The following is a 115,343-nucleotide window of genomic DNA, read 5'->3' on the forward strand; positions in this document are numbered from 1 at the left end:
GGGATAACAGGCTTATCTCCCCCAAGAGTCCACATCGACGGGGAGGTTTGGCACCTCGATGTCGGCTCATCGCATCCTGGGGCTGTAGTCGGTCCCAAGGGTTGGGCTGTTCGCCCATTAAAGCGGTACGCGAGCTGGGTTCAGAACGTCGTGAGACAGTTCGGTCCCTATCCGTCGTGGGCGTAGGAAATTTGAGAGGAGCTGTCCTTAGTACGAGAGGACCGGGATGGACGCACCGCTGGTGTACCAGTTGTTCTGCCAAGGGCATAGCTGGGTAGCTATGTGCGGAAGGGATAAGTGCTGAAAGCATCTAAGCATGAAGCCCCCCTCAAGATGAGATTTCCCATAGCGTAAGCTAGTAAGATCCCTGAAAGATGATCAGGTTGATAGGTTCGAGGTGGAAGCATGGTGACATGTGGAGCTGACGAATACTAATAGATCGAGGACTTAACCATATAATATGTAGCAAATGTTATCTAGTTTTGAAGGAATATGCCTTCATAGTTTGGTGATGATGGCAGAGAGGTCACACCCGTTCCCATACCGAACACGGAAGTTAAGCTCTCTAGCGCCGATGGTAGTTGGGACCTTGTCCCTGTGAGAGTAGGACGTCGCCAAGCAAGAACCTAAGTTATTTTGACTTAGGTTTTTTTGTGTTTATTTTTATTTACCGAATGCTATAATCCGTAAATTTAATAAAGCTACAGACGAAAAAAGAATGAAGTAGAGACTCTTTAAAATAATAGTAATGATTTTTGGTGTTCCTGATTTTCCTAATGTCGCTAAAGTAATACTTAAAATAGGACACATTATTTCTATCATAAGTATATATTTTAAATAATGAGATGCTATAAATAAATATTTAATAATTACAGAAATTACTGCAATAGAGAAAAATAAATAGGATAATAGCAAAGTTCTTTCTTTAACAGTTATCCTCCTTAGAAATTAAATCGTTATAATAATACAAGAGTGTATATATTTTGATTAAAAACATACTGAAGTGCTATTTAAACGATAAATACATAAAATAGATCTCTAGAAATATATATTCTAATTCCCTTTTCTTCTTGTATATAGTTGCAATTCTTCTTTTGAATATAACTAAAACACGAACGTTATTGACTGCTAATAAAAAAACATTCGATTATTTATTGACATTGTTTATGAAATATTGTTAATATAGCCATAGAAACAATAATATAAGACCTCATATAATCGCGGGGATATGGCCTGCAAGTCTCTACCTAACGACCGTTATTCGTTAGACTATGAGGGAAAGTCACTCGGTATTTTTCTATTCACAAGGGATACGTATGCCTGAGTAGAGCGCTTTCTCTCATAGTAAAAGAGAAACTGTTCTATTTCAGGCTTTTTTTATTTGAATCGGGGGGATTCTAATATGAAATCACTAGTTGGAGTCATAATGGGAAGTACGTCAGACTGGGAAACAATGAAATATGCTTGTGACATTTTAGATGAATTAAATATACCGTATGAGAAAAAAGTTGTATCCGCTCATCGGACTCCGGATTATATGTTTGAATATGCAGAGACGGCTCGTGAACGTGGATTGAAAGTTATTATTGCTGGAGCTGGTGGAGCAGCACATTTACCAGGAATGGTTGCAGCGAAGACAAATCTTCCTGTAATTGGAGTTCCAGTTCAATCAAAAGCATTAAACGGCTTAGATTCATTATTATCCATCGCCCAAATGCCAGGAGGTGTTCCAGTTGCAACTGTTGCAATTGGTAAAGCCGGTTCAACGAATGCTGGATTACTTGCCGCACAAATACTTGGATCATTTCATGATGATATACATGATGCATTAGAATTGAGACGAGAAGCGATTGAAAAAGATGTGCGTGAAGGTAGTGAGCTAGTATGAAGAGAATCATTTTACCTGGAAAAACAATCGGTATTATTGGAGGCGGCCAGCTAGGAAGAATGATGGCATTGGTAGCTAAGGAGATGGGATATAAAATTGCTGTTTTAGATCCTACAAAGCATTCACCATGTGCACAAGTTGCTGATATTGAAATTGTTGCACCATATGATGATTTAAAAGCAATTCAGCATTTAGCAGAGATAAGTGATGTTGTCACATATGAATTTGAGAATATTGATTATAGATGTTTACAATGGCTTGAAAAACATGCGTACTTACCACAAGGTAGTCAGTTGTTAAATACAACACAAAATCGTTTTACAGAAAAGAATGCGATTGAGAAGGCTGGGTTACCAGTAGCAACGTATAGATTAGTTCAAAATCAAGATCAGCTTACAGAAGCAATTGCTGGGTTATCATTCCCTTCCGTCTTAAAAACGACGACAGGTGGATATGATGGGAAAGGGCAAGTTGTTTTAAGAAGTGAAGCTGATGTTGAGGCAGCAAGAAATCTTGTGGATAAAGCAGAATGTATTTTAGAGAAATGGGTGCCTTTTGAAAAAGAAGTATCAGTTATTGTGATTCGTAGTGTAAGTGGTGAAACAAAAGTGTTTCCAGTAGCAGAAAATATTCATGTAAATAACATTTTACATGAATCTATCGTTCCAGCTCGCATTACAGAAGAGCTTTCTCAAAAAGCAATTGCGTATGCAAAGGTACTTGCGGATGAATTAGAACTTGTGGGAACACTAGCTGTAGAGATGTTTGCTACAGATAATGGTGAGATTTATATTAATGAATTAGCGCCAAGACCTCACAATTCAGGACACTATACACAGGATGCATGTGAAACGAGTCAATTTGGTCAACATATTCGAGCAATCTGTAATTTACCTCTAGGAGAAACAAATTTGTTAAAACCAGTTGTCATGGTAAACATTTTAGGCGAACATATAGAAGGGGTCCTAAGACAAGTGAATAGATTAACCGGGTGCTATTTACACTTGTATGGAAAAGAAGAAGCAAAAGCACAGCGAAAAATGGGGCATGTTAATATTTTAAATGATAATATTGAAGTCGCTCTAGAAAAAGCGAAGAGTTTGCATATTTGGGACCATCAAGAACAACTGTTGGAGGGAAAAAGATGATTAGTCGTTATACACGCCCTGAAATGGGTGCGATTTGGACGGAAGAGAACAAATTTAAAGCGTGGTTAGAAGTTGAGATTTTAGCTTGTGAAGCATGGGCTGAGCTTGGCGATATTCCAAAAGAAGATGTTAAAAAAATTCGTGAACATGCATCATTTGATATTGATCGTATTTATGAAATTGAAAAAGAAACACGTCATGACGTAGTTGCATTCACTCGTGCTGTATCAGAAACGCCAGCATTAGGCGAAGAACGTAAATGGGTTCATTACGGTTTAACATCTACAGATGTAGTAGATACAGCATTATCTTACATCTTAAAACAAGCGAATGAAATTATATTAAAAGACTTAGAGAACTTTGTAAGCATTTTAGCTAACAAAGCGAAAGAGCATAAATACACAATCATGATGGGAAGAACACACGGTGTTCATGCAGAACCAACGACATTTGGTTTAAAACTTGGTCTTTGGTATGAAGAGATGAAACGTAACGTAGAGCGTTTCAAACAAGCTGCTGATACAGTTCGTGTTGGTAAACTATCTGGTGCGGTTGGTACATATGCAAATATCGATCCATTCGTAGAAAAATATGTTTGTGAAAATTTAGGATTAGAAGCAGCACCAATTTCAACACAAACATTGCAACGTGATCGTCACGCACACTACATGTCAACACTTGCACTAATTGCAACATCTATCGAAAAGATGGCAGTTGAGATTCGTGGTTTACAAAAGAGTGAAACACGTGAAGTTGAAGAAGCTTTCGCAAAAGGTCAAAAGGGTTCTTCTGCAATGCCACATAAACGTAATCCAATTGGTTCTGAAAATATGACTGGTTTAGCTCGTGTTATCCGCGGTTATATGATGACAGCTTACGAAAATGTTCCATTATGGCATGAGCGTGACATTTCTCACTCTTCGGCAGAACGCGTAATTTTACCAGATGCTACAATCGCATTAAATTACATGTTAAATCGCTTTGGTAATATTGTTAAAAACTTAACTGTATACCCAGAGAATATGAAACGCAATATGACAAGAACATACGGCTTAATTTATTCTCAGCGCGTAATGCTTACACTAATCGACAAAGGTATGGTACGTGAAGAAGCTTATGATATCGTACAGCCTAAAGCGATGGAAGCTTGGGAAACACAAGTACAATTTAAAGAGCTTGTAGAAGCTGATGAGCGTATTACAAGCAAGTTAACACAAGAAGAAATTAATGAATGCTTCAACTATGAGCATCATATGCAACACGTTGATACAATCTTTGAACGCCTTGGATTAAACGAAGCGTAAAATTTCATATGGCACAGAATAGAGTCATTCTGTGCCATTCTTTATAAAAATATTATTCACATTTTTCAAACTACAGGGGGCTTGCGAAATGCAAAAGCTAGAATTGCTGTATGAAGGTAAGGCAAAAAGAATTTATCGTACAGAATCAGCAGATATGGTTTGGGTAGAGTACAAAGATAGTGCGACTGCTTTCAATGGGGAGAAAAAAGAGACGATTACAGGAAAAGGTCGTTTGAACAATGAAATTACAACTTTATTGTTCAGAAAGTTACAAGAAGTGGGAATTAAAACACATTTTGTTGAGAAGTTATCTGAAACAGAACAACTTGTTAAAAAAGTGAGTATTATTCCTTTAGAAGTTGTCACAAGAAATGTAATTGCAGGAAGTCTTTCAAAACGATTAGGAATGGAAGAGGGAACTGTACTTGCAGAACCAATCGTAGAATTTTACTTCAAAGATGATGATTTAGGAGATCCGCTTGTAACGGAAGATCATATTCGTGTATTAAACGTTGCATCGCCAGAGCAAGTAAGTGTATTACGAGATATGGCTCTACAAATCAATCAAGTGTTGATTGATCATTTCGCAAGCTGTCGTGTAAGATTAGTAGATTTCAAATTAGAGTTTGGTGTAACGGAAGAAGGAGAAATCATTTTAGCGGATGAAATTTCACCAGATACTTGCCGTTTATGGGATGAAACGAGCAATGAAAAGTTTGATAAAGATGTATTCCGTCGTGATCTTGGAAATTTAACAGATGCTTATGAAGAGATTTTAAAACGTTTAGGGGGAATTTCACATGTATAAAGTTAAGGTATATGTAACATTAAGAGAAAGCGTATTAGATCCACAAGGAACAGCAGTAAAAGGAGCACTTCATAGTCTTTCATTCACAGAAGTACAAGACGTTCGAATCGGAAAGTACATGGAACTAACAATTGATAAATCTGTATCTGATTTAGATAGCAGGGTAAAAGAAATGTGTGAAAAACTATTAGCGAACGTTGTAATGGAAGACTTCCGTTATGAAGTTGAGGAGGTTGTCGCACAGTGAAATTTGCCGTAATAGTATTTCCGGGTTCGAACTGTGATGTCGATATGTTCCATGCAATTAAAGATGAGCTTGGCGAAGAAGTAGATTACGTTTGGCACGATACAGAGAATTTAGATGAATATGATGCAATTCTACTACCAGGTGGATTTTCTTATGGTGACTACTTACGCTGCGGTGCTATCTCTCGCTTTGCTAATGCAATGAAAGCAGTGCAAAAAGCTGCTGAGCAAGGAAAGCCGATTTTAGGTGTATGTAATGGATTCCAGATTCTTGTTGAATCAGGATTACTACCAGGAGCGTTAATAAGAAACGAAAACTTAAAATTTATGTGTCGCACTGTTCAGTTACGTGTTGAAAATAATGAAACGATGTTTACATCACAATATGAAAAAGATGAAATAATTAATATTCCAATCGCGCATGGTGAGGGGAATTACTATTGTGATGAAGCGACTCTTAAACAATTAGAAGAGAACAATCAAATCGCATTCCGTTACGTAGAAAACCCTAACGGTAGCGTTTCAGATATTGCTGGTATTGTAAATGAAAAAGGAAATGTACTTGGTATGATGCCGCACCCAGAGCGTGCTGTAGATGAATTACTTGGCGGTGCTGAAGGGTTAAAAGTCTTTCAATCTATCTTAAAACAGTGGAGGGAAACATATGTCGTTAATGCTTGAACCAAATCCAACACAAATTAAAGAAGAGCGTATATATGCGGAAATGGGGTTAACAGACGAAGAGTTTGCCATGGTTGAAAAGATTTTAGGTCGTCTGCCAAATTATACAGAAACAGGGTTATTCTCTGTAATGTGGTCTGAACATTGTAGTTATAAAAATTCAAAACCAGTGCTTCGAAAATTCCCAACAACAGGTGAGCGTGTTCTACAAGGGCCTGGGGAAGGTGCTGGAATTGTAGATATCGGTGATAATCAAGCAGTTGTATTTAAAATGGAAAGTCATAACCATCCTTCAGCTATTGAACCATATCAAGGAGCTGCAACAGGTGTTGGTGGTATTATTCGTGACGTATTCTCTATGGGAGCACGTCCGGTAGCTCTATTAAACTCACTTCGTTTCGGTGAATTACAGTCACCACGTGTGAAATATTTATTCGAAGAAGTAGTAGCAGGAATTGCAGGATACGGTAACTGCATCGGTATTCCGACTGTTGGCGGCGAAGTACAATTTGATCCATGTTATGAAGGAAATCCACTTGTAAATGCAATGTGCGTAGGTTTGATTAACCACGAAGACATTAAAAAAGGGCAAGCACATGGTGCTGGTAACACAGTAATGTACGTAGGAGCATCAACTGGTCGTGACGGTATTCATGGTGCAACATTCGCGTCGGAAGAACTATCTGAAAGCTCAGAAGCGAAACGTCCAGCGGTTCAAGTAGGGGATCCATTTATGGAAAAACTTCTTATTGAAGCGTGTTTAGAATTAATTCAATCTGATGCACTTGTTGGAATTCAAGATATGGGTGCGGCTGGTTTAACATCATCATCTGCAGAAATGGCAAGTAAAGCAGGAATGGGTATTGAAATGTACTTAGATGATGTACCACAGCGTGAAACAGGAATGACACCATATGAAATGATGCTATCTGAATCACAAGAGCGTATGTTAATTGTCGTGAAAAAAGGTAGAGAACAAGAAATAGTAGATTTATTTGAGAAGTATGGTCTTGCAGCGGTTACGATGGGGAAAGTAACAGAAGATAAAATGCTTCGTTTATTCCATAAAGGTGAAAAGGTAGCTGAAGTTCCAGCAGATGCTTTAGCAGAAGAAGCACCAATTTATCATAAGCCATCAAAAGAAGCAGCATACTTTGCTGAATTCCAAGCAATGAAAATGGAAACGCCAAAAGTAGAAAATTATAAAGAAACGTTATTCGCTTTATTACAGCAACCAACAATTGCAAGTAAAGAGTGGGTATACGATCAATACGATTACCAAGTTCGCACAAGCACAGTTGTTACGCCAGGTTCAGATGCTGCAGTTGTACGTGTACGCGGTACAGAAAAAGGATTAGCAATGACGACAGATTGTAACTCTCGCTACATTTATCTAGACCCAGAGATGGGCGGTAAAATTGCAGTAGCAGAGGCAGCGCGTAATATCGTATGTTCTGGCGGAGAGCCACTTGCAATTACAGATTGCTTAAACTTCGGTAACCCAGAAAAACCAGAAATCTTCTGGCAAATTGAGAAATCAGTAGACGGTATGAGTGAAGCTTGTCGCACATTACAAACACCAGTTATCGGCGGAAACGTATCGATGTATAACGAGCGTAGTGGTGAAGCTGTATATCCAACACCAACTGTTGGGATGGTCGGACTTGTGCATGACTTAAAACATGTAACAACACAAGAGTTTAAGCAAGCTGGTGATTTAGTGTATGTAATTGGTGAGACGAAAGCTGAGTTTGGCGGAAGTGAATTACAGAAAATGATTCACGGCAAAATTTTCGGTCAATCACCAAGTATCGATTTAGATGTAGAATTAAAACGCCAAAAACAAGTATTAGAAGCAATTCAAGCTGGTCTTGTTCAATCTGCACATGATGTTGCTGAAGGTGGTTTAGCAGTTGCGATTTCAGAAAGTGCAATTGGTGCTAAAGGCTTAGGTGCTACTGTGAAATTAGATGGAGAAGCAACAGCAGCATTATTCGCTGAATCACAGTCTCGCTTCGTGATAACTGTAAAACGTGAAAATAAAGAGGCGTTTGAGAAAGTGGTAGAAGCAATCCAAGTTGGAGAAGTAACAAGTACAAATGAAGTAACAATTCATAATGAAGAAAATGAAGTATTACTTACAGCAAATGTAGATGAAATGAGAAAGGCTTGGAAAGGGGCAATCCCATGCTTGCTGAAATAAAGGGGTTAAACGAAGAATGTGGCGTTTTCGGAATTTGGGGGCATGAAAATGCAGCACAAGTTTCATACTACGGATTGCACAGTTTACAGCACCGTGGGCAAGAAGGCGCAGGCATTGTCGTAAATAATGGGGAAAAAATCGTCGGTCACAAGGGGTTAGGTTTAATATCAGAAGTGTTTTCAAGAGGTGAGCTAGAAGGATTAAATGGAAAATCAGCGATCGGACATGTACGATATGCAACAGCTGGTGGAAGTGAAGTTGCTAACGTTCAACCATTGTTGTTCCGTTTTTCCGATCATAGTATGGCGTTAGCTCATAACGGAAATTTAATTAACGCAAAAATGCTTCGTCGTGAATTAGAAGCAGAGGGCAGTATTTTTCAAACTAGTTCAGATACAGAAGTACTTTTACATCTTATTAAACGTAGTACGAAAGATTCTTTAATTGAAAGTGTAAAAGAAGCTTTAAACAAAGTGAAAGGTGCGTTTGCGTATCTTTTACTAACTGGAAATGAAATGATCGTTGCATTAGATCCGAATGGGTTCCGTCCGCTTTCAATTGGAAAGATGGGGGATGCTTACGTTGTAGCATCTGAAACATGTGCTTTTGATGTAGTAGGTGCAACATACATTCGTGATGTAGAACCGGGTGAATTACTTATCATTAATGATGAAGGAATTCACGTAGATCGTTTCACAAACGATGTAGAACATGCAATTTGTAGTATGGAATACATTTACTTTGCACGACCAGATTCTAATATTGCAGGCGTTAACGTTCATGCAGCACGTAAGAATATGGGGAAACGTTTAGCGGCAGAAGCTCCTATTGAAGCAGATGTTGTTACTGGTGTACCAGACTCTAGTATTTCAGCTGCGATTGGCTATGCGGAGGCAACAGGTATTCCATATGAGTTAGGATTAATTAAAAATCGTTACGTTGGACGTACGTTTATTCAACCTTCTCAGGAACTGCGAGAGCAAGGGGTTAAGATGAAGCTTTCCGCAGTAAGAGGTGTAGTTGAAGGGAAACGAGTTGTTATGATTGATGACTCTATCGTAAGAGGAACGACAAGTAAACGAATTGTTCGTATGCTTCGTGAAGCTGGAGCGACAGAAGTTCACGTAAGAATTGCTTCACCACCTCTGAAATATCCATGTTTCTATGGCATTGATATTCAAACGAGAAAAGAATTAATTGCAGCAAATCATACAGTAGAAGAAATCCGTGAAATGATCGGAGCAGATTCTTTAACATTTTTAAGCGAAGATGGATTAGTAGATGCAATTGGACGTCCATATGAAGGGAAATATGGTGGCCTATGCATGGCTTACTTTAATGGGGACTATCCAACAGCTCTTTATGATTATGAGCAAGAGCTTTTAGAAAGTATGAAATAAGAAAAGTGAAACAAGCTTCTACTTCTTTTGATGTAGAAGCTAGCTCCTTTCTTAAAATAGCCCGCCCTGGATGGGGAGAAATTAAAAGACGAGGTGTAAATAACGATGGCGAATGCATATAAGCAAGCAGGAGTAGATATTGAAGCTGGATATGAAGCGGTATCTCGCATGAAAAAACACGTACAAACAACTATGAGAAAAGAAGTACTAGGCGGTTTAGGCGGTTTTGGAGGTATGTTTGATCTATCAAAATTTGCATTAGAAGAACCTGTATTAGTATCTGGAACAGATGGCGTGGGAACGAAATTGATGCTCGCTTTTATGGCAGATAAACATGACACAATTGGTATTGATGCAGTAGCAATGTGTGTAAATGATATTGTTGTCCAAGGAGCAGAGCCGCTTTTCTTCCTTGATTATATTGCTTGTGGTAAAGCTGAACCTAGTAAAATTGAAAACATCGTCAAAGGTATATCAGAGGGCTGTCGCCAAGCTGGTTGTGCATTAATCGGTGGAGAAACAGCTGAAATGCCAGGAATGTATTCTACGGAAGAATATGATTTAGCTGGTTTTACAGTTGGGATTGTTGATAAAAAGAAAATTGTAACAGGTGAAAAGATTGAAGCTGGTCACGTGCTAATTGGCTTAGCATCTAGCGGTATTCATAGCAATGGTTACTCTTTAGTACGAAAAGTGTTACTAGAAGATGGGGAACTATCTTTAGAGCGTATTTATGGCCGCTTAGAACTACCTCTTGGTGAAGAATTATTAAAACCAACGAAAATTTATGTCAAACCTATTTTAGAACTATTGAAGAAACATGAAGTATACGGTATGGCGCATATTACAGGTGGTGGATTTATTGAAAATATTCCACGCATGTTGCCAGAAGGAATCGGTGCCGAGATTGAACTAGGATCTTGGGAAATTCAGCCGATCTTTAGTTTGCTTCAAGAAGTTGGAAAACTGGAAGAAAAAGAAATGTTCAATATTTTTAACATGGGTATTGGTATGGTAGTAGCAGTGAAGGAAGAAGATGCAAAAGATGTTGTTCGTCTTCTTGAAGAGCAAGGAGAAATGGCTCGTATTATTGGACGTACTATACAAGGAGCTGGCGTTACTTTTAATGGGGGCACAGCACTATGAGTAGATTAGCAGTTTTTGCTTCTGGAAGCGGATCTAACTTTCAATCTCTCGTTAATGCGGTAGAAGAAAAAAGATTGGATGCAGAAATTAGTTTATTAGTATGTGATAAACCAGAAGCACGCGCTGTTGGACGGGCAAATTATTATCATATTCCGTGTTTTGCTTTTTCAGCGAAAGCATATGAGTCAAAAGAAGCATTTGAAAAAGAGATATTAAAGAAGCTAGAAGAATATGAAATTGATTATGTTATTTTAGCTGGATATATGCGGTTAATCGGGCCGACGTTACTAGAAGCATACGGCGGGAAGATTATTAATATTCATCCATCATTACTACCGAGCTTTCCGGGTAAAGATGCTGTCGGTCAAGCGTTAGAAGCAGGTGTGAAAGTAACTGGAGTAACAATTCATTATGTAGATGCAGGTATGGATACAGGGCCAATTATTGCGCAAGAAGCAGTGGTTGTTTCTGAAGGGGATACGAGAGAAAGTTTACAAAAGAAAATTCAACAAGTTGAACATAAATTATACGTAAATACAGTGAATCAAATTGTTCAGTCTGTGAAAGAATCAACTGTTAACTAACATACAACCAGGGGTGAAGGATAAATGAAAAAGCGTGCATTAGTAAGTGTTTCAGATAAAACAGGAGTAGTAGAATTTGTTAAAGGGTTACTAGAACAAAGGATTGAAGTTATTTCAACAGGTGGTACGAAAAAGTTATTAGAAGAAAACGGTTTACAAGTAATTGGTATTTCTGAAGTAACTGGTTTCCCTGAAATTATGGATGGCCGTGTGAAAACGTTACATCCAAATATTCATGGTGGTCTATTAGCAGTTCGTGATAATGAAACACATGTAACACAAATGAATGAATTAGGTATGGAGCCAATTGACTTTGTTGTTGTTAACTTATATCCATTTAAAGAAACAATCGCTAAGCCTGATGTAACATTTGCTGATGCAATTGAAAATATTGATATCGGTGGCCCGACAATGATTCGCTCTGCTGCGAAAAATCATAAATTCGTATCTGTAATTGTAGATCCAGTAGATTATGATATTGTGTTAGCAGAACTGAAAGAGAACGGTGAAGTAGCAGAGGAAACAAAACGTAAACTAGCAGCGAAAGTATTCCGTCATACAGCAGCGTATGATGCGTTAATTTCTAACTACTTAACAGAGCAAATGGGTGAAGAAAGTCCAGAAACATTAACTGTGACATTTGAGAAAAAGCAAGACTTACGTTATGGCGAGAACCCACATCAAAAGGCAACTTTCTATAAAGCGCCATTCGCAGCAACTTCTTCTGTTGCATACGCAGAACAATTACACGGTAAAGAATTATCGTATAACAATATTAATGATGCAGACGCAGCACTTAGCATCGTAAAAGAATTTACAGAACCAGCAGTAGTAGCAGTAAAACATATGAATCCATGTGGTGTTGGAGTAGGAACTGATATTCACGAAGCATATACTCGCGCTTATGAAGCAGATCCAGTATCAATTTTCGGCGGTATTATTGCAGCAAATCGTGAAATTGATAAAGCTACAGCAGAAAAGTTACATGAAATTTTCTTAGAAATTGTTATCGCACCTTCGTTCTCGCAAGAAGCTTTAGAAGTGTTACAAAGTAAGAAGAACTTACGTTTATTAACTATAAATATTGAAAAAGCGACAAGTGCAAGCAAAAAACTAACTTCTGTACAAGGTGGACTTCTCGTTCAAGAAGAAGATACGTTATCATTAGATGAAAGTACAATTTCAATTCCAACGAAACGTGAACCTTCAGAGCAAGAATGGAAAGATTTAAAACTAGCTTGGAAAGTTGTAAAACATGTGAAATCAAACGCAATTGTTTTAGCGAAAGATGACATGACAATTGGCGTCGGTGCGGGACAGATGAACCGTGTAGGTTCTGCAAAAATCGCAATTACACAAGCTGGTGAAAAAGCACAAGGTAGCGCACTTGCATCTGATGCTTTCTTCCCAATGCCAGATACATTAGAAGAAGCAGCAAAAGCAGGAATTACAGCAATCATTCAACCAGGCGGATCAATCCGTGATGAAGATTCTATTAAAGTGGCAGATACGTATGGGATTGCTATGGTGTTCACTGGCGTACGTCATTTCAAACACTAATAGAGGATGTTTAAAAAGTCCGGTCGATAACCTTTTATTGATATGAAAAAGCAAACTAGGAGCATAGCTTCTAGTTTGTACTTATTTAATTATTGGGGGATGAAATATGAATGTTTTAGTAATTGGCCGCGGTGGGCGTGAGCATGCTTTAGCTTGGAAGTTTGCACAATCTGAAAAAGTAGAAAAGGTATATGTAGCACCAGGTAATGAAGGTATGAGAGATGTTGCAACACCAGTTGATATTGATGAAAATGATTTTGATGCATTAGTTTTATTTGCAAAAGAGAATAATGTTGAGTTAACTTTCGTTGGACCAGAAATTCCGCTTATGAATGGAATTGTTGATTGTTTTAAAGAAGAGGGACTTCGCGTATTTGGTCCGAATAAAGCGGCTGCTGTTATTGAAGGTAGTAAAGCTTTTACAAAAGAGCTTATGAAAAAGTATGATATTCCAACTGCGGCGTACGAAACTTTTACAGATTATGAAGAAGCAGTACAGTACATTCGAAAAGTTGGTGCACCAATCGTTATTAAAGCTGACGGCCTAGCTGCGGGTAAAGGGGTAACGGTAGCAATGACGCTTGAAGAGGCATTACAAGCTGTGAAAGAAATGCTACAAGATGTGAAATTCGGCGCGGCAAGTAAGAAGATCGTTATTGAAGAGTTTTTAGATGGACAAGAATTTTCATTAATGGCATTCGTGAATGGAACAACTGTACATCCAATGGTAATCGCCCAAGATCATAAAAGAGCTTTTGATGGTGATAAAGGTCCAAATACGGGCGGAATGGGTGCATATTCTCCAGTACCACAAATTCCAGAATCAGCAGTTCAAGAAGCGATTCAAACCGTATTACATCCAACTGCTAAGGCGATGATTGCAGAAAACCGTTCGTTTACAGGTATTTTATACGCAGGTCTTATTTTAACAAATGATGGTCCGAAGGTAATTGAATTTAATGCACGCTTCGGTGATCCTGAAACAGAAGTTGTATTACCTCGCTTAGAAAATGATTTAGTTGACGTATGTAACGCTGTATTAGATGAAAGTGAACTAACGTTACAATGGTCAGAAGAAGCTGTAATCGGTGTTGTACTTGCTTCTAAAGGATATCCAGAAGCATATAAAAAAGGTGATATTATTAGTGGACTAGATGCACTGCAAGATGTGATTGTTTTCCATGCAGGTACAGCAATGAAACATGGGGACTTTGTAACGAACGGTGGCCGTGTATTATTTGTTGCTTGTAAGGCAAATAGTTTACAAGAAGCAAAAGATAAAGTATATAAAGAAATCGGTAAAATTGAGAGTGATGGTCTATTTTATCGAAGTGATATAGGATATCGTGCAATTGGGCATGAGATGACGAAAAGTTAATATGTAAAAATCCCGCTGAGGAATCAGCGGGATTTTTTATGCATCTTTATCTTTTTTTAATTTCCCTTTTTGCTTTGCCATTTCTCGAAGTAAATACTCGATGTGTGCATTGACGCTACGAAATTCATCATTTGCCCATTTTTCGATGACTGCGTGTAATTCAGGATCAATACGTAATGGAAAGCTTTTCTTTTTAGCCATAATTACTTATAGCCCTTAGTATAGGCTTCCTGTATTAATAACTGGTTGCGCACCTTTATCTGAAACGATGGCAACTAATAAGTTGTTTACCATATTTGCTTTACGCTCGTCATCGAGTTCTAGTACGCCTTCTTCATCTAACATATGGATGGAATCTTTCGCCATCTTCACAGCACCTTCAACAATTTCTTTTCTAGCAGCTAATACTGCTTTTGCTTGCTGGCGTTGTAGCATTGCATGGGCAATTTCTGTTGCGTAAGCTAAGTGCGTTAAACGAGTTTCTAATACTTCTACACCAGCAATTTCAAGACGCGCCTCTAACTCACGTTTTAATTCTTCAGAGATTTCTTCAGTATTTCCGCGTAACGTAACGCAGGTTTCATCTTGGAAATTGTCATAAGGATATTTTGTTGCAACATGGCGGATTGCCGTTTCGCTTTGAATTTCTACAAATCGATCATAATGTTCAACACCAAACATTGCTTTTGCAGAATCAACAACTTTATATACGATAACAGCTGCAATTTCAATTGGATTTCCATCAACGTCATTTACTTTTAATTTTTTACTGTTAAAGTTTTCAACACGTAAAGATACAGTTTGACGGAATGCGAACGGAATCGTTAAAAATAAACCGTTTTGACGAATTGTTCCTAAATAATTACCGAAGAACGTAATAACCTTCGCTTGATTCGGTTGAACAATACCGATACCTGTAGCGAGAACTGCGGCTAATATAATAGTTAGTGCCGCTCCTATGAAAATTTCTTGTGCAAGGAAAAATACACCGATAGCAGCTAAAATCAAAATTCCAATAATACCGAGAAAACCATTTACATAAAATACTTGTTTTTCTTTCATATGATCGCCTCCTGATATAAAAATGATATCACTTTTATATCATTTTAAGCAAGAGGTATGCACCTAATTTTCTGAATTTTATTGATTGATATCTTTTATATACATTTTAAGGTCGAAAAAGAGAATGTACGTTCTGTTTTATGGTAAAATAAAGAAGACTTAACCGCCCACTGCAGCAGCTAAGTCCCTTTGAGAGCATCTTGCATCGTGACAAATGATTCAAAGCGGTTTTGCCAGGATTATATTTTCAATCGCTGACTCAATCTCTTTGTCAGAAGCGTCATAACTTCCTTTTGACTTTGGCTTGTCATGAGTGGAAGTTTGATTCACTTCTTCTTTAGCATGTCCTTTTTCAGCAAAATTCATGCTAGGCATTTTAAATGCCCCCATATTCATGTATTTTCCGAATTTCCACATTTCAACAACAGGGCAGAAACGAACAATTCCTTCTGCAACTTTCATTGCACCAATCCATAGAAAAATGTTAGACCAAGTGCACCACGGCTTGCGTACAAGTTTAGTTGCACTACATCCGAAGAGGACAAGCCCAAGTGTAATTCGAATTAGAGCGTTTATTGTCCCGATATTTTGCTTCATTAGAAAAACACTCCTTTTTATGAAAGTTGAAATAGATAATACTATTTCTTTTATTAGTATCCCGTTTGATTTTTGGGATATGTAATCCAACATTTGACGTGGAAAAAGATGTTGGAATGTGCGTGTGTGTAAGTAACTTTTTTTGTTATAATGAAAGAATGCATAAAAGGAACTTCAAAATTAAATCCTCTAGTTTAAAAAATATGGAAGAGGTAATTCCAAACTTAATTCTCCGTTTTAAACAAATATTTAAGATGAAGTTAAAACAATAATGATGAAAATAAACTGTTATTTTGAACAGAAATATATATAACTAGAGAAAAGGAAGGGTGTTTTCATGTACGATATTTCCGGTTGGAAACATGTATTTAAGCTTGATCCAAATAAGGAGTTAAGCGATGAACATCTAGAAATGATTTGTGAGTCTGGAACTGATGCGGTTATTGTAGGCGGAAGTGATGGAGTTACAATTGATAACGTATTACACATGCTAGTTAGCATTCGTAGATATGCAGTTCCTTGTGTATTAGAGGTTTCTGATGTAGAAGCAATTACACCAGGATTTGATTTTTATTACATCCCAAGTGTTTTAAATAGCCGAAAAGTAGAATGGGTAACAGGTGTTCATCATGAGGCATTGAAAGAATTTGGGGATATTATGGACTGGGACGAAATTTTTATGGAAGGGTATTGTGTTTTAAATCCAGAAGCGAAAGTAGCCCAGCTTACAGAAGCGAAATGTGATTTAACAGAAGATGACGTTATTGCATATGCTCGTTTAGCAGACAAGTTATTACATTTACCGATATTTTATTTAGAATATAGCGGTACGTATGGAGATGTTGAACTTGTTAAAAATGTAAAAGCAGAATTGAAACAAGCTAAGTTATACTATGGCGGTGGTATTTCTAATGCAGAACAGGCGAAAGAAATGGCACAATATGCTGATACAGTAGTTGTTGGAAATATTATTTATGATGATATAAAATCGGCGTTAAAAACAGTTAAAGCAGTAAAAGGAGAGTAGGTGCAGGCGTATATGAGTATGACAGATAGATTATTAAACGGTTTAAATCCACAGCAACAAAAAGCAGTCCAAACAACGAATGGACCACTTCTATTAATGGCAGGTGCAGGTAGTGGTAAGACACGTGTGTTAACACATCGTATTGCGTATTTACTTGGTGAAAAAGGTGTAGCACCATGGAATGTACTAGCTATTACCTTCACAAATAAAGCAGCTCGTGAAATGCGTGAGCGTATTGATACACTTGTGGGACCAGAAGCAGAAGATATTTGGATTTCGACGTTCCACTCTATGTGTGTACGTATTTTACGACGGGATATCGATCGTATTGGTATTAATCGTAACTTTACAATCTTAGATTCAGGCGATCAGCTAACTGTAGTCAAAAAAATTATGAAAGAGCGCAATATTGATCCGAAGAAATTTGAGCCGCGCTCTATTTTAGCGGGTATTAGTAATGCGAAAAATGAACTGTTATCTGCGGATAAATATGCAAAAAAAATTACAATGGCTGATCCATATGAAAAATTAACGAGCGATGTATACACAGAGTATCAAAAACGTCTTTTGAAAAATAATTCATTAGACTTTGATGATTTAATTATGACCACGATTCAGTTATTTGAACGTGTTCCAGAAGTATTAGAGTTTTATCAGCGTAAGTTCCAATATATTCACGTTGATGAGTATCAAGATACGAACAAAGCGCAATATCTTCTTGTTAAACATTTGGCAGCGCGTTTTAAAAATCTTTGCGTTGTAGGTGACTCTGACCAGTCTATTTATCGCTGGCGTGGTGCAGATATTTCTAACATTTTGTCGTTCGAAAAAGACTATGAGAATGCACAAGTAATTTTGTTAGAACAAAACTATCGTTCGTCACAAAATATTTTAAATGCAGCGAATGCTGTTATTGAAAAAAATACAAATCGTAAGCCGAAGAAATTATGGACAGACAATCAAGTTGGAAGTAAAATCTCGTATTATCGTGCTGCAACTGAAAAGGACGAAGCGTATTTTGTTGCGAAAAAAATTCGTGACGATATTCAAATGGGGAAACGAAAATATACTGATTTTGCAGTGTTATATCGTACGAATGCTCAGTCTCGTATGGTCGAGGAGATTTTCCTTAAATCTAACATTCCGTACAAAATTGTCGGGGGTACGAAGTTCTACGACCGTAAAGAGATTAAAGATATTTTGGCGTACTTACGTTTAATCGGTAATCCAGATGATGAAATTAGTTTTGCACGTATTATTAACATGCCAAAGCGTGGTATTGGTGCGACTTCTATCGATAAAATTATTAATTACGGTGTGCAAAACGGAATTTCATTAACTGCTGTATTTGATGAAATTGAGCATGTTGGAGTAAGTGCAAAAATTACAAAGGCAGTAAAAGAATTTGCGAATTTATTAAATAACTGGGTAAATATGCAAGAGTATTTATCTGTTACAGAATTAGTAGAAGAAGTTATTGAAAAAACAGGCTATCGCGATATGTTGAAAAATGAACGTTCTTTAGAAGCGGAAGGTCGTTTAGAAAACTTAGACGAGTTCTTATCTGTTACGCAAACATTTGAATCTCAAAGCGAAGATAAGAGCCTTGTTGCATTCTTAACAGATTTAGCACTTGTTGCTGATATTGATCGTGTAGATGAAGACCCAACTGCTGGTGAAGAAGTTATTTTAATGACGATGCACTCAGCGAAAGGATTAGAGTTCCCGGTTGTGTTTATTGTTGGCTTAGAGGAAGGGATATTCCCTCATACTCGTTCTCTTATGGAAGAGGATGAAATGCAAGAAGAACGTCGTCTTGCTTATGTAGGTATTACCCGTGCAGAAGAAGAGCTATATTTATCTAACGCGCAAATGCGTACTTTATTTGGTAGAACAAGTATGAACGCTGCGTCTCGATTCATTACAGAAATCCCGACAGAACTAGTGGAATCATTAAATGAAACAGCGCCAAAGCGTGAAACATCGTTTGGTGCAAAAGGCAGAACGGCAAGTAGCGGCAAAACGACAATCACAACGACAACACGCTCTCGTTCAGCTTTCGCGCGCCCTGCAGCTAAGACGACAGGCGGCGAACAAATTGGCTGGGCAGTAGGAGATAAAGCTTCCCACCAAAAATGGGGAGTCGGTACAGTTGTAAGTGTAAAAGGTGAAGGTGATGCAAAAGAATTAGATATTGCATTCCCAAGCCCAATTGGTGTTAAACGTTTGTTAGCAAAATTTGCACCTGTGACGAAACAATAGAAAGGAATGAGGATATGTCAAAAGAGATAGCAAAAAAACGTATAGAAGAACTGCGTGATTTATTAAATACATTTAACTATCAATATCACGTATTAGACAATCCTTCTGTTTCTGATGCGGAATATGACCGTAATATGCAGGAGCTTATAAAATTAGAAGCAGAGAACCCAGAGTTTATGAGTGAAGATTCTCCCTCCGTTCGCGTTGGGGGGACTGTTCTTGATATATTTGAAAAAGTAACACATAAGTCACCAATGTTAAGTTTAGGAAATGCATTTAACGAAGGAGATTTACGTGATTTCGACAGAAGAGTACGTCAAGGAATTGATGGTGCGAATGTAAGATATATATGTGAATTAAAAATTGACGGGCTTGCCGTTTCGCTTCATTATGAAAAAGGACGCTTCATTCAAGGGGCGACACGTGGTGATGGTGTAACGGGTGAAGATATTACTCAAAATTTAAAAACGATTAAAGCTATCCCACTTCGTTTAAATGAAGAAGTAACGTTAGAAGCACGAGGCGAAGCTTATATGCCGAAGCGTTCATTCGTTAAACTAAATGAAGAAAAAGAGCAAAATGGAGAAGATGTATTTGCGAATCCGCGTAATGCAGCAGCAGGTTCAATACGTCAACTTGATCCGAAAATTGCAGCGAAGCGTAACTTATCTATGTTTGTGTATGGTCTTGCGAATGTAGAAGAAAAAACAATTCCATCACATAGTGAATCGCTTGATTTCTTAGGTGAACTTGGATTTAAGACAAATCCAAATCGCCGTACATGTGAAACAATTGAAGAAGTTATAGCTTATGTAGAAGAATGGCAAGAAAAACGTCCGCATCTTGATTATGAGATTGATGGAATCGTTATAAAAGTAGATGATGTTGCCCTTCAAGAAAGTCTAGGAACTACAGCGAAGAGTCCAAGATGGGCGATTGCTTATAAATTCCCGGCTGAAGAAGTTGTAACGAGATTAACAGGCATTGAATTAAGTGTTGGCCGAACAGGAGTTGTAACACCGACTGCAGAACTAGAGCCAGTGAGAGTTGCTGGTACGATTGTTCGTCGTGCTTCTTTACATAACGAAGATTTAATTCGTGAAAAAGACATTCGAATTGGTGACTACGTTGTTGTGAAGAAGGCTGGAGATATTATTCCTGAAGTTGTGAACGTTATTTTTGATAAGCGTACTGGTGAGGAAGAAGAATACCGCATGCCAACTCATTGTCCAGCATGTGAGAGTGAACTTGTTCGTTTAGAAGAAGAAGTAGCACTTCGTTGTATAAATCCAACTTGTCCTGCTCAAATTCGAGAAGGGTTAATCCATTTCGTTTCAAGAAATGCAATGAATATTGATGGACTTGGAGAACGTGTCATTACACAACTCTTTGATGCTGATTACATTCGTACATTTGCTGATTTATATGCATTGACGAAAGAGCAATTATTACAGTTAGAACGTTTTGGTGAAAAATCAGCAACAAACTTAATACAAGCAATTGAAAATTCTAAAGAAAACTCGTTAGAGCGATTATTATTTGGTCTTGGAATTCGCCACGTTGGAGCGAAAGCAGCACGTACATTTGCAGAGCACTTTGAAACGATGGATGAGCTTGTAAAAGCAACGGAAGAAGAACTAAAAGCAATTAATGAAATTGGCGAAAAAATGGCTCAATCTGTTGTGACATATTTTGATAATGAAGATGTATTAGAGTTATTACAGCAGTTTAAAGAGTATGGCGTGAATATGACATACAAAGGTATAAAAATTGCAGATTTACAAAATGTTGAATCTTACTTCGCAGGAAAAACGGTTGTTTTAACAGGTAAGCTAGAAGTTATGGGGCGAAGTGAAGCGAAGAAGAAGATTGAGGCATTAGGTGGAAAAGTAACGGGAAGTGTTAGTAAGAGTACGGATTTAGTTGTTGCAGGTGAAGCGGCTGGTTCGAAATTAGCACAAGCGGAGAAACATAATGTTGAGGTTTGGAATGAAGAGAGGTTCTTACAAGAGCTAAATAAGTAAGAGGTGCAAACTTACCATGAAAAAAATAGCATTAGCGGTATTAAGCCTTGGCCTACTTGTAAGTGGGTGTAGTGCAGGTGCCGACAAAGATGAAAAAGTGGCTGAGAAATCGGGGAAAGCAAAAGAACAATCAGTTGTTCCAAAATACGCTATTTCGGATGAATATTATAAGACGACTATTCCATTTGATGGTGGAAATGCACGTGGTTTAGTGGTGCAAGGGTTAAATAGTCGTCTTGATATAGATGAATTTGAAACAGGGTTAATGCGAATTGCAAAAGAATCATTTAGTACGAAAGATAATTTTTTAAAAGGCGGAAAAGCTCTAGATACTCAAACTATACAGATGCTTGTTAAAAGAAAACGTACAGATGCTGAACAAAAGGAACTAGAGGACAAATTAAAAAAAGATGCAGTTAAATTTCCTAATATAGGATTAAACCCTGCATTAGGAACAGGATCCGAATCACTAGAAGTGAAAAATAAAAAAAATCCAATATATATTTCAAATATTTTAGAGCATGATTATTATGTGAAAAAAGGCGATAACGGCGAGGAACGCGTTGGTATGGTAGTTGGATTAGCAATGAATTCTGTTCAATATTTTAACGAAGAGCATGGTTATCCACGTGAAGCTGCAATCCCGGATGAAAAGATGTTAGCTGAAGGGAAAAAAATGGCGCAAGAAATTTTGAAAGTCATACATCAAAAAGAACCTGAAACCAAAAATATTCCAATAACATTTGCGATTTATCGCCAAGCTCCAAAGTCTTCGCTCGTGCCAGGTAACTTTGTTTCTTATGCGAATGTTGAAAAAGGTAGTGAAACGGTTGAAGATTGGCAACAAATTAATGAAAAATATTATTTGTTCCCATCAGAGCAAGCGAAAACAGATAATAAACGTGAAGACCTTGCAAGAGTATCCAACTTTAAGGCAAAACTAAGCGATTATTTCCAAGGCGACTATACAGCTGTTATTGGTACTGGTATGTATAGAGATGATGAATTAAGAGAAATGAAGCTTGATATTCCTGTCCAGTTTAATGGAAAAGCTGAAATAGTTGGTTTTACACAATATGTGGCAGGGCTTGTTATGGAATACTTCCCGAATTATATGAAAGTACAAGTAACGATTAAATCTGTAGAACGCCCAGAAGCTATTATTATACGTGAAGCAAAACAAGATGAACCACTTGTGAAGATTTTAGATTAAATATGAAGGCTGTTCCTCTATGGAACAGCTTTTTTTCTTATGTAATTTTGTTATAATTTAAAATGTTGTAAAAAATAGGGGTAAGGGGTAAAGCTCATGGAAGAATTAAGTTTTCAAGTCATTATTTTATTAATTGCATTCGGTTTTTTAGCAGCTTTTATTGATTCCGTTGTTGGAGGAGGAGGGTTAATTTCGCTTCCTGCGCTTATGTTTGTTGGCTTATCGCCAGCTTCGGCAATTGCAACGAATAAATTAGCGGCAACAATGGGGACGTTTACGAGTGCGATGTATTTTATTCGATCAGGAAAAGTTGATTTTAAAATTGTAGGAAAGTTAATCCCGTTAACTATTGTTGGAGCTGTTGCAGGTGCTTTAGTAGTAAAATTTATTCCACCGGATATTTTACGCCCATTAGTACTTGTAATGTTGGTATTTATTGCTATTTATATTATTGCAAAAAAGAATTGGGGAAGTGTGTCTACCTATAAGAAGATGACGCAAAGAAAAACATTAATATTTTTCTTTGCTATTTTAATGATAGGATTTTATGATGGATTTTTTGGACCAGGGACAGGATCGTTTTTAATTTTTGCATTTTTATTAATTGGCTTGGATTTTATTCAAGCGGCAGCATCTGGAAAACTTTTGAACTTTGTTAGTAATATTGTATCTTTAATTACTTTTTTATTTTTAGATATAATTCATTTTGAATACGGTATTATCATGGGATTATCAATGATCTTAGGTGCTTATTTTGGATCGAAGTTTGCGGTTCAAAAAGGTGTTGGATATGTAAGGACCTTATTTTTATTAGTTACTATATTATTGATCGGGAAAAATGTTTTGGAATATACTCATATTTTGTAGATTCATACGCATGTATGAATCTCTTTTTTTTATTATATTTTAAAAATTTATTAATTTTTAAAATATAAGTCTAGGAATATTTGAATAAATCTAAATTATCGTGTAGAATAATGTTGTAAAATGTAAACGTTTTTCTAAGGGGAGGCTAAAAAAAATGGTAGTAGCATACAAACATGAGCCATTTACAGATTTTTCAGTGGAGGCTAACAAATTAGCGTTTGAAGAAGGTTTAAAGAAAGTAGAATCTTATCTTGGACAAGACTATCCATTAATTATTGGGGGAGAAAAAATCACTACAGAAGACAAAATTGTTTCTGTAAACCCTGCAAATAAAGAGGAACTTGTTGGTCGTGTTTCAAAAGCAAGCCGTGAGTTAGCTGAAAAAGCAATGCAAGTAGCGGATGAAACATTCCAAACTTGGAGAAAATCAAAGCCAGAAATGCGTGCAGACATTTTATTCCGTGCTGCAGCAATCGTTCGTCGCAGAAAACATGAATTCTCTGCTATTCTTGTAAAAGAAGCAGGTAAGCCATGGAATGAGGCAGACGCTGATACAGCAGAAGCAATCGACTTTATGGAATATTATGGTCGTCAAATGTTAAAATTAAAAGACGGTATTCCAGTAGAAAGCCGTCCAATTGAATATAATCGTTTCTCTTACATTCCATTAGGAGTAGGTGTTATCATTTCTCCTTGGAACTTCCCATTCGCAATTATGGCAGGTATGACAACAGCTGCTTTAGTTTCTGGTAACACAGTATTACTAAAACCAGCTAGTACAACTCCTGTAGTGGCAGCGAAATTTATGGAAGTATTAGAAGAAGCTGGCTTACCAGCTGGCGTAGTAAACTTCGTTCCAGGTAATGGTTCTGAAGTTGGTGACTACTTAGTAGATCATCCTCGTACACGTTTCGTAAGTTTCACGGGATCTCGTGATGTAGGTATCCGCATCTATGAGCGTGCAGCGAAAGTAAACCCAGGACAAATTTGGTTAAAACGCGTTATCGCTGAAATGGGCGGTAAAGATACAATCGTTGTTGATAAAGAAGCAGATCTTGAATTAGCAGCTAAGTCTATCGTTGCATCAGCATTCGGATTCTCAGGACAAAAATGTTCTGCATGTTCTCGTGCAGTAATCCATGAAGATGTATATGATCATGTATTAAATCGTGCTGTTGAATTAACAAAAGAATTAACAGTTGCTAACCCAGCAGTATTAGGTACAAACATGGGTCCTGTTAATGACCAAGCTGCATTCGATAAAGTAATGAGCTATGTTGCAATTGGTAAAGAAGAAGGTAGAATCTTAGCAGGTGGCGAAGGAGACGATTCTAAAGGCTGGTTCATCCAACCAACAATCGTTGCTGACGTTGCAGAAGATGCTCGCTTAATGAAAGAAGAAATCTTCGGACCAGTAGTAGCATTCTGTAAAGCGAAAGACTTCGATCATGCACTTGCAATTGCAAATAATACGGAATACGGTTTAACAGGTGCTGTTATTACTAACAACCGTGACCATATTGAAAAAGCACGCGAAGACTTCCACGTTGGTAACTTATACTTCAACCGTGGATGTACTGGTGCAATCGTAGGTTACCAACCATTCGGTGGCTTTAACATGTCTGGTACAGACTCTAAAGCTGGTGGACCTGATTACTTAGCACTTCACATGCAAGCAAAAACTACTTCTGAAACTTTATAAGAAATAGTAGAGGAGCTCTTCACAGAATGTGAAGAGCTCCTTTTAAAATTGAAATCCTATATATTACCATCGTTCGAAGGGAATGAGCTAAAACCTATTAATAGCGGGATAAACATGTGAACAGAAATAAAATGATGAGAAAAGTTGACTTATTAGTCATATTTTTTAGTATTCATTTTGAGAATTTCCTGTATAATACAATTTGAAAGAAAATCTATGGTTCGACAAGGAACACTCCTTTCGGTTTTGCTCACTGAAAGGAGTGTTTTTTTATGTAGCTAAAAATTCTTGCGTGCTTATTACATTTGCATATACGCCATTTAAACTAGCTAAAATTGTATTGTGAATGTAAACAGCTGGTATAGTAGCGTTCTTAAAAGACAGGTCTTTTGTAGCACAAGCATCATGTATAACGGTACATTGAAAGCCAAAATCGAATGCAGCCCTTACTGTAGCATCGATACACATATGAGTCATCATCCCACATACAACGACATGTTCAATATTTAAACGTTTTAATTGCTCTAGAAGATTAGTTTCTCGGAAGCTATTTGGATAATGTTTGACTATAACTATTTCTTCTCTAAGTGGACGTACGCTTTCGTGAATATGTACACCTTCTGTATTAGGTAGGAAAAAAGTAGCGTCATCTTTTATAGCTACGTGTTGGATATGAAGAATAGGTTCGCTGTTTGTTCTAAAGTGTTGTAATAACTGATTAGCATATTCGCTTGCTTCTACTGGATTACGCAATTCCATCTTTCCATTTGGAAAATAATCGTTTTGAATATCGACGAGTAAAAGAGCTGTTTTCATATATTTATCTTCCTCCGAGTTTCATATTCAAATAAATTTATTCAATTCGTAGAGAGGATTCTCCTGTTTAAAAATATGAGGAAGAAGAATTTTAAATAACCTTGAAAGTTACTATTTTCTCATGAATTTTCATCTGAAAATTTTAATAAAGGAATAATTAATATTTTTCTAAAAAATGTATTGACTCTTATTATTCTGAGTTCTATAATGAGAATTAATTAAACGACAATTAAATCGATACATTCTTATCCAGAGAGGTGGAGGGACTGGCCCTACGATACCTCAGCAACGGGTTTTTTTAATACCGTGCTAACTCCAGCAAGCCATATAAAGGCTTGGAAGATGAGAAGATGTGAATGAGTACATATAAGTGCTCTCCTTCTTATCTTTATGGTTGATAAGAAGGAGAGCACTTTTTATTTTACCTCGAAAGCTCTGCTTCAAGTTTTTACAGCATATAGGAGGGGAAAAAATGATTTCTTTTAACAATGTAAGTAAAGTGTATGAATCAGCTGGGCAATCTGTTCATGCGGTGGAGGATGTAACATTATCAGTTGAGAAAGGCGAAATTTTTGGCATTATTGGTTTTAGTGGCGCTGGAAAGAGTACGTTATTACGCTTAGTAAATATGTTAGAGAGACCGACGGCAGGAACGATTTCAATAGATGATAAAGATATTACATCATTATCGACGAAAGAATTACGTAAACTGAGACAAAGAATCGGAATGATTTTCCAAAGTTTTAATTTATTTAATTCAAGAACAGTATTTGGAAATATTGCTTATCCATTAAAGTTAGCGAAAGTACCAAAGAATGAGATAAAAGAAAGAGTAAATGAACTGCTGAAGTTTGTAGGGTTAGAAGATAAAGCAAACTATTACCCAGAGCAGCTATCAGGTGGACAAAAGCAGCGTGTGGGCATTGCTAGAGCACTTGCGACATCGCCAGATATTCTTATATGTGATGAGGCAACATCAGCCTTAGATCCAGAAACAACGACAGAAATTCTAAACTTATTAAAGAAAGTAAATAGAGAATACAATTTAACAATTCTTCTTATTACACATGAAATGCATGTTGTGAAAGAAATTTGTCACCGTGTAGCTGTAATGGAGAAGGGAAAAGTTATTGAAGAAGGAAAACTGTTTGATGTTTTCACGCAACCAAAAACAAAGACGACTCAAAACTTTGTACGTTCTGTCATTAATGATCATTTACCGGAAAGTGTTCTAGCGAAAATTCAAAATGGTGGTCAAATTTATCGTCTAACATTTACTGGTGAGGAGACAGGACAGCCGGTACTATCATATATCGCAAAAAACTATAACGTCGATGTAAATGTACTGTACGGAAATATTATTGAACTTCAAAATGTGCTATTTGGAAATCTTCTTGTAGAGTTGCAAGGGGAGCAGAGGGAAATTCAAAAAGCATTACAACATCTAAGACTGCAAGTGCAGCTGAAGGAGGTAGAAGCTCATGCGAGTTGATTGGAGTATATTTTGGCCGCGCATACTAGATGCGACGGGGGATACCCTCTTAATGGTAATTGTAACCCTTATATTCGCTACAATTCTTGGTATACCTCTAGGTTTACTTTTATATGTAACGAGAAAAGGAAACTTTTTAGAAAATAAATGGGTCTTTTCTATTCTTAACATCATAATTAATACAATTCGTCCGGTACCATTCATTATCTTTTTAGTAGCCTTAAGTCCACTAACAAGAAGTGTTATCGGAACGACGATTGGAACAGCAGCGGCAATTTTCCCGATGACGTTAGTCGCATCAATTGGTATTGCTAGAATGGTTGAAACAAACCTTGTTTCCGTTCCGAAAGGAGTAATTGAGGCAGCACAAGCAATGGGCGCCTCGCCAATTAGAATCGTTTTTGAAATCCTTGTACCAGAAGCGTTAGCGCCATTAATCTTAGGTGTCACATTTATGACAGTTGGTTTAATTGAATTTTCTGCAGTTGCTGGGCTTGTCGGTGGTGGCGGTCTTGGTGATTTAGCAATGACATATGGTTATCAACGTTTTGATACATCAGTTATGTTCGTAACGGTCGTGTTACTTATTATTCTCGTACAGATAGCTCAAAATTTAGGGAATTACTTTGCGAAAGTCTTGTTACGCAGATCATAAAAAGGAAGAGAGGAAAAGAAAATGAAGAAAATTTTAGCATTTGCATTATCAGCGATTGTAGGAGTCTCAGCATTAAGCGGCTGCTCAAGTGGAGACACGGGTGCAGGAGCGAAAGAAAAAGTAGTTCGCGTCGGTGTAACTGGAACGGATGGAGACGCTTGGGAAATTTTGAAGAAAAAAGCTGAAAAAGAAGGGATTAAGATTAAACTGGTGGAGTTCTCCGATTACACAACGCCAAATAAAGCGTTAGCTGATGGAGATATTGAACTAAACTCATTCCAGCATATTGCGTTCTTAGAGCAATTTAAAAAGGAACATAAGTTAGATATTACAGCTGTTGGTACAACACAAATTGCACCAATGGGTTTATACTCTGAAAAATATAAGAAATCAAATGAAATCCCAGATGGTTCAGAAATTGCAATTCCAAACGATCCAACCAACCAAGCACGTGCATTAAAACTTCTTGATGCAGCTGGATTATTAAAGCTGAAAAAGGATTTTGGTCTATTTGGAGATCCAAGTGGTATTGCTGAAAATCCGAAGAAATTAAAAATTACACCGGTTATCGCACAGCAAACACCTCGTGTGTTAAAAGATGTAGCGGCATCAGTTATTAATAACGGTGTTGCTGGTCAAGCTGGATTAGATCCAGCGAAGGATCCTATTTTCTTAGAAGATCCAAAGAATGAAAATGCGAAGCCTTATATTAATATTTTCGCAGCTCGTACGAAAGATAAAGATGATCCAACACTGAAAAAAGTAATTGAATTATACCATTCAAAAGAAGTAACAGATGCAATTAAGAAAGAAACAAATGATGGTTCAATTTCAGTAGATCTTTCACTTGAGGAGCTTGAAAAAATCGTAAAATAATGATTGGGTTTAATGGACTAACAGAAGGAACCCCTCCGCTGTTAGTTCGTTCAACATATAAACTTAACAAACAAACCCTAATTCTGTACCTTCCAATTTTGTATAACGTAGAATCCAATGTTTGTTAAGTAGAGTAATGGACCAGGAGTTTTCCTGGTCTTTTTTTATGAATGAAAATAGCTAGCGAACAGTAAGGTAATCCAAATTATAATGGGATAAGAAAATAAGCTGAAAAGGAGTGTAATTACGAATTGCTTTTGATGAATTAAGTGTTTTTTGGATAAAAAAAAGAAAATAGAAAAGAGAGTAATGAAAAATGCTGATATTACGCCGGGGTTATAGGAGCGATAAATGAAAAACAAAATAATATGTTGAACAGAGTTAAAGAAGATGGCCCCTTGTATAAAAATAATCCAGCATATAGAAGACAAGAAGTTAAGTTGATATAGAAAGACGATAAGTAATACAAAGATTGTTAATACGGAAATGGCAATGAAAAATTGTTGGCTAGTTATAAGACGGATTGAAAATTGATTAGCAAGATATTGTGGCATTTGGAAAGCTTCTTCAAGGTTATGAATGAAAAATAATAAGGGAATGATCCAGAGTATAGTAGTGGAATGCTTTTTCATCAACTTACATCACTCCAATAAAGTATAGAAAGCCTAAAAAAGGCTCTCTATACAGAGATAGTTATTCAATTATGATATTTTTTAAATTAACTTCATGATGATCTCGTTCTTTCGGATAAGCAGCTAGCTCCTCTTGCAAAATATTTAATATTTGCTTAGCTGATTGCTGGATTGGATTAGGTAGCTCTTCTAATATATGCATCCCGACTTTTACTTTTGTACGAATTACCCTTCGTAGTAGTTCCTCATGCATGCACTACACCTCCAAACCGAATGTTTAGTATATCTTCTTCAAATTTTGCCCCTTGAATAGAAAGGTGTGTTAACGTTTTTGGCAATGTAATATTTCGTTTCACAGAGCCAGCTCGAATAATTAGCTCATCACCTTTTTGATTTAATGAAAGTTCACTTTTGTTTGAGAAGGGAATAGAAAGAATGAAAATATAATCATCGCCATCTTTTCTTACATATTGTGTGCGGCCGTTAAATTTCACTTCAGTAGGACAATGATCAGTTTTAAATAAAGCATCTCCTACACGCTCTAACATAGGTAAACCAACAACTTCTTGTTCAAACATTGGAGCTTCGTAAATAGGAAGTGGATCAAAACTATTTTGAATTAATGTTTTATATTTCTTTTGCGTATCTTTCCATGCTTGAAAATAAGGATCGGTGACGGTGTTAGGGATGACGCGATTAATCATAATGGCATCTACGTTATAATCGTATAAATTTAAATAAGTAAAGCTACGCTGAGCTTCTTTAATGACCATTTTTTCAGGATTTACAACGATGCGGATACTTGTTACTTCTCGGTTTGATAAAATATCTCTCATTTCTCCGAGCTGTTCAAGTGTATTTGTTAATTCGTCCATAATATCATCGGTTGGAAGAGGGACACCAAGGAGTGGTTGAGCTACAGGACGAACGACTTTTAAAACTTTTCTTTTAATAGGAAACAATTTTTCCATCCACCAGCCGAGCATGTCTGGAAAGCTTAGCATTGCTAATGTTTCTCCTGTTGGAGCACAATCAATAATGATAACATCATATGTGTTTTGTTTATAATAATCGAGTACGCGAAGTAAGCTAATTAAATCTTCCATACCAGGAAACATCGTTAATTCTTCTGTTGTAATATCATCGGCTGCTTTGGAAGTGAAGAGTAGTGTAATATATTTCTGTAATTTTCCCCATCCTTTTTCCATCTCATAAATCGTATTAATTTCTTGTGCCCACAAATTTTCACGAATTTCTAATGGCTCAGAAGATAGCTTTATACCAAATGAATCTCCTAAACTATGAGCGGGATCTGTACTCATGACTAAAGTTTTTAATCCTTGTTTTGCGCTTTGAATTGCTGTTGCTGCTGAAATGCTAGTTTTTCCTACGCCGCCTTTACCTGTATACAAAATAATTCTCATCATTCATATCTCCTTTGTTTCGAACATCGAATATTACGAGTGTCGAAGTAAATGATTGAATAAAAACCCAGATAGGGTTTTATTCAATCGGAATGTTTTTCATTTTAGGTGTAGAAACTTTTTCTTCTGTTTTTTGCTGTGACGTAGCAATGTGATTCATAATCTTTTGGAAGATTTGTAGTAAGAATGCTTTTTCTTCTTCTGACAATGCTTCTGTCACTAAGCTAAAGTAGTGGGCTGCATTTTGTTTTACTTCTTGAACGAGCATTACGCCGTTTTCTGTTAACCGAATTAATACAATACGTCGGTCGTTTTCATCACGGTAGCGCTCAATATATCCCTTTTTTACAAGGCGATTTACAACGCCCGTCGTTGTACTCATCGGTATATCAAGAAGGTCAGCAATTTTCGTCATTGTAATATCTGTATTTCGTTCCATCCAAAGTAAACAAAATACTTCTGTTTTAGAAAGTGTTAAATCTAGGCTTACCCATTCTTCAGGATAGAAAAGTTTCTTGGCGTTATCTAGCAGTAAGTCTAAAAAATGTTCATATTGCAACAATTAATTCCACTCCCGTATATTTCGAGGTTCGTAATATTTATTTTTATTTTATGTAGAATAGAAAAAATTGTCAATGATTTTAATTATTTTTTCAGATTAGACAGAAAACTTCCTTTAAAATAGTATTCTTTTATGATAGATTTATAAATATAAAACTAGAATTTACATAAAAATCCATCATGGTAAATATACTTATCTATAATGGGTATACAGCTAACGAGGGGGAGAACGATGAGAAGACGTAATACGCAAGCGTTCACATTTTTAGCATGGACTTCATTTGTTTGTGCGCTTTCAGGTATGCTAATTGGGATTTATACGTTAGATGAAACGCTTAGTGTAAAAGGATACTATTTAATTGGAACATTATTTTTAACGATGTCTTGTTTTGTATTACAAAAAACAATTCGTGATAATGAAGAAGATAACGAGAGATTTCCAAAAAATAAACCGTTAGATAAAGAGTAAATTGTAAAGAAAGGCATTTGCCTTTCTTTTTTTATGTAAAAATGGCGTAAGTACTCTGTGTTGACTTGCTTGAAGTACTGAAAATTTGGTATCATCAATAGTATTGTAGATTGAACGATATATTATGGAGGTGGCCTAGCCGTGTCAAGAATTTCCGTTGAGAATGTAAAGCACGTAGCACATTTAGCACGTCTTGCAATTACTGATCAAGAAGCAGAAAAATTTCAAAAACAACTAGATGCAATTGTTACATTTGCAGAACAGTTAAATGAATTAGATACAACAGATGTAAAACCAACAACTCATGTATTAACTATGAAAAATGTTATGCGTGAAGATGTACCAGAAAAAGGTTTACCAGTTGAAGAAGTATTAAAAAATGCACCGGATCACAAAGATAATCAAATCCGTGTTCCAGCAGTATTAGAATAGAGGAGGGGAATTTCGATGTCATTATTTGATCATTCAGTATCAGAGTTACATAAGAAGTTAAACAACAAAGAAATTTCCGTTACGGATTTAGTAGAAGAATCTTACAAACGTATTGCGGATGTTGAAGATAACGTAAAAGCCTTTCTTACATTAGATGAAGAAAATGCACGCGCAAAAGCGAAAGAATTAGATGCAAAAATCGGCGCTGAAGATAATGGTTTATTATTCGGTATGCCAATTGGTGTAAAAGATAACATTGTAACTAACGGTCTTCGTACAACTTGTGCAAGCAAAATATTAGCAAACTTCGATCCAATTTATGATGCGACAGTTGTGCAAAAGCTAAAAGCTGCTGACACAATTACAATCGGTAAATTAAACATGGACGAGTTCGCAATGGGTTCTTCAAATGAAAACTCAGGATTCTACGCTACGAAAAACCCATGGAACTTAGATTACGTTCCAGGCGGATCTAGTGGTGGTTCTGCAGCAGCTGTAGCAGCAGGAGAAGTACTATTCTCTCTAGGTTCTGATACGGGTGGTTCTATCCGTCAGCCAGCTGCATATTGCGGTGTTGTAGGTTTAAAACCAACTTACGGACGCGTATCTCGTTACGGATTAGTAGCATTCGCATCTTCACTTGACCAAATCGGACCGATTACACGTACAGTAGAAGACAATGCATACTTATTACAAGCTATTTCAGGTATTGACCGAATGGATGCAACTTCTGCAAACGTTGAAGTTGGAAACTATTTAGCTGGTTTAACAGGCGATGTTAAAGGTTTACGCATTGCTGTACCGAAAGAATACTTAGGCGAAGGTGTTGGCGAAGAAGCTCGTGAGTCAGTACTAGCTGCTTTAAAAGTATTAGAAGGTATGGGTGCAACTTGGGAGGAAGTATCTCTTCCACACTCTAAATACGCTCTAGCAACGTATTACTTACTATCTTCTTCTGAAGCATCTGCTAACCTTTCACGCTTTGATGGCGTGCGTTACGGTGTTCGTTCTGATAATGTAAATAACTTATTAGATCTTTACAAAAACACACGTAGTGAAGGTTTCGGTGATGAAGTTAAACGTCGTATTATGCTTGGTACATTTGCTCTTAGCTCTGGTTACTATGATGCATATTACAAAAAAGCACAACAAGTACGTACATTAATTAAGAACGACTTTGAAAATGTATTTGCTAACTATGATGTTATTATTGGACCAACAACACCAACTCCGGCATTTAAAGTGGGAGAAAAAGTTGACGATCCAATGACAATGTATGCAAATGACATTTTAACAATCCCAGTAAACTTAGCGGGTGTTCCAGCGATTTCAGTTCCATGTGGATTTGGTGCTAACAACATGCCACTTGGTCTACAAATCATTGGTAAACACTTCGATGAAGCGACAATTTACCGCGTTGCACATGCGTTTGAGCAAGCAACAGACTATCATACAAAAAAAGCAAGTCTGTAAGGAGGCGAGCATAGATGAATTTAGAAACAATTATTGGTTTAGAGGTTCACGTTGAGTTAAAAACAAATTCGAAAATTTTCTCTGCGAGTCCAACAGAATTCGGAGCGGAGCCAAATACACAAACAAGTGTAATTGACTTAGGATACCCAGGGGTACTTCCTACTTTAAATAAAGAAGCAGTTAACTTTGCGATGAAAGCTGCAATGGCATTAAACTGTGAAATCGCAACGGAAACGAAGTTTGACCGTAAAAACTATTTCTATCCAGATAACCCGAAAGCTTACCAAATCTCTCAATTTGATAAGCCAATTGGTGAAAATGGTTGGATTGAAATCGAAGTAGACGGTAAAAAGAAACGTATCGGTATTACACGTCTTCATTTAGAAGAAGATGCTGGTAAATCAACGCATACAGCTGATGGTTCATTAGTAGACTACAACCGTCAAGGTATGCCTTTAATCGAGATCGTATCTGAGCCAGATATGCGTACGCCAGAAGAAGCATATGCATACTTAGAGAAGTTAAAATCAATCATTCAATACACTGGTGTATCTGATTGTAAGATGGAAGAAGGTTCCTTACGTTGTGATGCGAACATTTCTCTTCGTCCAGTTGGACAAGAGAAGTTCGGTACAAAAGCGGAACTGAAAAACTTAAACTCATTCACTTACGTACAAAAAGGTCTTGAGCACGAGCAAGTGCGCCAAGAAAAAGAACTGTTATCTGGTGGTATCATCCAACAAGAAACACGTCGTTATGATGAAGCAACGAAGAAAACAATCTTAATGCGTGTGAAAGAAGGATCTGACGATTACCGTTACTTCCCGGAGCCAGACTTAGTTGAACTTTACATCGATGATGAGTGGAAAGAAGCAGTTCGAGCTTCTATTCCAGAACTTCCAGATGCACGTAAAGCTCGCTACGTTGCAGAACTAGGCTTACCAGCTTATGATGCACACGTGTTAACATTAACGAAAGAGATGTCTGATTTCTTTGAAGCAACTGTTGCAGACGGTGCTGATGCGAAATTAACATCGAACTGGTTAATGGGTGAAGTACTTGCATACTTAAACAAACAACAAAAAGAATTAAAAGACGTTGCATTAACGCCTGCTGGTTTATCTAAAATGGTTCAATTAATTGAAAAAGGTACAATTTCTTCTAAAATCGCGAAGAAAGTATTTAATGAATTAATTGAAAAAGGTGGAGACCCAGAAGAAATCGTTAAAGCGAAAGGTCTTGTTCAAATTTCTGACGAGGGTACACTTCGTAAAGTTGTAACAGAAATTCTTGATAATAATGAGCAATCTATCGAAGACTTTAAAAACGGTAAAGACCGTGCAATTGGCTTCTTAGTTGGTCAAATTATGAAAGCTACAAAAGGACAAGCAAATCCACCGCTTGTTAACAAAATCTTACTTGAAGAGATTAATAAGCGATAATAGTAGTAACTTTTAAAGATTAAGCAGAAAAACACCCGTACATGGGTGTTTTTCTAGGTTAATCAAACGTTTGTTTAAATGAGACAAAATCGTTTAAACAAACGTTTGATTAACTGTCAAAAGTGGAAAAATGTTTGTATAGCAACTATGGTATGATAGTTGCAAAAAGGTGGGAATAATGATAAATCTAAACATAGAGGTTTTTTTCATCTCATGAAATAATAGATAGTTATTATTCGTTATATGTAAATTTTTATGGAAGAATGGATAGAAATAAAGTGAAACTTTAATCAGTGGGAGGTTCATCCAACACTGATTATTAGCCCTCACCAATCGGGCATTTACTGCCCGCAAATAGCGGGATAAATTTTGGAGTCAAATAAAAAACCATTGAAATGAATATTTACTTTTGATGGACTACACGAATCGGGTTCTTACTGCCTGTTTGAGCGGGATAAAAGAAGGATAGCAAGATGAGAGGAGGTAGGCATGGGAATACTGAATAGAAGTTCAGTATGTTCTTTTTCGATACATAAAGAAATTTCCTGTGCTAATAAAAGATGAAGCGAGCAAGAATTATTTATAATCCTACTTCTGGGCGTGAGCTATTTAAGAAGAGCTTACCAGAAGTATTACAAAAATTAGAACAAGCTGGCTATGAGACATCTTGTCATGCGACAACGGGTCCTGGAGACGCTACTGTGGCGGCGAGGCAAGCTGCGGATCGTAAGTTTGATGTTGTTATTGCGGCTGGTGGCGACGGTACATTAAATGAAGTAGTAAACGGTTTAGTTGGGCATGAATTCCGTCCGAAATTTGGAATTATTCCAGTTGGAACGACAAATGACTTTGCACGTGCAATTGGTGTACCTCGTTCTATTGAAGAGGCAGCAGATATTATTTGCGAAGGTAAAACAGTGCCATTAGACCTTGGTAGAGCGAACGATACATATTTTATTAACATCGCTGGTGGCGGTCGTATTACAGAATTAACATACGAAGTACCGAGTAAGTTAAAGACAGTATTAGGGCAGCTTGCTTATTACCTAAAAGGTATCGAGATGTTACCATCATTGCATCCGACATATGTTGAAATTGAGTATGATGGAAAGTTACTACAAGAAGAAATTACGATGTTTTTAATTACGAATACTCGTTCAGTAGGTGGATTTGAAAAGGTAGCACCGTATGCATCTATTAACGATGGGTTATTTGACCTATTAGTATTGAAAAAAGGTTCTATCGCTGATTTAATTAAAGCAGCAACACAAGCACAACGTGGTGAACATATTAATAATCCAAAAGTGTTATATACACAAGCGAACCGAATTAAAGTACATTCACCAGATAAACTAATGATTAATTTAGATGGTGAGTATGGTGGAGATGCACCGATGGAATTCGAAAATATATATCATTGTTTAGAACTATTTGTTCCTGAACATCAAGAGGATGCCCTGTAAAGGCATCCTTTTTTACTTTGTTAAAATGAATTGTAAATTGGGAGTTAGTTTGATTTTTATGGTATTTTTACAATTCTTTTATTTTACATCCATACTTTATTGATACACTGGAAGAGATAAGAAATGAGAGGTAGGGTGCTATGGAGAAGGTAAAGGCGATATTATTTGATAAAGATGGGACATTAATGGATTTTCATTCAATATGGATAAAAGTAGCTGAAGAACTTGTAGCTGAATGTATAAGTTTATATCATTTACCAAGTACAATGCGGCAGACCTTATTAGAAGAGATTGGTGTAGAGGGAGCATTTGTTAATCCAAGGAGTGCAATAGCTGCTGGAACAAGCCTTGATGTAGCGAAGGGGCTTTGTAATTATATTGAGTCTGCTAGAGAAGAAGAGATGCATCAGTGGGTAAGTGAGAAGTTATTTTCCCTTATGTATGAGCATCGTTCGCATATGAAAATGACAGCAGACTTACCGAAAGTGTTACAGGCATTAAAAGATAAAGGATTTATATTAGGGGTTGTCACGGCGGATGATTTCGCACCAACAGAATTATTTTTAAAACAATATAAGTTGGAGAACTTTTTTGATTATATTATAGCCTCGGATACATTCCCTGCGCAAAAACCAGATAAAAAGATTATAGAAGTGTTTTGTGAGAAATTTAATTTAGAATCATGTGAGGTTGCGGTTGTTGGAGATACGCCAACTGATTTACATTTAGCTAAAAATGGCGATTGCTATGCAATTGGGGTGCTATCTGGTACAGGAGACCGCCCAACATTAGAACCACTTGCTGATTTAGTGTTAGATTCTGTTGGAGAGTTTATTTCTCAATCGGGTGAGTTTTTCTGGGAGAAAGAAAAGTCTAATGTGTAAGGAAAATAAGTCTATAAAGACTCTTAATGAGTCTTTATAGACTTATTTTTTATGCCTGGATACAAAGAATATAGGATAAATGCTAGAAAAGAAAGTTGGCATATATTTTGCAATAAAAAGAGAAAACAATGTAAAGAAAAGGATGGGGTACGCAATGAACACAAAAAAATTTGCTAAAGTAAATGAACAAATTCCAGGACCGAAAGCGGCATCTTTATTAGAACGCCGTCAAAATATAGTACCAAAAGGAGTAAGTAACGGCATCCCAACGTTTGTACAATCTGCCAATGGTGCTCTTGTAACAGATGTTGATGGCAATCAGTACATTGATTTTGCAGGAGCAATCGGGACAATTAACGTAGGGCATTGTCATCCAACGGTTAAAGAAGCGCTCCATAAACAAGTCGATCAATACATTCATACTGGATTTAACGTCATGATGTATGAGCCATATATTGAATTAGCAGAAAAGCTTGCGGCATTGGCACCAGGAAGTTTCGATAAGCAAGTCCTGTTTTTAAATAGTGGTGCAGAAGCAGTTGAGAACGCGGTGAAAATCGCTCGTAAATATACGAAGAGACCTGGTATTATCGCATTTTCTAAAGGTTTCCACGGGCGTACATTAATGACAATGACGATGACAAGTAAAGTGAAGCCATATAAATTTGGGTTTGGTCCCTTTGCTCCAGAAGTATATAAAGCGCCATTTCCATACGAATACCGTCGCCCAGAGGGATTAACGGAAGAGCAGTATGATGATTTTATTATTGAAGAGTTTAAGAACTTCTTCATATCGGAAGTAGCACCAGAAACAATTGCAGCTGTTGTAATGGAACCTGTTCAAGGGGAAGGTGGATTTATCGTCCCAAGTATGAAATTTGTTCAAGAAGTACGCCGCATTTGTTCAGAGAACGGCATCTTATTTGTAGCGGATGAAATACAAACAGGCTTTAGTCGTACAGGAAAATATTTTGCAATTGATCACTATGATGTCGTTCCAGATTTAATTACAGTGTCTAAATCATTAGGTGCTGGTGTACCGATAAGTGGTGTCATTGGACGTAAAGAAATTATGAATGAGTCTGCACCAGGTGAACTTGGTGGAACGTATGCAGGAAGTCCATTAGGATGTGCGGCTGCATTAGCTGTTCTCGATGTAATAGAAAATGAGAAATTAAATGATAGAGCGATAGAATTAGGAAAAGTCGTAATGAACCGATTCGAAGAGATGAAAAATAAATATCATTGCATCGGTGATGTGCGTGGGTTAGGCGCAATGTGTGCATTTGAGGTCGTTCAAGATCGTAAGACGAAAGCACCTGACAAAACGTTAACGGCTAATCTATGTGCAGAAGCAAATAAGCGTGGGTTACTGTTATTATCAGCAGGGACGTATGGAAATGTTATCCGTGTGTTAATGCCTTTAGTTATTACAGATGAGCAACTTGAAGAAGGTTTAACAATAATTGAAGAATCATTGCAAGCTTGTTATGAGCAAACAAACATCGCTCGCGTTTAAAAACTGAAGTATAAATAGCAAACATTCTAGCTGACTCTATATTAAATGCAGAAAATTCACTTTATAATAAAGGTAGTGAAGTGGATCGATGGATTTGAAGTTAGGGGTGGCTAGGATGGTTGCAGAAAAGGAACGAGTGTTAATGGATTTAAAAGATGTATTTGAATATGCGTTTGACGAAATTTTTGTTACAGATGAGCAAGGAATCGTTGTGCGTGTAAATAGTACATGTGAAAGGCACTACCAACTAGCTGCAGAAGAGTTAGTTGGTAAGCATGTAAAAGAACTACAAAAGGATGGAATCTTTTATCCATCAGCGACATTAGAAGTGATTGAAAAAAAGAGGCCAATTGAACTCGTTCAAACGACAAAATCAGGAGAGTATTTACACGTTCGTACAAGGCCTGTTTTTGATGATGAGGGAAATTTAAGAAGAGTGATTAGTTATTCTCGCGACCTTACTGAACTCTATCAATTACGTCAAAAGGTAGAGGAAATGGATAATCAGCTAAAAACATATAAAAAAGAATTAAGAGAAACATATGAGCATGAAGGACTTATTTTTAAAAGTCTAGCTATGCAAAAAATAGTCGATACAATCAAAAAAGTATCTGTAGTGGATAGTACTGTTCTCGTTTTAGGCGAGACTGGAGTAGGAAAAAGTCGATTAGTACGCCATTTACATGAAGTGAGTCACCGTAAGCATGAAAGTTTCTATGAAATTAATTGTGCGGCATTACCAACTAATTTAATTGAATCGGAGCTTTTTGGATATTCAGGTGGATCTTTTACAGGTGCGAATCGTGAAGGGAAAAAGGGACTATTAGAATCCGCGCATAAAGGAACTCTTTTTTTAGATGAAATCGGTGAAATGCCGCTTGAAATTCAAGCGAAGCTTTTGCAAGTATTGCAAGAAAAAACATTTCGTCCTATAGGCGGAAGAGAATTAAAAAAAGTAGATGTTCGAATTGTGGCGGCAACAAATAGAGATTTAAGCGAGATGGTGAAACAAGGAACATTTCGGAAAGATTTATACTATCGTTTGAATGTCATTCCAATTGCAATTCCCCCGCTTAGGGAAAGAACAGAAGATATTTTGCCGCTTATTTATCATTACTTGCAGCACTTTAATAAAAAGTACGGACGTGATGTGAAACTAGCGCCGAGTACGTTACAAATGTTTGTTGGATATCCGTGGGAAGGGAACAATAGAGAAATAGAGAATGTAATTGAGAGAATTGTTATTACTGTTGATGATGTTGTAACGGTAGAGGATTTGCCACTCTCTATGCAAGAGGCTGCAGTTGAACAATCGGGGCAAAGCCTTTATAAAATGCTGGAAGAGGTAGAGAGAAATATAATTCTTAAAGCGTATAAAACGTATGGATCAAGTTATAAAGTGGCTGAGTTTTTGCAAATTAGTCAATCTGCTGCTACTAGAAAAATTAAGAAGTTCATAGAGGAGGAAGAAAACATTGGATAAAAAGGCGACTTTCGTAAGTATAGATAAAAAGGCGATGTATATAAATGGTGAGTGGATTACACTACAAGAACAAATTGAAGTAAATAATCCTGCGACGAAGGAAATATTTGCAACTGTACCAAAAGGCGGAGTAACAGAGGCAAAGCAAGCTGTTGATGCTGCACATGAAGCTTTTAAAACGTGGTCTAAGTTAACGGCAGCAGATCGTGCCACGAAGTTAAAAAAGTGGTTTACGCTTATTGATGAAAATAAAGAAGAGATCGCAGCGATTATGACGAAGGAACAAGGAAAGCCGTTTGCAGAAGCGCTTGGTGAAGTAAATTATGCAAATAGTTTTGTTGAATGGTATGCAGAAGAAGGGAAACGTGTGTATGGTGAAATGATTCCTGCTTCTCATCCGAATAAGCGCATTTTAGTTACGAAGCAACCAGTTGGCGTTATGGCAGCTATTACACCTTGGAACTTCCCGGCAGCTATGATTACGAGAAAGGTAGCCCCAGCGCTTGCAGCAGGCTGTACAGCCGTTGTGAAACCGGCGAGTCAAACGCCATTAACTGCATTGAAATTAGCTGAATTAGCCCATGAAGCAGATATTCCAAAGGGCGTAATCAATATCGTAACAGGTAGTGCAAAAGCAATTGCTGATACATGGATGGAAGATAGTCGCGTTCGAAAAGTGTCCTTTACAGGGTCAACGGAAATCGGGAAAGAGTTAATGGCTAGTGCGGCGCAAACGATGAAAAAAGTTTCGCTTGAGTTAGGGGGTCACGCTCCGTTTATCGTAATGAATGATGCGGATTTAGATAAAGCAGTAGAAGCGGTGATTGGTTCGAAATTCCGTAACGCAGGACAAACGTGTATATGTACAAACCGAGTATTCGTTCAAGAAGAAGTATACGAAGTATTTGTAGAGAAGTTCCAAAAGGCAGTAGGGCAGTTGAAAGTAGGAGACGGTTTCGGTGACGGAACGACTGTCGGGCCACTTATTGATGAGAATGCAGTTTCAAAAGTACAAGAACATATTGAAGATGCTATTCAAAAAGGTGGAACAGTTTTATATGGTGGTCAAAAGGTCGTAGAGTTAGAGGGACATTTCATTCAACCGACTGTAATTGGGTTGGCAAATGATACGATGCTTTGTATGAATGAAGAAACATTTGGGCCAGTGGCACCAGTTGCGAAATTTAAAACAGTTGATGAAGTAATCGAACGTGCAAACAATACACCATACGGTTTAGCTGCGTATATTTTCACGAAAGACATTAGCCAAGCATTCCAAATTAGTGAAGCGTTAGAGTACGGTATTATCGGTCTAAACGATGGTCTTCCATCAGTTGCACAAGCACCATTTGGTGGATTTAAAGAAAGTGGTATCGGTCGTGAAGGAGGCCATTTCGGCATCGAGGAATATTTAGAAATTAAATATATTTCATTGGGACTATAAGTAGTATACTAGAATCTCTATAAGGTAACAGAGAAGGAGATTCTAGTATGGTATATTGGCTATTATTACTTGTTACAATTATTTTTGAAGTAGCTGGAACAATTGCGATGAAACTATCAAATGGTTTAACAAAGCTCGTTCCAAGTGTACTGATTTTCGTGTTTTATGGGATTTGTTTCAGCGTGTTTGCCATCGTTGTGAAAAAGATTCATTTAAGTATTGCTTATGCTATTTGGTCTGGCGTTGGAACATTACTTATTACAATCATTAGTGTGTACTTTTTTAAAGAGCATATTAGTTTATTTCAAGCATTTTGTATTCTTTTTATTGTTTTGGGTGTCATTGGGCTTAAGGTTTCATCGGCATCATGAAAGCTATCTTTTGTAGAAGATAGCTTTTTTCTATTTGTGCAGTTAGCAATTAATACGACAAAATATGACAAGAAAGAGTAAAGCGTTTTGTTATGATACATATGAAATATTGTCTTATGTGGAGGAAAGAGTATGTTAAAAAAGGTAAGTCAAATTGTTTTAATTTTTGGCATAGCTTTTAGTTTAAGTGCTTGCACTGAGACTAAAGATAGTAATGAAAGTAAACAAGAAGATGTTCAAGATAAAGTGTATAAAATAGGGGAGACAGTAGACGTAGATGGTTTGCAAGTAACTATCGATTCAGTTAAATTAGGATATCCGGATTATGATGAGAATAAAAAGAAAGAGGAGATTTTGGGGATTATTTTCAAAGTAGAAAATAATAGTAAAAAGGAAATACCTTTTGCATTTTATGAATTTGAGATTACCGATAAGAAAGGTACAAGATTTAAAGAATATAATAACCCTGATAGCTTTATTAGTAAAAAGTTAGCACCAGATGAAAAAATTCAAGATATCATGCTATTTGACGTAGCGAAAGAAAATACGTATATCGCTACGTATAGACCGGAGTTTACGCATGAAAATAGAACGATAAAATTTGAATTGAGACCAAATAAATAAAGAAACACATTGGATTATCCAATGTGTTTCTTTATGGTAATAAATTTAAAACGCCCAGTTACCTTTACGGAAGATAGGCTCATGTCTGCCATCAGCAGTAATACCGTCAATATCAAGCTCAGCTGATCCAATCATGAAGTCGTTGTGTGTGATACTAGCGTTTGCGCCGTTTTCAGCAAGTTCTTCTTTAGACATTGTTTTTCCGCCAACTAAGTTAAATGCATAAGCATTTCCGATTGCAAGGTGGCAAGATGCATTTTCGTCAAATAGTGTATTGTAGAATAAAACATTTGTGTTTGAAATTGGTGAGTCATGAGGTACTAAAGCTACTTCTCCTAAGAAGTGAGAACCTTCATCTGTTTCTACTAAATGTTTTAAAGCTTCTTCACCAGCTTCAGCTTTATAGTCTACGATACGCCCGTTTTCAAATGTTAACGTGAAATTATCGATAATATTACCTGCAAATACTAACGGTTTTGTACTAGAAACTTGGCCGTTTACACCTGTTTTAAGTGGCATTGTAAATACTTCTTCAGTTGGAATATTAGCCATAAATGGTACGTTCTTTTCATTTAAGCTACCAGCACCAGCCCATACATGTTTTTCTGGAAGTTCGATTGTTAAATCTGTTCCAGGACCTGTATAGTGAAGAGCTTTATAATGCTTTTCGTTTAAGTAATCCACTTTTGTATGTAATGTTTCATCATGTTCTTTCCATGCTTCTACAGGATTTTCTAAATCAGCACGAGTAGCTTTGAAAATAGCATCCCATAACTTTGCTTCTTGTTCTTCTGGCGCTACGTCAGGGAATACTTTCGCAGCCCATTCTTTCGTAGGAACAGAAATGACACACCAACTTACTTTATCTGCTTGTACGTAATCACGGTATACTTTCATTGCTTCTCCAGCTACTTTATGAGCTGTTGCAATACGCGATGCTTCTACACCTTTTAATAAATCAGGGTTTTCTGCATAGATAGACATAAATGCAGCGCCTTCTTTTGCTAATTCTTCACGAGCATGTGCTTTCCAAGATGGAAATTCAGCGAAAGCTTCTTCAGGAGCTAGATCGAACTTTAAGCGTGTTAACGTCTCATCATTCCAATCTACATATACGTGTTTTGCACCAGATTTATATGCTTTTTCTGTAACGAGGCGTACAAATTGTACAGCTTCAAGAGGTGCACTAATTGATAAAGTTTGTCCAGGTTGAATATTAACACCAACATTAACTGCAAGAGCAGCATATTTCTCTAACGTTTGTTCAAATGACATATGTATAATCTCCTTTAATTTGAAAGATTTCTTACTATATATAATACAAGAAAATTCTAAAAATATATATAAATATAAAGTAAAAAGAGAGCTCAAAATGTATTGAGCTCTTACATTTACTTAATTGAGGAAGCAAACTGCTCTACAGTCGTTGTATGGTGTATACGAACGCGCTTCATCTTTAACAATTCATCAGGTTCACCCTTCGTAATGAATTGCCCAGGCTTTGTCGTCGTCGCAAATTGATAATACTTCTTCGTTTCTGCAACAACCTTATCATCTACATGACCGAATGGATAAGCAATCGCGATAACAGGCTTACCTGTTATTTTTTCTAGCTTTTCTTTTGAACCTTTTAACTCTTCCTCATAGTTTGTAATTTTCGGTAAGTCTGCATGTGTTGCAGTATGAGATTGCACCGAGAAAATGCCGGAATTAACCATTTCTTTTATTTCAGAAGTAGACAATGCTCCTTCTACATCAACGTTATCAACAATCATATATTCTGTTGCTGCCGGTTTAAAAGTATCATCTTTTAGCTTTTGTAAAACGCGAAATGCATTCATATTATTTTTCATACCGTCATCAAATGTAACGAAAATCGGCTTATTTACTTTATTTATATCGCCCCAGCGTTCAAACGTTAACAGCGTATAACCATTGCCCTTTAAATGTTTCATTTGTGCTTCAAAGTTAGCTGGTGATACGAATAAGTCTTTAATACCTTGACCATGATAATCATCAATTGCGTGATACATAAGAACAGGAACCTTTTGTTCGAAAGTAATAGTAGATTTCGTAAGCGGGATTGTTTTCCCATCTTCTTTCATTCCTATTGCTTCAATTTGGAACTCACCGCGTTTTCCTTCAAATTCCTTTATATCAAAAGGAAGTGTGAATTGTTTCTCTTTTTCTTTAGAAGAAAAAGATTTAGCACGTTCCTTTCCATCAGCTGTGCGCCAAATTTTATATTGTACTTCATTTAAAGAATCTTTTAAGTCTGTAATATGAATACTTGTGTTTGTAGATTCGTGTGTGATGGGAGTATAAGAAATTTTACCTTGTTCTTGTAGAGTCTCTTTTTGTATAGCTACTTCTTGAACCTTTTTCTCTTTTTTAGGTTCTTGGCTTACATTGCTAGTATTGCAGCCTGCTAGAATGGCAGACGTACATAAAGCAATTGCTGCGTATTTTCTCATAAAAATCACCTTCTATTGTGTAGTATGTTGCATATTGACATTAAAATCCCCACCGCTATAAGAGTGGTGGGGATATACCCTTGTTCATCATATCATTTGAAGAAAATGAGGGGAATATGATTTTTAGGAGGCTATTAAGGTAATAGATTAGTGACTTTGAATAGATGTATTTTTTTGTTTCTTATTAGAATTAATAATAATATAACCGACTACAAAGATAAGAGGAATAATGAAGACATAGATAGGCATTCCCCATACATAATAGCTTTTCAGCGTTAAGACTAGTAAATGTAAGAAATCGAAAATTGCGTGGGCTTTCATAATATCCTCCAATGGTTTTTTGAAAATTATAACATTTTTAACTTGTTATTTGTATAATTTGGAAAGTGATTTAAGCTAATTTTAAAGTAAGAAGAATACATATTAATATGCAATTTTGCATAAGAATATGTATTTTATTAAAATATAAAGATTTTATACTATAATGAAAACCGCTATAAAACTAAGTAAGAATAATGTATGGAGTGGAGAATAGAAATGAAATATAAAAAAATAATATATATCTTTTTCATATCGCTATTTATAGTTGGTTGCCAAAGTGAAGTGAGTAAAGCGAATAGCGTGGAAGAGTATATTCCATCGCATCTTATGAATGCGGAAGTGACGGCGGATATTATGACACTAGAATTTTCTTATGAGATAAAAGAGAAATTAGAGAAAATCGGAAATAAAATGAGCAATAGTATTACAAATAATTTAGATTGGTATTTGAAGTATGCCGAAGAAGAAATTATACCGAAAAAAACGTTTCCTTATCATCAAAACTTAGGTATTACAAAAGAAGAATATGATTTTATGATAGATAAAATGGATAATGCAGAATATATAAATACCAAAGACGGAAAACTCTTTTTTAAAAAGAAAGATCATGAAATTCAAATTCTCTCTGATGAAAATTTGAAGCTAATTAAAAATATTCGAATTGATACAGAGAAGAATACAATTAAAACTCCTTTGGGAGAATGCGAATATGAAGGTGAAATAAAGGCGTCGGATGAACAAAAAGCTACTGGTCCATGGAGTGGGAAGATGTGGACTTTAAAAAGCGATGGATTACTTTATCATTTTTCATTAGGAAAGTTAAAAAACATAAACAAATCTATCATTTACATTTCAATAAAAGGTATATATAAAGATAGGATTATCAATACAGAAGAAGCAGTTGAATTTCACTCGGTTTCATAAAGCATCAAAAAAACACCTTACTCGTTAAAGTAAGGTGTTTTTTTATTAAATAAACAATCCAGCGATTGTCGCAGATAAAATAGAAGCAAGTGTTGATGCAAATAGCATTTTCCAACCAAATTTAGAAACAACGCTTCCTTGCTTTTCAGAAAGGGCACGGATTGTACCAACGATTGCACCAATTTGGCTAATACTTGCGAAGCTAATTAAGAATACTGTAACAATTCCAACTGTACGTGGAGCTAATGTTGTAGCTGTGTCTTTTAAATCAAGGATTGCTACAAACTCATTTAAAACAATCTTCGTACCCATAATACCACCAGCTGGGATAATATCTTGAGTTGGAATACCCATTAAGAATGCGAATGGAGAAAGTACGTAACCGAAGATTTGTTGTAAAGTAACAGCATGTCCCATTGCGCCTGAAGCTGCACTAATTACGTAGTTTACAACTTCCATCACACCGATAAAGGCGATCATTAATGCGGCAACGATACCAGCTACTTTTAAACCATCAAGCGCACCGTTAATCATTGCGCCGATAAAGCTGTCTCCGAATAGAGTTCTATCAAATTTCTGAATCACTTCATCTTCTTTCTTCGTATCAACTGGTGTTAATAACGAACAAACGATTAAGCTTGAGAATAAGTTTAGCGGAAGAGCTGCCAGTACGTATTTTGCATCTAACATCATTACGTATGATGCTGTAACAGAAGCAGAAACGGAGCTCATCGCAGAACAACAAATGATAAACATACGGTTTTTATTGAAATGCTGTAAATCGTTTTTAATAACGATTAACGCTTCACTTGAACCGAAGAATACAGAGTTTACTGCGTGGAATGACTCAACACGTGGTAAACCAGTAATTTTTGAAATAGCACCGCCGACAACGCGAACGATGAATGGTAAAACACCTAAATAACTAAAGATTGAAAGTAGTGCTGAGAAAAATACGATAATTAATAATACGTTTAAGAAAAAGACAAAATCTCTGTGAATTCCATTAAAGAGAAAATCGACACCTGTCGTACCAAGTTTAATTAGTTTGTTGAAAACTTTACTAATGAAAATAATGATTTGTTGACCAATCTTTGTAGCAAACATAAACCAACCGATTAAAATTTGGAAACCAATCATAATTGCAATTGCACGGAAGTTGATTTTACTTTTGTTGTTTGACAAAGCAAAACATAAACCTAACACGGCAATAATACCGATAATGCTCATTACATATTGCATGTAGTTGCCCCTTTCAGAAGTTCGTATAAAGTTTGTACATAAAACGCTCGTTATATTACTAAAAATAAAGGAATGAGGTTTTATGTCATACGTAAGATGTCTGACCTTTTAGAAAAATAAAAATAAAAAAAGACCCATATGGATTCACTTTCATCTATGAGAGAAAGCTAATCAATATGAGTCCTTTTTTGCGCATAGGCTAATATTCATTAGTTTTCCCCATAGTCCAGCAATTTAAGGTTGCCGGGTAGAAACTCTCGATCCATATTATCAAGTATATATGAGGTAACATCGTCCGTATTAAATTAGTAGTAGCGTAACATTAACAGAGAAGTATCGTCAATAGCTTTTTTTCTTCCAATAGAAAAAGACCATATAAGTATGATAAAATGTAACGCAGTGTTATGAAAAAGAGAGGTCGGAAAATGAGTACTAAAATGACGCCACCAGTTGAGAAAAACGAGTTTATAGATGCAGTATTTGAAGATTTAACACATGATGGTGCCGGTGTTGCGAAAGTAAAGGGCTATCCTATTTTCGTTAAAAACGGATTACCAGGTGAAGAAGCGCAAATTAAAATTATTAAAGTGAAGAAAAACTTTGCATTTGGTCGTTTAATGAAGCTTCATACAGAAAGCCCATATCGTAAAGATGCTGAATGCCCAGTATATAATCAGTGCGGCGGTTGTCAGCTTCAGCACTTAACTTATGAAGGACAATTACAAGCGAAAGAAAAACAAGTACGTGACGTTATGCAGCGTATCGGAGGACTAGGTGATGTTCCTGTTCATCCTGTACTTGGCATGAAGAATCCGTGGGTATACCGTAATAAAGCACAAGTACCAATCGGAGAACGTGAAGGCGGACTTGTAGCTGGTTTTTATCGCCAAGGAACGCATGACATCATTAATATGGAATCATGCTTAATTCAGGCAGAAGAAAACGATACATTAATCCAAGAAGTAAAACGTATTTGTGAAAAGCACGGTATCACTGCGTACAACGAAGAGCGTAACAAAGGAACACTTCGTCACGTAATGGCTCGTTACGGACAAGTAACAGGGGAAATTATGCTTGTCTTCATTACGCGTACAGCAGAATTGCCGAACAAAAAAGCAATTATTGAAGAAATTGCAGCGAAATTCCCAGAAGTAAAATCAATTGTTCAAAACGTAAATACGAAGCGTACGAATGTAATTTTCGGAGACAAAACGACAGTACTGTACGGATCAGAATACATTTATGACTTTATCGGTGACATTAAATTTGCGATTTCAGCACGTTCATTCTATCAAGTAAACCCAGAGCAAACGAAAGTGCTTTACGATAAAACGTTAGAATACGCAAAATTAAATGGTAACGAAACAGTAATCGATGCCTATTGCGGAATCGGATCAATCTCGTTATTCCTAGCGCAAAAAGCGAAAAAAGTGTACGGCGTTGAAATCGTCCCAGAAGCAATCGAAGACGCAAACCGAAACGCAGCACTAAACAACATGACAAACGCTGAATTTGGCGTAGGAGAAGCAGAAGTAGTCATTCCAAAATGGTACAAAGAAGGCGTAATCGCCGACACAATGGTCGTAGACCCACCGCGTAAAGGCTGTGACGAAGCATTACTAAATACAATCATCGACATGAAGCCAAACCGCGTCGTATACGTATCGTGTAACCCAGCAACATTAGCACGTGATTTAAAAGTACTAGAAGAAGGCGGATATAAAACACAGGAAGTACAACCTGTTGATATGTTCCCGCATACGACGCATGTGGAGTGTGTGGCTTGGCTTAAGTTGGTATAATAGGAAAGCAGTTGATATAGGGGAAATCTATACCACCTGCTTTTTGGTTTACAAAAATACCATTCATAAGCGATTTTAGTTAAAATAAATATTGCTGATTTTCACAAATTATAAATTGAGATTTTGAAATTGTATTCATAGTGAGAGGATTTGAATTTGAAATGATAGATAATTTTTGGCGTGAATTACCACGACCATTTTTCGTACTTGCACCAATGGAAGATGTGACAGACGTTGTTTTCCGTCACGTAGTAAGTGAAGCAGGTCGTCCGGACGTATTCTTCACAGAGTTTACAAACTCGGATAGCTATTGTCATCCAGAAGGTATGAAAAGTGTACGTGGCCGTTTAATTTTTACAGAAGACGAACAGCCGATGGTGGCACATATTTGGGGAGACAATCCCGAATACTTCCGTCAAATGAGTATTGGTATGGCAGAACTAGGATTTAAAGGCATCGATATTAACATGGGTTGCCCAGTACCGAACGTTGCATCAAGAGGAAAAGGTAGTGGCCTTATTCTACGTCCAGACGTTGCGGCAGAACTTATCCAAGCAGCAAAAGCGGGCGGACTACCTGTCAGCGTAAAAACACGACTTGGCTTTAAAGCGTTAAGCGAGTGGGAAGATTGGTTAACGCACATTTTCAAACAAGATATTGCAAACCTTTCTATTCACTTACGTACAAGAGAAGAAATGAGCCAAGTAGATGCGCATTGGGAACTAATTCCGGAAATTAAAAAATTACGTGACCGTATCGCACCAAATACGTTAATAACAATCAATGGAGACATCCTTGATCGTAAAATGGGGCTGGAACTTGCTGAAAAATACGGCATTGATGGCGTAATGATCGGACGAGGCATCTTCAAAAATCCATTTGCTTTTGAAAAAGAGCCAAGAGAGCATAGCAGTAAAGAGCACCTAGATCTTTTAAGACTACAACTTGATCTTCAAGATCAATATGCAGAAGTACTGCCACGCTCAATCACAGGGCTTCACCGCTTCTTCAAAATTTATGTAAAAGGCTTCCCTGGAGCTGCTGAATTGAGAAATCAATTGATGAGTACGAAATCGACTGATGAGGTGCGTGCTTTGTTGGATAAGTTTGAGGATAGTGTTGGTGTGGCTCAGGATAGTGAGACGGTGTAATACTTTGAAGATAGAGGGAAATGGATTGTATTAATTTGTGGGTAGTTATTTTATTTAGTTTTGAGTTTTTTTGTGAATGTAACTTTTTTTGTTGATACAGTCTGCTTGCTGAAAAAAGAAGTCTTTGAGAATATAATGAACTAACGAATACTCGTAAGGAGAAAAATGACAAGAGCTGGAGTAGAGTACATTAGGCTCTATCGAGGTATGAAATGTAATCTGAATAATAGACAGAAATAAAAAATCTCTTTATTTGAGCATGGCCATCAAGTTAAGAAAATGTATGATTTTTATCTAAATAGGACCTCCTTACATGCAGAGTGCATGTAAGGAGGTCCTATTTTATGTTCAAATTAATTAATTTAACAGCGGAAAAATTAAATCTAAATTTCCGATTATAAAAATATTGTTTTTCGACTTCTTTCGACATAATTTATAAAGTTAATTATTTAGTATTGGTATGAAGATCTTTTGAATAATAGTTATTTTTAAATATTCGATAATAATTTTAGAGTACTGTGGAATTTTCTTCTGATTTGAAGATTTTTTCTTATAGGAGCTACCAGAATTTTTTTATTTTAATTGGAGGGAAATTATGAAGAAAGTATTAATAGCTTTACTTACAGCAGGATTAATTACATCGGGTTGTCAAAAATCAACAGAATCAGTACCAACAAAAGAAGTAAGCCAAAATGTTAAGCAAGATGAGAAGAAAATTATGACGAATGAGAGCAATGATATTTCGACTTCAAATTTAAGTGGAATAGCAATGTACCTAAAAAAAACTTATCGACTTGAAGATTTAGAGAGAACGCTTTCATCCCCAAGAACAAAAGAGGAAACTAGATGGTTATATGTAGATAATTATGCTAAATATACATTTGAAAGTGATGGGAAAATTATTAATCATATTAAGATTGAATTATTAGAGCCAAAAGATTTGAAGTATAAGGATGCCTTCAAATTATTAGGTCTTGATATTATGTTAGGTACTAAAATTGAATCAGAAGGCACTGAGGCGGAAGGGTATGCAAAATATGATGTTCGAGGAAATGATGCGGAAAGTGTGCAGATTGAGAAGTTTTCAGGAACTGGGGGCGGTAGCATATCTGTAAGTGTGGATGGGGCTTTCAAAAATAAAGAAGGTACTGTTTGGTTGGATTGTGACCGGGATGGTAATGTGAAATTTATTGAAATGAATTATAAGGGTAAGGCGGTAGGAAATGAAACAAGTGTTGCTAACGAGAAATTAGAACCCTTTGATGCAGAGGCAGGATCGGAAGTAGGAAAGAATATTGCAAATATAAAAGTTTATGATACGAAGGATTTACTTATTGAACAAACCGGATTAGCCCCATTTTTATTTCAAGCAACGCTGTATGATAATCCAAATATGTATTATACAGCTGATTTTCCGATAAAAGTTCGAGTTGATAATAAGTCTACGGTAGAAGAAGCTGTGAAAATCGGAAATGAAATTAACAATTTAGTGGTAAGTGCTGTAAATAAAAAGTTTCCACATAAAAATTTTAGAGTCAAAACGTACATTTATCATACAGAATTGGATTCATCAGGTAATTTTAATGCTACTACATCAAAAAAATTGAAAATAATAGAAAATTAATATGTGAAACTTTGGGGATTTGATTTTAATAATAGGGCAGGGAGAAATAAAATAATGAATTGTACAGCATGTAATAAGAAATTATTGAAAACAAATAAGTACTGTACTAGTTGTGGTACAGAGAGAATAAATTTGGATGAATCAGAAGAACTATTTGATAATGGAGAATTCCATAACGATATTACGCCCCAAAATAGAAATGATAAAAACATAAAATTAATAAGAATTGCAAAAAAATCTCCTTGGTACGTGTGGATAATTGGGATTGTGTTTATAGTTATATTAGTTAACGTTCTAATTCAAAATAATAGTCCACAAGAAACAGTAAAAGGCTTTTTTAAAGCTCTTGAATCAAGAGATTTAAACAAAGCAGGTGAGTATATACATCCGAGTCTCCCTTGGGATGTAGAAGCTGGAAAACGTATTGGAATTCCAAAAAATGCGTCAATAGATATATTAAATATAGAAGAAAGAAAAGTTGGAGATAGAGCAAAATTAAAAGTTACGATAGATATCTCTCCAAAACCTTTATACGGCCCTAATCCTGACAATATTACTATTGATTTGAAGAAAGTTGACGGAAAGTGGCTAATTTATGATATGCAATAGTCTCCTATATGGATAAAATTCATCGAAACCCATAAACTCTAGTTTGTATAGAAGAAATATAACAATGTAAGAGACGAGCAGTGTATTTGAGGAATCAATGCACTGCTTTTATAGTTAACAAATATAAAATAGAATGTAGATCTAATGAACTAAGAAAAAATGAACCGAAAAGTTACTGTAACCCTTCTATAGAATCAAATTATTGCTTGGATTGTAGTATAGCCTCTATAATCATAAATTTGGTTAAGACTACAAAACCTCCCCCTAAAATGTTAAAGTAGTAACTTAACGACATTAATTTACACATGCTAAAAGCATTACTATAATCAACATTTCAGGAGGAAACCCAATGGCAATGAGCAACAACGATATATTAAAAAGAGTACGATACGCTTTAGATATAAAAGATATAGATATGGTAGAAATCTTTAAACTAGGCGGGATGGAAGTAACGAAAGAAGACGTAGTTGATATGCTTACAAAAATAAAGAGAGCTCCTCAGCATGAAGCTGAAAATGATGAGGTAGCTGAAGATGAGTACGTAAAAACATGCGATATGATGATGTTAGAGGCATTTTTAAATGGATTTATTACTTTAAAAAGAGGAAAGCAAGATCCGAAACCAGGGCAGCCTGCACCTGTACAGAGCAAGGAGAGTGCCAATAACCTTCTTCTAAAGAAAATGAAAATCGCACTATCTTTAACGAGTGAGGATGTACTTGATATATTAGATAGCGTAGGCGTTACGGTAACAAAAGGAGAGTTAGGCGCTCTATTAAGAAAGAAAGGCCATAAAAATTACAAAGAGTGTGGCGATAGATACGCAAGGAATTTCATTAAGGGATTAGGTGTAAAGTATAGAGGATAATGAGTTCGTTAAAGCAGTAAATGATATAATAGGTAGAGTAGGACGTTCGTATCCTACTCTTTTTTATTTGTAAAAATACTATGCCAGGTGATGAAATGGTACATACATATTTAGGTGAGACAATTAATTTTCATATAACTTATAAGAAGAAAAAGTCCGTGCGTCTTTTTGTGGATTCGTATGGAAATGTGGAAGTGCAGGCTCCGAAAGGGACACCTGTTGAATACTTAGTTCAGTTGCTAGAGGAAAAGTGGGATTGGATTCAGACAACACGTAAGGAAATGGCGGAGCGAGCGCGTGGACCACAGGAAAAGGATTATGATCAAGGAGAGGGCTTTTTGTATTTAGGGAATACGTATCCGATACAGATTTCCCAAGATGCAAGCATTGAGCAAGACAATGCGATTTTTGAAGGGGATAAGTTACATATTTATGTGAAAGAGCTTAAGGATGAGAAAATACAACAAGCTTTAAAACGATTTTACTATAAGCAGTGTAAATCTTTAGTAGAGAAGAGTATTAAAGTGCATCAAAGTAATTTCAAAACAAAACCACGTTCTATTCGTATTACAGATAGTAGTCGTACTTGGGGTACTTGCGATTCGAATTTACAACTAACATTCAATTGGAAGCTAGCAATGGCACCACAGCGAGTAATTGACTATGTGGTTGTTCATGAAATGTGTCATATGGTTCATTTAAATCATGATCGATCTTTTTGGCGTCTTGTCGGGAAGATAATGCCTGATTATAAAGAAATGGAGAATTGGTTAGCGTTATCTAGTTGGAAGATGACGGTTTAGGAAGGGATATCGATTTTTGTCTGTAAATCGATATTTCTTGTCGAATCGTTGATATATTGTGAGTTTTGATAGATATATTTTAAAAATCGTTGATATATTGTAAGTTATGATAGATATATTCGAAAAATCGTTGATATAATTTCATTTACCACAGGATTGTTCAACAAATCGAAAAGAGAAGAGGTCACAGCAGACATCTCCTCTTTTCGAGTATATAGATTATCGCCCAAACTTCACAATGAAAGTATCTGCTGTTTTCTCCATCTCATACCCACGATACCCCTCCGAAAGCAAAGCCTGCTGTCCACTAGCATCACTCATTAGAATACTTTGAATATCCGTCCAATCGCTTTCTTTATCTCCGCGCAATTTCTTCACAAAAACATACCGCAGACTACCACCATACTTCTCCTTTAGCGCAGCAATCGCCATCCCTTGCGCAAACTTATCCTTCAAACTCGGGATGTTAAAAGGAGCAACGGTGCAGCATACATAATCATATTTGCTATCTTCTTTTTGCAATTCGTCCATGATGACGTTTGCTAATATTTTTTGCATACCATTTCCTCGGCAGTTCGGATGAACGTTTGAGATTTCTTGATAGATGACGCGGTGCAGTTCACTTTCTGATAGACCAATATCAAGCCCTAAATGTTCATCGTCGATAGGAGGGACGAGTAGAGCGCGAAATGCGATGAGTTCGTTTTCGATAAAAGCACCGATCATCATGCCGTTTCCTTCTAGAATGTATTGAAATTCTTCTTGTGAGAGTGGTTGTAAACGACTTTTATCTTCTAGTGCTTCAACTACAATGTTTTGTAGTGATAAAATTTGTTCGATGTGCTCTAGTGATAGTAATGTAACGTGAAATGATTCGTTATTTTGTTTTAATGTTCCTTCGTATAGAACCGTCATATGATAGTCCTCCTTTAGCGTACAACGTCTTGAAAGACGGTTAGTTCTTGTAATGTATCTTCGTTTATTTCAATGCCGAGTCCGGGCTTTTCGTTTAAGCGAATGAATGGTACGTCGTAATGTAAGTTTCCGATGTCTTTTGTGAATTTTAATGGCCCTGTTAGCTCTACGCTCGTAATGATTTTTTTTGAGAAAGCGACATGGAATCCTGCGGAAGAGGCAACAGATGATTCGACCATTGATCCCACTTGGCATTCAATGCCTGCCATTTCTGCTTGATGAGCGAGCTTTACAGCTGGATATATGCCGCCGCATTTCATTAGTTTTATATTTACTTTATCAGCAGCTTCTAATTTAATAATTTGGCGCATTTCACGAGAACTTTTTAATCCTTCATCAATCATAAGCGGGAGGTCTGTTTTAGAACGAATATGAGCCATGGCATCAATATCGTCCGCGATAACAGGTTGTTCAATCCAGTCAATGTTTAAATGTCCTAATGAACGTAGTGCTGTTAATGTGTTTGCGCTATTTTTCCAGCCTTGGTTTACATCAACGCGAATAGCGATGTCATTTCCTACACGTTCTCGTACAGCTTCAATACGTTTCACATCTTCTTTTACATTTGTACCAACTTTCATTTTGAAAGATTGGTAACCTTTTTGAATCATAGAAGCAGCTTCTTCAGCCATGTTTTCTGGATCGGCAATACTTAAAACATGAGTGACAGGGAATTCTTCATGGTAGCGCCCGCCAATTAATTGATATACAGGTTGATTTAGTTTTTTGCCCATTATATCAAAACAAGCAATATCAATTGCGGCTTTCGCTGTTGGAACACCGTAAATTGTATTGTCCATCATGTCGTGTATTTTTTCGATATTCATTGGATTTTGCCCGATTAGAGCAGGGGTTAGCGTATGTTTTAAAGTATAGAAAGTACTTTCCCATGATTCACCTGTGACGTGATCATCAGCAACGCCTTCACCGTAACCGATAATACCTTCATCTGTTTCCATTTTGACGATAATAGAGGGCATATCAGAATAAGAGCCATAACTAATAACAAACGGATTGCGAAGCGGTAAACGAATTGCGTAAAGATGAATAGCTGTAATTTTCATTGAATAGAGACCCCTTCCTGTTTACAATAGTTTTATACATTTGATATAGTTGACGTTAAATAGTCGTTAATTAATGATAAGGAGTTAGAGAAAATGATGATAAAAATTGCAGTTGTCGGTTCAAAGGAGTTTATGGAGAACCTTTTTCCTATTGCTCAAAAATTAGAAGGAATAGAAATTGATCCATATATTTACCTTCATCCGGCGGAATCTTCTGAACTATTAAAGTGTTTAAAGCCTTGTGATGTCATCTTTTTCTCAGGTGCTTTACCTTATTATATGGCAAAAGAAATAAGAGAACAATTACAAATTCCAAGTACATACTTACAGCAAGACGAGACAACTGTCGCATCTTCAATTCTTTCTATCATGTATCATCAAAGTATTCAACCACATAACATTTCCATCGATTTAGTAGACCGCTCGTTTATTACAAATGTGTTCCATGATATCGGTATAAAAGAAAGTCCGCAAGTGTTGGATTATGAAAATATGCTGTGGAGTAAGGATGAGATAAATAGAGTTATCGATTTTCATGTAGCTAAATATCAATCTGGAGAGGCTCATTTAGCTTTAACTAGTATTCACGCTGTTTACGACGAGCTTCAAAAAATAGGTGTTCCTTCAGAGCGTATGATTGATCCAACACAATCCGTTATACATGGGCTAAAAGATGCAAAAATAAAAGCTGAGTTAGCAAAAAGCTATTCAGCTACTGTTGGTGCTTGTATTATTTCTTCCTTAGAATTACGAACGAGTTTGCTTGAAAAACTAGATGTCATTTCAAAAGAGCTACGTGGTTCATTTAAACAAGTGGATGAAATGACATGCATTTTGTATACAACTCGTGGTGATATCGAATCAATTATTAAAACAAATGCGATAGATAACTTGTTTGCGAGCGTAGAAGGAACGATAGCTATTGGATTTGGTTATGGGAAAACCGTGAAAGAAGCGGAGCAAAATGCAAAAATTGCTCAAAGTTTTGCAAAGAACAATCCAATAGATCGTTGTTTTTATATACTAACAAGTGATAAAGATTTGTTTGGTCCGTTCCCGAAAGAACAGAGAGTACAAAGTTTGAAAAATGATAATCCGGAACTAATGAAAATAGCGAAGGAAACGAAGCTTAGTCCGGCCAACTTGTCAAAAATCATTCAATTTAGTCAATCGCACCCGTCATTGAAGTTTACAGCAGCTGACCTTTCTGAGTATTTACAAGTGACTCGAAGATCGACAGAAAGGTTGTTAAAGAAATTAGTTGATTACGGGTATGCTCATATTTGCGGCGAGGAAATGCCCTATCAACAAGGGCGACCTCGCGCACTATATGAACTGAATTTACCGCTATTTTTAAGCTTCTAGTTGAGCTTTTTGTTTCTTTAGTAGTTCTGCTTTTTCAATGTCTGATAGTTTTACAATTGTGAAGCCTGTTATACCATAAATGATTGAGATAATAGGTACGATGAAATTTAAAATAGCATAAGGGGCATATTCAAATGCACCTACGCCAAGTGTAGCGAGAATAAATACACCGCACGTATTCCAAGGAACGAAGACAGAAGTTAATGTTCCGCCATCTTCTAATGCTCTGGATAAGTTTTTTGAATGTAGTCCTTTTTCCGTGTATGCATTTGCGTACATTCTTGAAGGGACAACAATTGAAATATATTGTTCAGAGCAAGTAAGGTTTGTTGCAAAACAAGATGCGATAGTAGAAGCGATAAGCCCTTTTGCTGATGTCGCTAACTTTAAAATTTGATTTACAATTGAGCGAAGAATACCTGTATGTTCTAATACTCCTCCGAAAGTCATAGCGACAATTGTCATCGAGACTGTATTCATCATCGAATCTAAGCCACCGCGGTTAAATAGTTCGTCTACTAGCTTGTTTCCAGTGTCTATAACAAATCCAGCTTGGAGTGCACCGACAGATGCTGAGACAGAATCACCTTGAATAAAGACTTGTGATAAAAATCCTAAAATAATACCGACGAGAATCGCTGGTATAGCAGGGACCTTTTTAGCGACCAATACCATAACGACTACGGGTATAATGAGTAGGAAAGGTGAGATAACAAAGTTTTGTTGCAATACTTGTAACGTTTGATCGATGCTCTTCGCATCGATATTGTTAGCGCCGAAGCTTCTTCCTAAGACCGCGTAGACGATAAGAGTAATAATTAAACCTGGAACTGTAGTAAATAACATATGACGAATGTGTGCGAATAAATCTGTATTTGTTAATCCTGCGGCTAAGTTAGTTGTGTCTGAAAGCGGTGACATTTTATCGCCAAAATAAGAGCCTGAAATAATGGCACCAGCAACCATTGGAGCTGGAATTCCCATACTTAGGCCAATTCCCATTCCAGCAACACCAATTGTGCCCATTGTAGACCAAGAGCTACCAATTGCTAATGCTACGATAGAACAAATGACGGTAATGGAAACTAAAAATAGTGATGGAGTTAAAAGTTTTAAACCGTAATAAATCATCGTTGCGACGATTCCACCGCCAATCCAAGCACCAATTGTTAAGCCAACAAGAATAATAATGACGATAGCGGGTAATGCAAGACGAATCCCTTTATACATTGCTTCTTCAAGATCATTCCATTTGTAACCGTAACGCCAAGCGACAATAGAAGCAACGGTTGTACCAATAATAAGTGGAACGTGAGGGGTTTGTTTTAATACAACAATTGTAACCATCATAACTGCAACGGTAATGATAATAGGGATAATCGCTATTCCAAAAGGTATTTCTTTTTTCATAAAGTTCCTCCTTGTTACGTATGTTTGTTTGTATTTTTAGAATTGTCGTAAAATAGACGTTTATTAGGTTATGATAACTAAAAGTTTATGTAAGCGTCAACATAAAAAACAGAAAATAAGGAATGTTCTAGTTGTTTGTTTAGTTTGTAATATAAGTGCAGAGTAAGCTTTTTAAGTATTTAAAAATAAATAATTGACTTTTTTCTTAAAATTCAATATGTTCATAAAAACATCTGTTTTTCATAAGTATAATTAACCCGAATCGTTTGTAATGTGGGAAGGAGACTGGAACGTTGAAAACATTAGAACTACAAGAGCGCTTAACGGAGATTTTTCAGCATTTACACGAAAACCCTGAAGTAAGTTGGAAAGAATATGAAACGACAGCGTATATTACTGACTTTTTAAAAGAAGAAGGAATTTCATATAGAACATTTGATGATTGTCCAGGTGTAATTGCTGAGATTGGAGGCGGGAATCCAGTTATTGCGATTCGTGCTGATATGGATGCACTTTGGCAAGAAGTAAATGGAGAATTTAAAGCGAACCATTCATGTGGCCATGATGCTCATATGACCATTGTAATGGGACTTATTTTACAATTGAAAAATATGAGATGGAAAAGTGGTACGGTTAGATTTATTTTTCAGCCAGCAGAAGAGAAGGGGAATGGTGCTTTGAAGATGGTGGAGAAAGGTGCTGTAGATGATGCTGATTTCTTATTTGGCGTCCATCTAAGACCAATTGAAGAACTATCTTTGAAACAAGCAGCCCCATCTATTCGTCATGGAGCAGCAGGATTTTTAGAGGGTATGATTCATGGGGAGGATGCACACGGGGCAAGACCACATCAAGGTGTGAATGCAATTGATGTCATTTCCATGATTAATATCGGTTTGAAAAATATTTGGCTGCCACCGCAAAGTTCTTATTCAGTAAAAATGACGAGATGCCAAGCGGGTGGTGATAATTTAAATATTATTCCGGGAAATGGTCATTTCAGTTTAGATGTAAGAGCAGAGAGTAATATACTATTAGAAGAATTAAAGAAAAAGATTGAGCATGTAATAGAATCAGCTGCATCGATGGGATCAAAAACTTCATACGAATGGATGGATCTTGCACCAGGAGCAGAGGTTTCCGAAGAAGCAGAGCGCTTTATGCGTAAAGGTATTCTCGAAGTGTATGGGGAAGAGAGATGCACAGGGCCTCTCTATACGACAGGAAGCGATGATTTCCATTACTATACAGTGAAAAGACCACATTTAAAAGCTGTCATGCTTGGACTAGGAGCAGACCTACAACCTGGATTACACCATCCGTATATGAGGTTTGATCATAGTTGTATTATGGATGGGGTAGAAATATTGAAACAAACTGTATTGAAAGTGTTAGAAGACAGGGGCTAGAGAGCTCCTGTTTTTTTGTCGTGAATTGTCGGCAAATCGATATATTTGAAAAAACGTTGATATATTTTGAGTTATGATAGATATATTGAGAAAATCGTTGATATATTTGAAGTTACGATAGATATATTAAGAAAATCGTTGATATATTTGAAGTTATGATAGATATATTGAGAAAATCGTTGATATATTTGAAGTTACGATAGATATATTAAGAAAATCGTTAATATAATTTCACGTACCTATTAATTTGATGAAAAATGAGCCTCCAGTACATGGTGTATAATAATAAGTACCATTTTTTAATAGGAGAAAACGAATGAACGAACAATATTACGATGCAGTTTTACATATAAAAACAGTCGGTGAGCAAAAAGGGTTTAACAAGTCTATGCATTATCATCGCTATGAACCGACACCGTATAGCGGGTTAGATGAGTTATTGAATCAATATGAAATACGAAGTAGCGACCGAATTGTAGACTTTGGGTGCGGAAAAGGGCGATTAAACTTTTATATGCATCATAAATGTGGTGCTTCAGCAGTTGGAATTGAAATGAATGAAGAGTTTTATAAAGAAGCGATGGATAATCGAGATCGTTATGCACGAAAGGCACGAAACAGTAAGGGGAAAATTCAATTCCAATGTTGTTTAGCGCAGGAATATGAGATTGATCCACATGATAATAGGTTTTATTTCTTTAATCCATTTTCTATACAAGTGTTTATGAATGTAGTAAATAACATTTTGCTTTCAGTAGAAGAAACGGGGAGAGAAGTGGATATTATTTTATATTATCCTTCTGAGGACTATATTTTCTTCTTAGAAAATCAGACTGCGTTTGAGCTGAAGAAAGAAGTTAGATTGCCAGGTGCTTATGAGAAGAATGGGAATGAGAGGTTTTTAGTTTATAGATTGGAGTGTTAATGTATGGGGGCTTGGGGAGTAGCAATATTATCAGACGATATTGCTGAAGATATTAAGTTACTGTATAAGGATTTGTTAGCAAATGAATATTCAAATGAGGACGCAAGTAGGATTGTAATTGAGGAATACAAGAATGAATTAGATAATGAAGAGACTATTGTTTTTTGGTTAGTATTTGCTTCCATACAATGGAGGTTAGGGAGACTTCAAGAGAATGTTAAGCAGGAGGCATTGCAAATAATAGAAAGTGGTGCAGATTTAGCCCGTTGGGAAGAAGAACCTAAATTACAGAAGAAACGTGAAGTAGTTTTAAATAAACTAAGAGAGCAGTTACATTCTCGGCAGCCAGAAGCTAAAAAAGTGCCGAAAAGATTTATAGCTAATACTTCTTTAAAAGCAGGTGATGCTGTTAGTTATGAATTAGTATCAGGGAGTTGTATTATTCTTAAAGTCATTGAGATTATTGAGGAATGGCACGGAGATAGGTATCCTCTATTTGAAATATGTGACTGGGAAGGCAAAGAAGTTCCTTCAAAGGAACAAATTAACCAATTTGGTTTAAAGAAAAGGATTTATGAAGATGGAAAGCAAGAAATGATGAAACTTGCTATTTATCCTTCAGGAAAAAGAGATAATCCAACTAAGAGAATGCAAATAGTAGCAGAAAATGTAAAAGTAGTATTGAATGTAGGTACACCTTATACAGTAATGAGTTGGAAGGAACTTGATAACTATTTACATGAAATATAATAAAAAAGACGCGCTACCAATAGGTAGCGCGTCTTTTTTATTAGTTACGGATTAAGTAATCAAATGCACCTAAAGCTGCGTTTGCACCTGAACCCATAGAGATGATGATTTGTTTGTACGGATTATTTGTACAGTCACCTGCAGCAAACACTCCTGGTACGTTTGTAGCGCCGTGCTTGTCTGTTACGATTTCACCGCGAACGCGTTCAACTGTTTCGCCTAACCAGTCTGTGTTTGGTACAAGACCGATTTGTACGAATACACCTTGTAATTCAACGTGATGAACTTCTTCAGTTTCACGATCGATGTAAGAAATACCGTTTACTTTATCAGTACCAGTGATTTCTTTCGTTTGAACGTTTTTCAGAACAGTTACGTTTGGTAAGCTGTTAAGACGCTCTTGTAATACAGCATCAGCTTTTAATTCTGGCATGAATTCAAGAACAGTTACGTGCTTAACGATACCTGCTAAGTCGATAGCTGCTTCAATACCAGAGTTACCTCCGCCGATAACTGCTACGTCTTTTCCAGTGAATAATGGACCGTCACAGTGTGGGCAATATGCTACACCTTTATTTTTGAACTCAGCTTCACCTGGTACGCCAACATTACGCCAGCGAGCACCTGTAGAAACGATTACGCTCTTACTTTTCAGAATAGCGCCGTTTTCAAGTTCCACTTCAATAAGTTCTTTTTTCTCTAAACGTTTCGCACGTTGTAGATTCATTACATCGATGTCGTATTCTTTTACGTGCTCTTCAAGGCTTGCTACTAGCTTAGGACCTTCAGTCTTTTTCACGCTGATGAAGTTCTCAATGCCCATAGTATCCATTACTTGACCACCGAAGCGCTCAGCAACGATACCAGTGCGGATGCCTTTACGTGCTGCGTAAATTGCTGCACTTGCACCAGCAGGGCCGCCACCAACAACAAGAACATCGTATGGATCTTTATCAGAAAGCTCTGATGCATCTGGACCGTTACCCATTTTAGCTAAAATTTCTTCAAGTGTCATACGACCGCTTCCGAAAGATTCGCCGTTTAGGTAAACAGTTGGTACTGCCATAATGTCTTTGCTTTCTACTTCCTCTTTGAATGCAGCGCCATCAATCATAGTATGTGTAATACCAGGGTTAAGAACGCTCATTACGTTAAGAGCTTGTACAACATCAGGACAGTTATGACAACTTAGGCTGATATAAGATTCAAAATGATATTCGCCTTGAATGTTTTTAATTTGATCGATTAATTTTTGTTCAACTTTTGGAGCGCGTCCACTTACTTGTAGTAAAGCTAACACTAATGATGTAAATTCGTGTCCTAATGGAATACCAGCGAATACGACACCAGTGTTTTCACCAGGGCGGTTTACGCTAAAGCTTGGTGTTCTCTCTAATTCAACTTTTTCTACTGTAATCTTAGATGACATAGTAGCTAATTCGTCTACTAGAGCTAACATATCTTTAGATACGTTATCGTCTCCTGCGCTTACTTTAAGTAAAATATCGTTCTCCATTAATTGAAGGTATTGGGATAGTTGTGTTTTTATATCTGCATCTAGTATCATTTTGATCGAACTCCTTAGATTTTGCCTACAAGGTCAAGGCTTGGTTTAAGTGTTGCAGAACCCTCTTGCCATTTAGCTGGGCAAACTTCACCTGGGTTGTTACGTACGTATTGAGCAGCTTTAATTTTGTTAACAAGAATGCTTGCGTCACGGCCGATACCGTCAGCATTGATTTCCATAGATTGGATAACGCCGTCTGGATCGATGATGAATGTACCACGAGCAGCAAGACCTTCTTCTTCCATTAAAACGTTGAAGTTTGTAGTGATTGTGCGAGTTGGGTCACCAATCATGATGTACTCGATTTTGCCGATAGTTTCTGAGCTATCATGCCATGCTTTGTGAGTGAAGTGAGTGTCTGTAGATACAGAGTATACTTCAACGCCTAAGTCTTTTAGAGTTGCGTATTGGTTTTGTAAGTCTTCAAGTTCAGTTGGGCAAACGAATGTGAAGTCAGCTGGGTAGAAACAAACTACACTCCATTTTCCTTTTAAACTTTCGTCAGTAACTTGGATAAATTCTCCATTATGGTAAGCATTAGCTTTAAACGGTTTTACTTCTGTGCCGATTAATAACATGTTAAAATTCCTCCTAAATGTTGGTTTTGAGCATCAAAAAATAGTGTGCTCATAAAATATATTTTTTAATTAACTATAATAATTCTAATTCGATATTAATTATCATATAGAAGTGGTTATTTTGTCAAGAGAATAAACCAACTTTATACCAATTTAATTAATATTTATTCTCAATTAAGACTAACAGGGAATGGAAAGGTAATTTTAAGTCTATAAATTTTAGATGAGTAGTTGAAAGTTTAGTGTGTATGTTAGAGATAGTGTGTAAGTTTAATTTCTTAGGAAGGAAATATTTCTTAGAAGTTATGTATTTGAAAAGGAACTGCTTATTTCTATTTTACAAAGAATTGTGCGATAAATAAAATAAAATGAATCGAAATCTTTTTGAACAATTTTTGTCATCTCAAATATATAATTAGGAAGTATATTACGATGATAGTTAGAAATATTGACTCAAAGTGCTAACGAGATATAATAAAACCTAGATATACCTTTCAAAAAGAAGAATACATATTTATAGGATGAAAAAATTCAACCTATTATTTTTTATAGCTTTTAGAAAACGCTTACAATTGGTGTGGAGGGGAAACCATGTCTAAGTTCACAAAGTATTTTTTAATGGAAGCTAAAGATGTGATTGCATATGTGAAAGAGAAATTATCTAAGTTTGAACATGCAAAGGGGTTACAGTGTAAAGAAATAGGTGATGGCAATTTAAATTATGTGTTCCGCGTTTGGGATGAAAAAGAGAACATGTCTGTCATCGTAAAGCAAGCTGGGGATACAGCTCGCATTTCAGATGAGTTTAAGTTGTCGACGAATCGTATTCGTATAGAATCAGATGTTTTGCAGTTAGAGGATGAGTTAGCACCTGGACTTGTTCCTAAGGTGTATTTATTTGATAGTGTGATGAATTGTTGCGTAATGGAAGATTTATCGGATCACACAATATTACGTACAGCACTTATAAATCATCAAATATTTCCGAGGCTTGCGGATGATTTAACTACTTTTATGGTAAATACACTTTTGTTAACATCGGATGTTGTAATGAATCATAAAGAGAAGAAGAAACTTGTGAAGAATTATATAAATCCTGAATTATGTGAGATTACAGAGGACCTCGTATATTCAGAACCATTTACAAATCATAATAAGCGTAATGAGTTATTTCCGTTAAATGAGGGATGGATTAGGGAACATATTTATAGTGATAAAGAGCTTCGTATGGAAGTAGCGAAACGTAAATTTTCTTTTATGACGAATGCACAGGCATTACTTCATGGTGATTTACATACTGGTTCTGTTTTTGTAAGAGATGATTCTACAAAGGTTATTGATCCTGAGTTTGCTTTTTATGGACCTATGGGATATGACGTTGGGAATGTAATGGCGAATTTAATGTTTGCTTGGGTGAATGCAGATGCAACGATGTCACCTGGAGCTGAGAAAGATACGTATATGGATTGGTTACAAACTACGATGGTAGAGGTAATTGATTTATTTAAGCAGAAGTTTTTAGGTGCTTGGGATATTCATGTGACCGAGATTATGGCGAAGGAAGAAGGCTTTAGCGAAGTCTATTTGCAATCTGTATTAGAGGATACAGCTGCAGTGACAGGTCTGGAATTAATTCGCCGTATTGTTGGATTAGCGAAAGTAAAAGATATTACTTGTATTGGGAATGAGGAAGCACGTGCTAGAGCGGAGCGAATTTGTCTTCAAGTAGCGAAGGGTTTTATTTTACGAGCGAATCAATATAGAACGGGCACAAGTTTTGTAGAAACGTTAAAAGAACAGTCAATGCACTACGCGAAGTAAGGGGAGAATATGATGGAAGAGCAATTAATACCAATTCAGTGGAAAGATGATGCTTTAGTTTTGTTAGATCAAACGTTATTACCAAATGAAATTGTCTATGAATCTTTTAAAACAGCTGAAAGTGTGTGGGATGCGATTCAAGTAATGAAAGTACGAGGTGCACCCGCGATTGGTGTTTCAGCTGCTTATGGAGTGTATTTAGGGATAAAGGAATTTGCTGAAAGTACGGAAGAGGGATTTATGGATGAAGTAAGAAAGGTATGTACATACTTGGCGACATCAAGACCGACTGCCGTAAATTTATTTTGGGCACTTGAAAGAATGGAAAGTGTAGCGACAGATAATATTCATTTATCAATCTCACAGCTGAAAAATAGATTACTAGAAGAGGCAAAAGAGATTCATAGAGAAGATGAAGAAATTAACCGTCAAATTGGAGAACATGCATTAACATTATTCCATGATGGAATGGGAGTATTAACACATTGTAATGCTGGTGCGTTAGCGACAACTAAGTATGGTACCGCGACAGCTCCCATGTACTTAGCGAAAGAAAAAGGATGGGACTTAAAAATCTATTCTGATGAAACACGCCCTAGATTACAAGGTTCAACGTTAACAGCATTAGAACTGCAGCGAGCAGGCATTGACGTTACTGTTATTACAGATAATATGGCAGCTATGGTCATGTCACAAGGGAAGATTGATGCGGTAATTGTTGGATGTGATCGTGTGGCAGCAAATGGTGATGTAGCAAATAAAATTGGCACATTAGGCGTATCTATTTTAGCTAAGTACTACAACATTCCGTTTTATGTAGCAGCGCCAACACCGACAATTGATTTAAAGACATCGACAGGAAAAGAAATTCCGATTGAAGAAAGAGATGCTTCTGAAGTGATTAATCGCTTCGGACAATATTCTGCTCCGAAAGAAAGTAAAGTATATAATCCAGCATTTGATGTTACTCCACATGAAAATGTAACAGCGATTATTACAGAAAAAGGGATTGTAAAGGCACCGTTTACGGAGAATTTAAAAAAGCTATTTCAATAAGTAGATAAATGTAAAAGTCAGTCATCATAAGCTTCATACTTAGGGGGATGTATATGTTATTACAAAAAGAAAGAGAAGAAATTGTAGCGTATGGAAAGAAAATGATTTCTAGTGGTTTAACAAAGGGAACGGGCGGTAATATTAGTATCTTTAATCGTGAACAAGGTCTTGTTGCGATTAGCCCAAGTGGTTTAGAGTATTATGAAACAAAGCCTGAAGATGTAGTTATATTAAACCTAGATGGTGAAGTAGTAGAAGGAGAGAGAAAACCATCAAGTGAATTAGATATGCACCTTATTTACTATAGGAAGCGTGAAGATATAAATGCGCTTGTGCATACACACTCTCCTTACGCGAAGACGATTGCATCATTAGGATGGGAGCTTCCTGCTGTATCGTATTTAATTGCTTTCGCAGGACCGAATGTGCGCTGTGCACCGTATGAAACATTTGGTACGAAGCAATTAGCGGAGGCTGCTTTTGAAGGCATGATTGATCGCCGTGCTGTTTTACTTGCAAATCACGGTTTAATTGCTGGTGCAAATAATATAAAAATGGCGTTTACTGTTGCAGAAGAGATTGAGTTTTGTGCTCAAATTTATTATCAAACGAAAAGCATTGGGGAACCAAAGCTATTGCCAGAAGATGAGATGGAGAATTTGGCGAAGAAGTTTGAAGGGTATGGGCAGCAGTAGAATGAAACAAAAACACCCTCAAGAAATCTTGAGGGTGTTTTTTAAGCTTTTTTAAGCAACAAATACATAAAGTAAGGAGCCCCAATTAAAGCAACGACAATACCTGCTGGAATGCCATTAGGATCAACGATATTTCGTCCGATTGTATCTGCTAATAATAATAGCCATCCGCCGATTAAAAGGGCGATAGGCATGAAGATTTGATGTCTTGGACCTACTAAAGATTTCGCGATATGAGGTGCCATTAATCCGATAAAGCTAATTCCTCCTGTTACGGAAACAGCTGCGGCTGCAAGTGCAACGGCTGCAACTAATAAGTACCTGCGTTCTTTTTCAATTTCAATTCCAACGCCAATTGCGACTGGTTCGTTTAATGCTAAAATGTTTAATCGATTTGCTTTATAGAAAACAAACGGAATGAATACGATTAACCATGGGAGCATTGCTAAAACGAAAATCCAGTCATCTCCCCAAATATTTCCGGCAATCCATTTTGAGATAAAGTCCACTTTCATACGATCAGCGGATGAAATAAGGACAATCATCGCTCCAGATAGTGCAAATGCAAAACCGATACCAGTTAATGTTAATCGTATTGGTTGAAGTCCAGTTGATTTACTATATGAAAACACGTAAATTAGAACAGCTGTCAGAAATGCCCCAATAAATCCAACGACAGGTAGTAAGTAAAGAAATGAACCTACGTCTATTGGAAAGTATAAAAAGAAAATAGCAACAGCAACACCAGCCCCAGAGTTAATACCAAGAATACCAGGTTCAGCTAAATCATTTCGGGTAATTCCTTGCAGAATAGCCCCTGATAAAGCGAGAGCCATACCAGCTAATAATGTAATGACAATTCTAGGTAGTCTTAAAGAGTATAAAACAAACTCCTCTTTAAAAGTCCCTTGCCCCATTAATGTTGGGAGTAGTCGATCATAAGATAAAGATGCTGAACCAAGTCCCATTCCAACTACAATGGTTGTGATGATTACTATAAGTAAAGCGAGTATAATGAGACGCTGTTTTCTTAAAATAGATTGCATCATGAGAATGTTTTTCCTCCTTTACGTACAATGAATAGGAAGAATGGTAACCCTACAATCGCAACAATTGCCGCAACTGGTGTTTCGTATGGAGCGTTAATAGTACGTCCGATTGTATCTGCAAGTAGCATAAAGGAAGCTCCAGCAATTGCTGACATCGGTATAACAAATCGGTAATCTGGACCGACAATTGGGCGTACCATGTGAGGTACCATTAAGCCGATAAATGCCATATTTCCAACAAGCGCTACAGATGCACCTGCAAGTAAGATGATAATGATAAATAAAATAGTTTTAATAACAATAATTTTTTGACCTAGTCCAATAGCCACTTCTTCACTGAAACTAAGAACTGTCAATTTTTTTGCTAGTAAGATAGCGATAAAGATACTAATTGAAATGACTGGAATAATAATTTTTAATTGGCTCCAAGTTGTTCCAATTACGCCCCCAGCAGTCCAAAGTGATACATCTTGTGAAATTTTAAAGTAAATGCCGATTCCTTCTGAAATTGCGAGTAGAAATGCTGAAACTGCAGCGCCCGCTAATACAATTCGAAGAGGAGAAAGGCCGCCTTTTTTCACCATACCAATTCCAAATACCATAATTGCGCCAATTGCAGCACCGATAAAGCAAGCTAATGTTAAGTAAAGATAGCTGATGGAAGGGTTGAAAGCAAGTGTCAGTGCAAGCGCAGCATTTGCTCCACCAGATAGCCCTAATAATCCAGGGTCCGCAAGTGGATTTCGTGTTAATCCTTGCATAATTGCCCCAGAAACGGCTAATCCAGCTCCTACAAAAATAGCAGCAACTTCACGTGGTAAACGTATTTCTCGAATAATAGATATTTTGTCTCCTTTAGCGGAGGAAGTGAGTGCTAACCATACATCTTTTATCGAAGTATCTGCAGCACCTAATACCATTGCAACCATAAAAATAAGAAAGAATGAAATTAAGCTTAAAATTAGTTTGTATGTAAAAGCTATAGAACGTGGATTGTCATGATCTTTTGTCATTCGTTTCACATCTTTTCTGTTCATAGAATAAAGGAAGAGGAATTCTTAAATTAAGAATTCCTCATGTTTGTATTATTTACCAAGAAAGCTCTTCTTGAAGAAGTCTAGTTGGAAATCTAATGTAAGTGGATCATTGAAATAGAATTCCATCATGTTTGCTTCATATACGCGATTATTTTTTACTGCTGGGATGTTTTTATATGATTCTGTCTCTTGGAATGAGTTATCAGTATCTTTGTTTTTACTTACGATTAAGTAATCACCAGCAAATTCAGGTAATACCTCAGTAGATAATGCGTAGTAACCTTCTTTTAATGCTTTCTCTTTTACTTTTTCAGGCATTTTTAATTTCATTTCTTGGTACAGGATTTCTGTTCCACGGCCCCAGTTCTCGCCGTATACATAAAGCTGTTTGTTGAAGTTTTCTACAACAGAAACTGTTGCATCTTCACCGATTTTTGCTTTAATTTCTTTACCAGCTTCTTGTGCACGTTTCTTGAAGTCATCAACCCAAGTTTTTGCTTCTTTTTCTTTATTTAATAACTTACCGATTTCTAAATGCTGTGTTAAGTAATCAACTTTTCCGTAAGTGTATGTTACAGTAGGCGCGATTTTCTTTAACTTATCGACATTTTTAACATTTGATAAACCGATGATTAAATCTGGATTTAGTTCAGCGATTTTTTCAACATTTTCATCAGATACTTCAGCAACATCTTTAAGTTTGCTATCAAAACGTGGGTTTTGTTTAGACCATGAATCTACCCCAACAAGATTTACACCTAATGACATTACGTTACCAGCGAATGATGATAATACAACAACGCGTTTTGGATTTGCAGGAACTTCTACTTTTTTACCATCTTCAGATTGGTATGTAATTGTTTCTGATTTGCTACCTTTTGCATCGTTCTTTTTGTCTGTAGAGCTATTGCTACAAGCGCTCATAACAAGAACGAAAAGGACTGTTAGTGAAATAAATAACTTTTTCATCGTCTTTCTCCTTTAACATAGATGATATGTGTATACAATAATTTGTTTAACTGCAATCTTTTTGAAATAGTAGTGGTAATGCAAAAAAATTTATTAAAAATCTTGAATATGAGATTTTATAATATAGTAATAACCATATTAATGAAAGAAGATGTAATCTCAAATTTGCTAATTATTAACAAAATGATAATGATTATCACTATTGATTCTTTAAATAATATAATTTTATATAGGTGTATTGTCAATAGTAATTTTGATTGTAAATTTTGCGGAAACAGGTTATATTTTATTGAGAATGATAATCAACGATTAATAGCTGAGGAGTGAGCACGAATGAATCGAGAAGAATTGTTTGATGTAACCGTGATAGGCGGAGGACCTGCAGGGCTTTATTCAGCTTTTTATAGTGGACTCAGAGAAATGAGAACGAAAATAATAGAATTTCAACCACATTTAGGTGGAAAAATACATGTGTATCCGGAAAAAATGATTTGGGATGTAGGAGGACTATTGCCAGTTACAGGTGATAAGTTAATTGAACAACTTGTACAGCAAGGGTTAACATTTAAGCCGGAAGTTGTATTAGATACAAAAGTAGAATCGATTATTCGTAATCAAGATGGTACTTTTACATTAAAAACAAGTACTGGCGAAGAACACTTTTCAAAAACAGTTATTGTCGCAACAGGAAGTGGTATATTGAAACCGCAAAAGTTATCTATTGAAGGTGCTGAGCGATTTGAAGTATCGAATTTAAATTATACAGTTAAATCTTTAAAGCGTTTTAAAGGTAAAACAGTTATTATTTCCGGTGGAGGCAATTCTGCTGTTGATTGGGCAAATGAATTGGAACCAATTGCGAAAAAAGTGTATGTAACTTATAGAAAAGAAGAATTATCTGGTCATGAAGCACAAGTAAAACAACTTATGAACAGCTCAGCGGAGTGTTTCTTTAATACATCGATTACAAAATTAATTGCCGGTGATAATCATGAAGCGATCGAATATGTAGAATTAACAAATCATGAAACAGGTGAGGTTTCTCATTTACCTATTGATGAAGTTATTATTAATCATGGATATGAACGCGACATTACATTATTAGAAAATAGTGAGTTAGACGTTGCAATTATAGATAATTATTATATTGCAGGTAATGCAAATAGTGAGTCTTCAGTAGATGGATTATATGCTGCTGGAGATATTTTAAAGCACGAAGGGAAACTACACTTAATTGCAGGTGCATTCCAAGATGCTGGAAATGCTGTGAATAAAGCAAAGCAATTTATCCAACCAGATGCAAGTGAGTACGGAATGGTTTCTTCTCATAATGAAGTATTTAAGAAGAGAAATCGCGAACTGATTAAGCAGATGATAAAATAATAAGGAACAAGTATACCCCCACATACTTCTCTATTCAAATGGATGAGAGATGTACGTGGGGGTTTTCCTGTTTACTATATTTTCAATCATTATAATGACACCGGTTTCATCAGTTCATATGATATGAACATTTTATTGGTAAAGCATCCTAGAAAACAATTTAGATATGTTTTGCTTACGCAGAACATGGCTAAATTACGCTGTCCCTTTAGCGCGTTCATTAGGAAATGGCATATTTAGTATAGAAGCAATATACTGTTTTCCGTGTTTTCGAGCCAATGATTCTAATATTTGACGGACGCGTTTTGTAAGATGGCCTTGTTTTTTGATGGCTTCACAATATGCGTCATAGAAAGCATATTTAGCCCAAAGGAAATCATCTTGTTGGAATAAGAAATGATTTTTGTACCATTCACCAATTGTATGATAACAATTGTTTTCATGTATTGCTGTGCTTTGAGAAAGAAAACGATCAGATAAAGATACATTCAAATGAGAAATTGTGTTTTCTGTTTCAACTTGTAGTGTTTTTTCTAACATTGTAATGATGTGACGAGTAGCCATATGTTAACTCTCCTTTGTGTAAATGGGTAATACCATTCTATATTTAAAAAATTCTTACTATATAATACTATACAATATATGGAATGCATCTACCTGCTTTTTGAACTGCATTTACAAAATCTTTTTTATTTGTTTACAAAAATAAAGTAAAGTAAGATACAGTATAGATGAAAAAATAATAAAGGAATGAACGCATTGTATATAACAGTAGAAGAGACTGCGGAGTATTTGAATTTACCAAAATCGTATATTGAAGAGTTAATTCAGCAAAAGAAAATTCGTGCGCTATTCGATGGAGAGCAATATTTAGTAAATAAAGAACAATTTAATACACATTTAGAACAAATGGAGAAATATAAGCAATTAGTGGAAGAAATATTGAACGAACCAATTCCAGAAGATATGGATGTTAAAGACGAAGATTAAACTATGGAAAATCCCTTATGAAGATATGCAGAAATGTATATTCATAAGGGATTTTTTGTTTGAAGATATCAAAAACATAAGGAGTTCTTAGCCTTTCTTCAAATTTTGATAGGTAGTAGTCTACCATGTTAAAAGCATATTTTTTTCTAGCTAGGACAAACATAGAGAACGTAACCTGTACAGATACATATACTATCAGTGCAAAAGCTTATAAATTAATGGAAGGGGTTTTCTCGTGAGTTTATTTCATTGTGATTTTCTGAAAGACTTAATTGGATCTTTTGTGAGAGTAAACAGGGGTGGTCCAGAATCTCAAAAAGGGACAATAGTCGCTGTATGTTCGGATTACTTTGTATTAAAGAATGAAAAAGGAGAGCTCTATTACTATCAGATTCGTCATCTGAAAAGTATTACAAAAAATGTGAAAGATTGTAAAGCAGATGATTGCAGATGGTTGGAATGTGAATGTGAAGATGACTTTGAAAAGTTACTTCAAAGCTTCAAATATTGCTGGGTGAAAATTAATCGTGGTGGCCCAGAGAAAGTTGAAGGTATTTTACAAGATGTTTCTTGTGAATTTGTGACACTAATTGTAAAAGAAGAAGTTATATTAGTTGCAGTATCTCATATTAAGAGTGTAACAGTACCTTGTAGAGAGAGCGAAGAAAGCGAAAGTGAAAGCGAAAGTGAAAGTAATGATTCAGGTCGAGCTCGCGCACAAAGACAGTCAAGAAGAGGAAGATAATAAGAAAGGAGGATACAAATTTGGAAAGTATATTATGCTGTGAACAAATTAAAGGCTTAGTCGGTGAGACTGTAAAAGTAAATCTTCGTGGACCAGAGAGTCGAGTGGGGGTACTTGTATCGTTAGGAAGAGATTACCTTACATTACAACTTCCTCTTGGTGAATTAGTATATTACCAATTGAAACATGTGAAGAGTCTAGTTAAGAAAGTGAAAGAAAGTAAATGTGGCGATGGCTATGTTTCATGTTTCTGCTCTGATGATGATACTTTCGTCGATGTATTACGTGACTTGAAGTATAAGTGGGTAAAGATTAACCGTGGCGGCCCAGAGTGTGTAGAAGGCCTACTAAGTGAAGTGCATGAAGAATGTATTACGCTAGTAAACGGTGATGAAGTTATTTATATCATTAATTATCATATTAAGAGTGTGAGTCAAGTAGTGAAATGTAAAAAGAATGAAGATGAATAATGTTTAATAAATAAGAGGGGCATTATGAGGGAAAGAGAAGAACAATTTCTTATTTCGATAGTATGAAAAGGAATTACTTACTATTAAGACAGAACATTGCCCTGATTATTTTTTTGAAACGGAAGATAGGAAAGCTGAAATTCATAGGAAGGAGGATATAGATGAATGAGTTAAACAAAAGTATTGGGGAAAATATATATGTTAAATTAATCGGTGAAAAAAGGTTTAAAGGTATATTAATAGACGTAGGAAATGACATTATTGTTCTTTACAATGGACAAGACTATGTATATATATCTTTATATCATGTACAATACTATAAATTTTTAAGACCACATGACGAAGACATACTAAAACCAGATGTTGATTCTGTAATTAAGAGGGAATCCCCTTCAATTTCTTTGAGAAAAGTATTAAGTACTTCTAAAGGGATTTTTACAGAAGTTTATGTAGCAGGAAATGCTCCAATACATGGTTATGTTACAAGTGTGATGAACGACTATATTGTTTTTTATAGTCCGGTTTATAAAACGGTATATATATCTTTAAAGCATTTAAAATGGTTAATTCCGTATAAAGAAAACCAAGTACCGTATGCCCTCAATAAAAATGAACTCCCCGTAAATCCGTTAAATATTACATTAGCTAGAACATTTGAAGAACAGCTTATTAAAATGACTGGGAAAATTATGGTGTTTGATTTAGGTGAGGAGTCCAATAAAATTGGAAAAATGGCGAAAATTGATGAAGGTCATATTGAAATATCAAAAGCACGTGATGCAAAAATGTATGTGAATATTCAACATGTAAAATCCGTCCATTGTCCGTAGATTAGTTGGAAGGGCTGACTTTTTCTTTTATATGCAGAAGAAAAGGTCGAGCCTATTTGTTTTAGTTTAATTTGAAGATGAGGGGAAAAATGAATTGAATATAAACATAGTATAGTGTGATTTTTTAAAAGGTAACTTTACACTAACTTATAAAAATTGTGTATGAGCTATCTTTTTATGTATTCAATTTATTTTTTGAGGAGGAGCTGCTCAACTAATTTATTAAAGGGGTTTTGTTTGTGGAGCAGTTTCCGAATTCGTTATCAATTACATTGCTTGGTAGTGCTGGTGGAGCAGCAAAAGCAGTTTTAGCAATTTTAAATCAAGCGATAGCAAATGAAAAAGATCCAATTTATGAAGTATTAAAGAATGCCAAATTTCATTTGGTGGATATAAAACAAAAAGATAGGACTTATTATGATGAGTTGTTTTCGAATTTGAAAAGTCAATTATATTTATATGAAATAAACCTTCAAAATGTAGTGGAATTTAAACAACATTTAAAAGAAAAAAGAACGAGTGTTGTGATTGATGTTTCAGGGGCAGATACAATTAGAGTATTAAGCTGCTGTAATGAACTAGGAATTTGTTATATTAACTCAGCCTTGGAAAATGAGGCAGTAGATCAGGACGATAGCTTAATCGGCTTTCAGCTTACGGAAAGATATACAAGGTTTGAGAAGGAGAAAGAGAAATTTACAAATACAAAAGCGATTATAGGTTCAGGTATGAATCCAGGTGTTGTTCAATGGATGGTTGTTGAGCTTATGAAGGAACGACCAAATGAAAGGCCAAGAGCATGTTATATTGTAGAACATGACACATCGTTTTTGAATGATACAGCACTTATAAAGCCACATACACTTTATGCTTCATGGGCAGTAGAGCGATTTTTAGATGAAGCAATCTGGAGTTATCCGATGTATATGAGTCATCATCGTCCTCTTTACTTTTATGAAGATGTATATGCTTCAGAGTATAAAGTGAAGTTAGGAGAAAAAGAATTCTATGGTTGTTTAATGCCACATGAGGAAGTATTAATTTTAGGGAAAAACTTTAATATGGAAGTTGGTTTTCTTTACCGAATTAATGAGTATACAACAAATATAATTAGACAGAACTTAGATCAAGTAGAAGATTTATGGAACTGGAATCGTAAAGTGTTTAATCCAGCGGAAGAAGAGGTTGCTGGAGAGGACTTGGTCGGTGTGTTACTCGTTTATGAAAATAGTGAGACATATATGTATAATGTGATGAATAGTAGCCAAGTTTTTCGTAAATATAAAACGAATGCAACGTATTTTCAAGTAGGGTGCGGGATTTATGCGGGCTTGTCCAGTTTACTTTTAGATCAATTTGAACAAGGTGCTTATTACGTTGAGGAGTTGTTATTAAATACAGAAAGTAAGTACGGTGAGTATTTAAATTTATATATGAAGGATTTTGTAATAGGGCATAATAATTTTACGGATGGATTGTTACATGACAGGGTAAGATGGATGTAAGTTGTTACCAAAAGGAAGGAGAGATCTCCTTCCTTTCATTATTATAAGGTTAAATATTGCCCTGAAAGCAATTTCATACTTATACTTTAAGGAGATAACAATGAAAGTTTTTTGTATCGATCAAGGGGAGTTTTTATATGAATAAATACAAGAGCTTGATTTATGAAGAAAGAAGAGCCTTAAAGGTATTTATATTATTATTTTATATTATATTCTTTTTATATGACGCTATATATTATTTTGTATATCCTGCTATGAATATTAGTGGAACAGCGGTAGGTTGGCCAGAAGGTAGTCTTGGGATAGGTGTGCCTATATTTGTAATAGCATTATTTCCTATTTCTATATATCTTCAAAAAAGAGGGTATGTATATTCTGTAAAATATTTATTTTTATTTGGGTACATGTTTATCAATCTTGTGAATAATTTAATGATTTATTTGCGAACGGATAGACCTTTTGAACATGGTAGTATGGTAGAAATGTTATTAATTTTATTTGCCCCAGTTTTCGTGAATAGAAAATACTTTTATTTAGTGTCCTTTAGTGTAATTGGAAAGTACGTATTTTTCACATTGCTATTACAAGATTTAAAAGTGGTAATTCCACTTGTTTTATGTATATTCTATTTCATTATTTCACATTCTTTATTAAAACGATTTCAATCTTATGTAAGAACAGTGGTTGAAATGATGAACAATATGAAAGAGACGGAAAATTTAGCTGTGATTGGGACTATGTCTACAACAATTGCCCATGAAATTCGAAATCCGCTAACAGCGTTAAAAGGGTTTACGCAAATGCAAAAAGAAAGAAATCCAACTGATACGATGAGCTACGACATTATGCTACAAGAAATTGAAAGAGTCAATGGATTTGTTAGTGAATTGATGTTGTTAGGAAAACCAAAGCCAACAAATTATGAAAGGTGTAATATACGAGACATCCTTCTATATGTTGTGCATCTAATGGAAAGTTATGCAACGCAATATAGAGTTAAATGTCATTTACAAGTAGATGGGAATTTACCGGCTATAAACGGTGATGATAAGCAATTAAAACAAGTGTTATTAAATATCATTAAAAATGGAATAGAATCAATGCCAGAGGGTGGGGAAATTCATATCCGTGTATATCAAAAAACGCAAGGACATTTGTGTATTTCTGTTGAAGACCAAGGATTTGGTATAGAGAATGAGAAGTTAGAAAAAATCGGCAAGGCGTTTTACACAACAAAGGAGACTGGTACAGGACTTGGATTAATGATTACATATAAAATTATTAAGGAACATCAAGGGAGTATCACGATCCAAAGTAGTGTAGGAGTAGGAACGAAAGTAGAAATTTTTTTGCCGACCTTTTAATGTATTGGGAGAAAAGATTTTTCAGAAAAGTGTTCTTGTTGTGTAAATATAAACATTTTATAAAATGTTTCAAGAAGGGTTTTTTTTATAAAATACTTCGTTTATAATGGAGGAAAATATCGACATGAGATTGATTGCTCATGTAGCGGTTCAGTAGTGTTATGAAAAGATAAGAAGGGGTGCACACGCATCCTTTTTTCTATGCAGATATTATGAAAGAGGTGGTATGATGGAATTAACATTAAATTCGACTGTATGTTTACACACGATTCAATTTCGAAAAGAGCAAAAGAATTATATTGTAAAAGATACAATTACAGGAGAAAAATATGAAATGCCGCCACTTTGGATTGATGCATTGGCAATGATGCGTGACGGTTTTTTATTGGGGGAAATTGAGGATAAATTAAAAGAAGAGTATCCATCCGAAGAAGTGAATATGTTAGCATTCACGAGGCAACTGTTAGAACTAGAACTTGTTGAAATGGTAGATGGAGAAGAGATAGCTTGCACAAAGAAGAAAGAGATAGATTGTTTAGCTTGGGTGCGTCCTCGTGTGGAACAATTCTTTCTTAATTTAAATAGAAAATATAGAAGCAAAGACCAGTAGTGGCCTTTGCTTTTTTTATAGGCTGTGTTTAAAAAATAACAGCAAATGCTCTTGCGAAAGCACCGTCACTATTTTTAATTTTTAAAGGTGCTGCTGAGAAAAAGAAACGTTTTGCTTCGATAGCATCTAGATTTGTTAAGTTTTCAATTAAGTAAATATCATTCCCTAGTAATATGTGATGAATCGGTGATGTTTCTGTTGTGACTTCATCAGGAGAAATGAAATCTAAACCGATAGATTTTACTTTTAATCGCACTAGTTCTTTAGCTAATTCTTCAGAAAGATAAAATGCTTCCTTCTCATAAGCTTCTGTATTCCATTTTGTGGATAGATTAGAATGAAAAATAACAATATCACCTTCTTTTATGTCAGTATTATGCAATACTGTCTTAGGTAATTTTCGCTCTTGAATATGTGTTACATCTATAAGAACAGCTTCACCTACAAATTGATCCAGCGGTAATTGATCGATGGTCGTTGCGCCTGAAATAAAATGCGCAGGAGCATCACAATGCGTGCCAACATGAACGACAGAATGAAAATCTGTAACTTGATATCCTGATTCTTCAACACTTGTAACAGCTTCTAGTTGTATTTTAGGTGTTCCAGGAAATTGAGACATATTATTTTCAAATGTTTGTGATAAATCAATTACTTTCATTTTACATACCTCCAATATATGTTTTTCAAATAATAAAAAGCTCATCCTTCAGTATCAAGAAAGATGAGCTTTACATGCTAGTTGAGTTTTATCTTCCAAAATGCATTGCATTTTGCAGGAATTAGCACCTATTCAGTTTGTATAAACTGAGGTTGCTGGGCTTCAAAGGGCCGGTCCCTCTGCCTCTCTTGATAAAGAAGTATTCAGTTTTTAAAATCGGAATTTTCCGATATTTAAATTGTAATTCATTTCCTTTTTGCGTGCAATACAAAATAGGTATTCACCCAAATAAAGCTGCTCGCATATTGTAGCTTATGTAAATAGAATGCTGCGAAGGAGTGAGTGCAGTGACAGGAAATGTATTAAATTATTATGCTGGTGGTAATACAGCTAGGGGATTTCACAATTTATACGAAGAGAATTTAAAAGGATTAGACAGATTATTTATCTTAAAGGGTGGCCCAGGAACGGGAAAATCTTCTTTAATAAAGGCAATAGGTCGTGAATGGATTGAAAAAGGATATGATATTGAATTTTTACATTGTTCTTCTGATAATAAATCGGTTGATGGTGTAATTATCCCACAATTAAAAGTAGGAATTGTTGATGGGACATCGCCGCATGTTATTGAGCCAAAAATGCCAGGAGTTGTTGAAGAGTATATAAATTTAGGAATTGCTTGGGACTCAGATAAACTAAGAAAGCAGAAGTTAGAAATTGAAAGATTTGTTTCAGAAGCAAGCAAAGCTTTTCAGTCTGCTTACGCACGTTTTAAAGAGGCATTGGTTATACATGATGAGTGGGAGAAGATATATATTGATAATATAGATTTTAATAAAGCAAATGAACTAACCAATCAGCTAATCCAGAAATTATTTGCAGATAAAAGCGGGAGACAATCGCTTGTAAAACATCGTTTTTTAGGAGCTGCTACACCGAAAGGAGCAGTTGATTTTGTTCCTAATTTAACAGAAGGGTTACCACATCGTTATTTTATAAAAGGGCGCCCAGGCTCTGGAAAATCAACGATGCTCAAAAAGTTAGCTAAGGCAGCTGAAGAAAAAGGGTTTGAAGTTGAAGTATATCATTGCGGATTTGACCCGAATAGTCTTGATATGGTTATCGTAAGAGAATTAGGTTTTGCAATTTTTGATAGCACCGCACCACATGAATATTTTCCAAGTCGCGAGGGTGATGAAATTATTGATATGTATGCCCTTATTGTTACGCCAGGGACGGATGAGAAATATGCGAAGGAAATTCGTGATGTTTCCATTCAATATAAAGCAAAAATGAATGAGGCGATGTCTTTCTTAGCGAAAGCAAAATCGATTCGTGATAAATTAGAACGAATTTATATTGCTGCTATGGATTTTTCAATAGTAGATGCATATAAAGAGGAGATTCAAAAAGAGTTTGAACGAATTGCTGCTACTGTAATTGAAAAGCAACAATAGACGTTTCATTAGGCTGTCAGTAATTTCTGACAGTTTTTTTAGTATGTAGTAAAATTAATAGTGTATTGTCGAATTTCCAGGGAAATAATCAAAAAATGGAGATGTTATGAAATGAGAGAGAAAATCGAGTTGGAGTTAGAAAGAATTGAAAAAGAGAATGATGTAAAAATTTTATTTGCGGTGGAATCAGGGAGTCGTGCTTGGGGGTTTCCATCGAAAGATAGCGATTATGATGTTAGGTTTGTTTATATACATCCGGTAGAATGGTATTTATCAATTCATGACAAACGAGATGTAATTGAATATCCAATTAGTGATGATTTAGATATAAGTGGTTGGGATATTAAAAAGGCGTTGCAACTATTCGCGAAGTCGAATCCTGCTTTACTTGAGTGGATTCGATCACCAATTTTTTATTCGAAAAACTCTAATTTTCCAGAACTACTTCAACAGATGAGTGAGAAGAATTTTGATCCAAAAGCAACGATATATCATTATTTACATATGGCGTCGAAAAATTATCGTGAATTTTTGCAAGGTGAGAATGTAAAGCTGAAAAAGTACTTTTATGTATTACGTCCCATTTTAGCTTGTAAGTGGCTAGAAGAGAAAACGACTTTACCTCCTGTAGAGTTTGACCGATTAATTACAGAATTATCATTAGAACGTAGCGTATTAGATGAAATTGAAAAGTTGTTAATAAAGAAAAAAGCAGGTACTGAATTAGATGTTGGATTGAAAATTAAGGTGCTAAATCAATTTTTAGAAGAACAAATTCATTACTATCAGCAATATGTAAAAGGAATTGAAAAGGGATCAGGAATCGATATTGAGAGTTTAAATACATTGTTTCGAGATATGTTGTTTGAAGCATATGAAAAAGAGCACAAGTAAGTTTGTGCTCTTTTTATTTTGTAGGAATGAAGAAAACAGATATAGCTGCGATAAGACCTGCAAAGGAGAATAAGTAAAAATTCCATGCTAAGTCATATTGCATTGTCATAATAATACCGACGAGAATTGGGCCAGCAATTGCACCAACTCGGCCAAGCCCCAGTCCCCAGCCTAAGGAGGTAGCTCGGATATGTGATGGGAAGTATTGTGTTACATATGCATTTAATATTTGAGTAATACCGACTGATCCAAAACCAGCAAGGCCAATTAAAAGATAAATGATTGTAACAGATGGTTTGATTGTTAATAGTCCGATACATATGGCTGCCATAAGATAAGAGATGCTAATAACAATTTTTGCTCCTATACGATCAGCAATTGCTCCAGCGAATAATGCGCCGATAGCTGCGGTAATATTTAGCATAAGTAGAAATGACAGACTAGACCCAAGAGGATATCCTGCCTGGCGCATCATCTGTGGTAACCAAGTGTTTAAACCATATATTAAAAACATTCCCATTATATAAGTGATCCAAAAAAGTAGCGTTGCTTTTATGTATTCTTTTGAGAATAAAGTAAAAAATCCATTTTTCTTTCGTATAATAGATGGGTCTTGATGAGTTTTATCTTTTACATGAAATTCAATTTGAAAACGATTAAGAATTTGGTTCACTTCTTCTTGGCGATTACGTGATAATAAAAATTGAATGGACTCGGGTAAATAGCGAATAATGAAAGGAATGAGGAGTAGTGGAATCATTCCGATACCAAACATAATTCTCCATCCGAAATCTTCTAACATAAGCATGGACAAAATAGCACCTAACACGATACCTAAAGGATAGCTAGTAAACATAAGAGCATAAATAAAAGATTGCCTTTTTTTGGGTGAATATTCAACAGTAAGTGCTGAAGCTGTTGGGATAACACCGCCTAATCCGATTCCTCCTATAAATCGAGATAATCCAAATAACTCAGGAGAAGGAGCGATAGCCGCTAAACCCATTGTGATAGAAAAAAGTGCTAAACAGCATATAAGCGTCCATTTACGCCCAATTAGATCTGTAATCGTTCCAACTAGAATAGCTCCAATAAACATCCCAAATAAAGCATAGCTTGCAATTGTACCAGCATGCGCTGGTGATAGCGCCCAGCTTTTGTCTTCTAGGAGCTTTGGTAGAACGGCACCGTAAATACCTAAATCATATCCATCAGCTAAAATGGCTAGCCAACAAATAAAAACAACAAGTTTTGTAATAGAGCTTGGAAAGATAGTTTCTGTAGATTCTAGATGAGGTGGAGCTGAAGGTTGCATAATATTCACCCCTTTTAATTTGTAGATGAATATATTATTTTATTTAATGTTAATATTTTCCTCCTTGTGTCGAATTTTATCTGAAAAGGGTTTATAACAAATAAAGAAGTTCAACAGTAATTTTGTTGAACTTCTTTATTAGTTTACTCATTATCAACTCGTTTTAACGGTTGATCTGCTGGGCCTTCAATAACGTCCCCCTCAATAGAAAAACGAGAACCGTGGCAAGGGCAATCCCAAGTACAATCACCATTATTCCATTCAACTTCACAGCCGAGATGTGTACAAGTTGTATCGACGATATGTAATTTTCCTTCTTTGTCTTTATAAGCACCTGCTCGTTTACCGTTAACATGTACGACAGATCCTTCACCAACTTCGAGATCTTCTGCCTTACGTAATGCGGTTTCAATCTTTCCTTCAATTAAATGTTTCGCAACATCAATGTTTTGGGAGAGGAACGTTTTTATATCTGGATTTGCATGGAAGCGTGATGGTGCATACAGTTCTTTATAGGGACTGTGAACTTTTAGGATGGAGTCCTTCAGTAGGTGAGCGGCAGCAGTTCCAGTTGTCATTCCCCATTTGCGATATCCAGTTGCAACAAATATATTTGGATTTCTTTCGTTAATATGTCCGATATAAGGAAGCTTATCTAGAGTGATTAAATCTTGTGCTGACCATCTATAAGGAACTTCGTCTATTCCAAAAGTTGCTTCAGCAAAAGAATAGAGTGCTTCATAATGAAGCATCGTATTTATTCCTTGTCCTGTTTTATGACTCTCTCCGCCAATCAAAATTAATTTTTCTCCATTGTTTGTTATATAGCGTAAGGAGCGCTTTGGATCATCGATACTTAAAAACATACCACCTGGATACTCCGTTTTTGCTTTTATTGCAAGAGCGTAGGAGCGTTCTGCGTACATTCGCGTAAAGAAAAAGCTATTCGCATCATAAAAAGGAAAATGTGAACAAGAGACGACATATTCACAAGTGATATGATGGCCCTCTTTTGTAATTATTTGTGGATAATCTCCCTTTTCCACATCCATAGCTGTTGTTTGTTCGTAGAGCTTTCCGCCCATCTCCACAAACTTTTCTAAAAGTGTTTTTAAATAAAGAAGGGGATGGAATTGTGCTTGATTTTTCATTACAAGCGCAGATTGTACTGGAATAGGAATCGATAGAGATTGAACATAGTCACAAGGTATATTTAATTTTTGATAAGCTTCATATTCTTTCGTTAAATTTCTTAATCCGTTATCGGTAGTTGTATATAAATATGAATCTTCATTTGAGAAATTACAGTCGATTTTATATGTTTGAACAGTTTCATTTATGAATTGTAGAGCCTGATTATTTGATTCATAGTAAAGCCCGGCCTTTTCTACACCGAAATGATTTATTAATTCATCATAAATAAGATCATGTTGTGCTGTTACTTTCGCTGTTGTATGCCCAGTTGTTCCATTTAAAATACGACCAGAATCAATTAAAACAACATCGATGCCTTCTTTTGCAAGTAAATAGGCGGTAGTAATACCTGTAATACCAGCACCGATAATAGCAACTTTCGTCTTTATATTTTCGGATAAACGAGGGAAAGTAGGGAACTGAGTAGATTCAATCCAATAAGATAGCGGCAGTTGTGGAAATGTATCACTTGTCATTGCGGAAACCTCCTGATTTTAGAACAATTTTCCTTTTAATATTTCCATATTATATGAAATTCATGTGTGTTGTTTTAGAAGTAGTCTATTTTTATTAAAAGAGGTTATAAATTATTTTAATATAATTAATTAGATGGGGCATTATGAAGTGGTAGGATTTATATAAAACTAAATTCAAGGGATTCTGTTTGTTGATTACATAGGGAGTTATTGAATGAGATAGAGTCTATGGCGTTTAAGAAAATGTCTATATATAGTGGGTAAATCCTTATGGAATCTATACATTTTCTTTAGTGAAATAAAGTATGATTATAAAAATATAACCACCTTTTATTACTAGGTCATAAAAGGTGTTGACAATATAGAAATTCTATTGTTATGATTCATCATGTGGAAAGGTTGATAGAGAGTAAAAAGAGAAATGTTTTTCATTGATAATAAAAGCGAAAAATAAGTGACGATAGAGTGAGTATATTTTCCTTATAATAGATGCTTTTTGGATCATCTAGTAAAATCAATCTGGAAGCAAGAATTGATATATGTAAGTTGCGCAAGGCGCGGCATAAGAAAGGAGCAAAAGGATGAAGGAGCTTCATACGTTTGGGTGGTATGCAGCACGTGTATCACCACATTTGCCGAAAAAAGCATTTAAACCAGTGCCTACTCGTTTATTTGGTGGACTGGCTTATTTGCTTGTGGCATTGGCGGGGTTAATATCGATTGGTGTATTTGAATTGAATGTGTGGGCGAATCTAGGAATTGCGATTGTTCTTGGGTTATGTTTTGCTTCACTAGGATTTTTAGGGCATGAAATTTTACATGGAACTGTTGTAAGAAAGGCATGGCTTCGTGACTTCTTAGGCGCGATTGCATTTATGCCATTATCAACAGGGCCAAAGCTTTGGAGAAAGTGGCATAATGCAACGCATCATGTTCATACACAGCATGAAGAGAATGATCCAGATGCATGGCCGACACTTGAGAAACTTAAGAAGAGTAAGTTTTTGAGTTGGGTATATCGTATGCCTTTACATGTACGTTCATTCTTTAGTTTTCTGTCACTAACAATTCAATTTACATTGCATTCGACTCGAATGTTCTTTCATTTTATAAAAGAGTTCAAGTCATCCAATCAAAAATCTGTATGGCTTCAACTTCTTTTGCCTTGGACAGTTTGGATTAGTTTATTGTTTATTATGGGACCTGGAAAATGGTTATTTGCATATGTCATTCCGTTGTTAATTGCTAACTTTATTGTAATGGCATATATCGCAACAAATCACCGCTTAAATCCAATTGTTCCAGTAAATGATCCGTTAGCAAACTGTTTGTCAGTAACAGTGCCGCGCTGGGTAGACGTTTTACATTTCAATTTCTCATATCATACAGAACATCATCTGTTTCCCGCTATGAGTTCTAAATACTATCCGTTAGTAAAAGAGAAGATTAAAGAAATGTGGCCGGAACGCTATCATGAGATGCCGATGACAAAAGCTTTGGCAGCGCTATGGAATACACCACGTGTGTATTATCAAGGAAGTGAATTAGTGGATCCGCATAGAGAGCATTTCTATGGTTCTTTAGGAAATGGACTAGATCCTCATAATATTTCATATCGTGAGGAACATATAGAAGAAGAAAAGAGTATTAAAAAAGTAAATCAGTAAAAATTAATATATTTTTGCAATGAAAAAGCAAGCCATCTCAGGCTTGCTTTTTCTTATAAAGAAACTTCCTTTTTGTTCCTTTTATGGACTTGGACGGAGTTAGTTTCTTTTCGTTGTAGTCGTTTTTCTAAAAGATTAACAAAATAAGTAAATAGAAGAACAAGTATGAGATAGTATGCACCAACGATTATGTAAGTATCTAATTGTTGGAAATTACCTGCTGCAATTGATAAACCTGAACCCCATAATTCGGACATTCCTACATAAGCAACAAGTGAAGAATCTTTTAATCCGATAATAAATTGGTTTCCTAGAGGAGGAAGAGACAGACGAAATGCTTGTGGTAATATAATTCGTCGCATAGCTAAAGGATAAGGCATGCCTAAAGAGCGAGCTGCTTCTAATTGTCCCCGGTCAACGGATTGAATAGATCCACGGAAAATTTCCGTAATATATGCTCCGTTATGAATTGCTAAAGCGATTGCACCTGCCCAAAAAGGGGTGAAAACAACAACGGATGTAATTCCAAAATAGAGAATGGCAATTTGAACAATTAAAGGTGTACCACGAATAATAGCAATGTAGACATGAGCGATACTATTTAAAACTTTATTGTTAGAGATTCGAAAGAAAGCGAATAATAATCCAATTAATGAACCGAGTACTAGGGAAGTTAATGTTAATTGTAATGTGACAATAGTAGCCTTTAAGAGTGTGGGATAGGAAGAGATAAAAATTTCAAACATGCGTTTCACCTCATATTGTATGGATTTTAGTAGAGAATGAAATGCCCCACATAAAATGAACATTTAATCAGTGGGGCATTGTTTATGAATCTTTTGAATGGCTAACTTACTTCGTTTTTTCCTCTTCACCGAGAATATTACGCCCGAACCATTTTTTACTGATCTTTTCATACGTACCATCTTTAATGATTTCATCTAACGCTTTATTTACTTTCTCAACCATTTCTTTATCATCTTTGTGAATAGCAATTCCCATTTCATCAAGATTTAATGGTTTTCCGGCTTCTTTTATCTTCGATTTTCCTTCTTTTATCATACGTAGACCAACCATTTGATCCGTAATTACTGCGTCAACACGCCCAGGCTCTAAGTCCATAAGAGCAGTAATATCGCTGTCATATTCTGTGATTTGATCTGTATATTTCGCAACAAGATTTTTAAAGGTACTAGCTTTTACAACACCAATTTTCTTACCTTTTAAATCTTCTGGAGAAGAGATAGCGGTATTCTTTTTAGCCACAAAAATTTGGGCGCCAGAGCGATAGTACGGATTTGAGAAACTAACAGCTTTTAAGCGCTCCTCTGTAATTGCCATACTACCCAGTATTACATCATATTTCTTCGCTTGAAGACCTTGAATCAGCGTTTCCCATGGGTTTGTAACGGGCGTAGCCTTCATGTTCATCTTTTTAGCAAGAGCTTCACCGATTTCTACATCAAAGCCGACAAGTTTGCCGTCATTTTCTTTATAGTTAAAAGGTTTGTATAATCCACTCATCGCATAGCGAAATTCTTTTTCACTATTTGATGAAGTAGTAGAGCTTTCTTTGCTACAAGCTCCTAGTATGAAGGATGTACATAGTGTAATGCTCGCAACAATGGTTAATAGTTTTCTTTTCATAAAACCCCTCCTATATATTGATCATACGGATGGTTTTTTAGTATGTTATTGAAATTTTTTATTTGGATGATTAGTTGTGCACCGTATGAATGTATTCTTTTTCGTTTGAAACAAAAGTTACATTATAAAACGTTGCGTAAAAATTGTTTTGCCCGTTCATGTGATGGAGCTGAAAAGAATTGTACTGGCGGAGCATCTTCTACAATCTTTCCATCGTCCATAAAGATGACGCGATCAGCTACATCTTTTGCGAAATTCATTTCATGAGTAACAATAACCATTGTCATCCCTTCTTCAGCAAGTTCTTTCATAACTTGCAATACTTCTCCAACAAGTTCAGGGTCTAAAGCTGAGGTAGGCTCATCAAATAGCATAATCTTAGGGCTCATTGCAAGAGCTCGTGCAATGGCAATGCGCTGTTTTTGACCACCTGAAAGAAGATGAGGAGTTACATCCGCTTTATCTTGAAGGCCGACTTTTTGGAGAAGTTGATTTCCAATATCCTGTGCATTTGCTTTCTCTAATTTTTTTACGTGAATAGGTGCTTCTATGATGTTTTCTAGTGAGGTCATATGAGGAAAGAGGTTAAAGTGCTGAAAAACCATACCGACATTTTCACGGACTTTATTTAAATTTGAATGCTTTGGATCAATTCGCTCACCTTGTAAGTGAATTTCGCCTTCATCGTACATTTCTAAAAAGTTAAGACAGCGAAGTAATGTACTTTTACCAGAACCACTGGCACCAATTAAAACAACAACTTCTTTTTCCTTTACTTCTAAATCAATTCCTTTTAACACATCAAGTGAACCGAATGATTTTACTAGATTTCGAACTTGAATCATACAAAACCCCCAGTTAAAAATATATTTTACAAATGTTGCCCTGTATTTCTGTTATTAGTCATAAATTGTCAGAATCCTTTATTTTTTTCGTGCAATTTGATATTCAAAGAAATAATGATTTTTAAAATCTCTATATCCTTCTATAATGAAAATATGGATAATAATATATAGGTAGTATTTATATTGCTTATAAAAAGGGGGAAAGGGAAGATGGAAAAAGAAAGAAAAACATTTTCTTTTGGATTACGTACACAACTTATGCTATTCACTACAGTTTTAGCTTTCATTACATATTCAACAAGTATATTTTTTATTTACGTGATATACGATTATTTTCAAAGTTATGTAAGTCAAACTGTATATAATATTATCGTTATGTTATTAGGGGTAGTATGGTCTGGAATTTTAGCATATGGAGCAGCCGTATTTTTAATTAAACCGCTTCGCAAGTTAGAGGAAGCGGCAAGAAAAGCAGCTGAGGGTGATATTCGTGAAGATGTTCCATTACCGAAGACAGATGATGAAATTAAATCTTTAAGTGTTGCATTTAATATGATGTTAGGAAACTTAAGGGGCATGGTAAAAAATATTGATACAACATTTTCGTATACAAATAATCAAGTACAGCAGATTAGAAAACAAACAGGCGAAGCAACGAGACAAGCGCAAGGTGTATCTGAGACACTTGCAGAGATTTCTTCAGGCGCTGAGCAATCAGCGGCATCAATTCAAGCAATTGTTTCTGCTGTTGATACAACGACTTCTATTGCAAGTGAAGTAGAAGAAAAAGCGAAGCAGTCTGATACATTGTCTTCAGAAATGGTTGAAGCTTTAGGGCATAGTACTCGTGTCTTTACGTCTTTAATTCAAGGTATTCAAACATTGGCAAAAGAAAATGAAGATTCAATGCAAAATGTACAGAAGTTAGAAGAACGAATGAAACAAGTAGAACATATTGTGTCTGTTGTGAGTGCGATTGCTAGCCAAACGAATTTATTAGCACTAAATGCTTCTATTGAGGCAGCTCGCGCAGGAGAGCATGGAAGAGGCTTTGCGGTTGTTGCGGAAGAAGTACGTAAACTTGCTGATGAAAGTGATCATTCTGCAAGAAACATATCGCAGTTATTACGGAATATGCAAGATGAAGTACAACAAGTTGCAATGAAAATGACAGAACAAGTGAAAATAGCTAAAGAAGAGGCGAAACGTGGGGAAGCTACGGAATTAATTTTAAAAGAAATGTCATCAAGTGTTATGGAAGTAGCCGATGCAACTCAGCAAATTAGTAGTTATATGAATGAACAAGTGAGCCACATTCATCAAACAGGAGCACAAACAAAAGCTGTAGCAGCAATTGCTGAAGAAACGTCAGCTGGTTCGCAAGAAGTAGCACGTGTGACGCTACAACAATCTAAAAATATGATAGTAATCGATCAATTATTAAAGGATTTAGAGAAGCAAGCAACTGATTTGAAACAAACAATTGAACGATTTTCAATGTAAAAGGAAGAACAGAATATTGTTCTTCTCTTTTTTATTTAGCTTGATTTAATATTTACAGTTAAACTATGAACGTTTCCGCAACATTCTTTTCTGTCCCTTTCGGATGAAAATTATAGCGAGCTATAATATTAAAAGGGGTGTCTTTTATGAAAAAAGAAAAAAGACAACGGTTAATTAAACAATTTGTAAAGGAGTATGAAATAGATAAGCAAGAAAGATTAGTAGAATTGTTAGCAAAAAAAGATGTATTAGTAACACAAGCTACGGTTTCTCGCGATATTCGTGAGTTAAACTTAACGAAGGTACCTTCTCAAGAAGGATTAATGATATATAAAGTTTTCTCAGAAGAGCATTTACAAACTGATATAAAGTTAAAGAAAAAATTACGAGAAGTTGTTGTAAAAATTGATTGTGTAGATCAATTAATGGTTATTAAAACATTACCTGGTAATGCACATGTTATTGGTGTTTTATTTGATGAGTTAGATTGGAAAGAAAAAATAGGATGTATATGTGGAAATGATACATGCCTTATAATTTCACAGTCGAAATCAGATAGGGAGATTATAGAAGAAAGATTAAATTTAATTATTTAGATGCGAAAATCCTGTTTTTAATAAAATTAAAAACAGGATTTTTGTTTAAATACGGAAGTTAAATATTCAATATATATGCGTAATATATGTATTTTTTATTGAGAAAGCAAGATAGTTTGTTATAAAAATACATATTCGTATGATTTTAAAAAAATAACTTGTTTAATATTTCACAATGATAATGTGGATGCTTTCACAAAGATGAAAGTACAGAGCATTTATTATGTACTTGTAAGACATCAAACATATTTAAAAGGAGGTACAACAAATGAAACATCCGATACATGTTACTTCAGAAATTGGGGAATTACAAACTGTTTTATTAAAACGACCGGGTAAAGAAGTGGAAAACTTGACGCCAGATTATTTGCAGCAATTATTATTTGACGATATTCCATACTTACCAATTATTCAAAAAGAGCATGATTATTTTGCACAAACGTTACGCAATCGGGGTGTTGAAGTTCTTTATTTAGAAAAACTAGCCGCTGAGGCGTTAGTAGATAAAAAACTTCGAGAAGAATTTGTTGATCGTATTTTAAAAGAAGGACAGGCCGACGTAAATGTTGCACATCAAACTTTAAAAGAATATTTACTTTCCTTTTCAAATGAAGAATTAATTCAAAAAATTATGGGCGGTGTACGGAAAAACGAAATTGAAACAAGTAAGAAGACACATTTATATGAATTAATGGAAGATCACTATCCGTTTTACTTAGATCCAATGCCTAATTTATATTTTACTCGTGACCCAGCAGCTAGCGTGGGCGATGGCTTAACGATAAATAAGATGAGAGAACCAGCGCGTAGACGTGAATCATTATTCATGGAGTACATCATTAAATATCATCCAAGATTTGCAAAACATAATGTACCAATCTGGTTAGATCGTGATTATAAATTTCCAATTGAAGGTGGCGACGAGCTAATTTTAAATGAAGAAACAATTGCGATTGGAGTATCTGCTCGTACTTCAGCTAAAGCAATTGAACGTTTAGCTAAAAATCTTTTTAGCCGACAAAATAAAATTAAGAAAGTGTTAGCAATAGAAATTCCAAAATGTCGAGCATTTATGCATTTAGATACAGTATTTACAATGGTTGATTATGACAAGTTTACAATTCACCCAGCCATTCAAGGGCCAAAAGGGAATATGAATATTTATATTTTAGAAAAAGGATCAGATGAGGAAACTCTTAAAATTACACATCGTACTTCTTTAATGGAAGCATTAAAAGAGGTATTAGGCTTAAGTGAATTAGTTCTTATTCCATGTGGAGGAGGAGATGTAATTGCTTCTGCTCGTGAACAATGGAATGATGGCTCGAACACATTAGCAATTGCGCCAGGTGTAGTTGTTACATATGATCGTAACTATGTATCTAATACGTTATTACGTGAACACGGTATAGAAGTGATTGAGGTGCTAAGTTCGGAATTATCTCGTGGTCGTGGGGGTCCACGTTGCATGAGTATGCCAATTATTCGTAAAGATATTTAGTATAAATAACGGAGAAAGTAGGGATGAATTATGTTAATGACTAGACCAAATTTAAAAGGAAGAAGCTTTCTAGCAGAAAAAGATTTTACACAAGAAGAATTGTTATATTTTCTAGATTTGGCAGCAGAATTAAAAGAGAAAAAGAAAAACGGTATCCCGCATCATTATTTAGAAGGTAAAAATGTAGCGCTCTTATTTGAAAAAACTTCTACTCGTACGCGTTGTGCATTTACAGTAGCATGTACAGATTTAGGGGCAAATCCTGAATATTTAGGGAAAGGTGATATTCAACTTGGGAAAAAAGAATCTGTAGAGGATACAGCAAAAGTGTTAGGGCGTATGTTTGACGGAATTGAGTTTCGTGGATTTAATCATGAAACTGTAGAATCTTTAGCACAAAATTCTGGTGTGCCAGTTTGGAATGGATTAACAGATATGTGGCATCCAACACAAACACTAGCAGATTTATTAACAATTAGAGAACATATAGGGAAATTGAAAAATGTGAAGCTCGTTTACGTTGGCGATGGGCGAAATAATGTTGCTAATAGCTTACTAGTTGGTGGAGCAATCGTTGGAATGGATGTACGTATTTGTACACCGAAATCTTTATGGCCTGCACAAGAAGTAATTGATTTAGCAAAAAAATATAATGAACAAGTAATGATAACAAGTAATGTGGAAGAAGCTGTTGCGAATGCAGATGTAATTTATACAGATGTATGGGTGTCTATGGGGGAAGAAGAAAAATTTGCTGAACGTGTCGAGTTATTGAAACCTTATCAAGTAAATATGAAAATGATTAAAGCAACAGGGAATGAAAACGTGATTTTCTTACATTGTTTACCTGCATTTCATGATGTTGAAACGATGTATGGCGAAGAAGTTTATGAGAAATATGGGTTGAAAGAAATGGAGGTAACTGACGAAGTATTCCGCAGTAAACATTCAAAAGTATTTGATCAAGCTGAAAATAGAATGCATACAATTAAAGCGGTTATGGCAGCTACTTTAGGAAACATGGAGTAAAGAAGAAAGGGAGTCTTCCTTTCTTCTTTCTCCTCCTTTAGACACGATCATTCACTATTGCTTTTGTATTGTTATTGCAATTAAAGAGAGGTGAGTGGAATGGGTGAAGATAAGAAATTAGGGTTGTTTACACTAACGGCTCTTGTAGTTGGGTCTATGATTGGCGGTGGAGCCTTTAATTTAGCGAGTGATATGGCAAAAGGTGCTGGTGCTGGAGCCATTATTATTGGCTGGGTTATAACAGGAATTGGGATGATTGCACTTGGATTATCTTTTCAAAATCTAACTGTAAAACGGCCAGATTTAGATGGTGGTATTTTTAGCTATGCAAAAGCAGGGTTTGGTAATTTTATGGGGTTTAATAGTGCGTGGGGATACTGGCTATCTGCTTGGCTTGGGAATGTAGCTTACGGTACATTATTGTTTTCTTCATTAGGATATTTCTTCCCGATCTTTGAAGGCGGTCAAAATGTAGAATCCATTATTGGTGCAAGCGTATTATTATGGTGTGTTCACATGTTAATTTTACGTGGAGTTCAATCAGCAGCCCTTGTGAATTTAGTAACTACAATCGCAAAATTAGTACCTGTATTTGTATTTATTGTCATAGGAATCTTTGCGTTTCATATTGATACGTTCTTAGATGGATTTTGGGGGCAAACTGGTTCTTTTTCATGGGGAGCAGTTGGCAGCCAAGTTAAAAGTACAATGCTTGTAACTTTATGGGTATTTATTGGGGTAGAAGGGGCTGTTGTTTTATCCAGTCGAGCAAAAAATAGAAGTGATGTAGGGAAAGCAACCGTTATTGGCTTAATTGGTACACTCATCATTTACATTTTAATCACATTATTGTCTCTTGGACTTATGCAGCAAGCAGACATTGCAGGTGTGAAAAATCCGGCTATGGCTTATTTATTTGAAAGTGTTGTTGGAAAATGGGGTGCTATCTTTATTAATTTAGGTTTAGTCATCTCTGTATTAGGTGCTTGGTTAGGTTGGACTTTGCTCGCTTCTGAAATTCCATATTTAGCGGCTAAAGATGGAGTATTTCCAAAATGGTTCGCAAAAGAAAATAAAAATAAGGCTCCAGTAAATTCATTATGGATAACAAATGGTTTAATACAAATATTCTTGTTAACATTCGTCGTTTCTGATCAGGCGTATAACTTTGCATTCTCTTTAGCATCTTCAGCTATTTTAATCCCATATGCTTTTTCAGCATTTTATCAACTGAAGCATAGCTTAAAGTCTGAAGAAGCAGATCGAAATAAAAATATAATAATTGGCTTGATCGCAAGTATTTATGGCGTGTGGTTAGTTTATGCAGCCGGTTTAGAGTATTTATTATTAACAATGACTTTATATGCGCCAGGTATTTTTATTTTTTACAATGTTCAAAAGCAAAAGAGTTCGAAGCAAATATTTACTCGAGTGGAATTAGCATCATCCGTAGCAATTGGTGCTTTAGCATTCTTTGCGATTTATGGATTAATTACAGGCAGTATTACTTTATAAAGCGCTGTGAAAGCGAAATCAACTGGAGGGCTGGAATATGGCACGAAGAAAAATTGTAGTTGCACTAGGGGGAAATGCGATACAGTCTGGAGAAGCTACTGCGGGAGCGCAGCAAGAAGCGTTGGAAAAAACGGCAGAACAACTTGTGAAAATAATGGAAAATGATGTGGATATAGTAATTGCGCATGGAAATGGCCCACAAGTGGGGAATATTTTATTACAGCAAAAAGCTGCAGAAACGGAAAAGACACCTGCAATGCCATTAGATACTTGTGGGGCAATGAGCCAAGGGATGATTGGATATTGGATGGAAAATGCAATTGAAAAGGCATTGAAAAAACGGAATATAAACAAAGATGTAGCAACGGTTATAACACGTGTTGTTGTGGATAAAAAAGATGAGGCATTTAAAAATCCAACTAAACCAATTGGTCCTTTTTATACAGAAGAAGAGGCCAGAAAATTAATGGATGAAACAAAAGCAGTGTTTAAAGAAGATGCTGGTAGAGGATGGAGACGTGTTGTTCCATCACCGAAGCCTGTAAGTATTCATGAACATAAAGTGATTAATTCTTTGGTCGAAGATGGAAACATAGTGATAGCTGTGGGCGGAGGTGGAATTCCAGTAATTGATTCTGAAGAAGGATTAAAAGGAACTGAAGCGGTTATCGATAAAGATTTCGCTGCGCAGAAATTAGCAGAATTAGTAGATGCCGATACGCTCGTTATTTTAACTGCAGTTGATTATGTGTATGTAAATTATAATCAACCGAATCAAAAAAAATTAGAGCATGTCACAGTGAATCAATTAGAAGAATATATTGAAGAACAACAATTTGCTGCGGGAAGCATGCTTCCAAAAATCGAAGCTGCTATTAATTTTGTTAATACAAATCCAAAAAGAAAAACGATTATTACGTCTTTAGAAAAAGTATATGAAGCACTAGAAGAAAAAGCCGGTACTATTATTTCAAAACAGAATGTATGCATGTATGTTTAAATTATTATGTACGCTACTTAGTAGTAAAAAAAGAATGAGGTTAATAACTTCATTCTTTTTATTTATTAATATTTTTTGTACTCATTGTTCATAAAGTTTTCATGATGAAATCTGAATATACAAGTTAATTATGATAAAATTCAAATTGAATACGCTTTCTTGATTTTTCGCTCCAACATACAGCAAGAGAGAGGGAATTTTATGAATAGACGGAACGTAGTGAAAGACTTAAAGCAGTTCGAATTATTTGCTCATTTAACAGAAAAAAAATTGAAAGGCTTAACAGAGTTTGTTTATTGGCGAACTTATAAAAAAGGTCAATTTTTATTTTTAGAAGGGGATTCAAGGGAAAGAATTTACTTCATGTTAGATGGTTTTGTAAAGTTAGAGCGGGTTAATCAAAATGGGAACTTATTATACGATGACTATGTAAAGCGGTATTCTATTTTTCCTTATGGTGGTATGTTTACAGACAGAGGATATAACTATACAGCAGAAGCAATGACGGATGTGGAGGTATATTATATTCCAACGGTAATCTTTGAAGATATGGTAAAGTCCAGCAGAACACAATTGATGTACGTTGTTCAGCAATTATCATCTATATTAAAATTGAACGAAAATCGAGTGCAAAATATTACAATTCCTAATGCACAAGATCGTGTTATCCAAACGTTAAATTATTTAATGCAGGATTTAGGAGAACAGAGTGGAGAAAAGATTGTAATTTCATGTCCACTTACAACAATTGAAATATCCAAAATATCTGGAACATCTCGAGAGACAGTTAGCAGCGTATTAAAACAATTAAAAAATGATAGCATTGTTACAATTTTAGATAAAAAAATTACAATACATGATCCAACATATTTTGAAGAAATCTCTATGTGAAAATTGTATATTGATTTTTTAATTCATATTGTATATTAATAAGGTTCTTTATATATTTATAAGGAACTTTTTTACGTTATCCTCTATAAAAAGATTGTATAGTATGGTAATAATAGCTAAAATCGATAATAAAATACAAAGTGAAGGGGAGAAAGAATGATTCGTATTGAGTATGATCGATTAGTAGCTATTTGTTACAGTATAGGGGTTTTGTTATTATTAAAAATTCCAAATGATAATGAATTAATTGGGGAAAAACTATTCAATGTCTATAAGATTCCGATACATACGTATGTTTATATGGATTATAAATTCTCAAATATATTGATTGTTTCTTTCATACTACATGTAATTGCATTTATATTATTTTTAAAATGGCTAGGAAAAAAGGAGTCTAGTACATTTAGAAAAATGAATAAGATAAAAGTAGTAGGTACTAGTATTTTGATTGTAATGATGCCGTTTATTTTAAATACAATCCTCCAGACATTGAATAAAACATGGTATTATGCAGGAAAAACAGGGGTAGAAGCAATAGAATATAAAAAAGAAGATAGCCAGTGTAGAATGGAGAAAAATGGAGAGAATATCCAACCGAAGTGCATTGTTACTTTAAAAAATTATCGTAATCATTCACAAGCATTAAAAGTTGTTTTATATGATAATGCAAACGAGAATTCAAAAAGCTATCCAGTACCGAAACCAGTCTATTTACAAAAACATGAGACAAAGCAATTTGAATTTCAAGTTCCTGTTTCTTATAATAGAGGTATTGAAAAAGATAAAGTACCAAATATTAAATTACATTCATTGCATGAAAATGATACGAAATACAATTAATCTGTAAGTAAAAGTTTATGAGTAGGAGCAAGAATTTGAAACGATATAGAAAATCAACTTGAATCATCCAACATACTGCGAGGTAACGGTATATTGGATGATTTTTTTATGTTATCCCCTTTTTTCACGTATGAAAAGGAGGAATACTTTGTTGGAAATGAAAAACATCACAAGGATCATACATGGTTTTTACTTTACGTAATCTGTGAAAGTTAGAGCCATAATAACTAGTTTGCCAATTTTTAATGTCGATATCGGGCCAGTTCACATAGTCACCTAGTGTATAAGGATCTAAGCTTTCTCGTAAACCTTTAACCCAGCGTATATTTCGATTTTCTTCATCATCGCATTTCCAAGAGGTAATGTATTCTTGAGCAATAATTGCTTTACGATGAAAATAAGCCGTTTCATTCGGCGAAATATTTTCAACAGCACCTATGAGCGATTGATGCCAAATACTAGCATCTTTATTTGGTGCATGAGAAAGAAAGGATTGCATGATTTGAATGCCTTTAAGGGGAATAGGTGTATAGACATAGGAACCAGAGCGCTTGAAATTTTCAGGGATGTTACCTCCATTAAAAAATTCAACAGCCTTTATATAAGGAACTTCTTCTATAAAGAGAGAGGGGCTACCAGTTTCAAGAAGAGGGGATAATAGGGAATGGAGTTCAGAGGGAGAACCGATAAACTCGCCTTGTGCTTCGATTTTATTTCGTTGCTTGGCGAATAATTCGATCGATGAAGTGAGACGTTCATCTATATAAGGTGCCCAGTTTTGCCACGCTTGAAATGCAGCAATAAAGTCTTCCCATTCCCATGTAATTGAAAAAATTGATACATTTTTTATCGGGTGGACTCGAAAAGTTAATGAAGTGACAATTCCGAAGTTTCCACCACCGCCACCACGGCATGCCCAAAAAAGGTTAGAGTTCTCTTGTTCATTTGCACGAATGAGTTTTGCACCAAATTTTCCACATGCTTGTACCATTTCCACTTCCATTAATTGATCACATGTTAATCCATATAAGCGCGAAAGCATACCAATACCACCACCAAGTGCTAATCCAACAATTCCAACGCTTGCACTTGTACCAGCAGGAATTGTAACACCGTAATTCCAAAGTTCTTTATAAACAGTGCCAAGATTTGCACCAGCCTCAATTGTTGCTGTTAATTTCTCTGTATTAACAGTAATGCGATGCATTTCACTCACATCAATAATAAGTCCTCTATTTAAAAGAGAAAAATTTTCATAGCTATGACGTCCACTTCTTAACCGAAATGGTATATGACGTTCACCTGCCCATTTTAAGGCGTTACAGACATCCTTGTTATTTTGACAAAAAACAATAATACAAGGGAGTTTTGGAATACTTAAATTTAAATTCATTCGGGCTACGTCGTAGTCAGGATCTGTGGGAACAACGATACGACCTGTTAATTTTGTTTGCTTCAATTTATTACTCCTTTCTAAAATAATCAGAGTTTTTTATTAATATATGAAAAATGTCTGTAATACGCGTGGACAAGGAGAGGTGAAGAATGAGATTTACCTTTGTGAGAAATAAATAAAGCATAAGAATAAAGAATCTACATAGAGTTCAATGAAAACAGTTGCAAACTATTCATATTTTGTTATGATAGTGTTACGAAAACGTTTGCATAAAATTTCCGATGGGATGCAAAAGGAGAGAATGACTATGAATAAGACATGGTGGAAAGAAGCGGTTGCTTATCAAATTTATCCACGAAGCTTTATGGATTCAAATGGTGATGGTATTGGAGATTTACAAGGTATTATTGCAAAACTGGATTATTTAAAAGATTTAGGTATAGATGTAATTTGGATTTGTCCAATGTATAAGTCGCCTAATGATGATAATGGTTATGATATTAGTGATTATCAAGATATTATGGATGAGTTTGGTACAATGGCAGACTTTGATGCTTTACTAGATGAAGTTCATAAGCGTGATATGAAGCTTATTATTGATTTAGTTATTAATCATACGAGTGATGAACATCCATGGTTTATTGAATCACGTTCATCTAAAGATAATCCGAAGCGTGATTGGTATATTTGGCATGATGGTAAAGATGGTGCGGAGCCAAACAACTGGGAAAGTATTTTTAATGGTTCGGCATGGGAATATGATGAAGAAACAGAACAATATTATTTACATTTATTCTCACGTAAACAACCAGATTTAAACTGGGAGAATAAAGAAGTTCGCGAAGTACTATACGATACGGTTAATTGGTGGCTTGATAAAGGTATTGATGGTTTCCGCGTTGATGCGATCAGTCATATTAAAAAAGAAGAAGGCCTCAAGGATATGCCAAATCCAAAAGGGTTAAAATATGTGCCATCTTTTGATAAACATATGAATGTGAAAGGTATTCAACCTTTATTAGAAGAGCTAAAAGAAAATACATTCTCTAAGTACGATATTATGACTGTTGGTGAAGCAAATGGTGTTAAGATTGAAGATGCTGAGCTTTGGGTTGGAGAAGAGCAAGGTAAGTTCAATATGGTATTCCAATTTGAACATTTAAGTTTATGGGATGCAGAGAAGAAGAAAGACCTTGATGTTGTAGGATTGAAAAAAGTATTAACGAAATGGCAAAAAGGATTAGAAAATAAAGGATGGAACGCTTTATATATTGAGAATCACGATAAACCACGTATCGTTTCAACATGGGGAGATGATAAACAATATTGGCGTGAAAGTGCAACAGCTCTAGGGGCGATGTATTTCTTTATGCACGGTACACCTTTTATTTATCAAGGCCAAGAAATTGGTATGACAAATGTTCAGTTACCAAATATTGAAGATTACGATGATGTAGCAATTAAAAATTTATATCGCGAGAAAATTGCAGAGGGCGTACCACATCAAGATATGATGGAGATTATATGGGCTTCTTGCCGCGATAATTCACGTACACCTATGCAGTGGAATGATGAGATGAATGCTGGTTTCACAACAAGTACACCTTGGTTTAGCATGAATCCAAATTACAAAGAAATTAATGTTGAAAAGCAAAAAAATGAAGAAAAGTCTATTTTTAATTTCTATAAGAAAATGATTGCCCTGAAAAAAGAGCACGATGTACTGAACTATGGTACGTATGATTTACTTTTAGAAGACGATCCACAAATTTATGCATATACACGTACGTTACAGGATGAAAAAGTCATTGTAATTAGTAATATCTCAAAAGAGGAAGCTGTGTATAATGAGGGTTCATTTGCACTAGAACGCAAACGTTTGCTTTTAAATAACTATGAAGTTGCGGAACATGAAGAAGTAACAACAATTGCTTTAAAGCCTTATGAAACAAGGGTTTATCGCATTTCATAATAAAAAAGGATGCTCTTTGAGCATCTTTTTTTATGAAAAAAAATAAATTTCTATTGCAAAGTGAAAACGCTTTTATTAAAATAGATCTATGAAAACGGTTGCGTAAAGATAAAAATAAAGTAACATAAGGAATCGTTTTCATAAAGGGAACAGAAATTATAATTTAAATCATTATGTTTTTATAAATAAAGGGGAGGAAGAACAGATGAAAATTACGTCTTTTGATTTTTGGCAAAAGTTCGGGAAAGCGTTATTAGTTGTTGTAGCCGTAATGCCAGCAGCTGGTTTAATGATTTCCATCGGTAAGTTAATTGGTATGTCTGCTGGGGATGTTAACGCAGTTCATACAATCGCTCGCGTAATGGAAGACATCGGTTGGGCAATCATTACAAATCTACACATCTTATTCGCAGTAGCAATTGGGGGATCTTGGGCGAAAGATCGCGCGGGTGGTGCATTTGCAGCGCTATTAGCATTCGTCTTAACAAACCGAATTACAGGAGCTATATTTGGGGTAAACGCTGAAATGTTAGCGGATTCAAAAGCGAAAGTTTCTTCAGTAATAGCGGGAGATTTAATTGTAAAAGATTACTTTACTTCTGTACTTGGTGCACCTGCATTAAACATGGGAGTGTTCGTAGGGATTATCACAGGTTTCTTAGGAGCTACTTTATATAACAAATATTATAACTATAATAAACTGCCACAGGCATTAGCATTCTTTAATGGAAAACGATTTGTACCATTCGTTGTAATTCTTTGGTCTACAGTTACTGCGATTGTATTATCACTTCTATGGCCATTCATCCAAAGTGGGTTAAATGAATTTGGTCGCTGGATTGCAGCTTCAAAAGATAGTGCACCAGTTGTTGCACCGTTTGTATATGGAACGTTAGAGCGTTTATTATTACCATTTGGTTTACACCATATGTTAACGATTCCGATGAACTATACAGAGCTAGGCGGAACATATACGATGCTAACTGGTTCAAAAGTTGGACAAGTTGTAGCAGGACAAGATCCATTATGGCTTGCATGGATTACAGATTTAAATAATTTATTAGCAAATGGAGATACGAAGGCATATAACGATTTATTAAATAACGTTGTACCAGCTCGTTTCAAAGCTGGACAAGTTATCGGCTCAACAGCAGCGTTAATGGGGATTGCATTTGCGATGTTCCGTAACGTTGATAAAGAAAAGCGTGCAAAATATAAACCAATGTTTTTATCAGCAGCATTAGCAGTATTCTTAACAGGTGTAACAGAACCAATTGAATTCATGTTCATGTTTATTGCTCCAGTATTATATGTTGTATATGCTATTACAACAGGACTTGCATTCGCGCTAGCTGATTTAATTAACTTACGTGTTCATGCATTTGGATTTATTGAGTTAATTACTCGTACGCCAATGATGGTTAACGCAGGTTTAACAAGAGACTTAATCAACTTTGTTATTGTTTCATTAGTGTTCTTCGGTCTTAACTTTACACTATTTAATTTCTTAATTAAAAAATTCAATTTACCAACACCAGGGCGTGCAGGTAACTATATTGATAATGAAGATGAGGCATCAGAAGGAACAGGAAATGTACAAGACGGTTCATTAGCAACAAAAGTTATCGATTTATTAGGTGGAAAAGAAAATATTGCTGACGTAGATGCTTGTATGACGCGCTTACGTGTAACAGTAAAAGATTTAGATGTTGTTGCACCAGAAGCACAGTGGAAACAAAATGGTGCTTTAGGGCTTATTGTAAAAGACAAAGGTGTACAAGCGGTATATGGTCCGAAAGCTGACGTATTAAAGTCAGACATTCAAGATATGTTAGGTGCGTAATAATATGAAATTGCTAACTTTAAACTGTCATTCTTGGCAAGAAGAGAATCAAATAGAAAAGATACAATACCTTGCTAAAGTAATTCAAGAAGAAGAGTACGATGTCATCGCATTGCAAGAAGTAAGTCAGTCCATACAAGCTGAAAATGTATGCGGTAACAAGAAAAAAGATAATTTTGGACTTTTACTATTAGAAGAGTTAAAAGCGCTACATGTAAAAGATTACAATATTACTTGGGATTTCTCTCATATTGGTTATGACGTGTACGAAGAAGGATTAGCGATTATAACGAAGCATAATATTATAAAAGAAGATACGTTCTTCATTTCAGAAAACGAGGATACAACGTATTGGAAAACGCGTAAAATTGTAAGTACAACAATTGCTTATAATGGTAAGGATATAACGTTTTACTCTTGTCATCTCGGTTGGTGGAATGATGAAGAAGAGTCATTCAAAGGTCAAGTCGATCGTTTGATGGAGCGTGTAGATAGCAATAAGCTCGCCTTCTTAATGGGGGATTTTAATAACAATGCTCGATTGAAAGGCGAAGGTTATGAGTATATGATGCAAAAAGGGTTGTATGACACATATGAATTAGCAATAGAGAAGGATGAAGGAACGACTGTCCAAGGTGAGATTGCTGGTTGGGATGAAAATAAACATAATTTGCGAATCGATCTAATATTGTGTAACCAAAGTAAAAAAGTTCATTCTTCAAAAGTTATTTTTAATGGTACAAACAGAAATGTAATTTCAGATCATTTCGGTGTAGAGGTTCAATTGGATATATAATAGAAGAAATCCTCACAGAGAATAAAAGCTGTGAGGATTTTTTTTAGGAATACAAGTATTTCCAAGAGAAAATACTTGTATTTTTTATGACATTTCATATATATTTGTTATTATTGAATGTAAAACCGATTTGGTCATTTTGTATTCATACTTTGACTCACTTCGTTATATAATGAAGTAAGTGAAAGTTAATGGGAAAAAATAGTACGTTTTTGGTTAATACACGATGTAGAAAGTGATATAATTGCAAAATGTATGTATCATTTTCTAAAGAAGGAAAAATATATAATTAGGTGATAACTTCTATGAAACAGATTTGGCGTATTTATAAGACAGATTTACGGAATGTAGCCAAACATTGGGCTGCAATTGTTATTGTTTTAGGATTAATGATTTTACCATCGTTATATGCATGGTTTAACATTAAAGCTTCTTGGGATCCATATGGAAATACAAAAGAGGTTCCCATTGCAGTTTCTAACCAAGATGCAGGTTCTAATTTAAGAGGGAAAGATATTAATATCGGGAAAGAGATTGTAGACTCCCTTAAGAAAAACAAAAATCTTGGCTGGAAATTTGTAGATGAAAAACAAGCAATTTACGGAGTTGAGCGTGGAGATTATTATGCAAGTATTACGATTCCAAAAGATTTCTCTGAAAAAATTGCAACTGTTCTGGATGAAAATCCACAGAAACCAGAACTTGATTACTATGTAAATGAAAAGGTAAATGCGATTGCACCGAAAATTACAGCAAAAGGTGCATCAGGTATTACGGAAGAAATTAGTAAAAACTTCGTTAAAACAGCGAACGGTGAGATTTTTAAAATCTTCAATGACCTTGGAATCGATTTAGAAACAAACTTACCAAGTATCGAGAAAGTAAAAGATCTTGTCTTTAAGTTAGAAGCGCAGTTCCCAGAAATGAATACATTGATGGATAAGGCGTTAGATGATGCGACTCGAGCAGAGGATATTGTGAAAGTGGCGCAAAAAGATTTACCTGTTGTAGAGAGTGTCATAAATGATGGGCAGGAAGCATTGGCGAATTTAGATAAGTTCTTTGCAAGACAAGATCAAACATTAAAAAATGCTCCAGGGACGATAAGAAATGATTTAGTAGTAGCACAAAGTGTTATGGATAGTGCAGCTGCATTTACCGACTTTTTAATGAATCCAGGTGTTGATTTAAACATCCCTGATTTCTCTGGAATGAATGGACTACCTGAATTCCCTGCAAGACCAGACCTTTCTAAGTTGAATAGTGATGGTTACAAGGGGATAGCACAAAATATTAATCAAACAGTAAATAATGTTTTAAGCTCATCACGTGCAGGAACAGCTTATGGGAAAAGTGTTGTAAATGGATTGCAAAATGGACAATTTGATCCAGAGCAAGCAAAGAAAGATTTAAATGCAGTATCAGATCAACTGCAAGCTCGTACAGAAAATATTTCATATCTTATTAATATATTTACTGAACTTCAAAACTCAGCCACGACTGATTTTGGAAAAAGCTTCTTCCAAGGGCGAGTGGATCGCTTAACCAAGCTTAAAGGTAGTATGGAAAATGCAAATAACGGCATTAAAGATATTGTAAGTGTTATCGGTACAGGACAAGAAGTAAAGAAAGATGTAACAGATGTAGCAAATCAAAAGTTAGATGCAGCAAATGCATTAATTGATCAAGCGGAAAAAGATTACAATGAAACATTTGTAGCAGATTATAAAAAAGCAGTTAGCACAGTAGATCAAGCTAAAGCAGATGCAAATGAAATATATGATAATGCAAAAGCGGATTATGAGAAAGCAAAGAATAGTCTTGAAAGTACTAAATCTAGTGTACAAAAAGCATTAGAGGATGTACAAAATAGAGGTGTTAATGGTTTAGAAGGTTCGAAGGAAGCCTTAAAAAGTTTAAATGGTCAATTCCAAGCTGGAATCGGTTTAATCGATGATATGATTCCAGTTCTAGAAAGTACAAATAAGGTTTTAGCTGATGTAAATAGTGATAAAAATCTTAATAATGGAATTGCAAAATTAAATAAAGCGAAAAGTAGTCTGCAAAAAGGTGTAGATGCAACGAATAAGGGAATTACACTTCTTAACAATGGACAGAAACCTACAAAAGATGTAATTGAAAGTATTAACAACGCTGCGAAGAGCGGATCAGCTCAATTAACAGATGTATTATCGACGTATGATTCAGAAATTGTACCTAATTTCAATACAGCAATTGCTCGTACAAAAGAGATGTCGAAAAATACAACTCAAATTTTAAATGATGCAGACAAAAAGCTTCCAGATGTTAAAAAATTACTAGAAGATTCATCAAAAGGCTTAGTAGACGGTAGAAAGAAATTAGCAGATATTAAAGCTGACATGCCGGAAACTGAGAAAAAGGTTAAAGAATTAGCAGATAAAATTCGTGATTTTGAATCTGAAGAGGATTTAAAAGACATTATACGCTTATTGAAAAATGATGTTGAAAAGCAAAGTGATTACTTTGCGAATCCAGTAAATTTAAAAGAAAATAAATTATTTGCGATGCCGAACTACGGTTCAGCGATGTCACCATTCTATACAGTGCTTGCATTATGGGTAGGCGCATTATTAATGGTTTCATTATTAACGGTAGAAGTACACGAAGAGGGCGCGAATTATAAGAGCCATGAAATTTACTTCGGACGTTTATTAACATTCTTAACGATAGGTCTTTCACAAGCGTTTATCGTATCGATGGGAGATATATTCTTACTCGGTACGTACGTAGTCGATAAGTTCTGGTTTGTGTTATTTAGTTTATTTATTGGTGGAGTCTTCGTTTGTATCGTATACTCACTCGTTTCTATTTTCGGAAACGTTGGGAAATCGATGGCGATCATTTTACTTGTACTACAAGTAGCAGGATCGGGCGGAACATTCCCAATCCAAATGACACCAGCGTTCTTCCAAGCGATTTATCCGTTCTTACCATTCACATACGCAATTAGCGCAATTCGTGAAACAGTTGGCGGAATGCTTTGGGATATCGTAACGCGAGATTTACTTGTGTTAAGTGCTTTCGTAGTAGTTATGATTGTTGCTGCGTTATTACTGAAAACACCAATTAACAAATCAAGTGAAAAATTTGTTGAGAATGCAAAAGGAAGTAAAATCATTCACTAAAATAAAAGGTTCCTACCGATAGAGGTAGGAACCTTTTTGTTTAATCAAATTTTAATTTTTTTAATGCTTCTGCGAACGGGTTGTTTAATGGTTCTTCTTCTTTGTTCTGTTGTTTCATATATTTTTGAACGTCGCGCTTATCAGCTTTGTTTCCAGATTCTTTTTTACGTCTTTCTTGGAATGTTGATAATTTCTCGCGATAGCCACATTTACATGCAAAGATTTGTCCTGCACCCTCACCACGTAATTCTAGTTTCTTCTTACATTGCGGACAGCGAGCGTTTGTTGTACGAGATACATTTTTACGATGACCACATTCACGATCTTGGCATACGAGCATTTTTCCCTTTCTGCCGTTTACTTCTAGCATTGGTTTACCGCAATCTGGACAAGACTTCGTTGAAATGTTGTCATGTTTATATTTTTTATCGCTTGATTTAATTTCAGAAACGATTTCTTTCGTATAGTTCTTCATTTCAGAAATGAATACTTCTTTTTTCAATTTACCTTTTGCGATAGCCTCAAGTTTTTGTTCCCATTCACCAGTTAGTGTAGGAGATTTTAATTCTTCTGGTACTAAATCAAGTAACTGGCGACCTTTTGAAGTAATGTGAATATCTTTACCGCGTTTTTCAATTAAGAATGAATTGAATAGCTTGTCGATAATGTCTGCACGTGTCGCTACAGTACCTAATCCACCAGTCGATTTTAACGTATCAGCAAGTTGTTTATTTTGCGTATCCATATATTTTGTAGGATTCTCCATTGCTGAAAGTAAAGTCGCTTCGTTAAATCGTGCAGGTGCTTTTGTTTGACCTGATGTTTGCATAATTAACTTTACAGCTAATGTATCGCCTTTCTCAATGTGAGGTAGAAGTTGCTCTTTTACGTCATCAGTTACATCATCATCTTCAAAGCGATTTTCATATACTTCTTTCCAACCGGCATGTAGAATTGTTTTTCCGCGCGCAATGAACGTTTCATTGCCAACCTTTGTGCGTAACGTTAGTTGCTCATATTCGAATGCCGGGAATAACACAGCTAAGAAACGTTTTACAACTAAATCATAAATTTTGCGTTCTTTATCTGTGAATGCTGAGAAGTTAACGTATCCTTCTGTTGGAATAATCGCATGATGATCGCTTACTTTACTATCATCAACAAATGATTTGTTAGGTTTGATAGGCTTTTGTAATACTTTATGTGCGAAGGGACGGTATTCTCCAACACCACATGCTTTTAGACGTTCTGGAAGTGTTCCAACGATATCAGATGAAATGTAGCGTGAATCTGTACGAGGGTACGTTAGTACTTTATGCTGTTCATACAATTTTTGCATAATATTTAATGTTTCTTTAGCAGAGTAACCGAACTTTTTATTCGCATCACGTTGCAATTCAGTTAAATCGTAAAGACCAGGAGAGAATGACTTCTTCTGTTTCTTATCAATTTCCACAACAGTAGCATTTTGTTTATCTAAACGTTTTACAATACCATCGATTTTTTCTTTATTAAAACTACGGCTATTGCCATTTGCATCTTGCCAAGTAAGTTTGAGCTTCTCCATTGTTTGAGCTTCGATGCCGTAGTAAGTTTGTGCTTTGAAGTTCTTTATTTCATCCTCACGACTAGCAATCATAGCAACAGTAGGGGTTTGTACACGGCCGCAATTTAACTGGGCATTAAAGCGAGTCGTTAAAGCACGAGTTGCATTAAGACCGATATACCAGTCAGCTTCTGAACGCGCAACTGCTGAAGCGTATAAATTGTCATAGGCTTTACCTGGTTTTAAATTTGCAAAACCATCTTTAATTGCTTTATCGGTTACAGAAGAAATCCATAAACGTTTGATTGGTTTATTTAGCTTAACTTTATCGATAATCCAGCGTGCGACTAATTCCCCTTCACGTCCAGCGTCTGTTGCTACAATAATTTCATTTACATCTTTTCTAAGTAGCTGACTTTTTACAGCATTAAATTGTTTACCAGTTTGTTTAATAACCGTTAATTTCAAACGCTCAGGTAGCATCGGTAAATCTTCTAAATTCCACTTTTTATATTTCACATCATAACTTTCTGGATCTGCTAATGTAACGAGATGACCTAAAGCCCAAGTTACAATATATTTACTACCTTCAAGATAGCCGTTTCCTTTTTTATCACACTTCAGTACACGAGCAATATCTCGTGCAACGGAAGGTTTTTCAGCGATTACAACGCTTTTTGACATATTAAAAACATCCTTTCAAATTTCCATAAGTTAAATATAGCATACATCTTCTTGAGATTCAGTTTCGCTCCATATTTCAGCTGTTTTTAATGGAGTTAACAAAATCCCAACTGATTAAAGTTTCACTTTATCAGTTGCTTCTATATTAAATAGAAAAGTAAAGAACTTGTTATTTTACTAGAATAAGAGTAGACTTTGAAGTAGAAGAATACTAAACACATGGGAGTTTGTGGATACAAACTGAGAGTATGACTAGTCCGTCATTGACCATTTGAACCTGTTGGATAATGCCAGCGTAGGGAGAGTGTAAAAGCACATGTTCAGGCACTTTGCGTACGCGGCAAAGTGCCTTTTTGTGTATCTCCCATAACTATAGTTAGGAGATGAGAAGGATGAATATGAAAGAAATTAGTAAAGTAGTGGATTTGGTGAGAGAATCTAATCCGCTTGTTCATAATATTACAAATGTTGTTGTAACAAATTTTACAGCTAACGGTTTGTTAGCGTTAGGGGCATCGCCTGTAATGGCGTATGCAAAAGAAGAAGTGGCAGAAATGGCTAGCATTGCTGGAGCGTTAGTATTAAATATGGGAACACTTCGTCCTGAAGAAGTAGAAGCGATGTTACTTGCCGGTAAATCAGCAAATGTGAACAATGTACCAGTACTGTTTGATCCAGTTGGTGCAGGAGCAACATCGTATCGAACAGAAGTTGCGAGACATATTCCGGCTGAAATTGAATTAGCGAGTATTCGCGGAAATGCAGCTGAAATAGCGAACGTTATTAATGAGAGATGGGAAATTAAAGGGGTAGACGCTGGTGCTGGAAATGGTAATGTCGTAAGTATTGCAAAGCAGGCAGCAGATGAACTAAATACAGTTGCAGTAATTACTGGAGAAGAAGATGTTGTTACAGATGGAGAGAGAACGATTGTTATTCGAAATGGTCACTCTATTTTAACGAAAGTTACGGGAACTGGTTGTTTACTAACTTCTGTAATAGGAGCATTTGTAGCAGTGGAAAAAGATTATGTAAAAGCAGCAGTAGCAGCATTAACGTTTTATGGTGTAGCTTCGGAACTGGCAGCTGCTAAGACCGTGGAAAAGGGACCTGGTAGTTTCCAAATTGAATTTTTAAATCAGTTAGCGAATACTACTTCTGGTGATATTGAGAAGTATGGAAAGATTGAGGAGTTAGAGTAAGAGGGAGTGAAAGAAATGGCACGCATTGAAATAGATAAAATGTCTAAGCTATTGCAAGTGTATTTTATTATGGGAAGTAATAACTGCACGAGGGATCCTTTAGCTGTATTGAAAGAAGCGTTAGATGGTGGAGTGACAATTTTTCAGTTTCGCGAGAAGGGGGAAGGTTCTTTAATCGGAGAAGATAGAGTGCGCTTTGCAAAAGAATTGCAGACGCTTTGTAAGGAATATAGTGTTCCTTTCATTGTAAATGATGATGTAGAATTAGCCATTGAATTAGATGCAGATGGTGTTCATGTAGGACAAGATGATGAAGGAATTACATCTGTTCGTGAAAAAATGGGAGATAAAATTATCGGTGTATCTGCTCATACAATTAAAGAAGCACGCTTTGCAATCGAAAATGGAGCAGATTATTTAGGCGTTGGACCTATTTTCCCAACGAGTACGAAAAAAGATACGAAAGCGGTTCAAGGAACGAAAGGATTAGCTTATTTTAGAGAACAAGGAATTACAGTGCCAATCGTTGGTATTGGTGGGATTACAATTGAAAATACAGCGGCAGTTATAGAAGCGGGTGCGGATGGTGTTTCAGTTATTTCAGCAATTAGTTTAGCTGAATCTGCGTATGAAAGTACGAGAAAATTAGCTGAAGAAGTAAAGAGAAGTTTGTAGGGAAGGACGTGTAGTATTTTAAGTGCTACATGGAGAAATAGACTGCCCCAAAATTTAAACAAGCATTTGATTAAAAAAGCACAAACCTTTTTAAATAAAGGTTTGTGCTTTTTCTTTAAAACATAATTGAAATTAAGAGCATTCCAATTCCGATAGAAGTAAATGTTGCGATTAAGCCTGGAATCATAAAGCTATGATTTAATACGTATTTACCAATACCTGTTGTACCAGTACGATCAAAGTTAATGGCAGCAACGATTGTTCCATAGTTTGGAATGAAGAAGTATCCATTTACTGCAGGGAACATAGCGATTAGTAGTGCTGGTGGAATACCGAGTGATAATCCAAGAGGCATTAAAGCACGTACTGTGGCTGCTTGGCTATATAGTAAAATAGATAGAATGAATAATGCGATGGCAAATAGCCAAGGTGCACTTGTTACTAAATGCTGAATGGATCCTTGAATCATATTTAAGTTTCCATTAAAGAAAGTATCTCCCATCCAAGCGATACCGAAAATAGCAACAACTGCTGTTGCTCCTGCTTTAAAGACGTTACCAGACACAATGCTTTCTACATTTGGTTTACAGAAAATAATAATAAGAGCCGCGATAGTTAACATAACCATCTCAATTGTATTCGGCATGGAAAGACGGGCTAACTTCCCATCAACTATCCATCCTGGACGAAGTGCTTCAAATGAACCAAGAAGTACAACAAGGAAGGTTCCTACAAGGAAAAGGATAACTGATAATTTTGCGCCCTTTACACCTACAAATTCTTTTTTCTCTTCAAGCTTAGGAATCATTCCTTCTTTTAATCGTTTTAAGTATTCAGGGTCTTCATTTAATTCTTTTCCCATCTTACTAGCAACGAATGCTGCTAACATACAAGCAATGAAAGTGGAAGGAATACTCACTTTTAAAATATCTAATAAAGTGATTTTATAGTCAGCTAACATTGCTAAAAGAGCAACTGTGGCAGCTGAAATTGGACTAGCTGTAATTGCTTGTTGAGAAGCGATTACGGCAATCGACATTGGGCGTTCCGGTCTAATCCCTGATTCACGAGAGACTTCTGCAATAACAGGAAGTACAGAATAGGCAACGTGACCAGTACCTGCACATAGTGTGAATAAATAAGTAACAATTGGAGCAAAAAAAGTAATACGCTTTGGATTTTTTCGTAATGCCTTTTCAGCTAGATGAACAAGATAGTCCATTCCTCCAGCAGCTTGCAAAGCACCAGCAGCTGTAATTACTGCCAAAATCATAAGCATTACATCGATAGGAGGCGCGGTTGGTTGTAGGTGGAAGACAAAAACGAGTATTGCCATGCCAACTCCACCCATTACTCCTAAACCAACTCCGCCTAGGCGTGCACCAATAAAAATACAGAGTAACAAGGTAAGAAATTGTAGCCAAAACATGATAAACTACCTCCGAAATTCATTAGTTAAGATATATTCGAATAGTTTAATTTGAATGAAAATTAAATAAATACCCGAAGAAATCCTTGTTATTTATACATTTTTTATTATATAACACAAAAAAAGTAACATTCACGTACTTTTTGAAATTATTTTGAAAAAGCAATGCATTAAAAATTTGTATTTATATCTCTAAATAAGTAGACATTTTGATTTATATGTTGTAACCTTTGAAAGAGAATAAATTAATTCTCATAGAACTCCCATATCGTTCAACTCGTTCAGCGAGAAAGGCAAACTGATGGAAACATGAGGACGCAAAACTACAGGAGCTAAGGTCGAAAGGCTACGCTAGCCAGTTACCGGACGGATAGGGTTGGTCTTGGCCAATGCTTTTACATTGGCTTTTTTTTATTCTCGAACATATTGAGAAACATTTTCAAACAAAATATTCATATATTTTGTTTTTTTGTTTATGTTGATTAAGGAAGGTGGATATTAATGAAAAAATATTGGCATAAGTTATCGTTCCTTCAAAAGAACGTCTTATTAACCGTATTAGTTATTTTGACACTTGTTGGAAGTATGGGTGCGTTAAGTTTCAACATGTTTCAAAATAGTATGATGTCTTTATTTGAAAGGCAGTCTATTGAAACAGGAGAAATAGTATTGAAAAAACTGGATGTAGAATTAGTTAGAGACATGGCGAAAGATCCTACAGCCGAAAAAGTGAAAAAAGAAAAGTTAACAGAGAAATTAGATGAAGTGTCAAAAGAATTGAAAAGCGTTGGACAAACGTATGTTACAGGAGCAAAGCCGAATGAAAAGCGAGAATTACAACTCGTTGGTTTGACTACAGAGTTAACAAATGCGTTTCCTATAAAGCCGGGAGATTATTATGAACAACCCGCTCATTGGATGAAGGCATACGATAAAGTGATTGATACGAAAAAGGCTCAAATGACAGAAGTATATGAAGATGAAATAGGTTCGTGGGTGACAATATTAGAACCAATTACAGATGGAGAAAACAATATTGTTGCAATTGTTGCGGCTGACTTAGATGCTTCCATTGTTCCTATTACAAAAGAGAAGTTTATGATACAGGGCTTACTCTTTATCATTATTTCATTAGCAATTGCGACTATTACTCAATTCTTTATCGTGCGTCACTCGTTAGCTCCATTAAAAGATTTACGAGAAGGGTTACGTAAAATTGGTGAAGGTGACTTGAGTATTAAATTAAAAGAAAGACCAGATGATATTGGAATTATTAATGTTTATTTCAATAACACGATTGAAAAATTTAAAGGGATTATAGATAAAGTAAGGCAAACTGCTGAGCAAGTTTCTTCTTCTTCACAAGAATTGTCGGCGAGTACAGAGGAAAACAGCATGGCAGTTCAAGAGATTGCAAGTTCTATTGAAGGTTTAAGAGTAGGGGCACAGTCTCAAAAAACTTCAGTACAACAATGTTTAGGAATTGTACATGGAATGGAAGATAAGGTAGAAGAAATAACTGGGGCTGCAAAACAAGTTGCGGTTGCTTCTGAAGGTATGGAACAACATTCAATTGAAGGTAATGAAGTGATTGGACAAATTATTAATCAAATGAGTTTAATCCAAAATGCAGTACAAGATTTATCTTCCATCATTTATTCGTTAGAAACAAGGTCAAAAGAAATTAGTGATATCGTAACTGTAATTACAGGCATTTCAAATCAAACAAATTTATTAGCTTTAAATGCTTCTATTGAGGCTTCACGTGCTGGAGCAGCTGGAAGAGGGTTTGCAGTTGTTGCTGATGAAGTACGAAAATTAGCAGAACAAACTGAAGCGTCTGCAAAAGATATAGCGAAATTAATTGGTGAAACACAAGCTGAGACAGAAGATGCTGTAGTTTCCATGCAAAAAGGTTCAAAAGAAGTAGAAACTGGAATTTCGCTTGTTCAAAGTAGCGGAGATTTCTTTGAAAAAATCTCAAAATCAGCGCAATCTGTTACAGATCAAGTAAAAGCTGTTTCTGGTAATTCGAGTGATATTTTACAAAATAGCCA

At 35.7% G+C, this 115,343-nt stretch carries 103 protein-coding genes, 2 rRNA genes and 6 riboswitches (2 of these 111 running past the window's edge); of the genes, 74 read left to right on the top strand and 31 right to left on the bottom strand.

Annotated elements, in window-relative coordinates; genetic code table 11:
• A 23S ribosomal RNA gene (locus tag V7S45_RS01705) occupies positions 1-455 on the top strand (it extends 2,467 nt beyond the left edge of the window).
• A 49-nt stretch (positions 456-504) separates the two neighbouring features.
• A 5S ribosomal RNA gene (rrf, locus tag V7S45_RS01710) occupies positions 505-620 on the top strand.
• 43 nt (positions 621-663) lie between these two features.
• Here rrf and V7S45_RS01715 read toward each other — a convergent pair.
• Positions 664-915, bottom strand: a complete 252-nt coding sequence (locus V7S45_RS01715) for a hypothetical protein (RefSeq protein WP_342761629.1) — start codon at positions 913-915, stop codon at positions 664-666.
• A 275-nt stretch (positions 916-1,190) separates the two neighbouring features.
• Positions 1,191-1,292, top strand: a riboswitch (purine riboswitch).
• Positions 1,293-1,402: 110 nt separating this feature from the next.
• Between V7S45_RS01715 and purE the strand changes: the two genes are divergently transcribed.
• From purE to purD, 12 genes are all read left to right on the top strand, one after another.
• Complete coding sequence (gene purE, locus V7S45_RS01720; protein WP_000839365.1) at positions 1,403-1,888, top strand: 5-(carboxyamino)imidazole ribonucleotide mutase; 486 nt, start codon at positions 1,403-1,405, stop codon at positions 1,886-1,888.
• Complete coding sequence (gene purK, locus V7S45_RS01725; RefSeq protein WP_342761630.1) at positions 1,885-3,036, top strand: 5-(carboxyamino)imidazole ribonucleotide synthase; 1,152 nt, start codon at positions 1,885-1,887, stop codon at positions 3,034-3,036. Before purE ends, purK begins: the two co-directional genes overlap by 4 nt.
• Positions 3,033-4,340 carry an adenylosuccinate lyase gene (gene purB, locus V7S45_RS01730; RefSeq protein WP_000625682.1) on the top strand — a complete coding sequence of 436 codons (1,308 nt, stop codon included), beginning with the start codon at positions 3,033-3,035 and terminating at the stop codon, positions 4,338-4,340. The genes purK and purB overlap by 4 nt, the downstream gene beginning before the upstream one ends.
• A gap of 88 nt (positions 4,341-4,428) precedes the next feature.
• Entirely contained in the window at positions 4,429-5,148 is a 720-nt protein-coding gene (gene purC, locus V7S45_RS01735; protein ID WP_001170544.1) for a phosphoribosylaminoimidazolesuccinocarboxamide synthase, read from the top strand.
• On the top strand, positions 5,141-5,395 hold the full coding sequence (gene purS, locus V7S45_RS01740) for a phosphoribosylformylglycinamidine synthase subunit PurS (protein WP_000278825.1): 255 nt from the start codon (positions 5,141-5,143) through the stop codon (positions 5,393-5,395). The genes purC and purS overlap by 8 nt, the downstream gene beginning before the upstream one ends.
• Positions 5,392-6,075, top strand: coding sequence for a phosphoribosylformylglycinamidine synthase subunit PurQ (gene purQ, locus V7S45_RS01745; RefSeq protein WP_000666774.1), 684 nt, complete (start codon positions 5,392-5,394; stop codon positions 6,073-6,075). Before purS ends, purQ begins: the two co-directional genes overlap by 4 nt.
• Positions 6,059-8,278, top strand: coding sequence for a phosphoribosylformylglycinamidine synthase II (gene purL / locus V7S45_RS01750; RefSeq protein ID WP_000055564.1), 2,220 nt, complete (start codon positions 6,059-6,061; stop codon positions 8,276-8,278). Before purQ ends, purL begins: the two co-directional genes overlap by 17 nt.
• Positions 8,263-9,678, top strand: a complete 1,416-nt coding sequence (gene purF / locus V7S45_RS01755; protein WP_000879025.1) for an amidophosphoribosyltransferase — start codon at positions 8,263-8,265, stop codon at positions 9,676-9,678. The genes purL and purF overlap by 16 nt, the downstream gene beginning before the upstream one ends.
• Positions 9,679-9,783: 105 nt before the next feature.
• Complete coding sequence (gene purM / locus V7S45_RS01760; protein ID WP_001262439.1) at positions 9,784-10,824, top strand: phosphoribosylformylglycinamidine cyclo-ligase; 1,041 nt, start codon at positions 9,784-9,786, stop codon at positions 10,822-10,824.
• On the top strand, positions 10,821-11,408 hold the full coding sequence (purN, locus tag V7S45_RS01765) for a phosphoribosylglycinamide formyltransferase (protein ID WP_342761631.1): 588 nt from the start codon (positions 10,821-10,823) through the stop codon (positions 11,406-11,408). Before purM ends, purN begins: the two co-directional genes overlap by 4 nt.
• A 24-nt stretch (positions 11,409-11,432) precedes the next feature.
• Entirely contained in the window at positions 11,433-12,968 is a 1,536-nt protein-coding gene (gene purH / locus V7S45_RS01770) for a bifunctional phosphoribosylaminoimidazolecarboxamide formyltransferase/IMP cyclohydrolase (protein ID WP_342761632.1), read from the top strand.
• A gap of 106 nt (positions 12,969-13,074) precedes the next feature.
• Positions 13,075-14,346, top strand: coding sequence for a phosphoribosylamine--glycine ligase (purD, locus tag V7S45_RS01775; RefSeq protein WP_342761633.1), 1,272 nt, complete (start codon positions 13,075-13,077; stop codon positions 14,344-14,346).
• A gap of 36 nt (positions 14,347-14,382) precedes the next feature.
• Here the strand turns inward: purD and V7S45_RS01780 are convergent, their stop codons facing one another.
• The 3 genes from V7S45_RS01780 to V7S45_RS01790 form a co-directional block, all read right to left on the bottom strand.
• Positions 14,383-14,547 (bottom strand): toxin-antitoxin system HicB family antitoxin, encoded by a 165-nt coding sequence (locus V7S45_RS01780; protein WP_001085171.1) that lies wholly within the window; start codon positions 14,545-14,547, stop codon positions 14,383-14,385.
• Between the two features lie 15 nt (positions 14,548-14,562).
• Positions 14,563-15,408, bottom strand: a complete 846-nt coding sequence (locus V7S45_RS01785; protein WP_000660669.1) for an SPFH domain-containing protein — start codon at positions 15,406-15,408, stop codon at positions 14,563-14,565.
• A 219-nt stretch (positions 15,409-15,627) separates the two neighbouring features.
• On the bottom strand, positions 15,628-16,005 hold the full coding sequence (locus tag V7S45_RS01790; protein ID WP_000812346.1) for a DUF2892 domain-containing protein: 378 nt from the start codon (positions 16,003-16,005) through the stop codon (positions 15,628-15,630).
• 337 nt (positions 16,006-16,342) lie between these two features.
• Here V7S45_RS01790 and V7S45_RS01795 point away from each other — a divergent pair, with 337 nt between their 5' ends.
• From V7S45_RS01795 to pruA, 6 genes are all read left to right on the top strand, one after another.
• Positions 16,343-17,032, top strand: coding sequence for a heptaprenylglyceryl phosphate synthase (locus V7S45_RS01795; protein WP_000272099.1), 690 nt, complete (start codon positions 16,343-16,345; stop codon positions 17,030-17,032).
• A gap of 12 nt (positions 17,033-17,044) precedes the next feature.
• Positions 17,045-19,294 carry a DNA helicase PcrA gene (pcrA, locus tag V7S45_RS01800; protein WP_002164784.1) on the top strand — a complete coding sequence of 750 codons (2,250 nt, stop codon included), beginning with the start codon at positions 17,045-17,047 and terminating at the stop codon, positions 19,292-19,294.
• 14 nt (positions 19,295-19,308) lie between these two features.
• Positions 19,309-21,318 carry an NAD-dependent DNA ligase LigA gene (gene ligA, locus V7S45_RS01805; protein ID WP_000031450.1) on the top strand — a complete coding sequence of 670 codons (2,010 nt, stop codon included), beginning with the start codon at positions 19,309-19,311 and terminating at the stop codon, positions 21,316-21,318.
• 16 nt (positions 21,319-21,334) lie between these two features.
• Positions 21,335-22,531 carry a CamS family sex pheromone protein gene (locus tag V7S45_RS01810; protein WP_000717031.1) on the top strand — a complete coding sequence of 399 codons (1,197 nt, stop codon included), beginning with the start codon at positions 21,335-21,337 and terminating at the stop codon, positions 22,529-22,531.
• 96 nt (positions 22,532-22,627) lie between these two features.
• A complete protein-coding gene (locus V7S45_RS01815) occupies positions 22,628-23,398 on the top strand; it encodes a TSUP family transporter (RefSeq protein ID WP_000391974.1) in 771 nt (256 codons plus the stop codon).
• Between the two features lie 154 nt (positions 23,399-23,552).
• Positions 23,553-25,100: an L-glutamate gamma-semialdehyde dehydrogenase gene (gene pruA / locus V7S45_RS01820; RefSeq protein WP_000259555.1), complete on the top strand. Its 1,548-nt coding sequence runs from the start codon at positions 23,553-23,555 to the stop codon at positions 25,098-25,100.
• Between the two features lie 270 nt (positions 25,101-25,370).
• On the opposite strand, the gene V7S45_RS01825 is transcribed toward pruA, so the two are convergent.
• Positions 25,371-25,916 carry a cysteine hydrolase family protein gene (locus tag V7S45_RS01825; RefSeq protein WP_342761634.1) on the bottom strand — a complete coding sequence of 182 codons (546 nt, stop codon included), beginning with the start codon at positions 25,914-25,916 and terminating at the stop codon, positions 25,371-25,373.
• A gap of 242 nt (positions 25,917-26,158) precedes the next feature.
• A riboswitch (SAM riboswitch) is annotated at positions 26,159-26,265 on the top strand.
• A 123-nt stretch (positions 26,266-26,388) separates the two neighbouring features.
• Here V7S45_RS01825 and V7S45_RS01830 point away from each other — a divergent pair.
• The 3 genes from V7S45_RS01830 to V7S45_RS01840 are packed head-to-tail and all read left to right on the top strand — an operon-like array spanning position 26,389 to position 28,939.
• Positions 26,389-27,408 carry a methionine ABC transporter ATP-binding protein gene (locus tag V7S45_RS01830; RefSeq protein WP_000622969.1) on the top strand — a complete coding sequence of 340 codons (1,020 nt, stop codon included), beginning with the start codon at positions 26,389-26,391 and terminating at the stop codon, positions 27,406-27,408.
• Positions 27,398-28,063, top strand: a complete 666-nt coding sequence (locus tag V7S45_RS01835; RefSeq protein WP_001261865.1) for a methionine ABC transporter permease — start codon at positions 27,398-27,400, stop codon at positions 28,061-28,063. The genes V7S45_RS01830 and V7S45_RS01835 overlap by 11 nt, the downstream gene beginning before the upstream one ends.
• A 21-nt stretch (positions 28,064-28,084) precedes the next feature.
• Entirely contained in the window at positions 28,085-28,939 is an 855-nt protein-coding gene (locus V7S45_RS01840) for a MetQ/NlpA family ABC transporter substrate-binding protein (RefSeq protein ID WP_000721599.1), read from the top strand.
• Between the two features lie 164 nt (positions 28,940-29,103).
• On the opposite strand, the gene V7S45_RS01845 is transcribed toward V7S45_RS01840, so the two are convergent.
• The 4 genes from V7S45_RS01845 to V7S45_RS01860 all read right to left on the bottom strand — a co-directional run bounded on the left by V7S45_RS01845 (position 29,104) and on the right by V7S45_RS01860 (position 31,557).
• Positions 29,104-29,571 carry an HXXEE domain-containing protein gene (locus tag V7S45_RS01845; RefSeq protein WP_002182395.1) on the bottom strand — a complete coding sequence of 156 codons (468 nt, stop codon included), beginning with the start codon at positions 29,569-29,571 and terminating at the stop codon, positions 29,104-29,106.
• Between the two features lie 61 nt (positions 29,572-29,632).
• Complete coding sequence (locus V7S45_RS01850) at positions 29,633-29,824, bottom strand: DUF3926 domain-containing protein (RefSeq protein ID WP_000544106.1); 192 nt, start codon at positions 29,822-29,824, stop codon at positions 29,633-29,635.
• Positions 29,817-30,998, bottom strand: a complete 1,182-nt coding sequence (locus tag V7S45_RS01855; protein WP_002182396.1) for an ArsA family ATPase — start codon at positions 30,996-30,998, stop codon at positions 29,817-29,819. The genes V7S45_RS01850 and V7S45_RS01855 overlap by 8 nt, the downstream gene beginning before the upstream one ends.
• 76 nt (positions 30,999-31,074) lie before the next feature.
• The gene (locus tag V7S45_RS01860) at positions 31,075-31,557 is read right to left on the bottom strand and encodes a MarR family transcriptional regulator (protein WP_000942482.1); all 483 of its coding nucleotides are present in this window, start codon (positions 31,555-31,557) and stop codon (positions 31,075-31,077) included.
• A gap of 231 nt (positions 31,558-31,788) precedes the next feature.
• On the opposite strand from V7S45_RS01860, the gene V7S45_RS01865 reads away from it, so the two are divergent.
• The 11 genes from V7S45_RS01865 to V7S45_RS01915 all read left to right on the top strand — a co-directional run bounded on the left by V7S45_RS01865 (position 31,789) and on the right by V7S45_RS01915 (position 43,160).
• Positions 31,789-32,025: a YiaA/YiaB family inner membrane protein gene (locus V7S45_RS01865; RefSeq protein ID WP_001254393.1), complete on the top strand. Its 237-nt coding sequence runs from the start codon at positions 31,789-31,791 to the stop codon at positions 32,023-32,025.
• Positions 32,026-32,166: 141 nt separating this feature from the next.
• Positions 32,167-32,457, top strand: coding sequence for an Asp-tRNA(Asn)/Glu-tRNA(Gln) amidotransferase subunit GatC (gatC, locus tag V7S45_RS01870; protein ID WP_000086999.1), 291 nt, complete (start codon positions 32,167-32,169; stop codon positions 32,455-32,457).
• A gap of 15 nt (positions 32,458-32,472) precedes the next feature.
• Positions 32,473-33,930, top strand: coding sequence for an Asp-tRNA(Asn)/Glu-tRNA(Gln) amidotransferase subunit GatA (gene gatA / locus V7S45_RS01875; protein WP_000051433.1), 1,458 nt, complete (start codon positions 32,473-32,475; stop codon positions 33,928-33,930).
• A 14-nt stretch (positions 33,931-33,944) separates the two neighbouring features.
• Entirely contained in the window at positions 33,945-35,372 is a 1,428-nt protein-coding gene (gene gatB, locus V7S45_RS01880; RefSeq protein WP_001047685.1) for an Asp-tRNA(Asn)/Glu-tRNA(Gln) amidotransferase subunit GatB, read from the top strand.
• A gap of 560 nt (positions 35,373-35,932) precedes the next feature.
• Positions 35,933-36,835, top strand: a complete 903-nt coding sequence (locus tag V7S45_RS01885) for a diacylglycerol kinase (protein WP_023901334.1) — start codon at positions 35,933-35,935, stop codon at positions 36,833-36,835.
• Positions 36,836-36,975: 140 nt separating this feature from the next.
• Complete coding sequence (locus V7S45_RS01890; RefSeq protein ID WP_000416672.1) at positions 36,976-37,719, top strand: HAD family hydrolase; 744 nt, start codon at positions 36,976-36,978, stop codon at positions 37,717-37,719.
• 154 nt (positions 37,720-37,873) lie between these two features.
• Complete coding sequence (gene gabT / locus V7S45_RS01895) at positions 37,874-39,238, top strand: 4-aminobutyrate--2-oxoglutarate transaminase (RefSeq protein WP_025689708.1); 1,365 nt, start codon at positions 37,874-37,876, stop codon at positions 39,236-39,238.
• Positions 39,239-39,353: 115 nt separating this feature from the next.
• Positions 39,354-40,721, top strand: a complete 1,368-nt coding sequence (locus V7S45_RS01900) for a sigma 54-interacting transcriptional regulator (RefSeq protein WP_000225136.1) — start codon at positions 39,354-39,356, stop codon at positions 40,719-40,721.
• Complete coding sequence (gene gabD / locus V7S45_RS01905) at positions 40,714-42,165, top strand: NADP-dependent succinate-semialdehyde dehydrogenase (RefSeq protein ID WP_025689704.1); 1,452 nt, start codon at positions 40,714-40,716, stop codon at positions 42,163-42,165. Before V7S45_RS01900 ends, gabD begins: the two co-directional genes overlap by 8 nt.
• A gap of 47 nt (positions 42,166-42,212) precedes the next feature.
• A complete protein-coding gene (locus tag V7S45_RS01910; RefSeq protein ID WP_000263262.1) occupies positions 42,213-42,536 on the top strand; it encodes a multidrug efflux SMR transporter in 324 nt (107 codons plus the stop codon).
• Between the two features lie 132 nt (positions 42,537-42,668).
• Positions 42,669-43,160 (top strand): DUF4352 domain-containing protein, encoded by a 492-nt coding sequence (locus V7S45_RS01915; protein ID WP_000915110.1) that lies wholly within the window; start codon positions 42,669-42,671, stop codon positions 43,158-43,160.
• A gap of 45 nt (positions 43,161-43,205) precedes the next feature.
• On the opposite strand, the gene V7S45_RS01920 is transcribed toward V7S45_RS01915, so the two are convergent.
• From V7S45_RS01920 to V7S45_RS01930, 3 genes are all read right to left on the bottom strand, one after another.
• A complete protein-coding gene (locus tag V7S45_RS01920; RefSeq protein ID WP_000007349.1) occupies positions 43,206-44,435 on the bottom strand; it encodes an aminopeptidase in 1,230 nt (409 codons plus the stop codon).
• Positions 44,436-44,551: 116 nt separating this feature from the next.
• Entirely contained in the window at positions 44,552-45,634 is a 1,083-nt protein-coding gene (locus V7S45_RS01925; protein ID WP_001233736.1) for a polysaccharide deacetylase family protein, read from the bottom strand.
• Positions 45,635-45,781: 147 nt separating this feature from the next.
• Positions 45,782-45,955: a hypothetical protein gene (locus tag V7S45_RS01930; RefSeq protein WP_000643592.1), complete on the bottom strand. Its 174-nt coding sequence runs from the start codon at positions 45,953-45,955 to the stop codon at positions 45,782-45,784.
• 216 nt (positions 45,956-46,171) lie between these two features.
• Between V7S45_RS01930 and V7S45_RS01935 the strand changes: the two genes are divergently transcribed.
• On the top strand, positions 46,172-46,879 hold the full coding sequence (locus V7S45_RS01935; RefSeq protein WP_088346582.1) for a hypothetical protein: 708 nt from the start codon (positions 46,172-46,174) through the stop codon (positions 46,877-46,879).
• Between the two features lie 45 nt (positions 46,880-46,924).
• Here V7S45_RS01935 and V7S45_RS01940 read toward each other — a convergent pair whose 3' ends face one another.
• Positions 46,925-48,121: a nucleoside transporter C-terminal domain-containing protein gene (locus tag V7S45_RS01940; RefSeq protein ID WP_001200484.1), complete on the bottom strand. Its 1,197-nt coding sequence runs from the start codon at positions 48,119-48,121 to the stop codon at positions 46,925-46,927.
• A gap of 202 nt (positions 48,122-48,323) precedes the next feature.
• A riboswitch (purine riboswitch) is annotated at positions 48,324-48,425 on the bottom strand.
• Positions 48,426-48,546: 121 nt separating this feature from the next.
• Here V7S45_RS01940 and rlmD point away from each other — a divergent pair.
• From rlmD to V7S45_RS01970, 6 genes are all read left to right on the top strand, one after another.
• Entirely contained in the window at positions 48,547-49,923 is a 1,377-nt protein-coding gene (gene rlmD, locus V7S45_RS01945) for a 23S rRNA (uracil(1939)-C(5))-methyltransferase RlmD (protein ID WP_342761635.1), read from the top strand.
• A 161-nt stretch (positions 49,924-50,084) separates the two neighbouring features.
• Positions 50,085-51,074, top strand: a complete 990-nt coding sequence (locus V7S45_RS01950) for a tRNA-dihydrouridine synthase (RefSeq protein ID WP_000566701.1) — start codon at positions 50,085-50,087, stop codon at positions 51,072-51,074.
• A 595-nt stretch (positions 51,075-51,669) separates the two neighbouring features.
• Positions 51,670-52,698: a hypothetical protein gene (locus V7S45_RS01955; protein WP_000756602.1), complete on the top strand. Its 1,029-nt coding sequence runs from the start codon at positions 51,670-51,672 to the stop codon at positions 52,696-52,698.
• A 54-nt stretch (positions 52,699-52,752) separates the two neighbouring features.
• Positions 52,753-53,307 carry a zinc ribbon domain-containing protein gene (locus tag V7S45_RS01960; RefSeq protein WP_000995851.1) on the top strand — a complete coding sequence of 185 codons (555 nt, stop codon included), beginning with the start codon at positions 52,753-52,755 and terminating at the stop codon, positions 53,305-53,307.
• A 349-nt stretch (positions 53,308-53,656) separates the two neighbouring features.
• A complete protein-coding gene (locus tag V7S45_RS01965; protein ID WP_001251702.1) occupies positions 53,657-54,175 on the top strand; it encodes a DUF1456 family protein in 519 nt (172 codons plus the stop codon).
• Positions 54,176-54,270: 95 nt separating this feature from the next.
• A complete protein-coding gene (locus V7S45_RS01970; RefSeq protein WP_000233760.1) occupies positions 54,271-54,978 on the top strand; it encodes a SprT family zinc-dependent metalloprotease in 708 nt (235 codons plus the stop codon).
• A 219-nt stretch (positions 54,979-55,197) separates the two neighbouring features.
• Here V7S45_RS01970 and V7S45_RS01975 read toward each other — a convergent pair whose 3' ends face one another.
• Both V7S45_RS01975 and V7S45_RS01980 read right to left on the bottom strand, forming a co-directional pair.
• Positions 55,198-55,893 (bottom strand): hypothetical protein, encoded by a 696-nt coding sequence (locus V7S45_RS01975; RefSeq protein WP_000217554.1) that lies wholly within the window; start codon positions 55,891-55,893, stop codon positions 55,198-55,200.
• Positions 55,894-55,907: 14 nt separating this feature from the next.
• Complete coding sequence (locus V7S45_RS01980; protein WP_000704497.1) at positions 55,908-57,017, bottom strand: dipeptide epimerase; 1,110 nt, start codon at positions 57,015-57,017, stop codon at positions 55,908-55,910.
• Between the two features lie 93 nt (positions 57,018-57,110).
• Here V7S45_RS01980 and V7S45_RS01985 point away from each other — a divergent pair, with 93 nt between their 5' ends.
• Positions 57,111-58,382 carry a hypothetical protein gene (locus V7S45_RS01985; protein WP_025687139.1) on the top strand — a complete coding sequence of 424 codons (1,272 nt, stop codon included), beginning with the start codon at positions 57,111-57,113 and terminating at the stop codon, positions 58,380-58,382.
• Here the strand turns inward: V7S45_RS01985 and nhaC are convergent.
• Positions 58,371-59,792 (bottom strand): Na+/H+ antiporter NhaC, encoded by a 1,422-nt coding sequence (gene nhaC, locus V7S45_RS01990; protein ID WP_342761636.1) that lies wholly within the window; start codon positions 59,790-59,792, stop codon positions 58,371-58,373. The two genes, V7S45_RS01985 and nhaC, sit on opposite strands and share 12 nt — an antisense overlap.
• A 293-nt stretch (positions 59,793-60,085) precedes the next feature.
• Here nhaC and V7S45_RS01995 point away from each other — a divergent pair, with 293 nt between their 5' ends.
• The 3 genes from V7S45_RS01995 to V7S45_RS02005 all read left to right on the top strand — a co-directional run bounded on the left by V7S45_RS01995 (position 60,086) and on the right by V7S45_RS02005 (position 62,876).
• Positions 60,086-61,201, top strand: coding sequence for a M20 peptidase aminoacylase family protein (locus tag V7S45_RS01995; protein ID WP_000853516.1), 1,116 nt, complete (start codon positions 60,086-60,088; stop codon positions 61,199-61,201).
• Between the two features lie 316 nt (positions 61,202-61,517).
• Positions 61,518-62,126, top strand: a complete 609-nt coding sequence (locus tag V7S45_RS02000) for a class I SAM-dependent methyltransferase (RefSeq protein WP_001005621.1) — start codon at positions 61,518-61,520, stop codon at positions 62,124-62,126.
• A gap of 3 nt (positions 62,127-62,129) precedes the next feature.
• Positions 62,130-62,876, top strand: coding sequence for a hypothetical protein (locus V7S45_RS02005; protein WP_000501503.1), 747 nt, complete (start codon positions 62,130-62,132; stop codon positions 62,874-62,876).
• 40 nt (positions 62,877-62,916) lie between these two features.
• On the opposite strand, the gene ahpF is transcribed toward V7S45_RS02005, so the two are convergent.
• Together ahpF and ahpC are read right to left on the bottom strand one after the other, a co-directional pair.
• Positions 62,917-64,443 (bottom strand): alkyl hydroperoxide reductase subunit F, encoded by a 1,527-nt coding sequence (gene ahpF / locus V7S45_RS02010; RefSeq protein WP_000599508.1) that lies wholly within the window; start codon positions 64,441-64,443, stop codon positions 62,917-62,919.
• Positions 64,444-64,457: 14 nt separating this feature from the next.
• Positions 64,458-65,021, bottom strand: coding sequence for an alkyl hydroperoxide reductase subunit C (ahpC, locus tag V7S45_RS02015; protein WP_000924420.1), 564 nt, complete (start codon positions 65,019-65,021; stop codon positions 64,458-64,460).
• A gap of 591 nt (positions 65,022-65,612) precedes the next feature.
• Here ahpC and mtnK point away from each other — a divergent pair.
• Genes mtnK through V7S45_RS02030 form a run of 3 tightly spaced genes read left to right on the top strand, consistent with a single transcriptional unit; the run spans position 65,613 to position 68,593 of the window.
• Entirely contained in the window at positions 65,613-66,842 is a 1,230-nt protein-coding gene (gene mtnK, locus V7S45_RS02020) for an S-methyl-5-thioribose kinase (RefSeq protein WP_000033226.1), read from the top strand.
• A 9-nt stretch (positions 66,843-66,851) separates the two neighbouring features.
• A complete protein-coding gene (gene mtnA / locus V7S45_RS02025) occupies positions 66,852-67,898 on the top strand; it encodes an S-methyl-5-thioribose-1-phosphate isomerase (protein WP_025690395.1) in 1,047 nt (348 codons plus the stop codon).
• Between the two features lie 53 nt (positions 67,899-67,951).
• Positions 67,952-68,593, top strand: coding sequence for an L-fuculose-phosphate aldolase (locus tag V7S45_RS02030; RefSeq protein ID WP_000926557.1), 642 nt, complete (start codon positions 67,952-67,954; stop codon positions 68,591-68,593).
• A 41-nt stretch (positions 68,594-68,634) separates the two neighbouring features.
• On the opposite strand, the gene V7S45_RS02035 is transcribed toward V7S45_RS02030, so the two are convergent.
• From V7S45_RS02035 to V7S45_RS02045, 3 genes are read right to left on the bottom strand one after another with little or no spacing between them, the layout of a single operon-like run.
• Positions 68,635-69,642 (bottom strand): iron ABC transporter permease, encoded by a 1,008-nt coding sequence (locus tag V7S45_RS02035; protein WP_000983751.1) that lies wholly within the window; start codon positions 69,640-69,642, stop codon positions 68,635-68,637.
• Positions 69,639-70,679, bottom strand: a complete 1,041-nt coding sequence (locus V7S45_RS02040; protein ID WP_342761637.1) for an iron ABC transporter permease — start codon at positions 70,677-70,679, stop codon at positions 69,639-69,641. Before V7S45_RS02040 ends, V7S45_RS02035 begins: the two co-directional genes overlap by 4 nt.
• 48 nt (positions 70,680-70,727) lie before the next feature.
• On the bottom strand, positions 70,728-71,648 hold the full coding sequence (locus tag V7S45_RS02045) for an iron-hydroxamate ABC transporter substrate-binding protein (protein ID WP_000732597.1): 921 nt from the start codon (positions 71,646-71,648) through the stop codon (positions 70,728-70,730).
• Positions 71,649-71,981: 333 nt separating this feature from the next.
• Between V7S45_RS02045 and V7S45_RS02050 the strand changes: the two genes are divergently transcribed.
• Positions 71,982-73,031, top strand: a complete 1,050-nt coding sequence (locus V7S45_RS02050) for an NAD(P)/FAD-dependent oxidoreductase (protein ID WP_001078298.1) — start codon at positions 71,982-71,984, stop codon at positions 73,029-73,031.
• 195 nt (positions 73,032-73,226) lie between these two features.
• On the opposite strand, the gene V7S45_RS02055 is transcribed toward V7S45_RS02050, so the two are convergent.
• Complete coding sequence (locus V7S45_RS02055; protein ID WP_000235474.1) at positions 73,227-73,595, bottom strand: hypothetical protein; 369 nt, start codon at positions 73,593-73,595, stop codon at positions 73,227-73,229.
• Positions 73,596-73,781: 186 nt separating this feature from the next.
• Between V7S45_RS02055 and V7S45_RS02060 the strand changes: the two genes are divergently transcribed.
• The 7 genes from V7S45_RS02060 (at position 73,782) to V7S45_RS02090 (ending at position 79,545) form a co-directional block, all read left to right on the top strand.
• Positions 73,782-74,021, top strand: a complete 240-nt coding sequence (locus V7S45_RS02060) for a helix-turn-helix domain-containing protein (RefSeq protein ID WP_001998970.1) — start codon at positions 73,782-73,784, stop codon at positions 74,019-74,021.
• Positions 74,022-74,256: 235 nt separating this feature from the next.
• On the top strand, positions 74,257-74,766 hold the full coding sequence (locus V7S45_RS02065) for a hypothetical protein (RefSeq protein WP_000051536.1): 510 nt from the start codon (positions 74,257-74,259) through the stop codon (positions 74,764-74,766).
• A gap of 20 nt (positions 74,767-74,786) precedes the next feature.
• Positions 74,787-75,236 carry a hypothetical protein gene (locus V7S45_RS02070; RefSeq protein WP_000443836.1) on the top strand — a complete coding sequence of 150 codons (450 nt, stop codon included), beginning with the start codon at positions 74,787-74,789 and terminating at the stop codon, positions 75,234-75,236.
• Positions 75,237-75,397: 161 nt separating this feature from the next.
• Complete coding sequence (locus tag V7S45_RS02075) at positions 75,398-76,066, top strand: hypothetical protein (RefSeq protein ID WP_001004268.1); 669 nt, start codon at positions 75,398-75,400, stop codon at positions 76,064-76,066.
• A 239-nt stretch (positions 76,067-76,305) separates the two neighbouring features.
• The gene (locus V7S45_RS02080; RefSeq protein WP_000434728.1) at positions 76,306-77,571 is read left to right on the top strand and encodes a hypothetical protein; all 1,266 of its coding nucleotides are present in this window, start codon (positions 76,306-76,308) and stop codon (positions 77,569-77,571) included.
• A 137-nt stretch (positions 77,572-77,708) separates the two neighbouring features.
• Positions 77,709-78,935, top strand: coding sequence for an ATP-binding protein (locus V7S45_RS02085; protein WP_088345713.1), 1,227 nt, complete (start codon positions 77,709-77,711; stop codon positions 78,933-78,935).
• A 229-nt stretch (positions 78,936-79,164) separates the two neighbouring features.
• Positions 79,165-79,545 (top strand): hypothetical protein, encoded by a 381-nt coding sequence (locus V7S45_RS02090; protein WP_025688459.1) that lies wholly within the window; start codon positions 79,165-79,167, stop codon positions 79,543-79,545.
• A 28-nt stretch (positions 79,546-79,573) separates the two neighbouring features.
• Here the strand turns inward: V7S45_RS02090 and V7S45_RS02095 are convergent, their stop codons facing one another.
• Positions 79,574-80,206, bottom strand: coding sequence for a cyclase family protein (locus tag V7S45_RS02095; RefSeq protein WP_006926178.1), 633 nt, complete (start codon positions 80,204-80,206; stop codon positions 79,574-79,576).
• Positions 80,207-80,291: 85 nt separating this feature from the next.
• A riboswitch (SAM riboswitch) is annotated at positions 80,292-80,404 on the bottom strand.
• Positions 80,405-80,553: 149 nt separating this feature from the next.
• Between V7S45_RS02095 and V7S45_RS02100 the strand changes: the two genes are divergently transcribed.
• Entirely contained in the window at positions 80,554-81,663 is a 1,110-nt protein-coding gene (locus tag V7S45_RS02100; protein ID WP_006926177.1) for a PRK06851 family protein, read from the top strand.
• A 111-nt stretch (positions 81,664-81,774) separates the two neighbouring features.
• Entirely contained in the window at positions 81,775-82,557 is a 783-nt protein-coding gene (locus V7S45_RS02105) for a nucleotidyltransferase domain-containing protein (protein ID WP_001208237.1), read from the top strand.
• Positions 82,558-82,570: 13 nt separating this feature from the next.
• Here V7S45_RS02105 and V7S45_RS02110 read toward each other — a convergent pair whose 3' ends face one another.
• Together V7S45_RS02110 and V7S45_RS02115 are read right to left on the bottom strand one after the other, a co-directional pair.
• On the bottom strand, positions 82,571-83,872 hold the full coding sequence (locus V7S45_RS02110; protein ID WP_025688463.1) for an aromatic acid/H+ symport family MFS transporter: 1,302 nt from the start codon (positions 83,870-83,872) through the stop codon (positions 82,571-82,573).
• A gap of 143 nt (positions 83,873-84,015) precedes the next feature.
• Entirely contained in the window at positions 84,016-85,542 is a 1,527-nt protein-coding gene (locus V7S45_RS02115; protein WP_025688465.1) for an FAD-dependent oxidoreductase, read from the bottom strand.
• A gap of 581 nt (positions 85,543-86,123) precedes the next feature.
• Between V7S45_RS02115 and V7S45_RS02120 the strand changes: the two genes are divergently transcribed.
• On the top strand, positions 86,124-87,209 hold the full coding sequence (locus tag V7S45_RS02120) for an acyl-CoA desaturase (protein WP_000661226.1): 1,086 nt from the start codon (positions 86,124-86,126) through the stop codon (positions 87,207-87,209).
• A gap of 53 nt (positions 87,210-87,262) precedes the next feature.
• Here V7S45_RS02120 and V7S45_RS02125 read toward each other — a convergent pair whose 3' ends face one another.
• The 3 genes from V7S45_RS02125 to V7S45_RS02135 all read right to left on the bottom strand — a co-directional run bounded on the left by V7S45_RS02125 (position 87,263) and on the right by V7S45_RS02135 (position 89,701).
• On the bottom strand, positions 87,263-88,018 hold the full coding sequence (locus tag V7S45_RS02125) for an amino acid ABC transporter permease (protein WP_002025246.1): 756 nt from the start codon (positions 88,016-88,018) through the stop codon (positions 87,263-87,265).
• A gap of 43 nt (positions 88,019-88,061) precedes the next feature.
• Entirely contained in the window at positions 88,062-88,856 is a 795-nt protein-coding gene (locus V7S45_RS02130; RefSeq protein ID WP_025687821.1) for an ABC transporter substrate-binding protein, read from the bottom strand.
• A gap of 122 nt (positions 88,857-88,978) precedes the next feature.
• Positions 88,979-89,701 (bottom strand): amino acid ABC transporter ATP-binding protein, encoded by a 723-nt coding sequence (locus tag V7S45_RS02135; RefSeq protein WP_000616927.1) that lies wholly within the window; start codon positions 89,699-89,701, stop codon positions 88,979-88,981.
• 210 nt (positions 89,702-89,911) lie between these two features.
• On the opposite strand from V7S45_RS02135, the gene V7S45_RS02140 reads away from it, so the two are divergent.
• The 8 genes from V7S45_RS02140 (at position 89,912) to V7S45_RS02175 (ending at position 98,576) form a co-directional block, all read left to right on the top strand.
• Entirely contained in the window at positions 89,912-91,204 is a 1,293-nt protein-coding gene (locus V7S45_RS02140; protein ID WP_000410233.1) for a methyl-accepting chemotaxis protein, read from the top strand.
• A gap of 146 nt (positions 91,205-91,350) precedes the next feature.
• Entirely contained in the window at positions 91,351-91,800 is a 450-nt protein-coding gene (gene argR / locus V7S45_RS02145) for an arginine repressor (protein ID WP_000711826.1), read from the top strand.
• Between the two features lie 268 nt (positions 91,801-92,068).
• Entirely contained in the window at positions 92,069-93,301 is a 1,233-nt protein-coding gene (gene arcA, locus V7S45_RS02150) for an arginine deiminase (protein ID WP_025687822.1), read from the top strand.
• Positions 93,302-93,331: 30 nt separating this feature from the next.
• Entirely contained in the window at positions 93,332-94,330 is a 999-nt protein-coding gene (gene argF / locus V7S45_RS02155; RefSeq protein WP_025687823.1) for an ornithine carbamoyltransferase, read from the top strand.
• 99 nt (positions 94,331-94,429) lie between these two features.
• Entirely contained in the window at positions 94,430-95,845 is a 1,416-nt protein-coding gene (arcD, locus tag V7S45_RS02160; RefSeq protein ID WP_025687824.1) for an arginine-ornithine antiporter, read from the top strand.
• 37 nt (positions 95,846-95,882) lie between these two features.
• Positions 95,883-96,845 (top strand): carbamate kinase, encoded by a 963-nt coding sequence (gene arcC / locus V7S45_RS02165; protein WP_000113951.1) that lies wholly within the window; start codon positions 95,883-95,885, stop codon positions 96,843-96,845.
• Positions 96,846-97,046: 201 nt separating this feature from the next.
• The gene (locus tag V7S45_RS02170) at positions 97,047-97,736 is read left to right on the top strand and encodes a Crp/Fnr family transcriptional regulator (protein ID WP_001081905.1); all 690 of its coding nucleotides are present in this window, start codon (positions 97,047-97,049) and stop codon (positions 97,734-97,736) included.
• A 156-nt stretch (positions 97,737-97,892) separates the two neighbouring features.
• A complete protein-coding gene (locus V7S45_RS02175) occupies positions 97,893-98,576 on the top strand; it encodes a hypothetical protein (protein WP_025687825.1) in 684 nt (227 codons plus the stop codon).
• Between the two features lie 124 nt (positions 98,577-98,700).
• Here the strand turns inward: V7S45_RS02175 and V7S45_RS02180 are convergent, their stop codons facing one another.
• Positions 98,701-100,035 (bottom strand): FAD-binding oxidoreductase, encoded by a 1,335-nt coding sequence (locus V7S45_RS02180; protein ID WP_025687826.1) that lies wholly within the window; start codon positions 100,033-100,035, stop codon positions 98,701-98,703.
• A gap of 244 nt (positions 100,036-100,279) precedes the next feature.
• Between V7S45_RS02180 and V7S45_RS02185 the strand changes: the two genes are divergently transcribed.
• The 4 genes from V7S45_RS02185 (at position 100,280) to V7S45_RS02200 (ending at position 107,750) form a co-directional block, all read left to right on the top strand.
• Positions 100,280-101,944, top strand: a complete 1,665-nt coding sequence (locus V7S45_RS02185; RefSeq protein WP_001044710.1) for an alpha-glucosidase — start codon at positions 100,280-100,282, stop codon at positions 101,942-101,944.
• 205 nt (positions 101,945-102,149) lie between these two features.
• On the top strand, positions 102,150-103,787 hold the full coding sequence (locus tag V7S45_RS02190; RefSeq protein ID WP_000705560.1) for a PTS transporter subunit IIBC: 1,638 nt from the start codon (positions 102,150-102,152) through the stop codon (positions 103,785-103,787).
• A gap of 4 nt (positions 103,788-103,791) precedes the next feature.
• Positions 103,792-104,583 carry an endonuclease/exonuclease/phosphatase family protein gene (locus tag V7S45_RS02195; protein ID WP_000771997.1) on the top strand — a complete coding sequence of 264 codons (792 nt, stop codon included), beginning with the start codon at positions 103,792-103,794 and terminating at the stop codon, positions 104,581-104,583.
• A gap of 305 nt (positions 104,584-104,888) precedes the next feature.
• Positions 104,889-107,750: a YhgE/Pip domain-containing protein gene (locus tag V7S45_RS02200; RefSeq protein WP_025687828.1), complete on the top strand. Its 2,862-nt coding sequence runs from the start codon at positions 104,889-104,891 to the stop codon at positions 107,748-107,750.
• A 40-nt stretch (positions 107,751-107,790) separates the two neighbouring features.
• Here V7S45_RS02200 and topB read toward each other — a convergent pair whose 3' ends face one another.
• Entirely contained in the window at positions 107,791-109,980 is a 2,190-nt protein-coding gene (gene topB / locus V7S45_RS02205; RefSeq protein WP_342761638.1) for a DNA topoisomerase III, read from the bottom strand.
• Between the two features lie 209 nt (positions 109,981-110,189).
• Positions 110,190-110,299: riboswitch (TPP riboswitch) on the top strand.
• Between the two features lie 73 nt (positions 110,300-110,372).
• On the opposite strand from topB, the gene thiM reads away from it, so the two are divergent.
• Both thiM and thiE read left to right on the top strand, forming a co-directional pair.
• On the top strand, positions 110,373-111,182 hold the full coding sequence (gene thiM, locus V7S45_RS02210) for a hydroxyethylthiazole kinase (RefSeq protein WP_017657403.1): 810 nt from the start codon (positions 110,373-110,375) through the stop codon (positions 111,180-111,182).
• Between the two features lie 15 nt (positions 111,183-111,197).
• Entirely contained in the window at positions 111,198-111,857 is a 660-nt protein-coding gene (gene thiE, locus V7S45_RS02215; protein WP_017657404.1) for a thiamine phosphate synthase, read from the top strand.
• A gap of 115 nt (positions 111,858-111,972) precedes the next feature.
• Here thiE and V7S45_RS02220 read toward each other — a convergent pair whose 3' ends face one another.
• Positions 111,973-113,286, bottom strand: coding sequence for an anaerobic C4-dicarboxylate transporter (locus V7S45_RS02220; protein WP_000498704.1), 1,314 nt, complete (start codon positions 113,284-113,286; stop codon positions 111,973-111,975).
• 282 nt (positions 113,287-113,568) lie between these two features.
• A riboswitch (cyclic di-GMP riboswitch) is annotated at positions 113,569-113,653 on the top strand.
• 134 nt (positions 113,654-113,787) lie between these two features.
• On the opposite strand from V7S45_RS02220, the gene V7S45_RS02225 reads away from it, so the two are divergent.
• Positions 113,788-115,343, top strand: the 5' portion of a protein-coding gene (locus tag V7S45_RS02225; protein WP_000761084.1) for a methyl-accepting chemotaxis protein. It continues 187 nt past the right edge of the window; only the first 1,556 of its 1,743 coding nucleotides appear in the window; it begins with the start codon at positions 113,788-113,790; the stop codon falls past the right edge of the window.

The organism is Bacillus sp. BR3(2024) (assembly GCF_039134555.1).
GTDB classification, from domain to species: domain Bacteria; phylum Bacillota; class Bacilli; order Bacillales; family Bacillaceae_G; genus Bacillus_A; species Bacillus_A cereus.

Excerpts from the sequence above, each read along its gene's own strand:
- purE (WP_000839365.1), top strand. The coding sequence starts at position 1,403 with ATGAAATCACTAGTTGGAGTCATAATGGGAAGTACGTCAGACTGGGAA.
- purK (WP_342761630.1), top strand. The coding sequence starts at position 1,885 with ATGAAGAGAATCATTTTACCTGGAAAAACAATCGGTATTATTGGAGGC.
- purB (WP_000625682.1), top strand. The coding sequence starts at position 3,033 with ATGATTAGTCGTTATACACGCCCTGAAATGGGTGCGATTTGGACGGAA.
- purC (WP_001170544.1), top strand. The coding sequence starts at position 4,429 with ATGCAAAAGCTAGAATTGCTGTATGAAGGTAAGGCAAAAAGAATTTAT.
- purS (WP_000278825.1), top strand. The coding sequence starts at position 5,141 with ATGTATAAAGTTAAGGTATATGTAACATTAAGAGAAAGCGTATTAGAT.
- purL (WP_000055564.1), top strand. The coding sequence starts at position 6,059 with ATGTCGTTAATGCTTGAACCAAATCCAACACAAATTAAAGAAGAGCGT.
- purF (WP_000879025.1), top strand. The coding sequence starts at position 8,263 with ATGCTTGCTGAAATAAAGGGGTTAAACGAAGAATGTGGCGTTTTCGGA.
- purM (WP_001262439.1), top strand. The coding sequence starts at position 9,784 with ATGGCGAATGCATATAAGCAAGCAGGAGTAGATATTGAAGCTGGATAT.
- purN (WP_342761631.1), top strand. The coding sequence starts at position 10,821 with ATGAGTAGATTAGCAGTTTTTGCTTCTGGAAGCGGATCTAACTTTCAA.
- purH (WP_342761632.1), top strand. The coding sequence starts at position 11,433 with ATGAAAAAGCGTGCATTAGTAAGTGTTTCAGATAAAACAGGAGTAGTA.
- purD (WP_342761633.1), top strand. The coding sequence starts at position 13,075 with ATGAATGTTTTAGTAATTGGCCGCGGTGGGCGTGAGCATGCTTTAGCT.
- V7S45_RS01780 (WP_001085171.1), bottom strand. The coding sequence starts at position 14,547 with ATGGCTAAAAAGAAAAGCTTTCCATTACGTATTGATCCTGAATTACAC.
- V7S45_RS01785 (WP_000660669.1), bottom strand. The coding sequence starts at position 15,408 with ATGAAAGAAAAACAAGTATTTTATGTAAATGGTTTTCTCGGTATTATT.
- V7S45_RS01790 (WP_000812346.1), bottom strand. The coding sequence starts at position 16,005 with ATGAAGCAAAATATCGGGACAATAAACGCTCTAATTCGAATTACACTT.
- V7S45_RS01795 (WP_000272099.1), top strand. The coding sequence starts at position 16,343 with ATGTACGATATTTCCGGTTGGAAACATGTATTTAAGCTTGATCCAAAT.
- pcrA (WP_002164784.1), top strand. The coding sequence starts at position 17,045 with ATGAGTATGACAGATAGATTATTAAACGGTTTAAATCCACAGCAACAA.
- ligA (WP_000031450.1), top strand. The coding sequence starts at position 19,309 with ATGTCAAAAGAGATAGCAAAAAAACGTATAGAAGAACTGCGTGATTTA.
- V7S45_RS01810 (WP_000717031.1), top strand. The coding sequence starts at position 21,335 with ATGAAAAAAATAGCATTAGCGGTATTAAGCCTTGGCCTACTTGTAAGT.
- V7S45_RS01815 (WP_000391974.1), top strand. The coding sequence starts at position 22,628 with ATGGAAGAATTAAGTTTTCAAGTCATTATTTTATTAATTGCATTCGGT.
- pruA (WP_000259555.1), top strand. The coding sequence starts at position 23,553 with ATGGTAGTAGCATACAAACATGAGCCATTTACAGATTTTTCAGTGGAG.
- V7S45_RS01825 (WP_342761634.1), bottom strand. The coding sequence starts at position 25,916 with ATGAAAACAGCTCTTTTACTCGTCGATATTCAAAACGATTATTTTCCA.
- V7S45_RS01830 (WP_000622969.1), top strand. The coding sequence starts at position 26,389 with ATGATTTCTTTTAACAATGTAAGTAAAGTGTATGAATCAGCTGGGCAA.
- V7S45_RS01835 (WP_001261865.1), top strand. The coding sequence starts at position 27,398 with ATGCGAGTTGATTGGAGTATATTTTGGCCGCGCATACTAGATGCGACG.
- V7S45_RS01840 (WP_000721599.1), top strand. The coding sequence starts at position 28,085 with ATGAAGAAAATTTTAGCATTTGCATTATCAGCGATTGTAGGAGTCTCA.
- V7S45_RS01845 (WP_002182395.1), bottom strand. The coding sequence starts at position 29,571 with ATGAAAAAGCATTCCACTACTATACTCTGGATCATTCCCTTATTATTT.
- V7S45_RS01850 (WP_000544106.1), bottom strand. The coding sequence starts at position 29,824 with ATGCATGAGGAACTACTACGAAGGGTAATTCGTACAAAAGTAAAAGTC.
- V7S45_RS01855 (WP_002182396.1), bottom strand. The coding sequence starts at position 30,998 with ATGATGAGAATTATTTTGTATACAGGTAAAGGCGGCGTAGGAAAAACT.
- V7S45_RS01865 (WP_001254393.1), top strand. The coding sequence starts at position 31,789 with ATGAGAAGACGTAATACGCAAGCGTTCACATTTTTAGCATGGACTTCA.
- gatA (WP_000051433.1), top strand. The coding sequence starts at position 32,473 with ATGTCATTATTTGATCATTCAGTATCAGAGTTACATAAGAAGTTAAAC.
- gatB (WP_001047685.1), top strand. The coding sequence starts at position 33,945 with ATGAATTTAGAAACAATTATTGGTTTAGAGGTTCACGTTGAGTTAAAA.
- V7S45_RS01885 (WP_023901334.1), top strand. The coding sequence starts at position 35,933 with ATGAAGCGAGCAAGAATTATTTATAATCCTACTTCTGGGCGTGAGCTA.
- V7S45_RS01890 (WP_000416672.1), top strand. The coding sequence starts at position 36,976 with ATGGAGAAGGTAAAGGCGATATTATTTGATAAAGATGGGACATTAATG.
- gabT (WP_025689708.1), top strand. The coding sequence starts at position 37,874 with ATGAACACAAAAAAATTTGCTAAAGTAAATGAACAAATTCCAGGACCG.
- V7S45_RS01900 (WP_000225136.1), top strand. The coding sequence starts at position 39,354 with ATGGTTGCAGAAAAGGAACGAGTGTTAATGGATTTAAAAGATGTATTT.
- V7S45_RS01910 (WP_000263262.1), top strand. The coding sequence starts at position 42,213 with ATGGTATATTGGCTATTATTACTTGTTACAATTATTTTTGAAGTAGCT.
- V7S45_RS01915 (WP_000915110.1), top strand. The coding sequence starts at position 42,669 with ATGTTAAAAAAGGTAAGTCAAATTGTTTTAATTTTTGGCATAGCTTTT.
- V7S45_RS01920 (WP_000007349.1), bottom strand. The coding sequence starts at position 44,435 with ATGTCATTTGAACAAACGTTAGAGAAATATGCTGCTCTTGCAGTTAAT.
- V7S45_RS01925 (WP_001233736.1), bottom strand. The coding sequence starts at position 45,634 with ATGAGAAAATACGCAGCAATTGCTTTATGTACGTCTGCCATTCTAGCA.
- V7S45_RS01930 (WP_000643592.1), bottom strand. The coding sequence starts at position 45,955 with ATGAAAGCCCACGCAATTTTCGATTTCTTACATTTACTAGTCTTAACG.
- V7S45_RS01935 (WP_088346582.1), top strand. The coding sequence starts at position 46,172 with ATGAAATATAAAAAAATAATATATATCTTTTTCATATCGCTATTTATA.
- V7S45_RS01940 (WP_001200484.1), bottom strand. The coding sequence starts at position 48,121 with ATGCAATATGTAATGAGCATTATCGGTATTATTGCCGTGTTAGGTTTA.
- rlmD (WP_342761635.1), top strand. The coding sequence starts at position 48,547 with ATGAGTACTAAAATGACGCCACCAGTTGAGAAAAACGAGTTTATAGAT.
- V7S45_RS01950 (WP_000566701.1), top strand. The coding sequence starts at position 50,085 with ATGATAGATAATTTTTGGCGTGAATTACCACGACCATTTTTCGTACTT.
- V7S45_RS01955 (WP_000756602.1), top strand. The coding sequence starts at position 51,670 with ATGAAGAAAGTATTAATAGCTTTACTTACAGCAGGATTAATTACATCG.
- V7S45_RS01960 (WP_000995851.1), top strand. The coding sequence starts at position 52,753 with ATGAATTGTACAGCATGTAATAAGAAATTATTGAAAACAAATAAGTAC.
- V7S45_RS01965 (WP_001251702.1), top strand. The coding sequence starts at position 53,657 with ATGGCAATGAGCAACAACGATATATTAAAAAGAGTACGATACGCTTTA.
- V7S45_RS01970 (WP_000233760.1), top strand. The coding sequence starts at position 54,271 with ATGGTACATACATATTTAGGTGAGACAATTAATTTTCATATAACTTAT.
- V7S45_RS01975 (WP_000217554.1), bottom strand. The coding sequence starts at position 55,893 with ATGACGGTTCTATACGAAGGAACATTAAAACAAAATAACGAATCATTT.
- V7S45_RS01980 (WP_000704497.1), bottom strand. The coding sequence starts at position 57,017 with ATGAAAATTACAGCTATTCATCTTTACGCAATTCGTTTACCGCTTCGC.
- V7S45_RS01985 (WP_025687139.1), top strand. The coding sequence starts at position 57,111 with ATGATGATAAAAATTGCAGTTGTCGGTTCAAAGGAGTTTATGGAGAAC.
- nhaC (WP_342761636.1), bottom strand. The coding sequence starts at position 59,792 with ATGAAAAAAGAAATACCTTTTGGAATAGCGATTATCCCTATTATCATT.
- V7S45_RS02000 (WP_001005621.1), top strand. The coding sequence starts at position 61,518 with ATGAACGAACAATATTACGATGCAGTTTTACATATAAAAACAGTCGGT.
- V7S45_RS02005 (WP_000501503.1), top strand. The coding sequence starts at position 62,130 with ATGGGGGCTTGGGGAGTAGCAATATTATCAGACGATATTGCTGAAGAT.
- ahpF (WP_000599508.1), bottom strand. The coding sequence starts at position 64,443 with ATGATACTAGATGCAGATATAAAAACACAACTATCCCAATACCTTCAA.
- ahpC (WP_000924420.1), bottom strand. The coding sequence starts at position 65,021 with ATGTTATTAATCGGCACAGAAGTAAAACCGTTTAAAGCTAATGCTTAC.
- mtnK (WP_000033226.1), top strand. The coding sequence starts at position 65,613 with ATGTCTAAGTTCACAAAGTATTTTTTAATGGAAGCTAAAGATGTGATT.
- mtnA (WP_025690395.1), top strand. The coding sequence starts at position 66,852 with ATGATGGAAGAGCAATTAATACCAATTCAGTGGAAAGATGATGCTTTA.
- V7S45_RS02030 (WP_000926557.1), top strand. The coding sequence starts at position 67,952 with ATGTTATTACAAAAAGAAAGAGAAGAAATTGTAGCGTATGGAAAGAAA.
- V7S45_RS02035 (WP_000983751.1), bottom strand. The coding sequence starts at position 69,642 with ATGATGCAATCTATTTTAAGAAAACAGCGTCTCATTATACTCGCTTTA.
- V7S45_RS02040 (WP_342761637.1), bottom strand. The coding sequence starts at position 70,679 with ATGAACAGAAAAGATGTGAAACGAATGACAAAAGATCATGACAATCCA.
- V7S45_RS02045 (WP_000732597.1), bottom strand. The coding sequence starts at position 71,648 with ATGAAAAAGTTATTTATTTCACTAACAGTCCTTTTCGTTCTTGTTATG.
- V7S45_RS02050 (WP_001078298.1), top strand. The coding sequence starts at position 71,982 with ATGAATCGAGAAGAATTGTTTGATGTAACCGTGATAGGCGGAGGACCT.
- V7S45_RS02055 (WP_000235474.1), bottom strand. The coding sequence starts at position 73,595 with ATGGCTACTCGTCACATCATTACAATGTTAGAAAAAACACTACAAGTT.
- V7S45_RS02060 (WP_001998970.1), top strand. The coding sequence starts at position 73,782 with ATGAACGCATTGTATATAACAGTAGAAGAGACTGCGGAGTATTTGAAT.
- V7S45_RS02075 (WP_001004268.1), top strand. The coding sequence starts at position 75,398 with ATGAATGAGTTAAACAAAAGTATTGGGGAAAATATATATGTTAAATTA.
- V7S45_RS02085 (WP_088345713.1), top strand. The coding sequence starts at position 77,709 with ATGAATAAATACAAGAGCTTGATTTATGAAGAAAGAAGAGCCTTAAAG.
- V7S45_RS02090 (WP_025688459.1), top strand. The coding sequence starts at position 79,165 with ATGGAATTAACATTAAATTCGACTGTATGTTTACACACGATTCAATTT.
- V7S45_RS02095 (WP_006926178.1), bottom strand. The coding sequence starts at position 80,206 with ATGAAAGTAATTGATTTATCACAAACATTTGAAAATAATATGTCTCAA.
- V7S45_RS02105 (WP_001208237.1), top strand. The coding sequence starts at position 81,775 with ATGAGAGAGAAAATCGAGTTGGAGTTAGAAAGAATTGAAAAAGAGAAT.
- V7S45_RS02110 (WP_025688463.1), bottom strand. The coding sequence starts at position 83,872 with ATGCAACCTTCAGCTCCACCTCATCTAGAATCTACAGAAACTATCTTT.
- V7S45_RS02115 (WP_025688465.1), bottom strand. The coding sequence starts at position 85,542 with ATGACAAGTGATACATTTCCACAACTGCCGCTATCTTATTGGATTGAA.
- V7S45_RS02120 (WP_000661226.1), top strand. The coding sequence starts at position 86,124 with ATGAAGGAGCTTCATACGTTTGGGTGGTATGCAGCACGTGTATCACCA.
- V7S45_RS02125 (WP_002025246.1), bottom strand. The coding sequence starts at position 88,018 with ATGTTCATTTTATGTGGGGCATTTCATTCTCTACTAAAATCCATACAA.
- V7S45_RS02130 (WP_025687821.1), bottom strand. The coding sequence starts at position 88,856 with ATGAAAAGAAAACTATTAACCATTGTTGCGAGCATTACACTATGTACA.
- V7S45_RS02135 (WP_000616927.1), bottom strand. The coding sequence starts at position 89,701 with ATGATTCAAGTTCGAAATCTAGTAAAATCATTCGGTTCACTTGATGTG.
- V7S45_RS02140 (WP_000410233.1), top strand. The coding sequence starts at position 89,912 with ATGGAAAAAGAAAGAAAAACATTTTCTTTTGGATTACGTACACAACTT.
- argR (WP_000711826.1), top strand. The coding sequence starts at position 91,351 with ATGAAAAAAGAAAAAAGACAACGGTTAATTAAACAATTTGTAAAGGAG.
- arcA (WP_025687822.1), top strand. The coding sequence starts at position 92,069 with ATGAAACATCCGATACATGTTACTTCAGAAATTGGGGAATTACAAACT.
- argF (WP_025687823.1), top strand. The coding sequence starts at position 93,332 with ATGTTAATGACTAGACCAAATTTAAAAGGAAGAAGCTTTCTAGCAGAA.
- arcD (WP_025687824.1), top strand. The coding sequence starts at position 94,430 with ATGGGTGAAGATAAGAAATTAGGGTTGTTTACACTAACGGCTCTTGTA.
- arcC (WP_000113951.1), top strand. The coding sequence starts at position 95,883 with ATGGCACGAAGAAAAATTGTAGTTGCACTAGGGGGAAATGCGATACAG.
- V7S45_RS02170 (WP_001081905.1), top strand. The coding sequence starts at position 97,047 with ATGAATAGACGGAACGTAGTGAAAGACTTAAAGCAGTTCGAATTATTT.
- V7S45_RS02175 (WP_025687825.1), top strand. The coding sequence starts at position 97,893 with ATGATTCGTATTGAGTATGATCGATTAGTAGCTATTTGTTACAGTATA.
- V7S45_RS02185 (WP_001044710.1), top strand. The coding sequence starts at position 100,280 with ATGAATAAGACATGGTGGAAAGAAGCGGTTGCTTATCAAATTTATCCA.
- V7S45_RS02190 (WP_000705560.1), top strand. The coding sequence starts at position 102,150 with ATGAAAATTACGTCTTTTGATTTTTGGCAAAAGTTCGGGAAAGCGTTA.
- V7S45_RS02195 (WP_000771997.1), top strand. The coding sequence starts at position 103,792 with ATGAAATTGCTAACTTTAAACTGTCATTCTTGGCAAGAAGAGAATCAA.
- V7S45_RS02200 (WP_025687828.1), top strand. The coding sequence starts at position 104,889 with ATGAAACAGATTTGGCGTATTTATAAGACAGATTTACGGAATGTAGCC.
- topB (WP_342761638.1), bottom strand. The coding sequence starts at position 109,980 with ATGTCAAAAAGCGTTGTAATCGCTGAAAAACCTTCCGTTGCACGAGAT.
- thiM (WP_017657403.1), top strand. The coding sequence starts at position 110,373 with ATGAATATGAAAGAAATTAGTAAAGTAGTGGATTTGGTGAGAGAATCT.
- thiE (WP_017657404.1), top strand. The coding sequence starts at position 111,198 with ATGGCACGCATTGAAATAGATAAAATGTCTAAGCTATTGCAAGTGTAT.
- V7S45_RS02220 (WP_000498704.1), bottom strand. The coding sequence starts at position 113,286 with ATGTTTTGGCTACAATTTCTTACCTTGTTACTCTGTATTTTTATTGGT.